We start from the raw sequence: 115,343 nt of genomic DNA, 5'->3' as shown, positions 1-115,343 counted from the left end.
CGGCCATGAGCCGCCGGCGCCGCCGGTGACCCGCAGGGTGGTGGTGTCGCTCGCCGGATAGGACGTCGTCTGGGTGACCGTGATGCCGCGCTGGGTCCAGTTCAGCACCGACGGCGCGAACAGGTTCACGGTCAGCGTGGTGCCGTTGTGGAAGTAGATCGAGTCCATCAGCTTGGTCTGCGTCTCCAGCCCCGTGCCCTGGCAGCAGGTGAAGGCGTTGTAGTCGTTGCTGTAGCTGCGCCGCCCGCCGGGCCTCAGCGGCGTGAAGTAGCAGACGTGACCGTGGGCGTCGGACGGGTTCTGCTGGCCGACCAACTGGTTCAGCAGTGCCTGCTCGTAGTAGTCGAACAGCGCGGCCCGGTCCGGGTACAGCAGGAACAGCTCCCGGGTGAGCTTGAGCATGTTGTAGGTGTTGCAGCTCTCGCAGGTGTCGTCGGTCAGGTACGCGGCGATGGCGTTGGGCGCCCGGAAGTGCTCCCCCTGGCTGTTGCCGCCGATCGCGTAGGTGTGGGCGGCGACGCACATGTTCCAGGCGTTCACCGCGATGTCGCGGTAGCGGGTGGTGCCCGTCGCCTTGTACTCGCGGGCGGCGCCGACCCACTTGGGGATCTGGGTGTTGGCGTGCAGACCGTTGAGCCGGTCCTGGCCGGCGGCCAGCGGGTCGAAGACGGCGGCGTGGTCGAACCGCTGCGCGACGGTCATCCACCGCGCGTCGCCGGTCTGCTGGTAGAAGTCCGCCAGCACGGCGTTCATGCCGCCGAACTCGATGGTCATCGTGGTCTGCATCTGGGCCTGGCTCAACCGGCCGGTGCGCCAGTCGACCCATCCGGCGAACCGCAGGAGCACGTCGCGCGCCTGCGTGTTGTCCGTGTACCGCCACACGTCGAGCAGCCCGGCCAGCGTCTTGTGGAGGCAGTAGTACGGCACCCCCTTGCGGACGCCGGTCTCCACGGTGTCGAGGTCGGACTCCGGGAAACCGGACAGGTATCCGGCGTTGAAACCGGCCGCGGCGTTGTTCGCCTGGCATTTGGCGAGCTCGGCCACCATGTAGGCGGCCTTGTCCCGGCAGACGGTGTCGCCGAGCACCGCGTACGCCTGGGCCCAGGCGCTGAGGAAGTGGCCCTGGCTGTGGCTGCGGAACTCCCACGTCGGCGACTCCCAGCCGCCGCACGCCGCCGCCCCCTGAGTGGACAGGCGGTGGTTGGAGCGGAAGTTGTACAGCAGCCGGTCCACGTCGACGAACCGCAGGTAGGACAGTGTGCGGTTCTGGTTGTCCAGCCAGCGACCGGTCGTCAGCCGCACCTGTCCGAGTTCGAACGGGTACGCCGACACACCGATGTCGGCTCGGGCCGGGGCGACCGCGGCCTCGGCCGCAGGGGCACCGGCGACCTGGCCCGCGGTGGAGGCGACGACGGCGACGCCGGCGGCCTGGAGCAGTTGACGGCGGCTGAGCGATGAGGGTGACACCTGGCCTCCTGGACATTGGCGAATCGATTGTTAGCGTTAACATTTGTTAGCGTTAACAATCGGTGATCTCAAGCACCGGGCCTGCGTCACGGTAGGCGGTCGAACGGGACCGGTCAATGCCCGCGCGGCGCCATGGCCCGAACGACGGCGTCGGCGCGGAAATTTTCACGGAAGGGGTCACGGCGGAGCGTGCCGATGGACACGGGCGACTTCGCCTGAGCACGGCGCCCCCTCTCGGTGAACCGATGTCGGTTCACCGAGAGGTCGTGTTTCGATCAGAAGTCGAGTTGGGCCTTCTCAGCGGCCCGGCCGGCGGGTTATCAAGAGCCGGAGAGCACACGCACACACCGTTCCCGCTCACGACCACCACCCCGATGTGATGAAGGACGACATGCGCCGGCTATGGGCAGTGATCGTACGAACGCTCTGCATCGCGGCCCTGGCCGCGACCGGGCTCACCACGGCGGCCACCGCGGCCACCGCGGCCGACCCCCCTCGCTGGGGATTCGCCGTCGTCAGGAGCGGCGCCGTCGTGGATTCCCTGCGCCAGGCGGGCTCATGGCCGGACGGGCTCAAGGTCGAGGCCGTCGCGGGCGGCCCCGGCCAGGTGCTCGTGAGGTTCCCGCAGATCGGCATGGCCACCGGAGGAGTCGCCCACGTCACGGCGATCTCCCAGTCCGCCGACTGGTGCCAGGTCCAGGACTGGTGGCAGTCGGGCGCCGACGAGGTCGTGGCGGTGCAGTGCCACCGGTTCGGTGTGGGCCCGATCGCCTCGTGGTTCTCCGTCACCTTCGGGTACAGCGCCCAGTACCTGCCCTCGCCCCAGGCGTTCGGGTACGTGCGCTGGAACGGCTCCGCCGTGGCCGCGCAGTTCAACTCCTCGGCGCCGGCCGCGGTGAACACCGTCGCGCCGTTGACGAACCCGGGACTGTGGCGGGTCACCCTGCCGGGGCTCGGCTCGGCGGGCCACGCCGGGAACATCCAGGTCACCGCGGTCGACCCGGCCGTACCGGCGCGCTGCAAGCTTGGGGGATGGACCGCGACGACGGCCGCGCAGAACATCATCGTGCGCTGCTACGACGCCACCGGCACGCCGCTGAACACCGGATGGAGCCTGACCTACCACCGCGAGCGGGCCATCACCTGGACACCCCAGCCGTACCGCTTCGCCTACACCTTCGACAACGCCCCCGACACCCCGGGCGTCTACCTGCCGACGCCGTACCCGGTCAGCCACAACTCGCAGTCCGGGGGCGTGCAGCTCAGCAGGTCCGCGGTCGCCAGGAAGCAGGTGATCTTCGGCGGCCTCAACGGATACCGGGACAACGTCCAGGTCACCGCGTTCGGCTACGGCCCGGAGTTCTGCAACCTGTTCGCCCCCTGGGAGTCGTACTCGACGTACGTGAGCATCCGGTACGTCACCTGCTACAACGGCGCCGTCCAGGTCGACCATCCGGCGATGATCACATACCTGGCCCGCTGACCGGCCCGCTCCGGATTCACCTGGACGGCCTGCTCACGCCAACGCACCAGGCCTCACATCGAGGGCTCCGCGCCCGGGGCCGGGGGTGTGGTCCTCGGCTCGCGGCGCAGCATGGCCCGCAGTCGCTTCTCGATCGGGTACTCGTACAGCCGGTACAGCCCCCATGACAGCAGCACGCTGACCACCAGGCCGGCCACCGCGTACGGCAGGTGCGCCCAGCTGGGCGGCGGGAAGTCGTAGAGCGACTGCCGGCCGAACGCGTGCTTGGCGATCGGGAAGAGCACCAGGAAGTGCACCAGGTAGAAGGCGTAGGACCACTGGCCGAGCGCCACCAGCGGGCGGGAGCCGAGCAGGCTGCGCCGACCGTCCAGGTCGTTGGTGGCCGCCGCCGCGATGAGCAGTGCGAACACCACGATGCTGCCCCGGTTGGCGGCCTCGGCCAGCGCGGTCGGCCACAGGCCCGAGACGGACCACGCCCACAGCAGCGCGAAGTAGCCGACCGTGATCGCGGTCGCCGCGCGCAGGCCGAGCGGGCTGCGCCAGCCGCGGTGTACGGCGGCGGCGATCACGATGCCCAGCACGAACTCGCTGACCCGGGCGATCGGCGAGTGGGTGGCGAAGTAGTACAGGTCGGAGGTGAACCAGTTCTCCGGGGTGATCTGCGGGTTGGCCAGCCAGAGCCAGACCCGGGTGCCGATGCTGATCGCGATGAGCACGGCGGCGATGACCACCATCTGGCGCAGCGTGCGCCGCACGATCGGGCGGACCACGAACGGGAAGACCGCGTAGAAGAAAGCCTCGCACGACAGCGACCAGGAGACGGTGTGCGGCACGGTGTCGCTCTGGAACGACGCCGGGATCCACGCCTGCACCAGGAGCAGCGTCGCGACCGTCCACCAGACCAGCGAGGTGCCGCCCTCGGTGGGCCAGAGCTGGCCGCCGACGAGCAGCGCGACCGCCGCGACGGTGGTGATGAGCAGCGACGGCCAGATCCTGGCGAAGCGGCGCCAGTAGAACCTCGGCGCGGTGTCATTGTCGAAGAACGTCCAGGTCAGAACATATCCGGACAGGACAAAGAAGAAGGTGACCCCGGCGGTGCCGAGGATGAACAGCTCGTTGAGGTAGGGCAGCGGCAACAGGATCGCGACGTGGCTGAAGAACACGCCGAACGCGGCGAACCACCGCAGCCCGGTCAGCGACTCCAGCCGCGTCCTCGGTCGTCCCTCACCGGTGGCCTGCGACGGCCTGGCGGATACCGAGGTCATGATGTCTCCTCTGCGGTGAGGCCGGCCTGCGCGCGGCGCTCGTCGATGAGTGCCGCCTGCTCGCGGACCGTCGCGTGGCGCAGCAGGTCGGGCAGTTCCACCTCGACGCCGAACGCCACCTCGTAGCGCAGGCTGAGGCGGGCCAGGGTGAGCGAGTGGCCGCCGAGGTCGAGGAAGCCGTCGGCGGCGCCGATCTCCCGCACGCCGAGCAGTTCGCGCCAGATGCCGGCGACCGCCTCCTCGGTGCCGCCCCTGATCGGCACCTGGCCGCTCTCGTCGCCCGGGGTCTCGGGGCTGGGCAACTCCCCGTGGGCGATGTCGCCCCGCGCGGTCCTGGGCAGCTCGTCGAGGACGACGACCGAGCCGGGCACCTGGTATTCGGGCAGGTGGGCGGTGACCTTCCGCGGATCGATCCCGTCGCCGGCCAGGTACGCGACGAGCCGGTCGTGGCGCACGTCCACGATCGCCTCGACCACGCCGGGGCGGCCGGCCAGGGAGCGGGCCACCTCGTCGGTGTCCACCCGGAACCCGCCGACGGTGAACATCCGGTCGAAGCGGCCGAGCAGTTCCAGCGAGCCGTCGGGCAGGATCCGGCCCCGGTCCCCGGTGGCGGCGGCGCCGACGTGGATCTCGCCGGGTACCCCGGTGGCGCCGGGGCCCCCGGCCCGGCCGGTGACCTCGATCGGGGTGCCGGCCAGCGGGACGCCGAGCGGGACGCCCCTGCGGGGTTCGGCGAGCGGGTCGATCCGGTGGGCCGCGGCCCAGCGCTCTCCGTACAGGGTCCAGGTGGGGACCTTCGCGGCCAGTTCCCGCGCGAGGGCGGCCGGGACGGTGGCCGCGTCGCAGAGCGCGGTGAGCGGGTGGTCCTCCGGCAGCGCGCCCTCGATCAGCAGCCGCCGCCACGCGGCCGATGGGGCGTGGACGACGGTGGCGTCGGCGACCAGGCCCCTCAGCTCCTCGGCGTCACCGACGGCCTCGGGGGGCGCGATCACCAGGTGCGCGCCGGACGAGAGGGCCAGCAGCATGGCGTCGGCGAGCGCGCCGGAGGCGGGCGGGGCGAAGGTGAGCACGGTGCCGGTGGCGTCCAGGCCGATCCGCGAGGCCAGGTCGGCGACCCGCGCCAGACCCGCTTCCGGCTGACCGCCTTCGGCCTTGAGCCGGGCGTACCACCACACGGCGAGCTCGGGGGTGTCGGCGGCCGGCGGTTCGGCCCCCTTGCGCACGGCGGGTGCCAGGGCCTCGGCGCGCGCGTCGAGCTGGGCGTAGGTCAGCGTGCCGTCGACGGAGGTGATGGCGGGCGAGTCCGGTGCGCGCCGCGCCCGCTCGGCCAGGACGGCGGCCGGTTCCTCGGCCCCGCCGGTCTCGGGCTGGGGCCGGGGCGGTCTCGGGGAGGCGGGCAGCGCCAGGTCGCCGACCTGGCGGTCGGGCCGGGCGCACGCCTCGGTGAGCAACAGCGTGAACTGCTCGGCGAGGACCTCGACGGTCGCGGGGTCGAACAGGTCGTCGTTGTAACCCCACAGGCCCGCCATGCCGTCGCCGTCGACGCTGAAGTCCACCATCAGGTCGAAGTGCGACACCTCGACGTCGGGCACGAACTCCGAGGCCCGCACGCCCGGCAGGTTCAGGAAGACGCCGTCGTTGTCGCGTACCCCGAGCCCCGCCTGGAACAGCGGCGTGTGGCTCCGCGGCCGCTGCGGGTGCAGCTCGCGGACCAGCTCCTCGAAGGGCATCTCCTCGTGGTCGTGGCCCTCGACGGAGGCGTGGCGCACCCGGCGCAGCAGCTCGCGGAAGGTGGGCTCGCCGCGCAGGTCGAGGCGGAGACAGATGATGTTGATGAAGCAGCCGACGAGCTCTTCGAGCTCGGGCCGGATGCGCCCGGCGGCGGGTACGGCGGTCACGATGTCGGCCTGGTCGGCGTAGCGCGACAGCAGCACGCCGTAGGCGGCCAGCAGGACGGTGAACGGGGTGGTGCCCTCCTCGCGCGCCATCGCGCGCACCGAGCCGACGACGTCCGCGGGTAGCCGGGAGCGGTGGAAGCGGCCGGCGCGGCTCCGGTGCGGCGGGCGGGGCCGGTCCGAGGGCAGGTCGAGCAGCCGGGGCACGCCCTCCAGGGCCCGCCGCCAGTAGTCGACCAGGCGCGAGCGCACCTCCTCGGTGCGCAGCCGCTCGCGCTGCCAGACCGAGAAGTCGGTGTACTGCAGCTCCAGTTCGGGCAGGGGGGCCGAGGAGGTGTAGAGGGCCTCGATCTCGCGCCCGACGATGCCGAAGGACGGGTCGTCGAAGACGATGTGGTGGAAGGTCAGCACGAGCACGTGGTCGTCGGGCCCCAGCCTGAGCAGCAGGGCCCGCCAGAGCGGCCCGTGCCGCAGGTCGAACGGTGCCAGGATGTCGTCGGCGGCCATCCGCGCCGCCTCGTCCTCGGGATCGGGCTCGCCGGCCAGGTCGACGGAGCGCAGCACCCCGGTGGGCGCGTCACCGACGCGCTGGACGGGCATGCCGTCGATCTCCTCGACGGTGGAGCGCAGGATCTCGTGCCGCCTGATCACCTCGCAGAGCGCCCGGTCGAGGGCTCCGGGGTCGAGGGGGCCGCGCAGTCGCAGGGTGGCGGGCACGTGGTAGAACCCGAATCCCGGATTGAACTTCTCGCCGAACCAGATGCGCTCCTGGGTGGAGGAGACCGGCACCCCCTCGTCGGGTATCGCGCGTCGCGGGATGCGATCTCGCTCGCGCCGCCGGCGGGCGATCAGGTCGTGCACATTGTCAGCGCCGTTGGAAATCGTCATTGGTTACCTCACGTCTGTGGGGTGCAGCGTGAATGCGGAATTTCGCGTCAGGATATGTCTTGATAAGTAAGCACATTCGCCCAGCATTGCGGAAAGGCGGCCAAACGGATATGGAGCTGAGAGGGGTGACGGCACTGGTGTCGGGGGCCGGTGGAGGGCTGGGCGCCGCCACCGCGCGCGAGCTCGCCGGGGCGGGCGCGCACGTGGTGGTGGCCGACACCGACACCCGTGCGGGGGCCGCGGTGGCGGGCGAGGTGGGCGGCACGTTCGTGGAGACCGACGTGACCCGCGCCGAGTCGGTCGAGCACGCCGTGGAGGTGGCCGCGGGACTCGGCGGGCCGCTGCGGGTGGCGGTGAGCTGCGCGGGTGTCGCGCCCGCCGCCCGCACGCTCGGCCTCGACGGCCGCCCGCACGACCTGGAGATCTTCGAGCGGGCGCTGGCGGTCAACCTGGTCGGCACCTTCAACGTGATGCGCCTGGCCGCCGCCGCGATGGCCGCGACGGAACCGCTGCGGGACGGCGAGCGGGGCGTGGTCGTCAACACCTCCTCCGCCGCCGCCGAGGACGGCCAGGCCGGTCAGGCCGCCTACGCCGCCTCCAAGGGCGCGGTCGCCGCGCTGACCCTGCCGGCCGCCCGCGACCTGGCCTCGGTCGGCGTGCGGGTCTGCGCGCTCTCCCCCGGCCTGTTCGACACCCCGCTGTTCGGGGCGATCCCGCCGGAGTTCCGGCGCCCGCTGGTACGGCAGATCGTCTTCCCGCCGCGGCTGGGAACGCCGGCGGAGTTCGCCCGCGCGGTCCGGGCGGTGTGCGAGCTGGGCTACCTCAACGCGGCGGTCGTCCGCCTGGACGGCGGCCTGCGCCTGCCGAAATCGTGACGTGTCCTGATCCGGCCCCGGCATTCGCGAAAGCGGCGAAATCCTGGACGCCAGGACGTCTCGCCGGCGGGATGCGGGGTAGCGTCACCGTACGTTTCCATGGTCACCGATCGAGGGAGATGGAGAAATGCTCACCCCGCCCGACGGAATGCCGAGAATCACCCCCGTCATCTTCTACGCCGACCTCGAAAAAGCCATCGAATGGCTTATCGAGGCGTTCGGATTCGAAAAGCGGAAGGTACTGAAGGACGACGACGGCTCCATCGTGCACGCCGAGCTGTCGTTCGGCGAGGGCGTCGTGCAGCTCGCCGGGACCGGTGACGGCCGCAGGCACGAGCCGCAGGGCCAGGGCGAGCTGCGCCAGAGCCTTTATGTGTTCGTCGATGACGTCGACGAGCACCACGAGCGCGCCAGGAAGGCCGGAGCGGTGATCCGCGACGAGCCGGACACCCGCTTCTACGGCGACCGCAACTACACCACCGAGGATCTGGAAGGCCACCACTGGGTCTTCGCCCGCCGGGTCGAGGAGATCCCGTACGACGAGATCGACACCCCGTGAGCGCCGTGGAACAGGTCAGGGAGCTGTACGAGCGGTACCCCTGCCCCTCCCTGACCGTCGGCGACGACCTGATCCTGGATCTGGCGCTCGGTATCGGCATGGTCGTCAGGGACAAGACCCTGGCGGGCAAACGGGTGCTGGACGCCGGGTGCGGCACCGGCCACCAGCTGCTCGGGCTCGCCTCGCAGTATCCGAAGGCGAGCTTCACCGGGATGGACCTTTCCCGGTCCTCGCTCGACGTGGCCGAGGAACTGCGCGAGCGTAACGGGCTGACCAACGTGGAGCTGGTGCGCGGCGCCATCGGCGGGGACGGGTTCGAGGGTCCCTACGACCTGATCGTGATGACCGGGGTGCTGCACTGCCTCGACGACCCCCGCGCGGGCCTGGCCTGGCTGGCCGAACGGCTCTCCCCCGGCGGCCTGATGTACCTGTGGCTCTTCCACAGCTTCGGCGAGCACCAGCGGCTGATCGACCGCGAGCTGGTACGGCTGCTCTCGGGCGGCGACACCGGCGAGGAGGGCCTGTCGGTGGTGCACCGGCTGGGCCTGGGCCGCTCGGCGGGCCGCTACGGCACGCACTCCTCGGCGACCGGCGACCCGCGCGACCAGGATGTGCTGGACGCCGACGCCTACCTGCACCCGGTGATGCGCACCCACCGCTTCGACGACGCGGCCCGCCTGTTCGAGGGCCTGGACGGGATCGGCTGGGTCGCGCTGAACGGCGTCAACTGGGACGGCGGCGGCAAGATCCTGGACCTGGGCCGCCGCCACCCCGCCTCCCCGGTCTTCCTGTCGGACGCCGACCTGTTCGACGACGAGGAACTGCTGGCCCGCTACGCCGGTCTGCCCGCCGCCGAACGGGCCGCGGTGATGGAGCTGCGCCTGGCCCCGACCGGCTTCACCATCGTGGCCGGCGCCCCGGGGGCCGAGGAGCTCTGCGAGTCCAGGATCGCGGGCAACGTCCTGCGCAGAAACCACTGAGACGAGTCGCACCTCCCCCGACCAGGCGGACATCACCCCCAGTCGGGTTGACTTCCGTCATTCCCTACCTAAATAATAGAAAAAGCCCACATCGCCCGATTCTCTCGGGCGATGTGGGCGGTTCACATGTCAGTTGCCCGAAGATCCCGCCACAAACGGCCCGTGTCCATGGAGTCGTTTCGCGCTGCCCGGAAACGGCCGTCTCCCGGCCGACGCAGCCGAGACCGACCCGCCGCGTTCCTTCTGCTCGTCCCGCCGACGTGGGCGACAGAGGAACATCACGCTCCGCTTTGGTCAGAAGAAACAGAGTCTCATGCGCAAAAAGAGGAATCCCAGCATCCGGCGAGCACTCGTGGCGTTCACCGCCGCGGTCGTCGCGGGAGGCCTTCTCACCGGATGCTCGTCGGACAAGGACGGCAGCGGCTCGCCGAAGGACGTCTCCCTCAAGGTCGGCATCGCGACCCAGTTCTTCCAGATCGCATGGGACGAAGGACAGAACCGGCCCGAGTACCGGGTCGACTTCAGCCGCTTCGACGGCGCGGGGCCGGTCTTCGAGGCGTTGGGCGCCAAGTCCATCGACTTCGGCTTCGGATCCGACCTCTCGATCGTGTCCTCGCAGGCGAACGGCGCCAAATTCAAGATCTTCGCGGTGGCGAAACCGAACCCCGACTGGCTCCGTCTCCTGGTTCCTCGGAACTCGGCCGTCCAGTCGCTGAGCGAGCTCAAGGGAAAGAGGATCGCCGTCGTCCGGGGGTCGGCCGCCCACAGGTTCGTCGTCGGCGAGATCGAGAACCTCGGACTGGGCACCGACGACTTCGAGCTGACGTTCCTGTCGACTCCCGACGCGCAGGCGGCGTTCCTCCGGGGCGATGTGGACGCGTGGGCGTCCTGGGAGCCGAACTCCGCACAGGTCGAGATCGGCAACGGAGCGCGCCTGATCCAGACGGCCACCGAGACGACGGCGGGCAACATCTACTTCGCCGCCAACCAGGGCTTCTTCGAGGGCGACCGGCACAGGACGGACGCGACCAAGGACTTCCTCAAGAAATTCATCGTCGGGCTCAACAAGCAGAAGGCCGACACCGGTAACTGGGCCAAGGTGCTGGCCGAGAAGATCGACCTTCCTCTCGACGTCGCCACCCAGTTCGCGAAGAACTACAGCTTCACCTTCATCCCCATCGACGACTCCGTGAAGAGCGACTACACCGAGACGGCGAAGGTGCTGCAGGAACAGGGAATCATCAAGAACGCACCGGACGTGGCCACCGCATTCGACGAGATCGCGAACGAGGCCGTCATCTCCGCCAACGGTGAACAGGCCGCCAAGTAGACCACGGGTCCCGGCTCGCAGCCCGTTCACCGGAAAACGAACGACTTGCCTTCGGCGCATCCGCCAGAGAGAAGTTCCAAAGAAGTGACCATCACGGCAAAGAAGCCGACCGTGCGTCATGAATCGATTCTCGGAATCGTCATTCCGTTATCGGCGCTGGTACTGTGGCAGCTGCTGGCCTCGCTCGGCCTCCTCGAGGATTTCCTGCCGGCCCCGGTCAGGGTCGGCCAGGCCCTCGTCGACCTCATCTCCGACGGCCGGCTCGCCGACGCCCTGCTGATATCGCTGCTCCGGGCCGTCACCGGCCTCGTTCTCGGGGTCGCGATCGGATCGGCCCTCGGCTGGTTCTGCGGGACCAGCCTGCTGGGCTCCGCGCTGTTGAACCCGACCCTGCAGGCGTTGCGCGCCCTGCCGGTCCTGGCCCTGGTCCCACTGTTCATCCTGTGGTTCGGTATCGGCGAACTCTCGAAGATCTTGATGATCGCCATCGCGACGATGTTCCCGATCTATGTCAACGTCATGTCGGCCGTTTCCAACATGGACAGGAAATACCTGGAACTGGCGTCGACGCTGAAGCTGTCCCGCTGGCAGGTGCTCAGGAGAATCCACCTGCCCGCGGCACTGCCCGCGTGGTTCGTCGGCTTTCGGTATTCGAGCGGCTTCGCGCTCGTGATTCTGGTGATCTCCGAACAGGTCAACGCCGATTCCGGGCTGGGTTACCTCATGACGGAGGCTCGAACCTACTACCGGCTCGACGTCATCATCGTCGGAATCCTGATCTACGGAATCCTGGGCGTGCTCGCCGACCGTGGTGTGGCGGCGTTGGAACGTCGGGCACTCCGCTGGAACGACGCTGTGGTGAAGGCGTGAGGAATGTCGACAGATAGCGTGACCGGCGCCTCCGCGCGGCCGGTCGTCAACGTCAAAGGCGTGTCAAAGGCGTTCGGCGACAACCAGATTCTCGACAACGTGGACATCGAGATACCGCCTGGCGAGTTCGTCTCGATTCTGGGCAGGAGCGGGACAGGGAAGAGCACCCTGTTGCGCATCATCGCCGGTCTGGACACCGAGATATCCGGAAATGTCACCTTACGAGCCGATGCCGGGGTGATGTTCCAGGACGCGCGGCTGCTTCCGTGGCTCTCCGTCGCCGACAACATCGTGCTGGGCTCCGGTGTCCGGCCGGACGACCCGACGGTGCGGGAACTGCTGACCAGGGTCGGGCTGGATTCCATCGACCCCGCCGCCTGGCCCAAGACCCTGTCCGGGGGGCAGTCGCAGCGCGTCGCGCTGGCCCGGGTGCTGATCCGGACACCGCGGCTGCTGCTGCTCGACGAGCCCTTCGGCGCCCTGGACGCGCTCACCCGCATCCGCATGCAGCGACTGCTGGGCGACGTACGGGAGAACTACCACCTCAGCGCGTTCCTGGTGACCCATGACGTGGAGGAGGCGCTGGTGCTCTCCGACAGGATCGTCATCCTGGACGGCGGAAAGCTGATCTTCGACGAGATCCTGCGCCTGCCCGCACCGCAAGAGAGAACATCGCCGGACTTCGCGGCGAAAAGAAACGAGCTGTTGAGACTCCTGGGTGTCGCGTAGTCCGCGAGATTCCCCAACATCACCATCGACAGGGAGACCCCGAAGTGGCGAGGAAACGCCTCATCTTCAACGCGTTCGTGTGCCCGTCGCCAGGGCATGTCAAGCCCGGCCTGTGGCCGCACGACCTGCCGGGCAACGAACTGGCCGACTTCGACCGGCTGGACACCTGGATCAGACTGGCGAAAAAGCTGGAGGAAGGCCGCTTCGACGGGCTGTTCATCGGCGACGTGCTCGGGCTCTACGCTCCGTACGGGGGCAACTGGGACGTGTTCGTGCGGGACGGCAACCGCTTCCCGATGCTGGACTCGCTCATCCTCGCCTCGACGTTGGTGCCCGAGACGCAGAACCTGGGACTGATCCTCACCGCCTCGGTCATCCAGGACCACCCCTACTCGCTGGCCCGGCGCATCGCGACGCTCGACCACTTCTCGGAGGGCCGGGTGGGCTGGAACATCGTCACCAGCTCGACCGAGAACGCCCACAGGAACTACGGCGCCGACACCATCGTCAACCACGATGAACGGTACGAATGGGCCGAAGAGCACGTCGACGCGGTGCTGAAGCTCCTGGAAGGCAGCTGGGAGGAGGGGGCCGTCGTCCGGGACTCGGCGCGGAGGATCTACGCCGACCCCGGCAAGGTGCACCGGATCAACCACGAGGGACGGCACTACAGGGTCGAGGGCCCGCTCATCGTGCACCCGTCACCTCAGCGCGTGCCGACCCTGTTCCAGGCGGGCTCCTCGCCCCGGGGGATCGACTTCGCCACGAGGTTCGCCGAGGGCGCCCTCCTGCTCAACAGCCTGGAGGGAGCCGGAAACGTCATCTCCGGCCTGCGACAGGGCGCCGCGAGGCACGGCCGGCGGCCCGAGGACATCAAGATCCTGGCGGCGCTCACCTTCGTCGTGGGAAGCACCGAGCGCGAGGCCAAGGAGAAGTGGGAGCAGTACGAGGACCTCATGAACCATGAGGCCCTGGCCGCCGAGGTCGGCGGAAACATCGGCATCGACCTCTCCAAGCTGGACATGGACGGTCCGATCGACTACTCGAACGCGCAGGGCGGCATCGGCAAGATCATCGCCGAGGCGAAGAAGTACCGGAACGGTGTCATCACCAAGCGCCAGTACCTACAAGGTGTCGCCCGGGAGACCACGATCGTCGGCACGCCCGAACAGGTGGCCGACCGGCTGGAGCAGTGGCAGGATGCCGGCATCGACGGCGTCAACGTCATGAACTACCTGATTCCCGGGACGTACCACGACTTCGTCGACCACGTCATTCCGGAACTGCGGTCGCGTGGCCTCGCGCAGACCGAGTACAGCCCCGGCACCCTCCGGGAGAAGCTGTTCGTCGAAGGCCCGCACCTGAACCGCAGGCACCCCGGGTACGCGTACCGCGGAGCCTTCACCGCGCCGTTGTGATCGGCGGGTGTGCTCGCCGCGGCGCATGGACAGTATCGAAGTAAGGGATCGCACCGTCATGACAACCGAACGGCACCCCCCGACCCCGAGCCGGTCGCCGCGCGGCGAGGTGTTCGTGTCGGCCGACGAGCTGGCGAGGCTGCTCACCGGCGACCGGCCGCCGATCGTCCTTGACATCCGGTTGGCGAACGACGGGCCGGACGGGCGGCCCGAGTACGCGGCGGGACACATTCCCGGCGCGGTCTTCGTCGACGTGGCGGCGGATCTGCAGAGCGAGCCGGGCGGCCTCGCCGGCAGACGCCCCCTGCCGGACATCGCACGGTTGCAGTCCCGGGCGCGGGAGTGGGGCGTCAACGACGGCGATGCCGTCGTGGTGTACGACAGCGCCTTCGGCACGAAGGCCGGCCGTGCGTGGTGGGTGCTGCGGTGGGCGGGGGTGGCCGACGTCCGCCTGCTCGACGGCGGTCTCAGCGCCTGGGCCGGGCGCGGACACGAGGTGAGCACGGTCGAGCCGGCGCCGCCCCCCGGGACCGTCACCCTCAGCGCCGGCCACCTGCCGGTACTCGACGCGGACGGAGCGGCCGAGTACGCGGCGGCGGGCAGACTGCTCGACGCGCGGGCCCCCGAGGTCTACCGGGGCGAGCCGGCCGAGCCGAGGCGGCCGCGCACCGGGCACATCCCCGGGGCGATCTCCGCGCCGACGCACGGCAACCTGACCGCCACGGGACTGCTCGCCGGCGAGGACACCCTGCGCCGGCGGTTCGCCGGCCTGGGCGCCGACGGGACCGCGCCGGTCGGGGTCTACTGCGGCGGCGGGGTCTGGGCCGCGCACGAGGTGGCGGTGCTGGCCGGCCTCGGCATCCCGGCCGGGTTGTTCGTGGGCTCCTTCTCGGCGTGGGAGGCCGACCCACGGCGCGAGGTGACGGTGGGGGACGATCCGGGCCGCTGACCTGATCGAACCGCCCCGGTGGAGACCTCCGGCACTGGCCGAACCGGAGCGGCACCGGCTCGAGATCTCCTCGGACGCGAAGAGCGGATCGGCCGGGCCGCGGGCGCGTTGACCGCGCACGGTGCCGGCGTGAGCGCCATGGTCGCGAGGAATGCCCCGGCCATGCCGCCGACCGTACGGACGCGGTGTCAGCCGGGTGCGCACGGCGTGCCGGGCGGCATTACCCGGCCATCGCGTATCCGGGCTCCGGACGCGGGATCTGTTATCGAGGCCCTGAGGTGCCGCCGGTAATGCCGCAGGTAACTGAGTCCGACGACGCTCCCCCTACCGCGTCGGGGAACCAACACCGTAACGAGCCAATGGGGCATTGCCATGACGAACAGAACATACCGTGCCGACCGGACCCGACGGCTCACCACCGTCGCCGCAGTGGCGTCGACACTGGCACTGACCGCAGCGTGCTCGGCCACCCCGGACGACGGGGCGCCCGCCGCCTCCGCCACCGCGTCGGAGGCGGCCTCGCTCAAGCTCGTCGGCATCCTGACGGTGTCCGCGCCGTCGGTCGGGTTCCCGGACCAGGCGGCGGCGATCGAGGCCGCCGTGTCGGCGGTGAACGACGCCGGCGGCATAGCCGGCCGCAAGGTCGAGTTGACGGTCTGCAACGACCAGGCAGACCCGAACGTGAGCGCGAAGTGCGCCCAGGACGCGGTCGGCCAGGGCGCGATCGCCGTGATCGGCGGCCTGTCGGTCGGTGGCAGCGGCATGGTCCCGGTGCTCGAACAGGCCGGCATCCCGCTGCTCAGCCACCCGATCAACCCGCTTGAGTTCGCCAGTGAGATCTCCTGGCCGATCCCCGGCGGCACACCGGTCTCGTTCAGCGGGGCCGCGATCGGGCTGGTCAAGACCTACGGCTGCAAGAAGGTCGACGCGATCACGCAGTCGCTGCCGTCCTCGATCGCCTCGGCCGACTTCGCCGACGCCGGGTTGAAGTCGCTGGGCATGAACCTGAACGCGAAGATCGCGGTGCCGACCACGAACGCCGACTACGGGCCCCCGGTCGCCCAGGTCGTGTCGAACGGCGCCGACTGCGTGGTGCTCGCGCTCCCGCCGGGCGAGGCCGGCAAGGCGATCGCCGCCCTGGGCTCCGGTGCGCCGGGCGTGAAGGTCGGGCTCGCCGCCGCCTCGCTCACTCAGGCGTTGATCGACCAGGTGGGCAAGGCCGCCGAGGACGTGCTGCTGTCCGACTCGTTCCTGCCTGTGAACAGCGACGAAGCCGGCATGGTCGCCTTCCGTGACGCGATGACGAAGTACAAACCGGACGCGAAGCCGACGTCGGCCGGTGTGGTCGTGTGGTCGGCGGTGGCGGCGGTGAAGGCGGCGGCCGAATCCGTCCAGGGAACGATCGACGCCGCGTCGGTGCAGGAGGCGCTGGGCAAGCTCGACTCCGTGGAGACGGGAGTCGGACCGGCCCTCAATCTCACCTCACCGCTGGGCATCAAGGACTTCGAGCGCATCCTCAACACCAACGTCGTCACGTACACGGTCAAGAACGGCACCTACAGCGCCGCGGCCGAGCCGTTCAGCGTGCTGGACGCCCTCAAGGAAAACGGGTGATCCAGGCCGAAGACCGGGTGACGTCCGACCCCCGGCCGAAAGCCGAGCCGATCCTCGAGGCGGTCCGCCTCGAGGTCGGCTACGGTCACCTCCCGGTGCTGCACGGTCTGTCGCTGGCGGTGCGTCCGGGCGAGATCGTCGCACTGCTGGGTGCGAACGGCGCAGGCAAGACCACGACCCTGATGGCCCTGGCCGGAGTCCTGCCCCCGATCTCCGGCTCGGTCCTGCTCGACGGCCGGCCCGCGCCGGAAGGGGCGCATCGCAGGTCCGACGCCGGCATGGCGTTGATCTGCGAGGACCGCTCGGTGTTCATGGGCCTCACCTGCCGCGAGAACCTCCGCCTCGGCAGAGGGAGCGTCGAGGAGAGCCTGGCGTTGATGCCCGAGCTGGAACCGCTGCTGGACCGCAAGGTCGGGCTGATGTCCGGTGGCGAGCAGCAGATGCTCACCCTGGCACGGGCGCTGGCCGGTTCACCGAAGGTGCTGCTCGCCGACGAGCTGACGCTCGGCCTCGCCCCGCTGATCGTGGCGCGGCTGCTCACCCGGCTGCGCGCCGCCGCCGACCGAGGCGTCGGCGTGCTCATCGTGGAGGAGCGGGTCAAGCGCGCCCTTCAGGTCGCCGACCGCGTCTGTGTACTGCGACGAGGAGAGATCGTGATCGAGGGTACGGCGGCCGAGATGGGCTCGCGGCTGGCCGAGATCGAGGCCAGCTACCTTTCCGCGGCGGCCGACGACCCGACAGCCGCGAGCGGAGGCCGCGACACATGAACGGCGCCATCCAGCTCGCGCTGGTCGGAATGACCTCGGGGTCGTTGCTGGCGCTGACCGCCCTCGGCATCGTGATCGCGTACCGCGGCTCCGGCATCATCAACTTCTCCCACGGCATCGTAGGGACCGTGGCGGCGTTCGCCTACTGGGAACTCAACGCGGGTCTGGGCCTCTCCCCCGTGCTGGCGGTGCCCGGCGCCCTGCTCGCCGCCGCGCTGTGCGGATACCTGACCTACCGGCTGGCGATCCAGCGCATGGCGCGCACGTCGGCGCTGAGCCGCACCATCGTCTCCCTGATCGTGCTCGTCGTCGTGCAGTCGGGGCTGACGTTGCGCTACGGCGCGGACGAGCGCATCGTCCAGTCGATGTTCCCCACCGATCCGGTGTCGTTGTTCGGGATCCACCTGGGCCAGAACCGGATCATCACCTTCCTCATCGCCACCGCGCTCGTCGTCCTGCTCACCGTCTGCTACGGCCGGACCCGGTTCGGGCTGGCCACTTCGGCGCAGGCGGAGAACCCGATCGCGTCGGCGGCCCTGGGCATCTCCCCGGTCAGGATCGCGACCACCAACTGGGTGATCGGCTCGGTGTTCGCCGGCATCGCCGGAGTCCTGCTCGCTCCGATCGTCGGCGTGCAGATCGTCACCCTGACCCACCTGATCGTGCCGGCACTCGCCGCCGCGTTGATCGGCGGCCTGCGCTCGTTCCCGCTGACGTATCTCGGCGCCCTGCTGATCGGGGTGACCCAGGCCGAGGTGACCCGGTACGTGGCCACGCCCGGCTGGGCGGACGCCGTGCCGTTCCTGCTGATCGTGCTGGTGATGGTGTGGCGCGGCGCGGGCGACCGGATCCGTTCGGCCATCGTCGAACGCCGGCCCAAGGTCGGCGCCGGACAGGTCCGTCCCCTCATCCTCCTCGCGCTCGTCGGCGGCGCGATCGTGCTGCTCACGACGGTGTTCGGGCTGCCGTACGTCACGGCCATGACGATCACCTGCACGTACGGGATCATCCTGCTGTCCAGCGTCGTCATCACCGGGTACACCGGGCAGCTCTCGCTCAGCCAGTTCAGTTTCGCCGGCATCGGCGCGGTGCTCACCGGCCTGCTGCTGACCGGCACCGGGATGCCGTTCCTCCTGGCGATCCCGCTGAGCCTGGTCGGGACGTTCGTCGTAGGCGCGGTGCTCGGTGTGCCGCTGCTGCGCACCCGCGGCGTGAACTTCGCGGTGGCCACGCTCGGTTGCGCCGTGGCGATCCAAGGGGTGCTGCTGCAGAACCCCGCGTACTCCGGCGCCTACACGCCCCTGCCGAACCCGCTGGAGCTGTTCGGCTGGCGCATCGACTCACTCGCCCACCCCGAGCGATGGGCGGTCGTGTGCCTGGTCGCATTCGTGCTCGCCGGCCTCGTGGTCGCGAACGTCCGGCGCGGCCGGGTCGGGCGCCGCATGATCGCGGTCCGCACCAACGAGCGGGCGGCCGAGTCCGTCGGGCTGAACCCGTGGCGGGTCCGGCTCTACGCGTTCGCCCTGTCCGCGGCGATCGCCGCGCTCGGCGGGATCCTGGTGGTGTTCCGGCAGCCGACCATGGTGTTCGAGCGGGGATTCCTGGCCTTCGACTCGATCCTGGGGCTGTCCTACGTCGTGCTGGGCGGTATCGGGTACATCGCCGGCCCGTTGCTCGGTGGGCTCGGGCACCCCGGCGGTTTCATCTCCACGCTGCTCGATTCGGACAGCGCGACGATGCCGCTGTGGATCGCCCTCGTCGGAGGCGTGCTGTCCATCTGGTATCTGCAGGTACGTCCGGACGGAGCCGCTGAGGGCCTCGGGCGGCACATCCACCTGCCGCGGCCTCGGCGCCGCCAGGCTCGGGCGGGCACCACCACGGGCACCTCCACGGGCACCTCCACGGGCACCGTCATAAGCACCGCCATGGGCACCGGCCCGGCCGGTCGCGTTCCCGAGCGGGTGCTTGAGGGCGAAGGACTGACGGTGGCCTTCGGCGGCGTGGTCGCGGTCGACGACGTCTCGCTGCGCGTCGGCCCCGGTGAGGTCGTCGGGCTCATCGGGCCGAACGGCGCGGGCAAGACGACGTTGATCGACGCGATCACCGGTGCGACCAACCCGAAGTCGGGCACGGTCACGCTCGACGGCAGGCCGATCGGGTCGATGCGCATGTACCGCCGGGTGCACGAGGGCATCGGGCGGTCGTTCCAGAGCCTTGAGCTGTTCGACGACATGACGGTGGCCGACAACCTCAAGGCGTCGGCCGACGCGCGGTCGAGCAGCGTGTACCTGACCGACCTGGTCTGGCCGCGCCCAACGGCCTTCACCGCCGGAGCACTCGCCGCCGTCGAGCTGTTCGAACTCGGCCCCGACCTCGACCGGCTGCCGACCGAGCTGCCGTACGGCCGGCGCCGGCTGGTCGGCATCGCCCGTGCGGTGGCCGCCGAACCGTCCGTCCTCTGTCTCGACGAGCCGGCGGCCGGGTTGAGCTCGACCGAGTCGGCCGAACTCGGCACCCTGCTCCGGCGGCTCGCCGACGAGCGCGGCATGGGTGTGCTGGTGGTCGAGCACGACATGGAGCTGGTGATGCGGGTGTGCGACCGGCTGATCGTGATGGAGCGCGGGCGGGTCATCGCCGACGGGACGCCTGCCGAGGTACGCCGTGACCCGCGGGTCATCGCGGCCTACCTCGGCGACGAGACCGAGTCGCAGGAGACCGAACCCACGCGCGAGAGAGAGGAAGTCGAGCAATGAGGTCCGACGATCGGATCGAGGCCGCGCTCGCCCGCGCCGTCGAGCTGGGCGAGGTCGGTGTGCAGGTCGCCGCCTACCTCGGTGACGAGCTCATCGTCGACGCGTGGACCGGCGTCGCCGACCCGCGGGACGGCCGGGCGGTCGACGGTGACACCTTGTTCCCCGTGTTCTCGGTGAGCAAGGCGCTCGTCGCCACGGCGATCCAGCTGCAGTGCGAACGAGGGCTCGTGGACATGGAGCAGCCGATCGCGACGTACTGGCCGGAGTACGGCAGGCGCGGCAAGCAGGGCATCACCGTCGGCCACGTGCTCACGCACTGCGCCGGCGTTCCGCACATGCCGCCCGGCCTGGACGCCGGCGGACTCGCAGACCATGACGCGATCACCACCTGGCTCGCGGACGTCGAACCGCTGCACCCGCCGGGTGAACGCTCCATGTACCACTCGATCAGCTTCGGGTACATCCTCGGTGAGGTCATCCGCCGCACCGACCCGAGCCACCGTCCCTACGACCGGTTCCTCCGCGAGGAGCTGTGCCTGCCGATCGGCGCCGACGATGTCTGGGACGTGCTCCCGGCGGAGCACGAGCACCGGGTCGCGCGGCTGACCTGGGGGCCCAACCCGCCGAAGCGCGCGCCGATGACCGGGGTGCCGCTGCTGTCGATGCCGCCGGAGATCCGCCCCGACGCCGACCGCTGGAACGATCCCCGGTTCCGGTCGTCGTCGATCCCGGCGGCCGGCGCGGTGATGTCGGCCCGCGCCGGCGCGCGGTTCTTCAGCATGCTGGCGAACCGCGGCGAGATCGCCGGTCGCCGGTACATCGCGGCCGACCGCCTGCTCGCCCTGACGTCGCCGCGGCCGAACGCCGACGAGTTCGACGAGGTCTACCAGGGAACCACCTGGATCGGCACCGGCGGCTACTGGCTGGGCGGGGAGTCTCCCCCGGCCGACCCGCTGCTCGGCCGTTCGACCCAGGTGCTCGCCCACGCCGGGGTGGGCGGATCGATGGGATGGGCCGACCTCGCGACCGGGCTGGCCGTCGTCATCACCCACAACCGGATGTTCCTCGGCGCCCCGCCGGGCGCCGAACCGTTCGTCCCGCTGGCCGACGCCGTGCGCGCGGTCGCGGGACTGGACTGAAGGAGTGACCACGATGGAGTACCGGCCGTTCGGGCGGACCGGCGTGCGGGTGAGCGCCCTGGGCCTGGGGTGCTGGATGTTCGGTGACCGGGCCGACGAGGCCGAGTCGGTCCGGATCATCGACAAGGCGCTCGACCTCGGCGTCAACTTCTTCGACACGGCGAACAACTACGGCGGGGCCCCCGGGCGCAGCGAGTCCGTCGTCGGGGCCGCCCTGGCGAAGCCGTCCAAGCGCGATCGAGTAGTGATCAACACCAAGGCGTACATGCCGGTCGACACCGAGGATCCCAACGGGCGGGGGGTGAGCCGCAGGCACCTGATCCGCCAGTGCGAGGCGAGCCTGCGGCGGCTGCGGACCGACCATGTCGACGTGTTCACCCTGCACCGGTTCGACCCCGACGTACCGGTCGACGAGCCGTTGCGCGCCCTGGACGACCTGGTGCGCGCGGGCAAGGTCCGCTACCTGGGGGTGAGCACCTCCGCCGCGTGGGAGGTCGTCGAGTCACTGTGGGTGGCCAAGGAGTTCGGCCTCAACCGGATCGTGGCCGAGACCCCGCCGTACAACATCCTCGACCGGCGGGTCGAGCGTGAGCTGCTCCCGATGGCCGCGACGTTCGGGCTCGCGGTGAACCCGTGGGCGCCGCTGGGCGGAGGGGTGCTCACCGGCCAGTACCGGCGCGGCGAGCCGCCGCCCGCGGGCAGCCGGTACGGCGCGGGCGGCGTGCTCGCCGGCTTCGCCGGTGACCGGTTCAGCGAGGCCGTGTTCGACGTGCTCGACGTGCTGCGGGCGATCGCGGCCCGTCATGACGTGACCATGGCCCAGCTGGCCTTCTCCTGGGTCTTACGGCGGCCCGGCGTGACGAGTGTGCTGTGCGGGCCGGAGCGGCTGGCCGACCTCGACTCGTGCGCGGAGTCCGTGGCGATCGATTGGACCGCCGAGGATCTGGACGCGATCGACGCGGTGGCCCCGCCGGGCGACAAGATCGCCGGCTGGTACGAACCGATCGGCGGCCCGCGGTTCCGGCCGCATTCGGGCAGGGTCTGACCGGTACCCGGTCATACCGACGCGAGCGGCCGGGATTCGCCCCGGCCGCTCGCGTCACCGCCGGTTCGTCACCTTCTGGAACTCACCCTGATCGCATCCGAGCCGCCGCCAAGGGCGAGAGAGTCCTCTCTCCTGCGATGGCGGCGGGGCGATCCTTCGGCCGGGAAACGCTGAACATGACGGGGGACGTGCTCGCGGTACGCCTCAGTATCCTCGACACCCTCCACGTACGAGGCGGACGCCGTCCTTACGGCCGCAGGAGGCCGGTAAGGTCTGGTTGCCGATCGTTCGGAGGTGGGAGCAGAGGTGTCGGCCATCCGGCTGCTGGTACTCGGGGCCATCCGTGAACGCGGCCGGGCGCACGGTTACCAGGTGCGCAGCGATCTGGAGAGCTGGGGAGCGCACGAGTGGTCCACGGCCAAACCCGGCTCGATCTACCACGCGCTCAGGCAGCTGGCCAAGCAGGGACTGCTGCGCGCCCACGAGGTCGCGCCGAGCACCGCGGGCGGACCGCCGCGAACGGAGTACGAACTCACCGGCGAAGGTGACGCGGAGTTCCTGAGCCTGCTGCGCACGGCCCTGGCCAGACATGACCAGAGAATCGATGAGCTGACGGCCGGGGTGGGTTTCCTCACCTGCCTGCCCCGCCAAGAGGTGATCGCGCTGCTGAAGGAGCGGATGGCGGCCCTTGAGGGCTGGCGGGCGGAGGTCGCTCGCCACTGGACACCCGACAGCGCCGGCTCCCAGGACGGGGAGCCGATCACCGAGATCATGCGACTCTGGACGCACTTCTCCGGTAGCGGCGCCGAGTGGACCCGCGACCTGATCGAACGCCTGGAAAAAGGCGCGCACGCCTCCTGAGCGGCCGTTTTCGGTGCCGTTAGGTCTCGCGCGGACCGGCCCGCCCCTGGCTCGGGTGAGCGACGCCTCCGGTCACGGACCCGCGTTCGCCGGAGGTGTCCCCGCGCGGGTACCCGGCAATTCGGAAAGCGTCGCCGTCCATTCGCCGGTACGCTCGGATCTTGCAGTAGTAAAATTTGACTACTGATCCCCCAGAGGAGCGACATGGCCAACGAGACGACCGTGCCCGCACTGCCCTGCCGATCGATCGACGAGATCGAAGAGTTCTACACCGCGTTGGGGTTCACCAGGACCTACCACCAGGTTCGCCCGAACCCGTACCTCGCCCTACGGCGGGAGGACATCCACCTGCACTTCTTCGCCATGCCGGGCTTCAACCCGGAGGACTCCTACGGCACCTGCATCATCACCGTCCCCGACACCGGAGTCCTCTTCCGCGCCTTCGCCGAGGGCATGCGATCCGCGTACGGCAAGCTCCTGATCTCCGGGATCCCCCGGATGACCAGGCCCAGGAAACGGAAGAACGCCGACAACCTCGCCGGGTTCACGATCGTCGATCCGGGAGGGAACTGGATCCGGATCTTCCCCTCGTCCAAGGACGCGATCCAGCAGGAACCCCCGACCGGCAGACTCGCCACGGCACTGCGGAACGCCGTCGTCATGGGCGACTCCCACGGCGATCACCGGCAGGCCGCCAAGATCCTCGACGGCGCCCTGGCCCGAGCGCAGGACCCGCCTAGCATGGACCTCGTCGAAGCACTCCTCTACCGTGCCGAGATAGCCGTGGCCCTCTCCGATCGGGAGCGAGCGGGCGAGCTGTTGGCGCGCGTCCGCGAGATGCCCCTGGACGCCTCGGCAAGGGAACGGCTGTCCGAGTCGCTGGCCGGCGCGGACGACCTCGAAGCGATCCTGGCGGCCGACCGAGCCGAGCCTCAGGCGGGATGCGGTTCAGAGCGGTAATCGAGGCGCCTCGGTCGTTCGACCGTGTCGTCATCGACCTGTCGGCGCCGAACGAAGAGGACTTCGCCGTCGACTGCCGCATGCTGGACGAAATCAACCCGAGCGACGCTCTTCCCGCTGTACCGAGGCAGCGGACCACAGGGTGGTTCCGGCGGAAACCGGACGTGAGCCAAAGGACACCGTCCGTCAATTCCGATATTCCGAAATTTCGAATTTATGGTTAACTTGAGGCATGCCATCCATCCTCAGCATGCTCCTGACCACAGTGCTGGCGGCCCCGATGACCGTCGCCGCCCCCGCCGACCTCAAGGACACCGAGGCCGTACTCGCCTACATCCAGGCCCACCCCGACGACGTCGCGCTGGTGACCCAGGGCATCAGCCACAACGCCGATCGCCTCGCCCCCGTGGCGTCGAGCATCAAGATCATCCATCTCGCCGCCTACGCCGACGCCGTCCGCGAGGGGAAGGTGAAGCCGGGCGAACACGTCCCCGTGGCCCTGTGGAACGCCTACCACCTGCCCGGCACCGATGGCGGCGCCCACGAAGCGGCGCTCGAACGACTCAGGCCCGGTGCGAGCGTCACACTCGACCAGCTCGTCTCCGCCATGATCGAGGAGAGCGACAACGCCGCCGCCGACCTGCTGCGCGACCGCCTCGGCCCCGGCGCGCTACGCAAGATCGCGAAAACTCGCGTCGGGACCGTCAACGGCGAGATACTGCGCGCCTTCGGCGGCTGCACGCTGCCCGCCGACGTCTGCCTGAAGAACTACGTCAAGGCCGGCAAGCAGGTTCGGCCCACGCTCCCCGGCTTCGCCCAGCAGGCCACCTGGGCCGAGACCGTGACCCGCGTCGAGCCTGGCGTGCTGCGCGGAGTGCTCGCCGGACTCAGGAAGGACAGGACGGCGAGCAAGCACCTGGAGTGGCCGATGCGCCAGCCCGACGCCGACCCCCGCACGCTCCTCATCGGCACCAAGGGCGGCGCGCTGCCCGGCGTGATCAGCGAGGCCATGTACACCGTCCGGCCAGGTGAGAAGCCGCGCGAGACCGTCTTCGCACTGCGGCGGCTGCCCGAGGCGACCTGGCTCTCCGGAATGCAGAGCTATGCTCACCAGCAGTTCATCGTGCGGATGGCGACCGATTCCGTCTTCTTCGCGAAAGTTCGCACAGCATTGAAGTGAGGAAGCCCTGACCAGCGACAACGACCGGATTCAGGATCTCGAGGCGCGGGTCGCCGCCCTTGAGGCCGCCCTCAACGCTGCTGAGCCACCGGCGGCCGACGACGACACCGGCCTGTTCACCTACGGCGGCCAGGCCAGGCTCGGCGGCTACCGGTGGCTATGGGAGATAGCCCGCAGCCCCGGCTGGTTGCTTCAGCAACCGACCGGGCCGCTGGCCGCCATACTGGCCGCCGCCGGACACCCGGCGCGCTTCGAGATCCTGCAGTCGCTGGTCGTCGGCCCCAAGCCGGTCGCCGACCTGCAGGCCGAACTGGCTCTCTCCTCCCCCGGCCAGCTGTACCACCACCTCAAGACGCTGACCTCGGCCGGACTGGTCGAACAGCCCGAGCGAGGGGTCTACCGGGTGCCGCCACACGCGATCTTCCCCGTGCTGGCCCTGGCAGCCGCCGCGATCGACGTGGCCGAGCGCCCCGGCGCCCCGGCGAAACCTCACGATCTTCCCGGCTGAGGTTCGGTGGGCACCCGAGACCTGCCACGCCGGCACCCCGCTCCCCTGGTCCTGCCGAATGCCGGAAGCCGAGTGCGGCGGGCGGTCGTCGACCGCCCGCCGTACTCGGTCAGATCAGAGCCGCTGCCACAGGGCGGGAACGTTCGGCGGTTCCCAGCCGGGCAGTGAGATGTGACCCTGCAGGCACCGGTAGCCGACGCCGTCGTAGGTCACGGTGTCCCCCACCGCGTACGAGGTCCAGGTCTGCCAGGTGCCGCCGCCCTGTCCACCGCCGACGGTGAGACTGAAGGTGGCCGAGCGGTCGGCGCTCGTGCCGTCGGCGTTGAGGTTGATCGTGTAGGTCCCCGCGGGGGTGCTCGCCGAGGTGGCGATCGTGACCGCGGAGGACTGGCCGGAGTTGATGTTCGCCGGGCTGAAGGACGCGGTCGCGCCGGAGGGCAGGCCGGAGGCGCTCAGCGCGACCGCCTGCGCGTTACCGGAGGTCACCTGGGTGCTGAGCGTCGCGCTTGCCGACTGGCCGGGCTGGACCGAGGCCGAGGACGGGCTCACCGAGACCGAGTAGTCGTTGGCCGGAGGAGGGGTGTCCCCCACGGCGAGCTTCCACAGGGCGTTGGCGGCGCCGTCCGCGTTGCGGTCCAGCGCGGTGGCGTTGATGTTGGAGGTGGTGTCGCAGGCGGAGTGGTAACAGCGGTCGAAGGCCTGGCCCGCGGTGCCGCCCCACTTGGCGGCCTGAGCCGAGCTCTTCACGCTGGAAGCGCCGGTGAAGACGCCGCCCACCCTGACGCCCGCGTTCTTGAACGGGGCGTGGTCGCTGCGGCCGTCACCCTCGGTCTCGATCTCGGTCGGGACGTTGAGCGTGGCGTAGTAGTCCTTGAAGATCTTCTCGATGGCCGGGTCGTCGTCGTAGACGAAGTAGCCCGGGTTCGGTGAGGCGGTCATGTCGAAGTTGAGGTAGGTGTCGACCCCGCTCGCGCCGCCGTTCTGGACGTAGTGGGTCGAGCCGCGCAGACCGAGCTCCTCGGCGCCCCACCAGGCGAAGCGGACGTGCTTGGTCAGCGTGGGGTTGCGGTCGGCCAGCGTCAGCGCGACCTCCAGCAGGGTCGCCGAGCCCGAACCGTTGTCGTTGATACCGGGACCGGCCGTGACGCTGTCCAGGTGGCTGCCCAGCATGACCGTCGGGCCGGTGGGACCGGCGGGCCAGTTGGCGATCAGGTTGGCATGGGTCTGGCCGTTGTAGGTGAAGTTCTGCACCGTCGTGCTGTAGCCGGCCGCGTCGAGTCTGCCCTTGATGTAGTTCAGCGAGGCGGTGTAGCCGGAGGTGGCCGAGGCCCGGTTGCCGCCGTTGCCGGAGGCGATGGACTGCAACTGGTTCAGGTGCGCCGTCACGTTGGCCACCGGGATGTCCGGGCCGGTCGGGTCGGGCGGGTTGCCGCCGGTGACGGTCAGGGAGTAACCCGCCGTCCGGTCCACGTCGGCGCCGTCGGCGGTGACCGTCACCGAGGAGGTGCCGCTGGGCGTGCTCCCCGAGGTGGCCAGCGTCAGCGTCGAGGTCTGGCCCGCCGTGATGGTGGCCGGGCTGAAGGACGCGGTCGCGCCGGAGGGCAGGCCGGAGGCCCGCAGCGTGATGGACTGGGCGCTGCCGCCGGTCACCGTGGTCCCCACGGTGGCGGTGGTGGACCGGCCGGCCTGCACACTGCCCGAGGTCGGGCTGAGGGAGACCGAGAAGTCGTTGCCGGGCGGGTTCACCGTGCAGGTCGCCTCGCCGCTCTGCGCCGGGACGTTGACGGCGGCCCACGCGGCCTTGGTCGCGTTGACCTCGACGCAGCTGTTCGGGAAGAGCTGCTTGGCCGCGGCCACGGTGGTCAGGCGCGCCTTGGCGTGCGTCCACGGAACGGTCTTGCTGTTCAGGCCGCCCATGAAGATCTGACCGGCCTTCTGGATGCCGATGCCGGTCAGGCCGGCCGGTCCGGAGCAGACGGTGCTGGCGGGCTTGCCGGGCGGGTTGGTGCCCTCGGCGAGCAGGTAGAACCAGTGGTTCTGCGGTCCGGCCGCCGCGTGCACCTCGGTGTTGGGGATCGAGGAGCTGTAGCAGTTGGGATCGCCGAGCGCACCGGGGTTGTACATGTTGCGAATCGGACCCTGGCCGACCAGGTTGACCTCCTCGCCGACCAGGTAGTCCGGCGGGTCGGCGGCGTTGGCGGCGAAGTGCTCGGTCAGCGCGCCGAAGATGTCGCCGGTCGACTCGTTCAGCCCGCCGGCCTCGTTGCCGCTGCCCGCCCCGCCGGAGCCGGAGAACTGGAAGATCGCGTGGCCGTACTCGTGACCGACCACGTCCATCGGGGTGGCCTGCTGGTTGTTGGCCTGGTTGTGGCCGAAGTTGGTGTAGGACCCGTTCCAGTAGGCGTTGACCTCGTTCAGGCCGACGCGGGCCGGGAACGCGCCGCCGGAGCCGGTGAACCCGTTGCGGCCCAGCCAGTCGCGCAGCATGTCCCATTCCTTCTGCGCCGCGTACATGGCGTCGACGCAGGCGGTCTCCAGGCTGGTGCCCTGGCCGTTGCCCCAGGCGTCGTCGGTCCCGGTGTAGGCCGACCCGTTCTGGCCGCCGCAGCGCAGGCCGGGACGGGTGGCGTCGGTCATCGAGTACGAGCTGGCGGAGCCCGAGGTCTGGATGGCCAGCGGGCTGCCGTTGTAGAAACCGTTTCCGGTGCCGGCGCGGACGTCGTCGTAGGAGTCCACGATCGACCCGTCGAGGGCGTCCACGAAGACGTGCAGGACGCTCGGGGCCTCCTTGGTGGCGCCGGTGACGACCACCTCCCACGCCAGCCTGGGCTGCCTGCCGGCCGCGTGCACGACCAGCCGGGGGGTGCTCACACTCTCCACGGTGGGCAGCTCGCCGCGGGCGGTGACGGCCGCGGTGGCGGCGTCGACCCTGCTCCTGACCTCCACCTTGATCTCGGCTCGCTGGCCCGAGGCCACGGACCCGACCTCCTGGCCCGTCCTGTCGGTGGTGACGATCACGTCACCGCCGTAGACGGGCAGCCCGCGGTGGGTACGGGAGTAGGTCAGGTACTGCAGGCCGCGGGTTCCCACGATGGTGTTCGTGAGCGTGAACTCGTCCTGCGCCGTCTTGAACAGGGCCTCGGACCTGGCGGCGAGGGCGCCGCCGGCGCTGGAGACCGCGCGCCTGCGGGATTCTGGATCCGGCGGCGCGAACGCCGGCGGATCTGCGGACATGGTGCGGGCGGCGATGCCCGCGGGGGCTGTGGCGGCGCCGGCGGCGCTCACCACCGAGGTCGTGGTCATGGCGACGGCGGCCAGTACGGCGACCGCGCCCAGTTTGACCTTGGGATTCACTCGGGGTGACTCCTCTCGGTGTCCCTTGGGGGGGTGGAGGGATGCAAGGAGCCCTGGCGTTTTGGGCTGGACCAAAGCTGACACCGTGAGTGCGGGACGAGTACCCTACGAAATTGCATAACTTCGCGATATAGACGGCTAAACAGGTGTAGAAAGCGGCACGTGGCGCCTCAGCCATGACGTGTAGACGGGGGCGCGCCGCACCTCGGCCCAGTAGGTTCTGGTGACGGCCTGGACCAGTTCGTGCCCGTACCGGGCGACCGGTCCTTGCTCGGTCCACCCGATCATGTGCCGGAAGCGCAGCGGGGTCCCGGCGAGTGGCCGGATGGCGATTCCCGGGTGGCCCTTGCTGGTCGCCTGGAACATGCCGACACACCGGGCCGAGGAAATGAGGTCGACGGCAAGGCTGAGGTCGGCGGAGTAGGCGACCTTCGGGGTGAAGCCCTGCCGGGCGCAGGCGGACCAGAAGTGTTCGCGGTGCCCGGCCTCGACCAGTGCGTGCATGACCCAGTCCTCACCGGCGAGATCACGCAGCTCGATCTCCTCCTGCCGGGCGAGCAGGTGGGAGGCGGCCACCCCGACGAAGATCGGCTCGACGGCCACGCCCGCGTAGACCACTCCCGGAGGCGGGAGGAGCTCGTGTCCCGGATAGTCGCCGAGGGTGGCGAGCTCCAGGCGCCCGGACTCCAGGAGTCCGGGCAGCAGGTCCATCGCCTCCTCGGTACGGACGATGATGTCGGCACCGTCCAGCAGTTCACCAAGGCACCCGATGACGTTTATCGCTAGATGGCTGGACATGCAGCCCAGGCGAATCCTGATCTTCTCCGGGGGCTGCTCGGCATAGCGCATGCCGTCCCGCCGTAACTCGTCGAACGCCGGCAGCAGCGACCGTGCCCTGATCAGCACCCATGCGCCGAGATCGGTGGGCCGCGCCCCCTCCCGGCCTCGCTCGAACAACGGCCCGCCGAACATCCGCTCGATGCGCCGCAACTGCGTGGCGAGCGCGGGCTGCGACATCTTGAGTGCGACGGCCGCCTTGGAAATGCTGCCCGAATCGGCGATCGCACAGATTGCTCGTAGGTGACGCACCTCTAGGTCCACGCCGGGAGCTTAATAGTAAAGAATCTTTCCGGTAAGACCCAAGTTTCAGATGCGGCACGCATGCGTTCCTGGCCGCCGAGATCGCCGGCCACGGCGCCGGTGAGCAGACCCTCGCGCAGCGGCCGCCTCTTTACCGCGCGAGCAGCGGGAGCGCCGGGAAGGTGTGGTCCTGCCACAGCAGCCGCGAGGTCTCTTCCGGGTAGGCGGTGACCATCGACGGCGTGTCGAAGAGCTGTGCGAGGCGGTGGCCGGCGTCGTACGCGGGCCAGCCCGGGTCGCCGTGAGCGGCGAACGCCGTCCACGCCCCGCGGATCTGCGCGGACAGCCCCTCCGCCACCGGGAAGGGCGGGTCACCGATCAACATGGCGGGCTGTCCGCTGCTCAGGTTGCCGAAGACGAGCGGTACGTCCAGGCCGTGGCAGGCGCCGAGGGCACCACCCAATCCCGGGGCGGACCAGGTCAGTTCGTAGAGGTGGGCCTGGCCGCCGCCGGCGATCTGCGCGTCGGCAAGGTGGAGACTCGGCATGCGGAACAACCAGTCCGCGTTGACCAGCTCGTACAGCTCCTCATCGGCCGCGGCCGGGAATGCCTCCCGGTACCGGCGTGCGCCGTCCGGGCCGGGGGCGAGCATGTGCAGAGCGGTCTCGGTCTGCTCGTGCGTGACCTGGCCGAGCACGCCGTCGATCAGGCTGAACAACCGGTGCTCGTCACGAGTGTGCCCGACGAGAAGTCCGACGTCCCGGGCGGCGCCGGCAGCCAGCGCCTGCCAAGGGGGCGCCGGCAGGACGTCACCGTCGACAACCGGTGCGAACGGGATCGGCCGGTGTGTGATCTGCCCCCAGCGCTCTCGCCACTGGACCATCTTGGCGAAGACCGCGTCGCCCGCGGCGGGCAGCCGGGCCGGGGCCACCGCCGACAGGCCGGACACCGTGGGCCGTACCCCCAACTCGGCGGCGCAGGCGGCGGCGATGTCGGCGGCCAGCTCGGGGGAGAAGAACGTCCCCGGCACGCTCTGCGCGACCGCCCGGCGAAAGAGCCCGGCGGCGCGCGGCATGGCCAGCAACGCGGCGACCGATCCGCTGCCCGCCGACTGGCCGAAGACCGTGACCCGGCCCGGGTCGCCGCCGAACATCCGGATGTTGTCCCGCACCCACTGCAAGGCCGCGACCTGGTCGAGCAGTCCCCGGTTGGCCGGGGCTCCACCGATCTGCGCGAAACCCTCAATACCGAGACGGTAGTTGAGGGTCACGACCACGGTTCCGCTCCCGGCCAGGTGCCCGGCGTCGTATTCCGGGAGGCTGGAGTCGCCCAAGGCGTAACCGCCGCCGGGGATCCACACCATCACCGGGAGCCCCGCCGCCGGATCCGGTTCCGGCGTCCAGACGTTGACCGTCAACCAGTCGTCGCCGGCGGTGTCCTGAGACACCCCGAGCACGCCGGACTGCGGGGGCGACGGGCCGTACGCGACCGCCGGGCGCACGCCGTCCCAGCTGCGCACCGGCTGAGGCGCGGCGAACCGGAGGGCGCCGACCGGCGGCTCGGCGAACGGGATGCCGCGGAAGACCGCCAGGCCCGCCTCCCGGCCGCCGCGGAGGACACCGGCCGCCGTACGGACTTCCGGCTCGGACTCGGAGGGCCTGCTGGATGCGGTGACGGCCATTCTGCGGTTTCCTCTCCGGTCTGGCTAGGCCGAGCATCCCAATGCGCGCCGTCCGCGGGCAAACCATTTAGGCCTCTTAGCGCTGGGCTTCTATGACCTCTCCGACCCCAGGACCTGGGTCTATCGGCCGGCGCTCCGGCTTCTGCGAACGTTGATGAGACTTCGAGGATTCTGAAGGTCTATCGTCCTGGTCGTTCGTCTTGCGAAGGTGAAGGCGAGTGGCCGCCCGGTCGAGATAGGAGATCGGGGTGAACGGCTCGAACGACAGGGCGTCGCAGGTCAGGCATGCGGCTTCCCTTCTCCGTGCTCGCGGCCGACGTCGGCCGTTTCCCGGCCGGTGGACAAGGGCCTTTCTCGCTTTCGGCCGTTCCTTTAGTCTTCCTTCTCGTGTTCCGACGATCATGGATGCTCTGGGCCGCAGCCATGCTGACCGCGCTCGCTCCCAGCCTTTACAACAGCAAGATGAGCGATCCGACTCGGCCCTCTCCGCTCCCGAACGTGACTCCAGCCGCCAGGTAGCCGATCCGTCGGCTTCAGCCTGGGTGCCCGAGGGGGTCGGGATTAGAAGATTTCCCGACATCCCCGCCAAGGGACCCCTCGGCGGCCTGGGAAACCTGACACCGGCCGACAAGCGACGCTCCGGACGGCTGATTTGGAGGCTGAATTGACGACCGTCTCCAACACGAACACGATCAAGCAGAAGCCCCGACCAACCAGCCCCATTCACCCACCCGTAACGATCACGAACCGTAATCGTGATCACTCACCCAGCTGCTTTGGGGCTGGGACAGCTTCGGGAGCGGAGGTCCTTGTCGAAGGCATCACGGTGGTGAAGATGTTCGGGCAGCAAGCGGCGGCTTCCTCCGCGACGGCCGGGTGTTGCTCTGGTGGTCGGCTGGTTCGGAGAGGTGGTGTCAGCGAGTGTCACACCCGCACGAGGGGTTAGCGCGAGCGCTAGCCGAGGCGGAGCAGCAGGTGCGCCTCTACCGGCGGCTCGTCGAGGCCGATCACGACCGCCACTCTCCCGGCCTGGCAAGCGCGTTGGACGCCCATGCCCTTCTCCTCGGCCTGTCGGCTCGTCGGGAGGACGCGGTGCCGGTCGCCCAGGAGGCCGTCGACCTCTACCGTGACCTGACCAGAAGGAAGCCCGGCGAATACGCCTCGGCCTTCGCCTCGTCGCTGATCAACCTCGGCAACCAGTTGGCCGAGCTCGGCCATCACCACCGCGCTCTCGTTCCCATGCGAGAAGCCGTCGAGTTGTGTCGCCATCTCACCTCGGCCGGCCCGGAACTGGTCTCGTCACTGGAATTCATCGGCATCAAGCTGGGCGAGATGGGTCGCCATGACGAGGCGCTCGACGCCCTCAACGAGGCAATGGACTTGCGTCGGCCGCTCATCGAAACGGGGAGGACGGAGCACGCCATCGACCACTGGACCGGGCTGGTCGCCCTCATCCACCAGTTGCACGAAATGGGCCGCGACGGCGAGGCGCAGCCGTACCAGCAGATGGCCGCCCGCTACCACCGCCGCATAGCGGCGACGCAGCCGGACTTCATCGCATTCCTCGACGAGCTGCTGAACGAGCACGGCTACTCCGTGACCGCGACCGGCTTCCGCCGCAACCCCGGTCACAGAGCGGCGAGCACGCCGAGCCGGGACTTGCTCGTCCGCCTGCACGAGCAGAACGAGGAGGGCATGCGGCTGATGAGGGCGGGACGCCTCGACGACGCCCTCGTTCTCTTCCAGCAAGCGATCGACGTCCTGAACGGAGAATCGGCCGCCGCCGCGACGGCATCTCCGCTGCACAACCTCGCTCTCGTGCTGACGAAGCTCGGCCGATACGGCGAAGCCCTCGGCCCTCTCGACCGTGCCGTGCACATCCACCGCGCCCTGGCGACATCCGATGCCAGGCGCCTGCCGCAGCTCGCCTCGTCCCTGAACAACCTCGGCTGGCTCCTCCTGGCGCTCAGCCGGTTCGAGGATGCCCTGGTCCCCCTGAACGAGGCCGTCGCTCTCTACCACCGGCACGTCGAATCGCCCGACGGACACGCACGCAGCCTCTACAACCTCGGCGTCGGGTTGGGGCACCTCCGGCGCCACCGCGAGGCCGTGACCGCGGCCGAGGAAGCCATCAACCTGCTGCGCCCGCTGGCCGCCTCCGACCCCGGCGCTCATCGCGCCGGCCTCGCGGACGCGCTGACCTGGCTCGGCAAGCAGCTCAGGCACCTCGGTCGCGACCGCGAGGCCCGCGCCGCAGAGCGTGAGGCCAGGCGCCTCTAGGGCCTGTACGGACTTCGGACCTTCAGGCGGATTCTTAGTTATGCCGCCGGCTCGACGACGAGTTCTGACCGAAGCCCAGCCAGACGCTCCTGGTCAGCGAAGCCTGCGTCCGCTGCCCGATGGTCAATCCCAAGCCGAGTTCGCCCGCGCCTTCTGCTGCCGATGCCTGAGAGCCGACGAATCGACCGGCCGAGTCGGCCAGTCGCCGCTGTCCGTTCTCGCCCCTGGCCCGCATGCGGTCGACCAGTTCCAGCGCCGCCCACAACGCGGTGCCCGACGAGGCGCCAACCGGCAGCCCGGTGACCTCGCGGACGTGCCGGGCCGCCGCCACACTGGCCGCGTCGGGCACGGGGACGACCAGGTCCACGAGGTCGGGCCGGAAGCCGGGCTCGACGCGTGGCCGTCCGATGCCCTCGATCCGCGACGGCATCCCGGTGCCGTAGTCGGGCAAGTCGAGGGTCCATCCCGGGAAATAGGCCGAATTCTCGGGATCCGCCACCGCGACCCGGCAGCTCTCACCGTGGGACTGGATCCACTGACCGAGGGTGGCCGAGGTCGCTCCGGTGCCCGCGCCCGTCACCACCCAGTTCCGCCCGGAGATAGAACTCGACGGCACCACGACCCGGGTAATGGTCGAACAGACCGTGGCGATCGACCCGATCCGCCTTGGAGACTTCGCCGGGCGCCTCTCTCGCTATGAGCTGGACAAGGTCAGCAAGGCTCTTCGCCTGGTCTTCGCTCTCTCCCCATAGCGGAGCGCAACACCGGGGCGGCTTGGCCCCTCGGTCAGCTCCTCCCGGACTCTCCTCGGCAGTCGCACTGGAACTACGCCGTGAGCAGTCGCGACCCGTCATGCCGCAGAGGCCCACGAGTCCTCGACAAAACCATCACAAGTGGGGCCAAGTGCGCCACAAGGGTGAACAATCACCATCGGTGACCAATCCGGCATTTCGGACATTTCTTATGAAGGAGCATGCTGCGAGGAGGGCACGAAATGGAGTCAACCCGGCAGGAGCGATCCCCGACGGCCACGTGAACCGCAGTGGCAGAAGGGCCGAGCGCGAACCGTCTTGACATTTTTTCACCCGCACAGGGGCCCGAAGCCCGGCGTGAACCCTACCGCACATCACCGAACCGCGCCGACTGTACGGCCTGGAATGAGGAATTTATTTTGAAGAGCCTTATCAGGCGCGCCTTCGCGCGATGGGTGGCGTTGTCGCTGGCCACTGCGATGGTCGGCGCTCTCGCCCCACCCGCGCACGCGATCGCCGTATCCCCGCCGGAACCGTCTCCGGGTAAGGAGGCGGCAGCCTCCGCCTCCAACAGCCCATTCATCGATCTCGGCAGCCTTAAAACGATCCAGGGCCTGGTCGGAGGCATCAACAACAAGGGGCAGGTCGCTTCGGCGATCAACCGCACGTCGAACCCGATAGAGGCGAAGCTCGGAGCCGTGCTGTTCTCCGGGGGCTCTTTCACTGACATTCACGCGAGCCTTGGCGACGTCGGCTACAGTCGCGCCCGGGACGTCAATGACGACGGCACCGTGGTCGGCACCTATGGCGCCCATTCGCAGTCCTTCGTCTTCAAAGACGGTGCGGTAACGCGCATAGACCCGCCGCTGGCGACGGCCATCAACAACAAGGGGCAAGTCGTGGGCCCGGGATGGATACGGGACGCCGACGGCTCCGTGCTGAGACTTCAATCCTGGAAAAATCAGCGCATCGAGGCCTCTTCGCTGAACAACTCCGGCTCCGTGGTCGGTGGCGCGGACATGAACCCCGATCCAAAAGTGGTGGACTACCGGGCCTTCCGCACCAGACCCGGCGAGCCGGTCAACCCCACACGAGACCGCCTGGAGTACATGGGAAGCACGATCGCGTTCGACATCAACGACAAAGGACAGGTCGCAGGCTACGGGACGGATATGGACGATGGCTACGTCCCGCTGATCTGGGATGCGAACGGCACGCCCGAGGTTCAACAGACAAGCTGGGGCGGCATGGTGGATGCGATCAACAACGCGGGCATCGGGGTCGGAAGGATGTACGAACAAAATCGCACATTGACGGCCGCAATATACACGGAGGGGCGCGGCATCGACCTGAACACTTTCGTGAGGGGAAATACCAGATTGACATTGACGGCGGCGACCGGGATCAATGACGCCAACCAGATCACCGGCATCGCGAAGGATTCCGACAACGTCGCCCATGCTTTCCTGCTCGATCTGGGAGCCCCCTTCCCTGAAGTCAAGTGGATAGATATCCAAAGCGCGAGATATCCAAATGAAAACGATTATTCGGAAGTCAATGGTGCAGTTGTCGACGGCAACGCGATGCGCATCGGCATCGCCCTCAAGAACGCAAGTCCACACCCCGTGACCGTGCAACTGCAGGCATATCATTCTCCTGATCCCGGGCATGACAACCTGGGAACGCCCATACTGGATGAACCACAGGAAGAATCCATCCCGCCGCTGGCCTCACGAGACACGTATTTGAAATGGTCACCGAAGAAGACCTCCGGAATCGCCTGGGAAAAGGGCGAGCCGGTCTCACGCCGCTACGTGAAAATACAGCTCCTCGTCGGCGGTGTCGAGAAAGCCTACGTCGAAAAGCATTTCGACGTCATACCGAAGCCGACGGTCCTGGTGCACGGCTGGAAGAGTGACGCCCAGGCCGCCTGGAACGACACCGGCGAGATCCTCAAAAAGATACATCCTCAAATGGGGGTGTTCGCGATCGGCGACGGCCAGTTCGACGAGCACGGCGGCACACTCGACACCGGCACAGATTCGGAGCCGTTCAAGCGTACCAAAATGCTCTGGGAGAACGTCGATGAGATGGCAAAGTACATCGAGAACGTGCGCAAGCGGACGGGCGCGTTCCAGGTCGATGTCATCGCTCATTCGATGGGCGGACTGATCGCCCGGCAGTACATCCAGACCAAGATGCCGCGCGTGGGAGGCACACCATCCTTCACAACCGGCCGGCCCGCGGTGAACCGGATGCTGCAGATGGGCACCCCCAACATGGGAAGTTGTCTCGCGGACATACTCGTGGAGGCGGCCAACCTGTGGGGCGCTCCCGTTCCGTACTTCCCGGCCACGTACGAGCTCACCACGGATTACATGGACGGTGTGTTCAATCGTGAGTATCTGGATCTCAAAGACGTGCGGCCCTCCAACCTGGTGGGCGTGGGCAGGGCGGTGCTCTGTGGCCTGACTCCCCCTGACGGTGACGGAATCGTTCCGGTATTCAGTTCACGGTTCATCTACCCGGACATCCCCAGGACCGACACGGCGCACACGTCGATGACCTCCTCAGAGCAGGACTTCCTGTCCTACATCAAGCCGCGGCTCGCCATGGCGCCGGGCACGACCGGCACCGCGGAGCCGACCGGCCCCGGACTGAGGAATGACGCCACCGTCGAGTCCGGCATGAAGTCGACCGCGAAGCCCGGCGCGGAAACCGCAGCCGAGGCCACCGGCGATGCGGACGTGATGTCGACGTTCGCCGCATCGTCGACCGCGGTGGAGCCGGGCCAGACGGTGAGCGTGCCGTTGAACGTTCCGCAGGGCACGGCGTTCGGTGTGACGGGGGTGTTGCCGTCGACGGTGGGGCTGGTGTTGCGTGATCCGTCCGGCAAGCCGGCCGCGCAGTACGCGGCGGGCAGCGAGCAGGCCAAGCAGCCGATTCAGGGGTTGAGCGTGGCCGATCCGCAGGCGGGCACGTGGAAGCTGGAGATCACGAATTCCGCGGCCGAGCCGGTCACGGCCACCCTGGGAGCCTGGATCACGGGTAACCCGGTGAAAGTGTCGGTGATGAAGGCCGAGCAGTCCTCTGACGAGGGCCGGGTGCGGGTGATCGCCGGTGTGACCGACGCCGGTGCGCCGGTTACCGGTGCGCCTGTGAAGGCCATCCTGCTCGGGATGGACGGCACACGCCATGAGGTGGCGTTGGAGGACGACGGGAACAACGACGACGGCGTGTACGGCGGTACATCCGAACCCCTGGCCGACGGCGTGTACGCCATCACCGTCAGGGCCGACACCGCGGCGGGGTTGCGGAGCGCGCGTGGTGTGGTCGAGGTGAAGAAGCCGGACCTGCGGGAGTTCGAGCTGACGCTGTCGGCGCAGCCGGGAGGTTCGGTGTCGGCGTCGCCGGCGCGGGATGTCCACCGGTCCGGAAGCGAGGTGACGATCAGCGCGACGGCGGATGCGGGGCGGATGCCGCTGGGGTGGACCGTTGATGGTGAAGAGCGCCCTGCCGGGACGTTGAAACTGGTGATGGACGGCCCGCATACGGTGGTGGCGCGGTTCGGGTCCTATACGGTGACCGAGCTGGGCGGTGCCGGGGGCGCGGGGGCGTGGGCCACACGCGCGGTGGCGTTGAACGATCGTGGTCAGGTCGCGGCCACGGTGATGTACGGGACGCACGCGCAAAAGAGCCGGGCGGTGCGTTGGCAGGGGGGTGAGTTCACCGAGCTGGGTGGCCTGCCCTGCACCGATGGTTCCCCTCCCCCTGAGCAGTGTCATGTGGAGGCCACGGGGATCAACGAGGCAGGGGATGTCTCGGGCTTCGCGGTCACCTCGGTGGGAGAGGACAAGGCGCAGCGCGCCGTGCTGTTCGGCAAGGATGGCGAGGTCACCGATCTGCAACGGTCCGGGTCCGGCGTGGCCGTGGACGTGAACGACAACGGTCAGGTGTTCGGCGCCAAGGACGGTGAGCTGGTGATGTGGGACAGGGGGAGCGCGGTTCAGCTGCCGGCCTCACCGCCGTTCTACGACAACGTTTACCGTAATACTCCGGGCTATCCCAGCCCGGCGTTGCCGCGGATCAACGCGCGTGGCGCCGTGGCCGGTGCGTATGTGTATGAGACGGGCGTCTTCGGGGATCCGGTCGGCTGGAGTCCGGCGGTCTACCAGGACGGGGTCACCACCGAACTGGCGCCGCAGACCTCGGATTGCCGGCACAACCACGGCGTCGCGTATGACATCAACAATGCCGGTGTCGCGGTGGGTGCGATGATGTGCGCTGTTCACACTCAGCAGCACGCCTATGTGTGGCGGGACGGCCGGGCGACCGATCTGGGCGCGGGGGATGCGAGCGCGGTCAGCGACAGTGGTCTGGTGGTCGGTCGTGCGATCGATCCGGACGCCTCCACTCCGGCCAGGACGGTCTATGAGCCGGTGGCGTGGTTGGAGGGCGCCAAGTTCCCGTTGGCGGATCTGTTGCCTCGGCCGTTGTGCCCGCAGGAGGAGGCCGACACGAAGGTGCCGTGTGTGGGCCTGTCGTGGTTGTACGACGTCAATTCCTCGGGGCAGATCGTGGCGCAGGGTTTCGTCCGTGACCGTTCGGCCTCGCAGGAGGGGTTTGTCCAGTCTCCGCGGTCGTTCCTGCTGACCCCAACGACGGCGCGGGCGAATCTGGAGGTGAGCGCGACGGTGTCGGCCGGTGAGCCGGGGCCGACCTCGACGGTGACCTGGACGGCCACGGTGACCAACAAGGGGAATGACAGCGCGACCGATGTCCGACTGGATGTGTTCGTTCCGCAAGGGGTCACCGGCGCGGCCTGTGAGACCTGGCGGGGCGTGTGCGCGCCGATCAAAGGCGGGTTCCGTAACGCGGTCAAGGTGCTGGAGCCGGGGTGGTCGGCCACCGTTGAGGTGAGTGCGATCGTCCCGGCCGGTGCCGCTGAGGGCACCGAGTTGAAGACAAAGGTGATGGCGGCCAGCCTGGCGGTGTCCGACCCCGAGATCGACGACAATGGGACGGAGGTCGTCTCGAAGGTTCGTCCGCTGTTGAACACCGTGGGGGTCAACTGGCCGGAGCCGGTGCAGGTGGGTCAGGTCAGCCATTCTTATGTGGTGAAGTTGACCAACCGGCTGAACGACCCGATTCCGTTGAAGGGGATCGCGGTCAGTGGGCCGTTCACCCAGACCAACGCCTGTCCGGTGGAGTTGGCGGTCGGTCAGGTGTGCGCGGTGGAGGTCGCGTTCGCTCCCACTGTGGAGGGGGCGGCCAGTGGGGCGCTGACGTTCACCACCGCTGATGATGCGCAGCCGGCGTTTACCGTGCCGTTGACCGGTCAGGGTGCCAAGGCGGGCAGCACGCCGGTGGTGCAGGTGCCGGCCGAACCGGTGCGGGGTCAGGTGGGCAAACCGTTCACTTTGGAGGTTTCCTTCACCGATTCCGATTCCGATGCCGATTCCGATTCCGATGCCGCGGAGACTCATAGCGCTGAGGTCGCTTGGGGTGATGGGCAGCCGGTGCCGGCGGAGGTGGTCCGGCGGCCCGGTGGGGGCATCGTCCGAGTTACCCGGACGTTCAACGATTCACGTACCGGTAACGCGTTGGTGATGGTCACCGATGGCAGTGGTAAGACCGGCACGGCCGGGGTGCCCTATGTGATCGAGGAAGCGGCCCCCAACCAGCCGCCGAGGGTGCTCGACGGAGAATCCGATGTTGAGCTCACGGTGGGCGAGACGCTGCGGCGCACCGTGACCTTCACCGACCCGGACTCCACCTCCTGGACGATCACGGTGGACTACGGCGACGGGTCCGGCCCGCGGCCGGTGACGCCCACCGCCGCCAAGCAGATCACGCTGGAGCACCAGTGGGCCACCCCCGGGACCTATCCGGTCACGGTGAAGATCACCGACGACGGCGGCCTGGAAACCGCGGCCGCCTTCCAGGCCACGGTCAAGGCGGTGGAGACCCCGAACCAGCCCCCTGCGGTGAGCTTGACCGGGCCGGACACCATCGCGGAGGGCTCGGCGTGGCGGGCGGAGGGATCGTTCGACGACGGCGACTCCACCTCCTGGACGGCGACGGTGGACTACGGCGACGGCACCGGGCCCAGAGAGCTGACGCTGGAGGGCAAGCGGCTGAAGCTGGAGCACACCGCGGCCGACGACGGTGAGCGCACCGTCACGGTGTCGGTGACCGACGACAAGGGCGCGACCGGCACCGCGACGCTGAAACTCCAGGTGACCAACGCCGCGCCGCAGGTGACCCTGAAGGAACCGGCGGTGGAGAAGGTCGTGCCGGCGGGCAAGGCGGTGCCGCTCAGCGCGTCGTTCACCGACCCCGGCGCCGCCGACACCCACACCGCCACCTGGACCGTCGGCGGGCGGCAGGTGACCGGTGCGGTGGCCGAACACGGCGGCACGGGCACCGTCAGCGGGTCACACGTGTTCACCAAGGCCGGGCGCTACCCGATCTCGGTGACCGTGGCCGACGACGACGGCGGTGCGGCCACCGCCGACTCCATCGGCGGAAAGGTAGTGTACGTGCTGGTCTACGGCCCGGCGGGGTCGCTGGTCGGGGCCGGTCAGACGGTCTCTCCCGCCGGGGCGTGCAAGCTCGGCGGCGAGTGCGCGAAGGAGGGCAAGGCGACCTTCACCGTCACTGCCTGCTACCGCCACAAGGACACCGTCCCCAGTGGTGTGCTGCACTACAAGGCCCCCGGGTTCGACCTGCGGGACACCGCCTACACCGTGCTCGTCGCCTCCGGCGGCACCGCGATCCTGCGCGGAGAGGGAAAGGTCAACAAGACCGTCGACGTCACCTACGAGATCACCGCGGTCGACTCCGGCAAACCGGCCGACCGCACCGACAAACTGCTGGTCAGAGTCTGGAAGAAGAACGGAGAGCTCATCTACGACAACAGCACCTCGCCCTCACCGGTGAGCGGCGTCATCCGCGTCAGCGGCTGAGACTGACACGTCCGTAGTCCTCGGCCCCCTCGGCTGGGGCCACGGGCATCCGGCCATCCTCGAATCCGCCGGACGACCACGGGCCGACCTGTCCGTGCCCTTCGGCAACGATCGCCGCGTTTCCCACCGGCCGACACGTTACGTGCGGCTTGGAATGTCTCGCTCCGTCTCGCCCTCGCGCCACGGCGTGGACCCGGACACCGCGAGACGGCTCACCCGGGGGCAGCTACGAGACCCAAAAAAGATTCGGACGGCGATGTCGAGAATTCGTGGCCGGTTCCGTCCCCGCAGTGAACGCGACCACAATGGGTCGCACCAGCACCGAGGAGAACCACGATGGCCAAATATCTACTGCTCAAGCACTACCGCGGCGCCCCGGCTTCGGTCAACGACGTGCGCATGGACCAGTGGACGCCAGAGGAGATCTCGGCCCACGTGCAGTACATGAACGACTTCGCGGCCCGGCTTGAGGAGACCGGCGAGTTCGTCGACGGTCAGGCGCTCGCCCCCGAGGGGGCGTGGGTCCGCTACGACGGCGAGGGGCGCCCGCCGGTCACCGACGGACCGTTCGCCGAGACCAAGGACCTCATCGCCGGCTGGATGGTGATCGACGTCGACAGCTACGAGCGCGCCGTCGAGCTGGCCGGGGAGCTGTCGGCCGCCCCTGGGGCGGGCGGGAAGCCGATCCACGAGTGGCTCGAGGTGCGCCCGTTCCTGACCGCGCCGCCCACCATCACGGAATGACCTCATCATGAACGAGGCCCTGCTGAGGAGCCTCACGCCGAGCGTGCTCGGAATCCTCGTCCGCCGCGGAGCAGACTTCGCGGCGGCCGAGGACGCCGTGCAGGACGCGCTGGTCGAGGCGGTCCGCGTCTGGCCGGCCGACCCACCGCGGGACCCGAAGGGCTGGCTGGTCACCGCGGCCTGGCGCAAGTTCCTCGACGCGACCCGGGCGGACGCCGCCCGCCGCCGGCGTGAGGACCTCGTCGACGAGGAGCCGGCGCCCGGGCCCGCGCCCGCGGTGGACGACACGCTCCAGCTCTACTTCCTGTGCGCCCACCCGTCGCTGACGCCGTCGTCCGCGGTCGCGCTCACGCTGCGCGCCGTCGGCGGGCTGACCACCCGCCAGATCGCCCAGGCCTACCTGGTGCCCGAGGCGACCATGGCGCAGCGCATCAGCCGGGCCAAGCGCACCGTCTCCGGCGTGCGGTTCGACCAGCCCGGCGACGTCGCCACCGTGCTGCGCGTCCTCTACCTGGTCTTCAACGAGGGCTACTCCGGCGACGTCGACCTCGCCGCCGAGGCCATCTGGCTCACCCGGCGGCTCGCGGCCGCGATCGACCACCCCGAGGTGGCGGGGCTGCTCGCCCTCATGTTGCTCCACCACGCCCGGCGTACCGCCCGGACCGCGTCCGACGGCAGCCTGGTGCCGCTCGCCGAACAGGACCGCGGCCGGTGGGACACCGCGTTGATCGCCGAGGGCGTCGGGATCCTGCAGGCGGCCCTCGCCCGTGACCGGCTGGGCGAGTTCCAGGCCCAGGCCGCCATCGCGGCACTCCACGCTGACGCGCCCACCGCCGAGGAGACCGACTGGGTGCAGATCGTCGAGTGGTACGACGAACTCGCGTGCCTGACCGACAGCCCGGTCGTCCGGCTCAACCGCGCGGTCGCCGTCGGGGAGGCCGACGGACCGCGCGCCGGCCTGGCGGCGCTCGCGGCGCTGGACGACTCACTGCCCCGCCACACCGCGGTGGCGGCGTACCTCCACGAGCGCGACGGCGACCTGGCGACGGCGGCACGGCTGTACGCCGAGGCGGCCCACAAGGCACCCAACCTCGCCGAGCGCGGCCACCTGACGCGCCAGGCCGCCCGGCTCAACGCCCGCCGGTGTCGCTGACGGGTCGCGCTCGGATTCTCCCGCAGCACTTGGAGCAGCCTCGCGGCCAGAGCGATCGTCTCGAAGTGGGTAGGCGGGTCGAGACCAGCCGCACGACGCGTTACTGGCGGGGCAGCTTCGCGACGACAGGCGCGCTGGAGACGTGCTGTCTCAAAGGTGACCTATCAGCTCAGCGAGGCGCTGGATAGCGGCGAGCCAGGTGACCCGGAACCCGCTTTCCTGGCTTCCTTCTCGTCATCCTGTCGAACGCCGGAAGGCACCCGTCAATTCTGGCCCGTAAGTGTCGATCTAACCAGCGAGGAGCTTACTGACCGCCTGGTGGGAGACTCCAAGTAGCAAGCCGATGTCCCGATGGGGAAGCCCCTGCTCGTGCAGACGGCGCGCGGCCTCGCGTGAACGACTGACCGCGTCATCACGCAATCGGTCCGCCTCCCGGCGAATCTCCCTGGTCCGCGCGACCTCCGCGGCGAGTTCCTCCCCCAGGACGGGAACCACCGTGATCCGCCAAGCGGCCACGGCCGGGTCGTCGATGTCGAAGCGAAGGGCCAGTAGATCGCGCACCGTCTCCTCGGCCTGATCGAGCCGCCGCACTTGAGTATGCGCCGGGCGCCGCAATCCCGGCCCTTCGATCTCCAGCGCCCACCAGCCACCGGACCGCTGGGCCGTGACCCGGAACTCATTCACTTGGCCTCCTCCTCCTCCTCGTCATCCTGGCTCATGTCCTGTTGAGCTTCGGCGAGTAGTGCGTCCCACTCCTTGAGAATGCCCTTGGCCGTCAACTCGTTGACTTCGGCATGACGCGGCACGATGACCGCGTCTCCTCGGACATACCACTTGTCATGGCTGCCACCATGCACATCGGGCGTCTTCGAGAACTCGAAGCCGTACCGCTTGGCCAGGCGAGCCATCCGACTAAGCAGCTCGTTCCGTTTCATTCAGCATAGTCAAGGTGGTTGCCAGCATCAAGACAACCAGCTTGCCTAAATATCCTGCTAGATCCCAAATACTACGGATCCGGCGTTCGGCGACTACGAGCGCCCGCGCCGGTTCGACCACGTGCGCAGAAAGCCGACCGCCGGCATCGTCAGGTGCGGGCACGCCCTTCGGCAGCTGAACACTCCTCCCCCAGCGCTGCTCGACGAGCACCGGATACAACACTCGGAGATGTTCCAAGAGCAGCGGAAACCTCAGGGCGGTGTGTGCTAGAAAAGGCGCGTCGGCCCAGCTCATGAGGGATTTCCCAGAGATCGGCAAGCCCGGGTGAGCAAGCGCGCCGGCACGACAGGCCATGCCACGGCACCCAGAGCCGGTCACCCGGAGAAAGAAAGACGGCCCCAAGCCGGTGCTACCAACACCGTCTCAGGGCCTTGATCCATTCACCCTGCTAGCACAGGAGAAAGATCCATGCTCGACTGTACCCGCGCGCCCGCGCCCGTATCAAACATCCTCTCCCGCCAGGCGACCGTCTCCTCGGTCTCGGAGGGCGGGCGATGAGCATCCGGCAGGCGAAGCCGCCCTCCGACCACTTCACCCGGATCTCCAACCTCTGGATCCGTGACCTGCGGCTGTCCTGGAAGGCGCGCGGCCTGCTGGCCTGGCTGACCTCACACGCGACCGGCTTCCGCGTCTCGGAGAAGACCATCGTCTGCGCCGCCCCGGACGGCCGGGACGCGGCCCGGACCGCCATCGCGGAACTGAAGACGTACGGCTACCTGGTACGCGAACGCGCACGGGGCCACGACGGCAGACTCGGCGGCGTCACCTACATCATCTGCGACCCCTGGTCACCACAACCCACCGCCGACGAGTCCGCGCCGGAAAACCCGCTGTTGGCCCCGACCAGCACGAACACCCTAAAACCCCAGGCCGCGACCTACGCCGGGAAAACCAACGCGGGGAAACCCGCCCGCATAAGAAGACCAGCAAAACAAGAAGACCAGACCCCCGAGAAGATCAGCGAAAACCCCTCTCTTCTCGCCGTAGGCGAGCCTGCGGACCGTAGAGGGCCGGGCACCGCACCGACGCCTGCGGCGAACCCGGAAGAACTGTCCCGAACGGCCGCCGAACTGCTCGGCAAGCTGCCCGACCACTACCGCCGCGCCCCGGCCTGGCTACGCTCCCGGCTGCTGAAAAGGATCTCCGAGGCTCTTCTACGGCACTCCCCGTCGGCCATCGCCGACTACTGCGCCAAGTTCGTCGATGATCCCGCCTTCGGCGACTACGAGCATCTGCGCCGCTTCGACGACGTGCTCAGAAAACTGGCCGCCGACATCGCCGACGGCACCGCCTGCCCCGGCTGCGGACACGACCCCCGCCATCCGTTCTGCGACACGGAGGTGGGAGATAAGGCCGCCCGGCCAGGCTCCGAGGTCCCCCGCATCCGTCCCGCGAGGCGAAATCGGCACCGGTCGCCGCTCACCGCGTAGACGACGGCCCCACTTCGTAGCCGTCAGAAAACGATCACACTAAGTTCGGATCTTCAGGTGGGTCGTAGTCTTCGGAGGCCGTTTTCAGATCGCGGCCAGGCCCGCAGTGATGTTCGCCGCCAGCGTGTTCCGTGCCCGGTTCCAGGAGGTCCCGGCCCACAGGTGCAGCGTCTCGGCGTCCCCGCGGACCGCCGCGGCGCGCCGCAGCGGTGCCGTCAGGTGGTGGACCTGCGGATAGGCCGCAGGTGCCCGGCTGGAGTACTCCGTCATGAATCGGTTGACCAGGCCGCGCGCCGGGCGTCCGGTGAAGGCTCTGGTAACGGCGGTGCGGGTGAAGCGGGGATCGGTCAGCGCCGCACGGTGGACCACGCCGGTGCCGCTCTCGGGACAGAGCAGGAAAGCAGTGCCCGCCACAGCCGCGACCGCTCCCGCGGACAGGACCCGGGAGACGTCGGCGGCCGAGGCGACACCGCCGGCCGCGATGAGGGGAAGCCGTGACACCTCCCGTACCTGGGACAGCAAGCGCTCCAAGCTCATGGCCTCGGCGTCCGCATTGGTGAACGAGCCGCGGTGGCCCCCCGCCTCCTCACCTTGGACACACAGCACATCGGCCGCCGAAGCCAGTCGTGCCTCGGCCGCCGACGTCACCGTGACCACCACGGTGGTCCCCCTACGGCGGAACGCCTGGATCAGCTCGTCCTCCGGGCAACCGAACGTGAACCCCACCAGCGCGGGCGGATCCGTCAACAGATCCGCGACCTTGGCAGTGAAATCGTCATCGCCTCCGCGCGGGACTCCCAAAGTGGTGCTCAGCCGCTGCGCCTCCCGCTCTATGACCCGCGCATAGCCGTCGATCTCAGCCTGATCGACTTCATCGGCCGTAGGCATGAACACATTCACCCCGAACGGACGGGACGTGAGCTCGCGCGCCCGCTTGATCTCCTGGCGCATCTGCGTGGCCGTCTTGTAGCCGGCCGCGAGAAACCCCAGAGCACCGGCTTCGGACACAGCGGCGGCCAGTTCGGGCGTGGACGCCCCGCCGGCCATGGGAGCCTGCACGACCGGCAGCCTGAACGGCCACGGCACCGGATCGGACATCGACACCTCCTCCCTCAGCGCCCTGTGGTCTCACCACAGGCGCCGCGACGGTGAACCGAGCACACCACGGGCGATCCGTCAGGCTCTGGAAGCCTATGCCACCTCACCTGCGAGTTCGAGGTAGCTCCAGGTCAGGCGCCTAATACGACGTTCCGCACCGGAAGTACAGATCCACTGTCAGGAAGGCGGGACCGGCAATCTCGGTTTCCCCGCAGCGCCTTCGCAACCTCCGCCGAGGAACGGAGCATCAACCGCGCCGATGACCCGCTATTGCCCGCCCGAACGCGCCGCAGCCGGAATCATCGGCCCGTAGCCGGTGCCGCGCCTACGGGTGTGGTGGACGCGGGGCGTCGGGCAGGTACGAACGACGACATCACCGGGCGCCTGACCGTGCGGACCCCAGGGAGACCGGTCGTCCTGGGGTGAAGGAAACGAGCAGGTGGTCGAGGCCGGCTTCGGAGAAGGCGGCGTGCACGTCCGTCCGGTCCTCGGTGAAGTGGGTCCAGCCCTCGACATGGAGCGGCACGACCTGCCGGGCTTTCAGCAGGCGTGCGGCGATCATCATCTCGGTGGCGTTCAGGGTGAGCCGCCCGTCGATCATGGGCGTGCGGACGGCGCCGCCGAACAGCAGCGCGATGTCGACGACCGGGAACCGCCCGGCGATGAGCTCCACGTACTCCAGCGAGGCGTTGTCCCCGCTGATGTAGACGGTGGGCAGCCCGTCGCCGGTGAGCACGAAGCCGGTGACCTGGCCGACGACGGGCTCGCATCCCGGCGGGCCGTGCAGGGCGGGAACGGCGGTGACGCGAACCCGGCCGACGTCGTGGTGCTGCCAGGGGTGCAGCGGGGTGACCCCGATGCGCGCGGCGGCCTCGGGCGTGCTCAGGGTCAGCGGCGCGGCGGACATCATCTGGCGCCCCAGGCCGTCCAGGTTGTCGGGGTGCTGGTCGTGGCTGAGCAGTACCAGGTCCACCGGGCCGACGTCGGCAGGGGAAAGGGCCGGGCCGGTGGTCTTGGTGAGCGTGAGCAGCCCGGCGGGGTGATCTCCCGGCGGATCGAAGGTCGGATCGGTGAGGATGCGCAGCCCGCCGAGTTCCAGCAGGGCCGTCGGGCCGCCGATCACGGTGATGGTGGTCGTCATGGACGGCTCCGTTCGCTGCGCGGTCGGGCATCGTCCGGATCATCTGGACCCGTCTTCCGCACGTGACCCGATCGACCCGGGATGATCACTCGCAGTAGTAGATCAGATACATCCGCCGACCCGCAACGACCTGGCACGCTCGGCGTGGGGCCGGTGGCCCCACGCCGAGCGTTGACCGGGGAGTCCCCTGGAGGGGAGAACCGTCAGACGGGCGTCACCCGCAGGGCGGGATAGTGGGCCGAGTTCAGGTACAGCTTGTCGGTGCCGTGTTCCTTCTCCAGCTCCAGGACGAACCGATAGCGGTAGAGCCCCGGCCGGGCCTCGCTTATCACCGCCCCGGCCCAGTAGTAGTAGACGGCGGTGTACTGGTCGCGCATCCGGTCGGGAGCGCCGTAGATCTTGAGCTCGGTCATGATCCGGCGTTCGGCGACGTCGTCCTCGTCACCCTTCTCGATGTCGAGGAAGACCAGGTTGTTGATCTTCGGCATCGGGGGCCAGGTGCCGTCCGTACGGCGGTGCATGTCGATCGGGCGGATGATCCAGTTGATCACCTGCCCCTGCTTGCAGATGGTCTCCAGATGGTCGGTGCCCTGCCCGACCCCGCCGACGCTGTTGTCCATCATGTAGAGGCAGCCGTCCAGGGACTTCGTCGCGGCGGCCTTCTCCATGTCGACGAGGGTCACCACGTTCAGCTGGACGGAGTTGAGCTGACCACGATCGGCGAAGTCCGCGGCCGCGTATTCCTGGGTCATCGGCCTCCCTTTCCCTCGTTGGCGGGACCGGCCAGGGCCGGCCGGGCGGTGGGGGTGAACGGCGTGCCGACGGTGCCCAGCAGGAACGAGAGCCGGTACGGGACCGGTTCGGTGAGGTCCTGCTTGACCTCGGCGGTCCAGAACACGATGTCGGTGCCGGGATACACCTTCCGCGTGGGCTCGGCGATCCGCGGGTCGATCTCGATGTCGGCGAGGGCCACGTAGGTCTCGCACTCCAGCGGGATCACGTTCCACAGCAGGGTGTCGCCCTTGCGGACCCGGCTGTGCAGCTCGGGGGTGCCGAAACCGGTGGATCCTGCGGCCTTGTTGGTGTCATAGAAGTAGAGGTTGTCGTCCAGGTTCTCCGACGCCAGCGCGGCCACGGGGTCGACCACCGCGGTGATCGTCACGGGCCGGACGGGCCGGGCGGGTCGGCGTTCGGACTGTCTGTTCCTCGGGGGCATACTGCTCCTCCAGTCGAGAATGCTCCGGCTCGGGCCGGGTCAGCCGGCGGCCGGGACGGACGGGAGAGGGAGCACGCCCAGTCCGGCGCCGGTGAACCCGTTGCGCTTCGGATCGTTGATGATCTTGAGACTGGACTGGCAGGTCAGGTCCACGGACTGCCAGACCAGCTCGTCGTCCTGCTCGACCAGCTCGTGCAGCTGGACGTGCATGGTGTACGGGTAGACCCCGGGCCGGCTCGTGTCCACGGTCGCGGCCCAGTACCAGCCGTCGTAGATCATGTCGGGCGACCCGTACTGGGCCGGGTACATGATCTTCTCGCTGACGGCCTGGCCGGTGATATCGGTGATCACCGGAGTCGGGTAGTTGTAAGCGCCGGGGCTGCTCGTGGTCCTGCCGGTGACGTCCAGCAGCTTGGCCTCGGTGAGGCCGCGCCCGCTGCCCGACTTGCGGGCGCGCTTGCCGACCCGCCGCTGCAGCCGCTTGAGATCGGCGTCGCTCACGCTGCCCTCGCTGCCGAGCGCGGCCAGTTCCTCCAGGGTGCGCCGGTCGTCGGCGCGTTCCTGCTCGGCCAGGTAGTTGCGTGGCACCGTCGGGGGGATCGACCCCAGCGCCGCGGGCAACCAGTTCAGCACCTGCTCGGTCGCCTGCGACCCGTCGAGGAAGTGGGTGCCGGGCACGATCGTCACCAGCTGCTCGGTGCCCACCCCGACCGAGCCGAGCAACTTCATGTTGTCGAACCAGTACGTGTTGCCGTCGAGCGACCGCGTCCGGAGCGCGTTCTCGACGTCGAAGAGCACGATGATCCCGTGTTGCTGGGCCATGAAACCGCCTTTCGCAGAACGTGGCTCACACGCGCAGCAGCGCGGGCGAGTCGATGTGCAGCACGCTGTTGGGTCCTTCGTGGAGCTGGAGGGAGATTCGGTACCGGTACGGGACACCGGGCGTCATGTCGTAGGGCACGACGCCCTCCCAGACCAGGAGGTCGTAGTTCTCGTGCCCGTTGGAATCGGTGGCGTCGGCCCCCGTCCCGGACACGGCGGCGGGTGCCGGAACGGTGGAGGGCTCCACCGGATGCGGCGGCACGGCCTGGTCGGCCGGGGGCGAGGCGGTCGCACCGGACAGGAACTCGATGGCCTTGATCTCGACCGGAGTCTGCACGTCCACATGGATGGGCGTCCATTGGACGACCTGTCCCGGGACCACCGCCGTGATGAGCTCCGGAGTCCCCTGGTGCCTGCTCCCCGCCGAGCTGTCGTCGACCAGCGAGAGGTTCCCGTTGTGCAGCGTCCGGTCGGACAACGCCCCGACGGCGTCGACCATCACGACGATGCTGATCCTGTCTTTCATGATCCTCCCTTGTCGGATGTCATTCGGGCGTACGGGCCATCAGGCGCTCAGCCCCGGTCCCTGACCAGCGGCGTCTTGCCGACGGTGGTCCGCTCGATCTGGGGTGAGGAGGGTGGCACGAACACCAGCCGGAACCCGTATCCGGTCTGCTCGATGGCCGCCGCGTTGGCCTCCCGGTCGTTGAAGAGCGACAGGGAGCTCGGCAGTGCCTGGGTGAACAGCTGCCGCGTCCCGCTCGGGCCGAGGGCGTGCTCGACGGCCGCGGCCGTGCCCTCGGCGTCGTCCACCGCCGCCAGCAGGGTGAGGGTCCGATCCTCACGGTGGTTGTGGAACTGGACCTCGTGCGCGACCAGGTCCAGGTCGACGCCGGCCGTCGAGCGCAGCCGCCCGCGCAGGGCCGCGTAGGCCAGCGTCGCCGAATACTGGCTGTCGTTGAGGTGCAGCACGTCGGCGGTGCGCCCGGCGAACTCGAATCGCTCGGTGCGCAGCCCGGGCCCGGTCAGGGCGGGGCGGCGGATCATCCGATCGCCGAGCTTGAGCCGGAGCAGCGGCGTCTCGTCGGCGTGCAGCCGGGTGACGACCAGCTCGCCCTCCTCGCCTTCGGCGACGGCGCGGCCGTGCTCGTCCACGATCTCCACCAGGTGCAGCCCCGGCACCGCGGAGAGCGCCGGCGAGGTGTGGTCGAGCTGGAGACCGACGCACTCGGCCTGGGTCGCGGCGAAGTAGCTGAGGATCGACACGTTGGGGAAGAAGGCCTGCAGCTCGTCGCGCTTGCGCTGCGGCAGGGAGCCGCTGCCGTACATGGCGACCCGGAAGCTCGCCCTGGCGTGCGAGGGCAGGCCCGCGCCCAGCTCGGGCAGGAGCGCGATGCCGGCGGTGATGCCCATCAGCGCCTTGTGGCCCGGGTAGGAGAACATGTGCTCCAGCACCGGCGCGCTCACCGGTCCCGCGCCGATGTAGTTGACCCCCGGGACGTGGGACAGGACTCCGCCGACCATGGTCCCGCTGCTCCACATCTGGTAGTCGGCCAGGGTGGTGAACAGCCAGCGCGGCGCGGGGCCGCGCAGGTAGCGGCCGAGCTGGTAGGCGCCCATGAACGCCCCGGAGATGCGGTAGGTGTCGCGCAGTTCCCGCAGGGAGTACACGATCTCCAGGGGCATGCCGTCACCGGTGCCGCCGCTGGCCACCACCTCGAACCCGCCGAACTCGAGCGGCACGACCATCCCGGCCCGCGCGCCCATGAACATGTCCCGCTGCACGGTCTTGTCCGAGAGCGGGATCCGCTCCCACTCGGACATGTCGGCGGGGGCGCCGCGGATCCCGAAGTAGTGCAGCCGCTCGCGCCACAGCGGGTTGAGCAGGGCGAGGCCGACGAGCTGCTGAAGCCGGCGGAACACCAGCGCGTTCTGCAGGTCGAGCGGGGACTCGCAGTACGGGACTCCGGTGAGCCGCCCGCACTCCTCCAGTTTCCCCGCGAACGACGGCAACCGGGTGACGTCGTCCACCGAGCGGGGCCGCAACTCCTCCTCGGGGATCAGCCGTGCCGCCAGCTCCGCCGAGGCGGCGATGTCCAAATCCGTCATGGTCATGAATGACTCCCGTTCCGCTGGTCGTGCCGGGCCGCGGCGCTCGCGCGCAGCACCCGTTGCCCGATGTCTCTGATCTCGGCGATGAGCATGGCCAGGTGGTCGGCGTCGATCAGGTGGTTCATCACCACCACGCGCAGCGCCGCCACCCCGTCGATGTCGACCTTGGAGATGAAGAAGCGCCCGCCGCCCCGGATCCGGTTGCGGATCTCCAGCTGCAGCCGGTGCACGGTCGCCGGTTCCAGGCCGTCCGGCCGGTACCGGAAGCACAGGATGTTGGACTCCGGCTCGTGCGCCACGGCGAAGTCCGACTCGGCGGCGAGCATCCGGTACGCCTGCAGGGTCACCGCGCACAACCGGTCGACCTTCTGTGCGAACAGCGCCGGGCCGTAGACCGACCAGACCGTCCAGAGCGGCATGATCATCGGGCGCTTCGTGCACTCGAGGTTCTTGTCCGCGCTGTCGTAGGCGCTGTAGACGTCCGGTTCCTCGTCGAAGACGTAGCTGGCGCGCTGCCGGAACGCACCGCGTGCCGCCGTGCCGTCGCGGTAGAAGAGCAGCGTGCACGGCGCCGGCATGAACAGCATCTTGTGGGCGTCCCAGGTCAGCGAGTCGGCCTGCTCGATGCCGCGCAGCCTGTCCCGGTGCCGGTCCGACAGCAGCAGGCTCGCCCCGTGCGCCCCGTCCACATGGAGCCAGAGCCCGTACCGGCGCGCCACGGCCGCGAGTTCCTCCAGCGGGTCGAAGGCGCCCATCGACGTGGTCCCGGCCGAGGCCACCAGGCAGAACGGTCGCAGGCCGCGCCGGTGCGCCTCGTCCAGTACCGGGCCGGCCAGATCTGGGCGGATCCGCCCGGCCCGGTCGACCGGGAGCCGGACGATCTGCCGTTCCCCGATGCCGAGCACCCCGGCCGCCCGGGTCACGCTGTAGTGGGCCTCCTCGCTGACCGCGATGGCCGGGGGATCCGGCATGCCGCCGGCTCCGCGCGTCCAGATCTGCGGGAAGGCGCGGTTGCGGGCGGCCAGCAGCGCGGTCAGGTTGGCCAGGGAGCCCCCCGAGGTCGTCACCATGGCGAACCGGTCGCGGTCCCAGCCGATGAAACGGTTGAGCTCCTCGGCCATGAGCCGCTCGGCGACGCTGGGGAGCTGCCCGGCCTCGTAGAAGGAGGAGGGCTGGTTGACCACCGAACCGACCAGGTCGATAAGGCTGGCCAGCGGCACCACGCCGGAGAACTGCCGCCCCATGTAGCCGGGTGAGTAGACCGGGATGCCGGTCCCCGTGTACAGGTCGACGATCTGGTTCACCCGGTCGGCGTCGAAGTCGGCGATGCGCTGCCGTTCCGGGGTCATCAGTTCCCGGGCGGCCTTCAGCAGCACCGCCGGATCGAGGAGGTCGAGCCCCCGGACCGACCGGTCGCCCAGATACGTCGTCAGGCGACCGACGATGTCCACGGCGCCGTGGTGGAAACGTTCGGGGTCGAAGGCCGCGGCGAGACCCGGCGTGGGCGACCGGGAGCCTTCGCCGGTCGTCGGCTCTGGAAGGGAACTCTGGACATCGGAAAGTGAACTCGTCATGGAGCAGACTCCAATGATCCGGCGTCGAGAACGCCCATGTGGTCGCGCCTGGGCGAGAATTCGAACATGGTGCGTTGAATTCCCAGGCGATCACATGAAGGTTCTCGCGAATAAACGCGTGATCTGCGGTGATGCGTCGAACGGGAAAGGGATCCTCGGCATGCGGGGGCACGGGGCGGCATACGTGCCGCTGCTGAGCCGTCCTGACGGATTGGAACGGTCCAACTTCAAGGGAGAATGTCGACCGACGATGGTGGGAGATGGCACGAGAGGGCCTCGTTGCCCCCTGTTCACGCCTTGTTCAAGCAGTTCGGATCAGTCCGGCGGTGATGTCGCCGACGATCAGGACCTGAAGGAGACCTAGCGTGGACGAATCGCGATTAATTCGACCTGAATTTCATCCGCCGTATACGTTGGCGCGCCTGTCATGTAAGTGAGCTAACCATTGATGCCAGGGGGGCGCAAGACCTCGAATGCAGGTGGAGTGACAGATTCCGGCCACAGTTACTTGCACACGGCGATTGAGATGGAGGATTTTCGGCGGTTCTCAACCGTTTTAGGGCTTATGAGTTTTTCTCGCAAATCTGGGGCGAACCCGGAATTCGAGACCGCCACCTCGACAGACGAGCCCATTAACATGACATTCTTATTACATATGTCTATATTCTCGAAAATGCATCAGAAGGCTTTACAAGGTGATATGTCGGTCTTTCCCGGCACGTCGGCACTAAAGGGCCATCCAATCGAGCCGCCGCGCGCCGGCAGCGGTGTGGCGCGGCGGCCATGGGCCGCCGCGCCACGGGTGCGGTGTCTCGGGGGTTCGGAGGTCAGTTCGCGCTGCAGGAGACCGTCGGCCAGGTCGAGTTGCCGTTGCGCTGAATCGTCACACCCCAGTTGTTGCCGTTGCCGTTGGGCCTGGCGGTCAGCACCTGGGCGCTGGGGTAGCTCGCGCTGATGTTCCAGGAGGCCATGATCTTCGCCGGGGACGGGACGTTCATCGTCACGGTCCAGTTGCTCGAACCGCTGACCGAGACGTTGAGGTTGTACCGGTCACTCCACTGCTGACCCGCGGACAGCGACGCGGTGCAGCCGCCACCGCCACCGCCGCCGCCACCGCCACCGGAGGAGGAGCCGTCCACCGTGATATTGGAGTTCCCGCTGCTCTGATATCCCTCTGTTGCGAGGATCATGTAGTCATGGCTGCCAAGACTCATGCCAGAACGGGCCCATGCGTCGAAGTGGTTGCCGCTGGTTATGGTTCCGCCCGTTTTCTTTGACTGCCGTACGCTCCAGTACTGATTGAAGGTTCTGATGCCTTCGATGGAGGGGGCGTTGGTTCGCGTCGTCTGGTAGATGTCGTACGTGCCGCCATCGCTGGTGACCGTGCCCTTGTAGGTCCCGGTGGGCCGGTAAGTGCCCCAGTTGTCGACGATGTAATACTCCACGAGTGGGTTTCTCGTCCACCCGTAGAGCGTCAGATACGCGTTGCCGGACGGGTTGAAGCTGCCCGAGTAGTTCACGGTCCTGCGGCCGCCTGTGCTCCAGCCCTTGCCGGCGACGAAATTCCCGGTGTTGCTCCATGAGGTGCTGTAATTGCCGCCGGACCCCAGTTCCATGGAGACCGTACCCTGGCTGTCGGTCCAGAACGAATAGAAGTAGCCGTTGTTGGTGCCGGTCTGATTGGTGGTGACGGCCGCGTGGGCGGTGCTGGGCGACATCGCCACGACCACGGCCAGCGCTGCGGCGCAGGCGCGGCCGATGAGCAGCCTGGTGTGGCCGCGTCCGCGGCTTCTCGGGCGGGCGGGGGCGTCGTTCATGCGCGTGCTTCCTCCTCGTGAGGATCGGCCGGGAGGCCGGGCGGCGTGATACGACCCGGCGGGGCTGTCGGCGGCCAGGGGGACGGCGACCACCGCGCGCCGGCGTCGTACGACGTGGGGGGTTGGCCGGTCGTCGTGCGGTCGGCGACCGGAGGAGCAGGTCGCGGCGGGTGACTCGAATCGACGGTGACTGAGGCCTAACGATGCTGAAAGTATCGCCGTGATGACGAAAGTGTCGGCCTGAGTCCGTGCGCTGTCAACAACTCCCGAGGGCCCATGAAGGCTTGATCTCGGCCAAGGACGTCTTGAGCAAACATTGTGCCTGCTCAGGTAGCCAATCCCGGTCGATCGAGTTCGAGATCGGTCGATGAAATTTTCGGAGGCTTTCCGAATAATTCGGCGTATCCGGGCGGCGGCAGGGAGGTCTGGACACGGCTCTCGCGCCGGCCCGGTCGGTCACGGCCTCGCGCGTCAGTTGCTTGTGGCCGACCGCGGCAGGCTCGCCCCACGCGGCATCGCGCCGGCCACGGCGAAAGCCCCGGTCCGCGGTCAACAGATCATCCGCGCGAGAGTCTGCTCACCGGCCGAGTTCCTGCTCAGTCGGGGAGGACCGAGAGGCCGGACCGGGCGACGATGGCCTGGAGCGCGGCGACATGGCCGGTGTAGGCCGCGCGTCCTTCGCGGGTGAGGCTGAACCACGTCCTGGGTCGCTTGCCGACGTACCCTTTGCGGATCCTCACATAGCCGGCCGCCTCCAGGGCGCTCGCGTGTTTGGACAACACCGAGTCACTGACGCCCAGGTTGTCGCGTACGAAGGCGAACTCGGCCTCCTCGGCGGCGGCCAGCAGGGAGACGATCTGCAGCCGGGTCGGCGCGTGGATCGCCGGGTCGAGTCGCGACGTCATCGCTTCGGCGTCTCCGCCCGCCGAGCGGTCCGCGCGGACATCCACTGGGCCAGGAGCGGCGCGGTGACCGCCACGATCACGATCATGGTCACGCCCATCACGGTGCGCGGATAGGCGACGCCGAGTTCCTTGAACCACAACGCCAGCACGGAGCCCGCGAGACCGGTGGTGACCAGCCAGACGGTGAAGCCGACCCATGCCCATGGATCCGTCATGGAGGAGTGCGGCCGCAGGTTCGCGTTCCTGACGTCGCTCACGAACTTGAGGACGGCGGCGACCAGGCCGGCCGACAGGGCCGCCACGGCGATCCAGAACCACCAGGCGGGTGCGATCTCGGTGACGAACTGCATCCCGGTGACGAAGATCCAGACCGCCACCGGGTACCAGGCGGGGAACATCGGCGGCGCGGCACGCAGGACCCTGTGCTGCGTCTCGTGGACCTGAGCCAGCGACCGCGCGGCTTCTTCCGGGGTGATGTCCATGGCTGCTCCCTCGCTCTTTCCTATCTGGAAAGTACTTTCTGGTTTCCATATCGTCAAGTACTTTCCAAGGCTGGTCAGAACGGCTCACCCCGCCAAGCAGCCGGTCTCATCGGCCGGGGAGATGCCGCAGGCGGGCTCACCCGCGCGGACATGTGATCGGCGAGGATCACCGCCTGGCAGCGAGAACGCGAAACCGGCCGGTCGCCCGGCACTTCCCGGTCCGCCCCGGGTCAACCCCCCGTGGCCGGCGATGCCGTGGCCAGCCAGGCGTCGACCTCGACCAGAAGCACCGCCTTGAGCTCCCGGGAGGCGAACGAGGCCTCGATCGAAGCGCGAGCCAACTCGGCCATGACGTCGTCGCCGTATCCGAGGACCTCGCGCAACCGCGCGTACTCGTCGGCCAGTGCCGTCTCGCCGTCGGTGTTGACCGTGACCGCCAGCCCGGCCGCGCGCAGCCTGGGCAGGGGGTGTTCGGCCAGCGAAGGAACGAGCCCGAGCAGGACGTTGGAGGTGGGGCAGACCTCCAGCGGAATTCCGCTCTCGCGCACCCGCGTCACCAGCGCGTCGTCGTCGAGCACCCGGATGCCGTGCCCGAGCCGCTCGGTGTGCCCGACGTCCAGTGCCTCGCGGATGCTGGCCGGGCCGGCCGCCTCCCCCGCGTGGTGCACCAGGTGCAGCCCGGCCTCCCTGGCCGCGTCGAGCACCTCGGCGAAAGGCGTCAGCGGATGGCTCTCGTCGCCCGCCAGCCCTATGCCGATCACCTCGTCGTAGCGGGCGGCCAGCTCGTACGTCCGCCACAACCGCTCCACCGAACGCCGTCTGGAGTGGTCGAGCAGCACCCGGCTCCGGATCCCGAACCTGGCGCGGCCTTCGGCCAGCCCGTCGAGCACCGCCTCCAGCGGCATCTCGGGCGCTCCGAGTCGCTCCCCGTGTGCGGCTGCGGTGAAGGTCACCTCGACGTAACGAGTGCCCTGAGCGGCCTCGTCCTCGCAGAACTCCACCGCGATCCGGCGGAAGTGCTCGGGTGTGCGCAGCGACTCGCGCACTTTGGCCCGCTGGTCGGCGAACGCGCGGAAGTTCGCGAACGGGCCCTCGGGCTCCGGCGGGCCACCCAGCTCCCGCACGGTTCCGGGACGTACGGTGCTCTCCAGGTGGACGTGCAGGTGGGCCTTGGGAAGCAGGCGGAGATCTCTCACGTCAGGGCATGCTAGTGCGACGTTCCGCAAAGCGGGTGGACAGGCTGTGGCGGTGCTGGGCCCGGGTCCTCAGCGAGCTGTTCGCCGAGAACCCGAATCCATGACCTCCCACTCGAAGAGCCGCTCAGTCGGTGCCGAACTCCATCGCGGCGCGGTCGAGCATCTCGTCGTCGCCGGAGACCTCGCCGCGTGAGGCGATGGCCTCGGCACCGCCCTGCGGCATCGCGCCGATCAGTCCGGTCGAGGCCGCCTGGGCGGCGCCCACGAGCGCGGGATGGGTGGTGCCGACCATGCCGAGACTGGCGTACTGCTCCAGCCTGGCGCGCGAGTCGGCGATGTCGAGGTTGCGCATGGTGAGCTGGCCGATCCGGTCCACCGGGCCGAACGCCGAGTCCTCGGTGCGCTCCATCGACAGCTTGTCCGGGTGGTAGCTGAAGGACGGGCCCGAGGTGTCCAGAATCGAGTAGTCCTCACCGCGCCGCAGCCGCAGCGTCACCTCACCGATGACCGCCGTGCCGACCCAGCGCTGCAGCGACTCTCGCAGCATCAGCGCCTGCGGGTCGAGCCAGCGGCCCTCGTACATCAACCGGCCGAGCCGCCGTCCCTCGGTGTGGTAGCTCGCCAGGGTGTCCTCGTTGTGAATGGCGTTGACCAGCCGTTCGTACGCCGCGTGCAGCAACGCCATCCCAGGCGCCTCGTAGATGCCCCGGCTCTTGGCCTCGATCACCCGGTTCTCGATCTGGTCCGACATGCCCATGCCGTGCCGCCCGCCGATCATGTTCGCCTCCATCACCAGGTCGACCGGGGTGGCGAACTCCTTGCCGTTGATCGTCACGGGGCGGCCCTGGTCGAAGCCGATGGTCACGTCCTCGGCGGCGATCTCGACCGCGGGATCCCAGAACCGCACGCCCATGATCGGGTCCACGGTCTCGATGCCGTTGTCAAGGTGTTCCAGGGTCTTGGCCTCGTGGGTGGCGCCCCAGATGTTGGCGTCGGTCGAGTAGGCCTTCTCGGTGCTGTCGCGGTAGGGCAGGTCGTGGGCGAGCAGCCACTCCGACATCTCCTTGCGGCCGCCGAGTTCGGAGACGAAGTCCGCGTCCAGCCAGGGCTTGTAGATGCGCAGGTGGGGGTTGGCGAGCAGGCCGTACCGGTAGAACCGCTCGATGTCGTTGCCCTTGAACGTCGAGCCGTCGCCCCAGATCTGCACGTCGTCCTCGATCATCGCCCGGACCAGCAGGGTCCCTGTGACGGCACGACCGAGCGGCGTGGTGTTGAAGTAGGCGCGCCCGCCCGAGCGGATGTGGAACGCACCGCAGGTGAGCGCGGCCAGGCCCTCCTCGACCAGCGCCGCACGGCAGTCGACCAGGCGTGCGATCTCGGCACCGTACGCCACCGCGCGGCCGGGCACCGAGGCGATGTCGGGCTCGTCGTACTGGCCGATGTCGGCGGTGTAGGTGCACGGAACGGCACCCTTGTCGCGCATCCACGCGACGGCGACCGAGGTGTCGAGGCCGCCGGAGAAGGCGATGCCGACGCGCTCGCCGGCGGGCAGGGAGGTGAGAACCTTGGACATAGAACAAGAGTATGCACTGCGCTGCATGGTCATGCAAACTCTCGACCTGCGGTTCGCGATCTCGCGCGGAGGCCGCGGCCATCCGCGCTGTTCACCGAACACCGCCCACCTGCGGGCATACGGACTCCCCGCCCGGCGCGAGCCGAGCAGGCGCCGGCCGGCGGGCGCCCGTCCGCCGGCTCGGAGGGTTCCGGGAGCGGCGAGGACCAGGCGCCTCAGAGCTTGCCGAGGCCCCGGGCGAGGATCGTCGCGGTGTCCGCGATCACCTTGTTGTCGGCGACGGCGTCCGCGGCCCTGCCGTTGGTGTAGATCGACATGATGACGGGCGCGGCCGACGTGCCGGGCCAGACGATCGCGACATCGTTCGCGCCCGCGTACTGCGAGGTCGTGCCGGTCTTGTCGCCGACCTTCCAGGTCTTGGGCAGGCCCGCGCGGATGCGGGCGTCGCCGGTCCGGTTCGCGATCAGCCAGTTGTTCAGCCGCGCCCGGTCCTTGGCGTCGAGGGCTGTCCCTGCCGTGACCGCGCGCAGGTCACGGCCCATGGCCGCGGGCGTCGTGGTGTCGCGCCTCTCCTTGGGGTTCCAGTCGTTGAGCTCGGTCTCCCACCGGTCCAGCCGGGAGATCGGGTCCTTCAGCGTCCGGAAGTAGCCGGTCAGGCCGGCCGGGCCGCCGAGTTGCCTGAGCAGCATGTTGCCCGCGGTGTTGTCACTCCGGGTGATGGCCGCCTCGCACAGCTGCGCGACGGTCATCCCGTCCTTGACGTGATCCTTGGTGACCGGGGAGTTGTCCTTCACTTCGGCGGCCGTCCAGCGCACGACCTTGTCCATCAGGCCGGGCTCTGAGGTGCGGGCCCTGTGCAGTACGGCCGCGGCGGCGATCGCCTTGAAGGTGGAGAGCATCGGGAAACTCTCGCCCGCGCGATAGGTGACCGTCTTACCGGTGGCGGTGTCGACGGCGTACGCGCCGATGCGGCCCTTGAAGGACGCCTCCAGCGTGCGCAGTTCCTTCCTGGCCCCGGCCTCGCCCGATACCGCCTGGGGCGCCGGTGGAGCGGCGGACGCGGTGGATGTGTGGCCTGCCGCGGCGATGCCCGTCAGCGGGACGAGCGTGAGTGATGCCAGTACCGAGAGTGCGGCGTGTCGCAGACGCATGGTGACGCCTTCCGGTCGTGGGTTGGATGCGCCAGGCAGTCTCACGCCACCGGCTGACGCGGTCAAAGACAAGAACAGTGTCCGCGCGGGCCGGAACCAAGCGAAGACCAGTCCCAGGAGGGAAAGCAGGAGCCGATGCCGTGGACGGGGGGAGTCGAGGTGGAGCATCTACTGGCGGCGCCGCGGCCGTTGCCGGCCGATCCGCAGTGGAGCGGGCGGCGGCCAGGTGACGGACTGTCCGGAGGCCGTAGAGCACCTCACTCATGACCGACTCCCCGGTGTGCGGCCCGCCCACGCCGCGCGAAGCAGGATCTCGACGGACTCCCGGGAAACGGGTGCGGGATTGGACGGCGGCACGACCTTCATGACCCGGGCCGCCGCGCCGGGGATGTCGAACTCCGCCATGCCGACGTCCTTCAACGCGCGCGGTGCGTCGACCTCGCCGCGGAGGCGCTCCAACGCGGTCACGGCCGCCTCGGCCGGATCGTCCTTCTGGCCGGGCCGGGCGCCGAACGCCCGCGCGATCCGGCGGGCGGCGTCCGGGACGGCGGGCGCGTTGTAGGCGAGCACGTGCGGCAGGACGATCGCATGGGTCTGCGCGTGCGGCAGGTCGTAGGCGCCGCCGAGCACATGGCAGATCTTGTGGTGCAGGCCCGAGCCCGCCGACGCGAAGGACACCGCGGACAGGTACGCGCCGTACAGGCACCGGTCACGTCCGTCGATGCCCTCCGGCTCGGCGACCACCTTCGGCAGCCCCGTGGTCAGGGCCCGGATGCCTTCGAGCGCGAGCGCCTGGTTGATCGGGTCCGTGCCCGGAGCCCACATCGAGTCCACGCAGTGGGCGAGCCCGTTGAAACCGGACGCGACCGAAAGCGCGACGGGCAGGGACAGGGTCAGCACCGAGTCGTAGATCACCGTGACAGGCAGGACCGCCGGATCCAGCCCCGTCGTCTTCTCCCGGTTCTCGGTCAGGCCCCACATCCTCGTGGCCTCCGACCCGGCGTACGTGGTCGGCACGGCCACGATGGGCAGGTGCGTGGTCATGGCGACGGCCTTCGCCAAGCCCGTCGTCGAACCGCCGCCGACCGACACGAGGAGGTCGGCCCCGGCCTCCGCGGCGGCCGACCTGGCCCGCTCGGCGACCTCGACCGGCACGTGCTGGACGACCTCGCGCCAGCGCAGCGAGACCGGCAGTCCGGCCGACACCTCGTCCGCGATCCGCGCCTCGCCGTCGCCCGCGATCAGCATCACCCGCGAGGCGCCGAGCCGCTCGACCTCCTCGGCCAGGTGCCGGCGCGCGCCGCCGGCGTCCAGAATGACGCGCTGGCCGAGCGTCTCGTGGGTGAACGCCAATTTGTGATCGGCCATCGGTCTGCCCCCTCGTATCGTCTCCGGCGGCGGAGCCGGGTTGGACGAGCTCGAAGAACCCCCACCGAGGGTTCTCGGGGAACGTACCGGAGAGCCCCCGGCGAGTAGGAGATCTTCTCGATCACCTGGGTGGGTGACGTCTCGTAGCCGCTCCGAGCCGGGAAGTCCTACCGGCCGAGGAGCCGTGCCGGGTGGCGCCGGACATGGCCCCGGCGCGTCACCCCCGCGCCCGGTTCCGGGCCGTGCCGCCGGTGTCGTGCGCCGGGAACATCGGCGGCAGCTGCCCGGGCGTGAGAGCGGTCGGCCCGAAGAGCCAGTCCACGTAGTCGTAGTCGTAGACGTCGCGGTCACGGAGCACCTCGTTGCGCCACCTCCGTTTCTCCCCGTCGTGGTGCCACAGGTTTCCCCAGGCCCGCGCCGTGGTCAGCACGCGACGGCAGTGCTCCGGGCGGACGGCGTTGTAGGCCGCCAGGGCGGCGTCCCAGTCGACGCCCGTCGGGGTCCCCGCGGCCGCGGAGCCCGTCACACCCTGCGCGCCCACGTGCTCGGCCAGCACCCACGCGTCCTCGATGGCCATCACCGCGCCCTGCGCGAGGTACTGCAGCGGCGGGTGGGCGGCGTCCCCGGAGAGGGCGATCCGGCCCCGCACCCAGTCCATGATCGGCTCGCGGTCGAACATCCGCCACCAGCGGTCGCGCCACATCAGCGGCAGACCGGCCCGCACCTGGGCGCAGGTGGCCTCGAAGGCTCCGTCCAGCTCGTCGGGCGTGCCCCAGTCCTCCTCCCCGGCCAGCGCCTTCGGCGACTCGAACACCGCGACCTGGTTGAACATCTCGCCGTGGCGCAGCGAGTACTGGACGAAATGGCACCTGGGGCCGACGTAGACGACCACGTCCTTGAGGTGCACATCGAGGTCGGCGACCCTGTCGATCGGCATGGCGCCCCGGTAGGCGACGTACGCGGAGCTGACCGGCCGGTCATCGCTCAGGATCCCGCGGGCCACGGAGTGGAGGCCGTCGGCGGCGAGCACGACCTCGCCGAACTCGCGCCCTCCCTCGTGAACGGCGACAGCGCCCCCCTCGGCCTGCTCGTACCCGGTCACCGCGACGTCGTTGACGAGATCCACCCCCGCCCGCCGGCAGGCGCGCAGCAGCGTGCCGTGCAGATCGCTGCGATGGATCACCATGTACGGAAAGCCGTAGCGCCGCTCCACGTCGTGCAGGTCGAGCCTGGTGATGACCTCGGCGTCGACGGCGTCCTTCATGACGATGCTCTCGGGGAGCACACCGAGCGACTTGATCTCGTCGAGCAGACCCCAGTGGCTCAGGATGCGGGTGCAGTTGGGCGCGATCTGCAGACCGGCGCCGACCTCGCCGAACCGGGAGGCCTGCTCCAGCACTCGCACCCGCAGGCCCTTCCGGGTGAGTGCGAGGGCGTTGGCCAGACCGCCGATGCCTCCGCCCACCACCACGACGTCGACATCGTCGCCGTCTTCAGCCATGTCTGTCGTTCCTTTCATCACGCCGCGCCTGCCTAGAGCCAGTGCGGAAGTTCGGGTGCCGGCCGGCCTTCCGCGCCGGTGACGCCGTCCGTCCGGCGGCCGGAGAGGTAGGCCGTGAGGCCGGCGAGGGTGCCGGTCACCGGAGCGGGGTCCCCGGTGCCGGAGACGGTCCATGTGCCGTTGTGGCCGGTGGCCGTGAGGGTGAGCGCGGGCCCGGCGCCGTTGCCGGACCGTTTGGCGGTGATGTCGTCGATCAGGGCGGCGAGGAAGTCGGCCGGGAGATCGTCGAAGCCCACCCCGGCGCCGAGGTCGACGGCGTGCACCATGACCTCGCGGGCGCGCATCCAGGGGATCTCCTCAGCGGGGACGTGGCGGCCCTGGGCGGTGCGGACCTGGCGGGCCCACTGCCGCTCGTCCAGCTCGGCGAGCCGTGCCTCCAGGGTCTCGGCGGCCCGCGCGGCCCAGGCGCGCAGCTCGGCCGCCGGCCGCGCGGCACCGGCCTCGATGTCGGCGTCGCGCCGCGCCGGCGAGGAGTACATCGGTGTCTCCTCGCCGGTGCGCGCCCAATGTGCCAGGTTGACCAGCGCGTCGGCGTTGGCGGCGACGTGGGCCAGCAGGTGCCTGCCGGTCCAGCCGTCGAGCGCCGTGGGCCGGGCCAGCCGGTCGTCCGGCAGCGTGATCAGGGCGTCGAAGAAGGTCCTGGTGCCCTGGGCCATCCAGCGCAGGGTGTCGGCGCGGCTCCTGTCGGCCGCCATCAGGCGACCGGCTCGGCGACGGCCTTGGCCTCGGACCGGCCCAGGCCGGTGATCTCGGTGGTCAGGACGCCGCCGTCGGCGAGGTACCGGGCGGGCTTGCGGGCGTGACCCACCCCGCCGGGGGTGCCGGAGGCGATGACGTCGCCCGGGCTGAGCGTGAGGATCGTGGAGATGTACCGCACCAGGGCGACCGGGTCGAACACGAGATCCGAGGTGTCGGCCCGCTGCACCACCTCACCGTCGACGGATCCGGTCAGGGTGAGCGAGGGCCGGGTGCCGCCGGGCAGCTCGTCCGGGGTGACCAGGTAGGGGCCGAACGGCGTGCTGCCCTCCCAGGTCTTGCCCTGCAGCCACATCGGGGAGCGGTACTGCCAGTCGCGCGCGGTGACGTCGTTGAGGACGGCGAACCCGGCGATGGCCTCGGCGGCGTCGGCCTCGGTGGCCCGCCGCACGGTCCTGCCGATGACGATCGCGAGCTCGGCCTCCCAGTCCACCTGCTCGGACTCCGGCGGGAGCTGGATCTCGTCATAGGCCCCGACGAGCGCCTCGGGGTACTTGGCGAACAACGTCGGGTACCGCGGCAGCTCCCGCCCCATTTCAAGGATGTGGTTGCGGTAGTTCAGGCCCACACAGATGATCTTGCCGGGGCGGGGGACGACCGGCGCGTAGCCGACGCCCGCCACCGCACCTCCCTGGGTCCGGGCCGCGTACTCGGCCCAGTCCGGCTGGGCCAGCAGCTCACCGACGTCGGCGAGACCGAGGTCGACCAGGGTCTCCCCCTCCACACGTACGGCCCGGGTGGCACCGTCGGCGGTGCGGATGGTGGCGAGCTTCATGCGTTTCGTCCTTCCACGTGGGCGCGGTCCAGGTGCAGCGCCTCGAAAATCGGTCCGTCACCGAATTTGAAGAGATCAAGGGCGGCCGAGTCGGAGTCGGACGCCGAGGCCTCCGACCTCGCCGAGAACGGCACCCAGGACGGGACGACGAACAGGTCACCGCGGGTGACCGACCAGGAGGCGTCGCCGACCGTGACCCGGCCACCACCGTCGAAGACCTGGTACACCGAGGAGCCGGCCTCCCGGCGGGGCGAGGTCTCGGCTCCGCTGCGGATCCGGTGCATCTCCGCCCGGATGGTCGGCAGCACATCGCCTCCGGTGGTGGGGTTGGTGTAACGCACCGCCGCGTGGCCGGGCTCGACCGTCCCGGCATGGCCCTCGGCCTCGAGATCGAGCTGGTCCGCCAGCGCGCGGTCGGTGTCGACCCACCGGTAGGCCAGCAACGGGGTGCTGGGCTGAGAGCCGGGGGCCGAGACCGGGCGCAGGCCGGGGTGCCCCCACAGCCGCTCCGAGCGGGAACGTTCGGGGGTGGTGCGTTCGGCCGCGCTGATCTCGTCACGGCCGAACTCGAAGAACTGCGACTCGGTGACGTACTGGAATGGAATGTCCAGGCCGTCGATCCAGGCCATGGGCCTGTCGGCCGCGTTGTGGTGGGCGTGCCAGTTCCAGCCCGCCTGGGGCAGGAGGTCCCCGCGGCGCATCGGCACCGGATCACGGCCGACCACGGTCCACACCCCCTCGCCCTCGACGACGAAGCGGAACGCGTGCTGGGTGTGCCGGTGCTCCGGGGCGTCCTCACCCGGCATCAGGTACTGGATCGCCGCCCACAGCGTCGGCGTCGCGAACGGCCGGCCGCCCAGCGCCGGGTTCGCCAGCGCGATCGCCCGCCGCTCCCCGCCCCGCCCGACCGGCACCAGATGCCCGGCCCGGTCCGCCAGGGCCAGCAGGCTCTCCCACCGCCACAGGTGCGGTGCCGCCTTGGATCGCGGGTGTAGCGGCATCAGGTCGCCGATCTCGGTCCACAGCGGGACCAGCAGCTCCTTCTCGAAGCCGCGGTACAACTCCTCCAACGCCACCGACGGCGTCGGCTGGTCCGGCGAGTCGACCACGGCGAGGCGAACCGGGGAGTTCGCGGTCTCGGTCATCTCTGGCTCCTTCGACGTGGCGTGACACAGCGGTGATCGCCGGCCTCGCCGTGTTGCCAGCTTGTATCCTGAGTGCCAGAGAAGAACAGGAGATTCTGCTATGAAGAATCCACCGAACTACTCCGTGCGAAGCGTCGACCACGCGCTCCAGCTCGCGGTCATGCTCCAGGTCGAGGGTCCATTCGGCGTGGGCGAGGCCGCCGAGCGTCTCGGGGTGGCGCCCTCCACCGCCCACCGGCTGCTGGCCATGCTCGTCTACCGGGACTTCGCGATCCGGCGCGAAGACCACCGGTACGCGGCCGGGCCCGTCCTCTCGCTGGGCGGGAGCTCCCAGTCCCGTACCGCACTGCTGCGCTCGGTCGCCATGCCGCACCTGGCCGGCCTGGTCGAGCGGATCCGGGAGAGCGCCAACCTGCAGATCCTGGCCGGTGACCACGTACGGTTCATCGGATCGGTGGAATGCACCCAGGCGCTGCGGGTCGGCAACCGCGAGGGCATGGTCTTCCCCGCGCATCTGGCCTCCGGTGGCAAGGTCATGCTCGCCGACCTGCCGCCCGAGCGGCTCGACGCACTGTACAGCGAGGCGAAATGGGCTGATCGCCTGGACCAGCGCCCCAACCTCGCGACACTCCGTCGCGAGCTGCGGACCGTCCGCGAGCGAGGTTTCGCCATCAACGCCGGCAGGACCGAAAGGGGCGTCACCGCCATCGGCCGGGCCGTGCGCGGCGAGGACGGCCGCGCTCAGGCAGCCGTCTCGGTGTCGATGCCCACCAGCCGCTTCTCCCGGGATCGCCTCTCGGACCTGGTCAGCGCCCTGGCCCTGACCACCCGTGACATCGAAGAGGAGATGCGAGGTACCGATCTCCCTCGCACCCGCTCGTGAGTTCCGCGCCGCGGGCCGCCGGTCAGCTGAGCAGTGCCGAGAGCTTCGTGTCCGGGGCCAGCACGACACGGGTGAGCAGCGCGGCCACCCGGGCCAGGCGGTCCTCGGCCTCCTCCCGGTCCCAGAGTTCGACGGCGTACTCCAGGTCGAGCACCACCCGCTCCCCCGCCATCCCGGCGTACATCTCCAGCTCGTAGCGGTTGGCCCTGGTGTGCACGTAGTCGAAGCCGACCTCGCATCCGGCCAGTTCCGGCACCGCGGGGCCGTCGCCCGCCCAGTCGGAGGTGACCTGGAAGAGCGGCATCCTGCGCGGGTCGGGGTGGATCCTCAGTGCCCGTACCACCTCGTTGAACGGGGTGCCCTGGTGCGCGTACGCCTCCAGGACGGTCCGGCGTACCCGCCCGGCCAGCTCGGTGAAGGTGGGGTCGCCGCCGCAGTCGAGGCGGAGCGCCACCATGTTGACGAAGCAGCCGACCACGCCCTCCAGGCCGGGCAGCGGGCGGTTGTCGGCGGTGGTGCCGATCACCACGTCGTCCTGACCGCTCCACTGGGCCAGCATCGCCGCGAAGGCGGCGGTCACCAGCATGTAGGGCGTGGTCCTGCTCCGCCTGGCCAGCGCGAGCAGCCGACGCGAGTCCGCGGGCGGCAGATGATGGGCGATCATCTCGGTGTCGCGACTCTCCCGCCGCCCGTCGCGCGTCCTGGGCAGGACCAGTTCGGGGGCCCCGCGCAGCCGTTCCCGCCAGAAACGCTCCGAGGCGGCGGCCTCGGGGCCGCCGAGCCAGGCCCGCTCCCAGGCCACGTAGTCGGAGAAGCGCAGGTGCGGTGCGGCGGGCGCGGTGTCGCGGTCGGAGTACAGGCGGCCGAGCTCGCCGATCAGCAGGCCCATCGAGACGCCGTCGGTGACCAGGTGGTGCTGGACCAGCGCGAGGACGTGGTCACCGTCGCCAAGGCGGTAGAGGCCGGCCCGCACCAGGGGGGCGACGGACAGGTCGAAGCCGCGCTCGGCGTCGCGGGCCGTACGGCGGGCCGCCTCCGCCGCCCGCCCCGCCTCGGGCAGGCCGGTGAGGTCCTCGACGGGCAGCTCGACGCGGGCGTCGGCGTCGAAACGCAGCACCGGCACGTCGCCCACCAGCGCCACCCGGGCGCGCAGGTTCTCGTGCCGGGCGACGAGCGCGTCGAACGCGCCGCGCAGGGCGTCCACGTCGAGCGGGCCGCGTATCCGGTAGGTGACGGCGGCGATGAAGTCCCGGGCGTCGCCGCCCGCGAGCTGCTCGTTGATCCAGATCTGCAGCTGCGCGGTGGACAGCGCGCAGCCGTCCGGCTCCGTGCCGTCCGGTACGGCCTGCCCGGCGGGCGCCCACTCCGGCTCGGGCTTCGGCTCGGGCCGCCCCGCGCGATCGGCGCGGCTCGCGCCGGCGAGCGTGTGCTCCAGCGCGGGGTGCCTGGCGGCCAGGTAGTCGGCCAGGTCGGCGGGGACGCAGTGCTCGAAGAGGGCCGTCAGCGGAACACGCACGGCGAGCACCGAGGCGATCTCGCGTACCAGCCGGGCCGCCAGCATCGAGTGGCCGCCCAGCGCGAAGAAGTCGTCATCGGGTTCCACCACGTCGAGGTTCATGACGCGCGCCCAGATGGCGCAGAGCGCGGCCTCCAGAGCGGGCAGCTCGCTCCGCTCGCCGAGTTCGGCCGCCTCGGGCAGCAGGGCGGTCCTGACCCGGCCCTCCTCGTCGCGCGGGATCTCCTCCACCGCCACGATGACGGCGGGCACCATGTAGTTCGGCAGCCGCTCGACGAGGGTGGCGCGCAACGCGTCGGGCGGTTGCCCGGCGACGGCGTAGCCGACCAGCTCGCGTCCCGCGCCGCCCTCGACCGCGATGACCGCGGCGTCGCGTACGGCGGGGTGGGCGCGCAGGACCTCCTCGACGTCCTCCAGCTGCACCTGGAAGGGACCGAAACCGACCAGCCGGTCCTCGCGCCCGCGCTCGACCACCCGCCCGTCGGGCCTGCGGACGGCCAGGCGGCCGGTGGGTCCGTGCCGGCCGGAGTGACGGACCAGCTGGCCGACGGCCCCGGCGGGCAGCACGTTGCCGTCCGGGTCGAGCACGGTCACGTCGCCCTGGGTGAGGGTGGCCCACTCCTGCGGGGAGATCATCGGGATCTCCGACAGGGGCTGGGCGGGGTCTGCTGCGACCGCCCGCAGCACCCGCTCGTGGTGACGCATCAGGCGGGCGATCGTGACCTCGTCGAAGAGGGCGTCGTCGTACTCGACGAAGAAGTCGACCCGCTCGCCCCGCCGTACCGCCTCGACCGCCACGTCGAAGCGGGACCTGCCGCGCGTCACCTCGACCTCTGCGGCGGGCACGCCGCCGATGGAGCGCTCGGCCGCGCCCGCGTCCCACATGGTGAAGACGACCTGCACCAGCGGGGTGTGCCCGGCGTCGCGCTCGGGCTGCAGGAACTCCACGAGCTTCTCGAACGGTACGTACTGGTGGTCGAAGGCGTCGAAGGCGGCCTCGCTGACCGCGTCGGCCAGCTCGGTGAAAGGGATCTCGCCCGCAGGGCGCAGCCGTACCGGCACGATGTTGGCGAAGAAACCGAGCGTGCCGTCGAACTCGCGCCCGGGGCGGCCGGGGGCGCCGGTGCCCAACACCATGTCGCCGCGTCCGGTGTAGCGGTAGAGGGTGGTGGCGAAGGCGGAGAGCAGCACGGTGAAGAGGGTGCCGCCGACCCGCTCGGCGACCTCGCCGAGCGGGCCGGTCAGGCCGGGGTCGAGCGGGAATCGCTCGCGCCTGCCGGTGCCGGCCCGCCGGCGCGGCCGGGGCCGGTCCGCGGGCAGCTCCAGCACGGTGGGCGCGCCGTCGAGCGTCCGCCGCCAGTGGTCGACGTCGGCGGCCAGGCGGCCGCCGGCGAACCGCTCGCGCTGCCAGCGGGCGAAGTCGCCGTACTGGGCGGGCGCACCGTTGGCCGGCTCGCCCCGGTAGGCCGCGTCCAGCTCGTCGAGCAGCAGGTTCATCGAGAATCCGTCGCTGATGATGTGGTGCACCCCGAGCACGAGCGCCTGCCGCTCCGGGCCGAGCGTGACGAGCGAGGCGCGCAGCAGCGGCCCGGCGGCCAGGTCGTAGGGGGCCTCGGCGACCTCCCGGGCGTACTCCATGAGCGCCTGTTCGCCGCCGGCGGACGCCTCGCGCAGTACGGGGCCCCGTGCCCAGATCGCCTGGACCGGTTCGGTTCCCTGGTAGACGAAGGTGGTGCGCAGCACGTCGTGCCGGGCCACCACCTCGTTTAGCGCCCGGCCCAGCCGGGCGGCGTCCAGCGTGCCGTCCAGGACGAGTACCTTCAGCTCGTTGTAGGAGCCGTTGCCGGGATCGTCCTGCTCGACGAACCAGAGCTGCTCCTGCAGGTAGGAGAGCGGGGCGGTGCGGTCGGGCAGGCCGGTCACGGCGCTGTCTCCGTCCTCCTGGCGATCACCCACAGGAAGCGCGACTCCCCGAGCGGTGTCCGCTGCGCCACGACCTCCTCGCGCTCGGGTACCAGGCCCGCCGCGCGCAGCAGCTGAAGGTTCTCCTCCGTGGGGAAGCCGGAGAAGAACATGGTCGAGCCGAACCACTCCTCGATCGCGCCGGGGATGTCCTCGGTCATCAGGGTGGCGAGCAGCAGACCGCCTGGCTTCAGCCAGCGGGCGATGCCGCCCAGCAGGCCGGGCAGTTCCTCGCGCGGCAGGTGGGTGAGGGTGTAGATGGACACGACGGCGTCGAAGGAGGCGTCGGGGAACCGCGCCTGGGCCATGTCGGCCTGCACGAGCGTGGCGCCGGGCAGTGTCCTCTCGGCGAGTTTGAGCTGTTCGGCGGAGATGTCGACGGCGGTGAGGGCGTGCGCCTCGGCCAGGCGGCGCGAGGACTCGTGGCCGCTGCCGACGCCCAGCTCCAGCACCGAACCGCCTTCGGGCAGCATCCCGAGCAGGTGGCCGGTCCACTCCGTGCGGGGGCCGTCGGAGAACTCGGCCTGGAAGGCGGCATAGCGGTCGGCGATGTCGTCCCAGCCCTCGCGGACGATGTCCTTGAGATCGGAGCGGACCTCGGAGTCGACCGCGTCGGCGACCCCGGCGATGGTCGGCCGGTCGAAGAAGTCGGCGACCGGCACCTCGATGCCGAAGATCGTGCGAACTCGGCCCAGGAGCTGGATGACCTGGATGCTGGTGCCGCCCAGCTCGAAGAAGTGGTCGTGCGGACCGAGCGAGTCCACGCCGAGCAGCGGTTTCACGATCTCCTCGGCCACCCTGCGCCTGGTCGGCGTCCAGTCGGCGCCGCCATCGGTGCCGCTGTCGCTGTCGGTGTCGCTGTCGGTATCGCTGTCGGTGCCGCCGCGCGAAGTCCTGGCGGCGGCCAGGGCCCCGCGGTCGACCTTGCCTGCCGGGGTGAGCGGGATCTCCGGGACGTGGACGAACTCGTTGGGGACCAGCGGGGCCGTCAGCCACCGGGCGGCGGTCTCCCGCAGCTCGGTCACGCCGGGCGGCTCCCCCGTCGTGCAGACGACGTAGGCGATCAGGCGGGCGTCGCCGTCGTCGAGGGCCTCCGCCTCGACCACGGCGTGCGCGACCGCCGGGTGCCTGCGGAGGGTCTGCTCGATCTCCTCCAGCTCCACCCGGACGCCGCGCACCTTGACCTGCCGGTCGGCCCGTCCGGCGAAGACCAGCTCGCCGTCGGCGGTCCAGCGCACCAGGTCGCCGGTGCGGTAGAGCCGCTCGCCCGGCGTGGTGGCGAACGGGTCGGGGACGAAGGAGAGCGCGCTCGCGCCGGGGCGGTCCAGGTAGCCGCGGCCGAGGCCGGGACCGCCGACGTACAGTTCGCCGACCGTGCCGATCGGGACCGGGCGCATCGACTCGTCCAGGGCGTAGGCCCGGTGGTTGGGCATGGCGCGCCCGATGGGCGGTGAGGTGTCCCAGCTTCCCCGGCACTCCTGGGTGATGACGCCGACCGTGGTCTCGGTGGGCCCGTAGCTGTTGACGAACCTGCGTCCGGCCGCCCAGCGGGTGGTGAAGTCACCCGAGTAGCTCTCGCCGCCGACCGCGAGCACCCGCAGGTCGGGGAAGTCGCCGGGCTCCAGCAGTCTCAGCATGCCGGGGGTGCCCATGTAGACGGAGATGCGCCGCTCGCGCAGCAGGTCGCGGAACCGCTCGGCGGAGGTACGGGTCTCGGCGGCGGCGACGTGCAGGACGGCCCCCGACAGCAGCGCCCCGAAGGCGTCGAAGGTGGAGACGTCGAAGGCGATCGAGGAGAACTGCACGAGGCGGTCCTGCGGCGAGAGCCCGTACAGGTGCTGGGCGCCCCGGACGAACGCGGTGACCGCGCGGTGCTCGATGAGGACGCCCTTGGGCGTCCCGGTGCTGCCTGAGGTGTACATGACGTAGGCGAGGTTGGCCGGGTGCAGCGGCACCCCCGGGTCGTCCTCGTCGCCCCCGGGGTGGTCGTCGACGTTCACCACGCACCACGGACCCGGCGGCACCTCGGCCTCGGTGGTGGAGTCGGCCAGCACCACGGCGGTTCCGGCGTCGCGCAGGATCGCCTCGACCCGCTCGGGCGGGTTGCCCTCGTCGATCGGAACGTAGGCGCCCCCGGCGGCCAGCGTGCCGAACATGGACACCACCATGCCGGCCGAACGGCGCTGGTAGATGGCGCAGCGGTCCTCGGGGCGCACACCGAGGCCGAGCAGGTGCCCGGCCAGGCGGTTGGCGGCGCGGCGCACCTCGTCGTAGCTGAGGGTCGTGCCCTCCTCGTCCGTCAGCGCCGTGGCGGCGGGCGACCTGGCGACCTGGGCGGCGAACCGTTCGATGACGGTCGCCGGCTCGTCGGCCAGCTCGGTGCGGTTCCACTCCTCGACGACCAGGCGCGCGTCGTGCTCCTGGATCGTGTCCATCGGCTCCTCCTTCGGGGACCGTTCCTTCCGGGACTGTTCGTCGGTGCGCCCGCGGGTCAGGACCGCTCGCCGTCCATCCACCGGCGCAGGCTCAGCGGGCGCATGTCCGTCCAGACCTCCTCGATGTGGGCCAGGCACTCCTCGCGGGTGCCGCTGTGGCCGACGCTCCGCCAGCCCTCGGGAATGTCACGGTCGGTCCACCAGATGGAGTACTGCTCCTCGTGATTGCGCACCACCGTGTACTCGGCGTTCTCCGCCATTCTGGTCTCCTTCGCTTCATTCATCATTCGATAGGGCCTGCCATCAGAACAATGCCATGGCCAGACAGAAGCGATTTAACACATTTTTCGGGAAATGTTAGGGTTTTGAAGGGGCGGCGTATGTGCGGAATAGTCGGCGTATCCGTTATCGAAGGAACGGCCGGGCAACCGGCCTTCGACGGGCTCGTCACCCTGCAGCACCGCGGCCAGGAGTCCTGGGGCATCGCGGTGGCCGGCCCCGGCGGCGTGCGGGTCCGGCGGGCGCTCGGTTTCGCCTCGCGCTCGGCCTGTGGTGACCCGCCCGACGATGACCCGGCCCGTGACGGCCTGTCCGCCTGGCGGGCCGGAAGGGTGGCGGTCGCCCACACCCGGTACTCCACCACCGGCGCCACGGTACCGGAGAACTCCCAGCCCTTCGTGCACGAGGCACGGCGCATCGCGGTGGCGCACAACGGGGACCTCACCAACGCCGCCGAGCTGCGCGCCCGGCTCGGCCGCGAAGGGTACGGGTTCCGCTCGACCAGCGACTCCGAGATCATCCTCGCCCTGCTCGCCGGCACGGGCGAGACACCCGGCACGCTCCTCGGCACCGCACCCGGCCCGAAGGACCGGCACCCCGCGGACACCGGCCCGATCGTGGCCGGGGTCGCGCGGGCCACGCGGGTGCTGCGGGGCGCGTACTCGGTGGTGTGCGCCGTCGGCGACCATCTCGTGGCCTTCCGGGATCCGCACGGCCTGCGTCCCCTGGTGGCGGGGTTCGCCGAGGGCAGGGCCGTCGTCGCCTCGGAGACCTGCACCCTTGACGCGCTCGGCTGCACCGAGCAGCGGGAGGTGGAACCGGGCGAGGTACTGGTGCTGCGCGACGGCCGCCCGGCCGGGACGCACCGCGTGGCGGAGCCCGCCCCGCGCAGCTTCTGCGTCTTCGAGCACCTCTACCTGACCAGGCAGGACTCCAGGATCGGCGGCACCAGAACCGGCGCGACGCGGGTGGCGTTCGGCGAGCGGCTGGCGCTGGAGTCCCCGGCGGACGCCGACCTGGTCGTGGCCGTCCCGGCCTCCGGCGTGCCGGCGGCCCGCGGGTACGCGCGGGCCGCCGGACTGCCGCTGGCCGGGGCGCTGGTCCGTGACGAGCAGGTGGGCAGGACGTTCATCGAACCCGACCTGCGACGACGTGAACGCAAGCTGCGGCGCAAGTTCTCCGTCGGCGCGCCGGTGGACGGGGCCAGGGTCGTGGTGGTCGACGACTCGATGGTGCGCGGGTCCACCATGCGGCGCATCGTCGCACTGCTGCGCGAGTCGGGGGCGAGCGAGGTGCACGTGCGGATCGCCGCGCCGCCGCTGATCGCGCCCTGCCACTACGGGGTGGACCTCGTCGACACCGGTGAGCTGGTGGCGACCGGGCGCGAGAGCGGGGAGGTGTGCCGGATCATCGGCGCGACGAGCCTGGCGTACCTGTCGGTGGCGGGCATGCGGCACACGCTGGGGAGCGCGGCGGGCGAGGGTCTCTGCGAGGGGTGCATCACCGGCGACTACCCCACCCGGGTGAGCCCGGCGCGCGACAAGTCGAGGCTCGTAACCGTGCCGGCCCCGCGGCGCACGGCGGCCGCCCGCCTCCGTTGACGGTGCTCAGGGCCGCGCCTAGCCTCCGCCAGATGAGCCAAGAACCAGAAACGAACGGCTACGACGACGGTGGTTGCGACGCCCGCTACACCCGGACCACCTGCCTGTGGGGGCGCAGGCCGGACGGGATCTCCGACACCCTGGCGGACGCGCTCTCGCTGCCCCCGGCACCCGAGGAGATCGCTCCGCCCTCCGCTCCACCTGGCGCGGGCGCGCCCACGGTGCTCGACGTGGGGTGTGGCGAGGGGCGCAACGCGGTGCGGCTCGCCCAGCGGGGCGCGCGGGTGCTGGCGATGGACATGTCGGCCGCCGCGTTGGAGAACGGCGCGCGGGCCTGGGGCGGTACCGGCGGTGGGGCCGGGGGGATCGAGTGGCGCCGGGGCGACGCGCGCACCACCCGGCTCGCGCCCGGCTCGTTCGACGGGGTGCTGGCGTGCAGCGTCCTGCACTGGCTGCGGGACGAGGGACAGGTGGCCGACGTCATCGCCAGGCTCCAGGCCGCGACCTCCCCGGGAGGGGTCAACGCCCTGCTGATGTTCAACGGCGGCCACGCCTATCGGCCTCCCGCCGGCGAGATGCGCCTGCCGGTCCTGCTGCCCCACGACTGGTACCTCGCCAGGTACGACGGATGGACCGTGCTGAGCGCCACCGACACCGACTCCACCCACACCCACACCGGCCATGAGGAGCCGCACACCCACGCGGTGACCAGGCTGGTGGCGCGCCGGGGGGTGGACGCGTGAGCTCGCCGGCAGGTGGACTCGCGGGCCCGCCGCACCCGCTCGAATGGCCGGTCTACGACGACGGCGTGGCGGCCAGGGTCGCCGAGCTGGTGACGCGGGGGCGCACGTTCGACTACGACTACGGGCCCGAACTGGCCGGGCTGGAGCGGTCGTTCGCCGAGCGGCACGGCCGTGCCCACGCTCTGGCGCTCACCTCGGGTACCGCGGGACTGCTGGCCGCCTACTTCGCGCTGGGCATCGGCCCCGGTGACGAGGTGATCGTCCCGAACCTCACGTTCTTCAGCACCGCCTCGCCGCTGTTCCTGCTGGGCGCGGTGCCGGTGCTCTGCGACGCGGGCGACGCCACCGGGAACGTGGCCCCCTCGGCCGTGGAGGCACTGGTCACGCCGCGTACCGTCGCGATCGTCGTCACCCACCTGTGGGGCCACAGCTGCGACATGGACGCCCTGCGGGCGGTGGCCTCCCGGCGCGGGCTCGCCCTGGTCGAGGACTGCTCGCACGCCCACGGCTCCACCTTCCGCTCCCGGCCGGTGGGCTCCCTGGGCGATGTCGCGATCTTCAGTGTGGGCGGCAGGAAGCTGGTCTCCGGGGGCATGGGCGGCATGCTGCTGACCGACTCCGAGGACGTCTTCGCCCGCGCCTGCCTGCTGACCAACTTCCGGCACCGCACCGACCTGACCATCGACGCCGTCCGCTACCGGCCGTTCCTGCTGACCGGTCTCGGCGGCAACTTCCGCATCTCCACGCCCGGCGCGGTGCTGGCCCAGAGCCACCTCGACCGGCTGGACGAGCTGGTGGAGCACCGGGTGGCCAACGTGTCGGCCCTGTCTTCGGGGCTCGGCGAGCTGCCGGGGGTGCGCCCCTCCCCCGTCGCCGAGGGCGTCACGATGGGCGCGTGGTACGACGGGGTCGTCGAGGTGACGCCGGAGTGCCCGTTCAGCAGGGACGGCCTGGTGGCGGCCGGCCAGGAGCGCGGTCTGAAGGTGCGCGCCCCGGCCACCCGGCCGCTGCACGTCTTCCCCCTCTTCCAGGGCACCGCGCCTGACTGGTCACCCCAGGTCGCCGCCGCGGTCCGGGCCGCGGCCACGGTGAACGACCGCCCGTTCCCGCGTTCCGCGGAATTGTTCGCCCGATGGATGAAACTGCCGGTGAATTTCCTCTGGGAACAGAATTCGCCGCTGGTCGACGCGTATCTGGAGGCTTACGGCGACGCATTCTCGATGGCCCGTACCGCGTAACGTCGCCCATGTTTCCAGCGTCGATTCCGGAGTAATCCAAATGAGCCGACAGACGTTTCCCGTCATTCATGCCGTCGCCCCCGCCAGCCTGGAGAGCTGGTTCGGCCATTTCGTCGACCTCGCCCCCGGGGACCGGACCGTCTTCACCGGGGAGGACGCCGGCGTGGACGTGGCCCCGCTGCTGGAGGCGATCGGCCGGGCCCCGCGGGCGACGGTGATCTTCCATTCCAGCCACGCGACGCTCGGCCGCGACCAGTTGCTCGCGTTCCGGCTCCGCGAGCTCGGCCACCGGGCCGAGTGCCAGTCGCGTCTCTGCGCCTCGCTGGGCAGCGACAAGATCCTGATGAAGGAGTTCTTCGACCGCTACCGCCTGGTCTCCCCACCGTGGGCGCGGGCCGGTGAGCCGCTGCCCGAGGCCGGCCCCGACACCCCCGTGGTGATCAAGGACCGGCACGGGACGCAGAGCGTCGGCACCCGGCTGGCCCGCGCGGACGAGTGCCGTCTGGCCCCCAACGAGCTGGGCGAGCTGTACGTCGACGGGGTCGAGTACTCGGTGCTGATCTACCGTGACGAGCACGGCACGGCGACCTTCCCGCCGGTGTGGAAGGGGCCGACCACCCAGGACCTGGTGCCGCCGTGGCAGCGGCTGCGGCTCTGTCCCGACCCGGCGCTCGGCGGCACCTGGGACCGCAAGCTGCGGGCGGTGGGCAAGCGGCTGGCCGACCTGGCCGAGGCGCACGGCTACCTGGAGGCGGAGTTCCTGCTGACCCCGGCCGGCGAGGTGCACCTGCTGGAGATCAACCCCCGGGTGTCGGGCACCATGCGGCTGGCCGCGATGGCCACCCGGCTGCCGATCTTCTCCCTGCACGCCAGGCCCGAGCTTCGCGACCACCTCTGCGCCGCCCGCTTCAGCGGCGAGGTCCCCTACAGCGGCGCCCCGATCACCGACGCCGACGGCGAGGTGTTCGCCACCTCCCGGCTCACCGTCGCCGGGGAGAGTCCCGGCGAGGTCCGCGCCAAGCTGCGCGAGCTGGGCGCGGAGCCCCGGGTGCTGCCCCGCGCCTCCTGAAGGCCGCTCAGGCGGACCGGCGGACCCTGGCTTCAGCCGTTTCCCCCGCCTTCCGATCGCGCCGTGCGTCCCGGCGGTCCAGCGACTCCAGCAGGGGCGCGGTCGCGGCGGTGGAGACCAGCGCGACGATCACCAGCATGGTGAAGAGCGCCTGGGTGATGATGCCGAGACCGAGGCCGATGCTCAGGATCACCAGCTCGGTCACGCCCCGGCAGTTCATCAGCACCCCGAGCCGCGCGGACTCCCGCCAGGGCACGCCCAGCGGCGTGGCGGCGGCCGCCACTCCGCCGATCTTGCCCGCCACCGCGACCGCGAGGATCAGCAGGCACCAGCCCCACCTCGTCGCCTCCTGGCCGAGCAGCCCGATCTGGGTGTTGAGCCCGACGAAGGCGAAGAAGGGCGGCAGCAGGAATGACGTGGTGAAGTCCTGCGTGCGCTCGCGGACCCGCCTCAGCCGCACGTCACCGTCGCGCGGGAACAGGACACCGAACAGGAACGCGCCGAAGATCAGATGGATGCCGATCAGCTCGGTCAGCAGCCCCGAGACGAGCAGACCCACGATGACGACGGGCAGCGTCGCCTCCTGGGAGAGCCCCCGGCGCAGCAGCCGGGCCAGCAGCGGCCGTACCACCCCGACCATGACGGCGGCGAAGGCCGCGGTGAGACCGAGCGTGCGCAGCGCCTCGGCGGGTGAGGAGCCTCTGGCCATGGTGATCGCCACGGCCAGCAGCAACCACGCGGTCACGTCGGCGATGGCGGCGCAGGTGATGGTCAGCGCCCCGGTCGGGGTGTGGAAGAGCCCGCGTTCCAGCAGGATCCGTGCCAGCACGGGGAAGGCGGTGACGCTCAGCGCGGCGCCGACGAACAACGCGAAGACCGGGAACCCGACGGGCGCGGCCGCCAGCGGCGCGTAGATCAGCAGGGCCAGCGCGACCCCGAGCGCGAACGGGATGGCCACGCTCGCCTGGCCGCAGAGCAGTGCGATCCGACCCCGTCCGCGCAACAGGTCACCGCGGAGCTCCAGCCCGACCAGGAACATGAAGAAGGCCAGTCCGAACTGGGCCAGCAGGTTCAGGTAGGGCATGACGGCGCCGGGGAACAGCACGCGGTACGCCTCGGGCCAGACGGCGCCGAGCAGGGAGGGGCCGAGCACGATGCCGGCGGCCATCTCCCCGATCACCCGGGGCTGGCCGAGCCGCCTCAGCACGGCCCCGCCGAGATGGGCCAGCGCGACGACCACGGTGATGGAGAACAGCAGCAGGGGCGTGGCCGGCACCTGCTGCTGCCGGCCCACCCCCACCGATGGCGTCGGGACGGGGCCGGTGGCCGTCCCCGCGTCGAACCCCAGCATCAGCAGCGCCAGCACGGCGGGCAGCACGACGGCGAGACCGTACGCGATCACGAAATGACGCACCGTGCGCTTATCAGTGGACCGAAACCCTGGATAAGTCATGAACCAATTCCGTTTCCGAGAGGTCGCGTTTTTCCTGGGCGCGCATATCACAGAACAAAAATAATCGCCAAGAACAATGAAGATTCCGCTGGTCATCGACCCGGCTCCAGCTTTCCGTCGCACCCCGGAAAGGACATCTGGAAATTACTCATGATCGAAAGTGCGCTACCGAAAACCGTGGGTAAGGTACCGACCTGACTCACTCCACATGCACAGAAATCCGGAGGAAAAGTCGCATGCAGGTGCTCTCCCCCAACCGAGAGGCGAACCGCCAGGCGCCGCCCCCACGTGATGACAGACCACCCGTCCCCAGCCCGCGCGCCACCCCCTCCCAGGGTTCCAAACTCGCCCTGGACGCGTCCGCCAAGCCGCGGCGGACCGGGCTCCAGCTCCCGGTGAGCCTCCCCTTCGACACCTGGCGCCGGATCGGCCACCAGATCTCCCTCATCGCCGACTCCTCCGCCTGGTGGCTCGGCGACTGGCTGGTCTACGGCGAGAACGAGTACACCGACCGCTACAAGAGGGCGGTCGAGGAGAGCTCCCTCGACATCCAGACCCTGCGCAACTACGCCTGGGTCGCCCGGCGTTTCCCGGTATCCCGCCGGCGAGACAGGCTCAGCCTCCAGCACCACGCGGAGGTGGCCGCGCTCCCCGAGCACGAGCAGACGCTCTGGTTGGACCGTGCGGAACGCTTCAACTGGTCCCGCAACCGTCTTCGCAGCCAGATCAAGGCGCACCGTGCCGCCGCACTCTCCGGCCGGACCGCGGAGACCGCCAGGCAGAAGGCCGTGATCCAGATAGACGTGCCCGCCGACCAGGAGCAGTCGTGGCGTGACGCGGCCCGCCGGATGAACCGCAGCGTGGAGGAGTGGGCCAGGCTCATCCTCAACCAGGTCGCCACCGGCGAGATCCCCGTCCGCGGCGTCCACGACGCCAAGGCCGGGTGAACGGAGGGACAGGTGGACGTCGTCCACACCCTGTTCGAGAGGCGGGCGCTCGAGGCGCCGGACAGCACGGCCCTGGTCTCCGGGGCCGTGCTGCTTACCTACCGGGAACTCGACGCCCGCGCCAACGGCCTGGCCCGGTCGCTCCTGCGCGGCGGCGTCGGCCCCGAGACGCCGGTCCCGCTACGGCTGGACCGCTCCCCCGAGCTGCTCGTCGCGCTGCTGGCCGTCTGCAAGGCGGGCGGCACGGCGGTGCTGCTCGACCCCGGCTGGCCCGAGGACCGCCTCGCCCCGGTGCTCGACGACTGTCCCGTGGTGATCGACGGCCCCCTGGGCGCCGCCCCCTCCAATGAAGGGCCAGGCATCCCCGCGCACCCCGACCAGCTCGCGTACGCGGTGCACACCTCCGGGTCGACCGGGCGGCCCAAGCTCGTCGGGGTGACCCACCGGGCGATCGCCCACCGGGTCGCCACCCACACCGAGGCCTACCGCATCACCCCCGCCGACCGCTCCAGCTGGCTGGCTCCCCCGGCCTCGTCGGTCTCGGTGGTGGAACTGTGGCCCTATCTCTGCTCGGGTGCGAGCGTGCACGTCGCCGACCCGGCGACCTCGGGCTCACCCTCCGAGCTGCGTGACTGGATGGTCGCCTCGGGAATCACCCGCGCGTACGTGAACATGCCGCTCGCCGAGCCGCTGTACGGCCTGCCGTGGCCGGCGGAGACGTCGCTGCGGCTCATGACGGTCGGCAGCGACGCGGTGCGCGTGTGGCCCGCCCCCGACCTGCCCTTCGAGGTCGCGGTGGAGTACGGCTCCGCCGAGGCCAACGGCGTGACCAGCTGCCTGGTACCGCTGGAGGACCGCTGCACCTCGGCCACCGCCGACGAGGCCGCCAGGCGGGCCCGTCCCCCCATCGGACGCGCCTGGCCCGAGGTCGGCGCAGGCGTGCTGACCTCGGACCTGCGGCCGGTCGCGGCGGGCGAGATCGGCGAGCTGTTCGTGTCGGGCCCAGAGCTGGCCCGCGGCTACCTGGGCGAGGCGGCCCACACCGCCGAGCGCTTCCTGCCCGACCCCGCCGGTGGGGGAGGCCGCGTCTACCGGACCGGTGACCTGGTCAGGGAACGGCCTGACGGGCGGCTGGAGCATCACGGCCGCGTCGACGCGCAGGTCAAGATCCGCGGCCACCGGGTGGAACCCGCGGAGGTGGAGGCCGTGCTGCTCCGGCACCCCGGAGTGCGCGAGTGCGTGGTCACGGGCGTGCCGGGCCCCGACGGCGACCTGCGGCTGTGCGCCTACGTCGTTCATCCCGTCACTCCGGAGGCCGGCGCTCCGAGCCGTACCGCGGACGGTGCCCGGTTCGAGATCGGGGAACTGCGCGCCTTCGCCTCGGCCCGGCTGCCCGAGCCGATGGTTCCGACCGCCTGGACGGCACTGGAGCGGCTGCCGCTGAACGCGGCCGGCAAGGTGGACCGCCGTGCCCTGCCCGCGCCCTCGTGGGGGGAGGCCACACGCGGACGTGAGAGGAGCGCGGACCCGGTGACGGCGGGAGTGCTGGAGCTGTGGGAGCGGGCGCTCGGCGCACGCGGCGCGCTGGGCGACCACTTCATCCGCTCCGGCGGCGACTCCCTGTCGGCCACCCGTCTCGTCGAGGCGGTCGGGAACCGCTACGGCGTGCGGATCCGGCTGCGCGAGTTCCTCAGGGCACCGACGCCCGAGACCCTCATCCAGACCATCAGGGCGGAAGGAAGCACACGATGACCGAGAGAAGGCGGAGAAGGAGCCGCCCCACGTGGCTGCTGCGCGCCCCCGACCCCGAGGCGAGGGCGCGGCTGTGGTGCCTGCCCTACCCGGGTGCCGGGGCGTCGATGTACCACGGGTGGCCGGCCGAGGTGGACGGGATCGAGCTGTGCCCGGTGCAGTTGCCCGGCAGGGAGAACCGGCTGCGCGAGCCGTCGTTCGAGAGCTACGCGGAGGTCGCCGCCGAGATGCTGAAGGGCCTGGAGCCCTACCTGGACCGGCCGTTCGGCTTCATCAGCCACTGCGGCACCGTCTTCATCGGCTACGAGGCGACACTGCTGCTCATGGAACGCGGCGGCCCGCTGCCCAGCCACCTGTTCGCCTCCTCGATGGTCCCTCCGCACCGGGCGTCGTGGCCGAGCATCCTGCGGCTCGACGAGGAGCAGGTGGGCGCGCTGGTGTCGGATCTCATGCGGGCCCGCGGCGCGGAGCCGCTGCCCGAACTGGTGGAGATGGCCGCGAGCGTCATGCGCGCCGACGTGGCCGCCTACGGCCGCTTCGAGCGGACCGACCCGGTGGAGCTGCCGTGCCCGATCACCGCGATCGGCTGGTCGGGGGACACGCAGATCCCCCCTGAGCAGATGGGCGGCTGGGAGTTCTACGGCCGGACCCGCCACACCGTGCTGGACGGCGGGCACTGGAGCTACCTCCAGGCGCCCGCCGCCCTGCTCGACGAGATCGCGCGGAGCATGTCCGCGCGCGTCCCGGGTTGACCTCAGGTGTCCTCGCGCCCGCCGGGCCTCCCGGCGGGCTCTCCCGCGGGCTCCGCTGCCGGCTCCTCGATGTCCTGCAGGATCTCGGCGTCCTCCAGCCTGCGCAGGTTCGGCACCGGCGACAGGAAGAGCAGGATGATCCAGGGCAGCAGGAACGCGGCACCGGCGTAGATGGCGGGCTTGACCCCGATCAGCTCGCCCAGCACCCCGGCCAGCATCGCGGCCAGCGGCAGGATGCCGAGGTAGACCGCGCGGCTCGCGCCGATGACCCGGCCGCGCAGGTGGTTGGGGATCACGTACTGGAAGAGCGTGAGCTGGCCGATGTTCCCGGCCACCACGCCGAACACCGTGACGAACCAGATCACCGAGAACAGGGTGATCTGCAGCCACTGCGGACCGGCCACGAACGGCGTGAAGCACAGCACCCGGAACGCGATCAGGGCGGTCATGATGCCGCGCCCGTAGCCGAGCTTCTCGAACAGCTTGCCCGCGAAGACGGCGCCGATGACGCCGCCGATGCTGCCCACCGCGTAGATGAAGCCGATCCAGGTGCCCGACAGCTGGAGCTCCCTGGCCGCGTAGAGGATGAACAGGGTCAGGATCATCATCGACCCGAAGTTCGCCCCGGCGGAGTTGAGGATCAGCGGGCGGGCGTAGGCGTTGCGGTAGGTGACCCTCAGGCCGTGCTTGATGTCGTGGAGCATCGCCGCGACGGCGCCGCGCCCGCCGCTGTCCTGGCGCTCGACGGGCGGCTCGACGTGACGGATGCGCGACAGGGCGAAGGCGGAGACCAGGAAGGAGATCGCGTCTCCCAGCATCACGTACGCCGGCCGGAACAGGTCGATGAGCACGCCTCCGGCGCTGGAGCCCGCGATGGCGCCCACCGACTCGGTCGCCGCCATCCGGCTGTTGCCGGCCACCAGCTGCTCCTCGCTCAGCAGCGTCGGCATGTAGGCGGCGTAGGCGATCTCGAAGACCACCGAGAGGCCACCGACCACCACGGCGACCACGTAGAGCACCCACATGTCCATGAACCCGGCGAAGGCCGTGATCGGGATCAGGGCCACGACCACGGCCCGCCCGATGTCGGCGCCGACCATGAGGGGTCTGCGCCGGTAGCGGTCGATGAGCACACCGGCGATCAGCGTCAGCAGCAGCGCGGCGATCGTGCGCATGGTGTTGAGCAGACCGACCTCGAGGGAGCTGGCCTGCAGCATGAGGATCGCGGTCAGCGGCAAAGCCAGGGTGGTCAGCTCGGAGCCGAGGACCGAGATCGACTGACCGGCCCAGAGCCGGTTGAAGTCGGGATTGCGCCAGAGCGAGGGCGGCTTTTCCGTCGGCGCCCTGACTTCCGTTCTCTGCGTGTCCATAAGATCATTCCGTCCCTGTCGGGTTTCACCTCTGGTTGACTGGAATAAGCTTTTTGTTAAGGGTGATGATATGCGAAATCAGCGGAGAGGCATCCTGGAAAACAATCAGCGGGTACGCCAGATGACACTGCCGGACGGACATGTGGTATTCCAGCTCAATCCCGCCGAGACCAGCCTGCAGTATCGCAGCATCGTGGGCGACAGAAGTTACTTCAGACACGACGTGCGCCTTGAGCCGGGAATGACGGTGTTCGACGTGGGCGCTAACATAGGAATCGCAGCGCTGGCGTTTCACTGGGAATGTCCGGGCACTCGAATTCTTGCCTTCGAGCCTGCCCGGCCGCTTTACGACGCGCTGTGCGCGAATCTGGCCGCCCACGGCCTGAACGCCAAGGCGTTCGACTGCGCGCTCTCCCATACCCCGGGAACGGCGACTCTCACCGTCTATCCGGAGACCACCGCGATGTCCGGGATGTACACGGACGTCGGCCACGATGCGGAGGTGACCAGGACTTTCCTGGCCAACAGCGGGTTCGCTCCCGAGGACGTGACGGACATGGCCGAGGGCAGGCACGTCACCGAGGAGCAGGAGTGCCGGGTGCGGACGATCTCAGAGGTGATGGCCGCCGAGGGCGTGCACCGTATCGGCCTGCTGAAAATCAACGTCGAGAAAGCCGAGTGCGATGTGCTGGCTGGAATCGCCCCCGATGACTGGGACGCGGTCGACCAAATCGTCATGCAGGTCCATGACATCGACGGCAGGCTGGCATCCGTACGCGACGATCTCACCGGCCGTGGATTCCAGGTCGACATCGGCCAGGATCCCCTGCTGAGGAACACGGACATCTTTGATGTGTACGCACGGAGGAATTCCACATGACAGTGGACACGACGGTTGACCTGAACGAGCTGGATCTCGCCGACCCGGACATCTACACGGCACCCGACTCCGGCCTCGGTGTCCTGCATTACCTGCAGGAGCATCGGCCGATTTTCTGGAACTCCAGGCCGGCGGGGCCGAGTTTCTGGGCGTTCACCAAATACGCCGACGGCGTGGCCGTCTATCTCGACAAGACGAATTTCACCTCCGAGCGGGGAATGCAGGTCGGGCAGACCGAGGCCGCCGCCCGCGCCGCCGCGGGCAAGATGCTCATCGTCACCGACGGCCGCCACAGCCAGTTGCGCGACGTGATGAACCCCGCGCTCACTCCCCGGGTGGTGCGCCGCCTCGAAGGCGCGATGCGCGAGACGGTGGGCGGGATGCTGGAGGAGAACGCGCCCAGGGACTCCTTCGACTTCGTCGACACGGTGGCGGGCAGGCTACCGCTCTCGGTCATCTGCGAACTGCTGGGCGTGCCCCGTGCCGACTGGGACCTGATGATCCAGTGGACGCGCACCGCGTTCGGCTCCGCCACCTCCGACGACGTCATCTCCGACGCGGAGAAGGCCGAGGCGAACGCCAACATCTTCGCGTACTACGCCGACCTGCTGGCCGAACGGCGCGGCGACCTCGGCGACGACGTGATCAGCGTGCTGATCCGCGGCCGGATCGACGGAACGCCCCTCACCGACGAGGAGATCCTGCTCAACATCAACGGCCTCATCACCGGAGGCAACGAGACGACCAGGCACGCCTCGGCGGGAGCCGTCATCGCCCTGGTGGAGAACCCCGGCGAGTGGCGGCGACTGCGCGAGGACCCCTCGCTCATCCCGACCGCCGTGGAGGAGGTGCTGCGCTGGACCGCCCCCAGCCTCAACGTGATGCGCACCGCGCTGCGCGACACGAGGATCGGAGAACAGATCATCCGGGCCGGTGAGCGGGTCAGCGTGTGGCACCCGGCCGTCAACCGCGACGAGGACGCCTTCCCCGACGCGCGCCGCTTCGACGTCGGCCGCACCCCCAACCGGCATCTCACGTTCGGCCTCGGCAGGCACCTGTGCATCGGCGCGGCGCTGGCCAGGTTCGAACTGCGCGTGCTGCTGGAGGAGCTGACCCGCCGGGTGGCCCATATGGAACTCACCGGGCCGGTCAAGCGGCTGCGCTCGAACCTCATGTGGGGCGTCGACCGCGTCCCCGTCCATCTCGAACTCGACCACGCAGGGCACTGATTGGAGCACCCCATGCCGGACATGTCGCCGATCCAGCGGAGCGAGTGGAGGTCCTACCGGGCGAAATCCGCCGGTGACCACACCGACCAGGTCACCCTCGCCGCACGGCTACGCGGGCCGCTGGACGAGAAGGCCCTGACCGCCGCGCTGGAGGACGTGCTGGAGGCGCGCGAGGACCTACGGCCGGCACCGCCGGGTGGCCCCGTGCCCGCAACCGAGCCCGCGACCGTGCCCGTCGCCGTTCCCCGGCCGGTGGAACTGGGCAGGCACGAACCGGGCCGCCGCGAGGAGTCGCTGGCGCGCCTGGTCTCCGAGCAGGCCAACCGCGGTCTCGACCTCGAAGCGGGGCCGCCGCTCCGGATCGCCCTGGCCCGGCTGGCCGACGACGACCACGCGCTCGTCCTGACGGCGCACCGGCTGGTGGCCGACGAGCGCGTCCTGACCGGTCTCGCCGGGGAGATCTCCCGGGCCTACCAGAGCGCGATCGGCTCCCCCGCCGCCCGCGACGGCCTCTCCCCCGACGGGCACACGTCCGGCGGCGTCTCCGCAGGCGACCACGGCTCCCCCGGCGCGTCCTCCGGCGGACGCGCCGCCGGCGACGCCTCCCCCGCGGCCGGTTCGAACGGTCGCGCCGCGCCCTCCACGGAGGCCGGCGACGCCGCCGATCTCGCCTACTGGCGTGACCGGCTCGACGGTACGCCCCCCGCCCTCGACCTGCCCGCCGACCGCGGCCGGCCCGCCGTGCCGGGCCTCACGGGCGCCCGGGTGACCTTCGGCGTCCCGCCGGAGACAGTCGCGCGGGCCGAGGCCCTCGCACGCGAGGCCGGCCTCGGTGACAGAGCCGTCACCGGGGCCGTCACCGGGGCCGTCAATGGGGCCGTCACCCAGGCCGCGCGGGCGATGGCGCTGTCGCGCTGGTCGGGGCAGGCCGAGGCGGCCACCCCCCGCACCGACACCGACACCCGGGCCGTCACCCTGGCCGCCTGGGCCGTCGCGCTGTGCCGCTGGTCGGGACAGGACGAGGTGGTGGTCGGCGTACCCGTGCCCGGCGACGGCCGCGCCCCGGTGTTCCCGATCCGGATCGGCTGCGCGGGCGACCCGTCGTTCGCCACCGTCGTCGCCCGGGTGCGTGACGCGCTCGACGGGGCGGCCGCGCACGGCTCCTACCCGGCGCACCGGCTCGCCGAGGAACTGCGGCTGGACACCTCCAGCGGCGTGCGGCCGCTCTACCAGGCGGAGTTCGACCAGGCCGCCCCGGCCTGGAGCGCGCTGCGACTGCCCGGCGTGCGAACCTCGGAGCTGGTGGCGGACCGCTTCCCGCTGGCCTCGGATCTGGCGCTGGTCCTGGTACCCGGCTCGCTGGAGGGCGAGCTGCGCTACGCGCTCGACCTGTTCGACGCGCCCGGCGCCAGGACCAGGGCCGAGCAGTACGTCACGCTCCTGACCGACGCCGTGAGCGACCCCGCCCGGCCCATCTCGCGCCTGTCCCTGCTGGACGCCGAGCAACTGCGGCTGGTGGTCGCCGAATGGAACCGTACCGAGACCCCCTTCGACGAGGGGGCGAGCATCGGTGCGCTGTTCGAGGCGCGCGCCGCCGCCGCCCCCGACGCGCTCGCGGTGCTCTGCGGCGAGCGGCGGCTGACCTACCGTGAGCTGGACGAGCGCGCCAACCGGGTGGCCCACCGGCTGATCCGCGACGGGATACGGCCGGGCCAGGTCGTCGGCTCGATGACCGGCCGCTCGGCCGAGGCGCTCGTCGCCTTCCTCGGCACCGTCAAGTCCGGCGGCGTCTACCTGCCGCTGGACCCGGCGCTGCCGCCCGACCGGCTCGGCCACATCCTGGACGACAGCGGAACCGGGCTGGTCCTGACCGTGGCCGAGCACGCCGGCCGGGTGCGCGGCGGCCGGGTGCGCACGGTCGAGCTGGACACCGGGTGGAGCGCGATCGAGGCGGAGGAGCCGGCCACCGGCCCCGGCGTGACGCCCGCGCCCGACGCCATCGCCTACCTCATCTACACCTCGGGATCGACCGGCCACCCCAAGGGGGTGGAGGTGCCGCACCGCGGCGTGAGCAACCTCGCCTCGGCCCTGTCACGGGAGTTCTCCCTGACGCCCGACGACCGGGTGGCGCTCTTCGCCTCGCTCAGCTTCGACGCCTCGATCTGGGAGATCACGATGGCGCTGCTGAACGGGTCGGCGCTGTGCGTGCTGGACCCCTCGGGCATGACCCCGCAGGAGACGGCGAAGGTCATCAGCGACCAGGGCGTGACCGCGGCCACCTTCCCGCCGACGTTCCTCAGCACGCTCAGGGGCGACGAGCTGGGCACGGTCAGGTTGATGGTGGTCGCGGGCGAGCAGTGCCCGACCGGGCTGGTGCGGACCTGGGGGCCGGGTCGCAGGTTCGTCAACGCCTACGGGCCGACGGAGACGACCGTGTGCGCCACGATGGGCGCGTGCGACCCCGCCGCGGCGTACACCCCGCCGATCGGCCGGCCACTGGCCAACTTCAGGACCTACGTGATGGACCGCTGGCTCAACCCGCTCCCGGCCGGTGTGCCCGGGGAGCTGTACGTCGGCGGCGCCGGTCTGGCCCACGGCTACCGGGGCAGGCCCGGCATGACCGCGCGGTCGTTCATGCCCGATCCGTACGGCCCTCCGGGGGCACGGCTCTACCGCACCGGTGACCTGGCCCGCTACCTGCCCGACGGCCGGCTGCAGTACGTGGGCCGGGTCGACGCGCAGGTGAAGATCCGCGGTTTCCGGGTGGAACCGGCCGAGATCGAGGCGGCGATCACCCGTTACCCGGGCGTCCGCGAGGCGGCGGTCGTCGTGCGTGACGACCGGCTGGTCGCCTACGTCGTGCTCGACGACGCCTCCAGGATCATCGCCGACCGCAGCGGCCTGACCGGCGAGCTGCACCGGTTCCTGCAGGGCTCGCTGCCCGCGTACATGCTGCCCGCCTCCTACCTGACGCTGGACGCGATGCCGCTGACCTCCTCGGGCAAGGTGGACCGCCAGGCACTGCCGGAACCCGGCCAGGGCGGCATGGACGGCGACGGGGGCGGCGAGGACGACTTCGACGCGCCGCGGACACCGACGGAGCAGACGATCGCCGGGATCTGGGCCGAGGTGCTGAAGCTCAGGCGAGTCGCCCGGGAGGACGACTTCCTGGAGATCGGCGGTCACTCCCTGGTGGCCGCGCAGGTGATCACCCGGGTACGGGAGACGTTCACCGTGAACGTGCCGATCAGGGTGCTGTTCGAGAACCCCGTGCTCGCCGACTTCGCCGAGGCGGTGGACGGTGCGTCGGCCAAGGCCGAGGCGAAGGCCGGGGTCTGAGCCCGCGGGCATCCCGCCGGGCGGGATGCCCGCGCACGACGAGGGCCGGGTGGTTGTTTCTCACGGCCCGCGGCGGGGGCGGACCCTACGCGGCCCCGCCGAGGCGGCTCAGCGGCGGCCCGGCAGCGCGGCGACCTCGGACTCCGGCCGCCAGGTGGGCAGGTACTCCCGCAGCCGCAGCACCATGCCCTGGCAGTAGGAGGCGTTGTGCTCCAGGCTGCGCTCGGGCATGAAGGGCAGCTTCCGCCCGCGCGGGTGATCGAGCACCAGCCGGGTGAGAGGCTCCCGGCCGACCTCCAGGCCGGTCACGTCGAGGTCGATGAGGAGGGCGGCCAGGTCGGCGGGCATGTCGACGACCGAGGCCGTCTTCCCGTGCGGCTCGACGCGCAGCTCGGTGAAGTCGTAGCCCGGCGGCCTGGGCCTGGCCAGGTAGATGTAGGGCCTGGCCAGCAGGTCGAGTTCGAACGCGGCCCGCGCACCGGCGTCCCGCCACCAGGACTGACCGCGGGCGAAGTCGACGAGCAGTCCGTCGAACTCCTCGCGGTGCGAGTGCAGGACGAGGTGCGCGACCATCCCGAAATTATGGAAGTCATAGTTCCAGAGTTTCTGCACGGAATCGCGGAAGAAACCGGCGACCTCGGTGTCGGTGCGGCTCTCGAAATACGTCGCGGCATCGGTGAAGAAATCCTCCAGCCGCCTTGTTCCGGACCTCTCCAGATAATTGGCGAGGTAATACAGGCCGCGTAGGTTGTAGAGCGAGTGGACGGCGTAGTAGAACCATGTGCCACGCTCGCACTCCGCGCGGCTGACCCAGTTGGTGCCGACTACCACGTCGGCCTCCGTGACGTCACTGGGAACGCGTTCCACCTGCACTCCGAGAAGCTCCCGTTTGGCATATATCGAGGTGTTGTGCAGCAGGAGTTGCGGATAGACGATGAGCGTGTCGGCACGGAGCCGGCACAGTTCTGCGATTCCCTCCTTGTATGACTCCAGGGTCTCTCCGGGAAGCGGCCAGATCAGCTCGATGTAGGAGCTGATGCGCTTCTCCCTGAGCGTTCTCTGCAGCTCGGTGTAGGTCGCGGGCTTGATGTTCGAGCGGTCGACCAGCTCCAGGGTCCTGGAGCTCATCGACTGCAGGGAGATGGGCTGGCTGGTCAGCAGTCCTCCCCGCACGAGGATCTCGGTGATCTCGGCCATCCGGTCGGGTTTGTTCTTGGCCGCGGCCATCGAGACCATCACCGGGTAGCCGTTCTCCTCGCTGCACTCCACCAGGTGGCGGGTCAGTTCCACGTCGCGCGGGGCCATGCCCCAGTTGGCGTCCGCGATGAAGATCGACACGAAGTCGTGCTTGCTGATCCAGGTGATGTCGTCGCGGACCCGCTGGTCCTCGAACTTGTGGACCTTGTCGTTGGTCGCCGCGCCCCAGAAACAGAAACCGCAGCTGAACGGGCATCCTCGATTGGTCTCCAGGATGGCGGTGGTGTACTTGCCCTCCTCGAAGACGCCGGAGGTGAAGGGCGAGGGCACCTCCATCAGGTCGCGTACCCGCTCGGCGGCCTCGGTGGTGACGAGTTCCCCCGACCGCCAGAAGCTGATCCCGTCGACGGCCGAGAAGTCGGGGTCGTCGCCGATCACCTGGCGCAGGTACTGCAGCATCGTCTTCTCGCCCTCGCCGTTGCAGACGACGACGTTCTCCTGCTCGGGGGCGACGTACTCCTCGGCGTGCAGCATGACCTGGGGGCCGCCGAGGATGAACTGGGCCGCCGGGAGACGCTCGTGCAGCGCGGCCAGCACCGCGCGCGCGAATCCGATGTTCCAGATGTAGCAACTGATGGCGTAGACGTCGCTGCGCTTTTCCAGGAGTTCTGCGATCACCTCCTTTCTGTCCGCGGACACCGGGGCGGAGAAGATCTCGAAATCACATCGCGGCCCCACCTCCGGATCATGCTGCGCGTAAGCCTGCATGTAACCGGAGGCAAGGGGCAGGATGGCCTCGAATGCAGACAGCTCGACGAATGTGACTTTGGTGTTCATGACGCTCGTCCCTGCGTAGTCCGAGTAATTTCTGAAGCCGATCGGATGGAATCCGCTCATGCTTTCACAGGGGGACCGGACGGACAACGCACACTAATTGCGGACACCACTCGCGTGTTACGGTTCTGGAAACCTCGATAACCACGGAGGAGAAACCGTATGCCGACTCACGACTACGAGACCGGCCTCGGGACGCTCTCACTCGACGACCGGATCGCGGAGCATCTCGAAAAGACCTTTCAGGACCCCTGGGAAATCCGCAAATTCTCCCATGATTTCCGCAGGAACGGCTACGTCAAGTTGCGGAACGTGGTCTCCGAGGAGGTCAAGGATCTCGTCTCGGACGAGGTGGAGCGCCTGCTCGACCTGCACGCGCGCCGGATCGACATCAACCTCAAGGAGACCAGCAACTCCCCGCGCAAGATGAGCACGGTCAGCCAGCAGTCCATCGCCCAGGACAGCTCCCTGATCCCGGAGCTCTACGACTCCCCCGCCCTCAAGGACTTCCTGGGCCGGCTGGCCAACGAGCCCGTCGTCAACTGCCCCTGGGACGAGGAGAAGTACGTCATCATCCGCCAGGAGAAGCAGGGCGACACCCACGGCTGGCACTGGGGCGACTTCAGCTTCACCCTCATCTGGATCCTGGAGGCGCCGAGCAGCGAGTACGGCGGCATGCTCCAGTGCGTTCCGCACACCAACTGGGTGAAGGAGGACCCCCGGGTCCACGACCACCTCATCCGCTACCCGATCAGCACCTACGCCCACCAGAGCGGCGACATCTACTTCCTGCGCTCCGACACGACGCTGCACCGCACGGTGCCGCTGTCGGAGGACCGCACCCGGATCATCCTCAACACCTGCTGGGGCAGCGAGTCCGACGCGAAGAAGGAGCAGTCACACGAGACCATGGAGGCGATGTTCAACTGAGCTTCGGGACGGGCGGGACGGCCCGGTCGACGACCGGGCCGTCCCGCCTGTTTTCGGGACACCGACCGGACGGCCGCACATGGCCGCGCGGCGAACCCTGTCGTACGGCGGACGCGGTGAGTCATCAGCGCCTGCGACCGGAACGGACCGGAACCGCGCGCCCGCGCGAATCATCTCGTCGCACCCCGTCCGGCTCCTCCCCCCGTCTCAGCGCGCGCTGCCTGCGCCGCCGTCCCATGAACCAGCCCGCCGCCAGGATCGCCAGACCGATCGGGGTACGGACCAGCCGGCGTGCCACCACGGCCTTGAGAAAATTTTTCATAGGACTGTCCCTGCCCCGAGACGGCCTGATTAGGCGACCTCGGCTTCCCCTACGCGGCTGGAACCGGAGGGTTCCCGGCCGCACGGAGACCGTGACCGGCGTGGAGCGCGCAGGTGGTCAGAGACCGGCTCTGCCCATCGCCGCCTCGATGCCGTCCAGCAGGACGGCGAGACCGGCCGCGAAGGTCTCCTTGGCCTCCTGTTCCAGGTAGGGCACGCTCTCGTCCTCGGACTGGTAGGCGCCCTCGCCGTCCAGCCAGGTCAGCGTCGGGAACCGCTCGGCGAAGTCCGGCGCGACCTCCTCCAGCACGGCCGAGCGGGCGTACCACCACTCCTCGTCGGACATCCCGGTCGCCGCCGGGGCCTGGCGCGACTCCGCGACCGTCTGCGCCGCCGCGCGCACGAAGTGGAACAGCACCCCGACGAGACGCCGCAGCGCCCCGGCCGTAAGACCCGTCTCACGGAGGATCCGCAGCACCGTCTCCAGCATGACGTACTCGTTGGGACCCAGCACCGGGCGCGCCTGCGAGACCTGCAGCACCCACGGGTGGCGCAGGTAGAACGCCCACATCTGCCCCGCCCAGGAGGTCACGGCCGCCCGCCAGCCCGCCCCGAGCTCGTAGGAGACGGGCAGCTCGGCGAGGACCCGGTCGTACATCAGGTCGACCAGCTCGCTCTTGCTGGGCACGTAGGTGTAGAGGGCCATCGCGGTGCGGCCGAGCCGTTCGCCCACCGCGCGCATGGACAGCGCCGCCATCCCCTGCCCGTCGGCGATGGCGACGGCCGCGTCCAGGATCTCGTCCACGCTCAGAGCGGGCTTCGGTCCAGGCCGTCCCTGCGCCGGGCTGTCGGCACGCCACAGCAGGGCCATCGAACGGCGCGCGTCGCCCTGGCCGGCGAAGACCACCAATTTGCCACTCCTTACGGCATAAACTAACTTTGCCGGGCTATCTCTTTACGCCCTAAGGATATCAAGGAGAAGGTCTGTGTCCCCCTTCACCCCCACCGACGACCACGGCGCCGCCGCGGACAGCCACGACGTGATCGAGGTCCGCGGGGCCAGGGAGAACAACCTGGCCGACATCTCGCTGGACATTCCCAAGCGCCGGCTCACCGTCTTCACCGGGGTGTCCGGCTCCGGAAAGTCCTCCCTCGTCTTCGGCACCATCGCCGCGGAGTCGCAGCGGCTGATCAACGAGACCTACACGGCCTTCGTCCAGTCGTTCATGCCCAGCCTCGGCCGGCCCGACGTCGACGCGCTGCGCAACCTGAGCGCGGCGATCGTCGTCGACCAGGAGCGGATGGGCGCCAACTCCCGCTCCACGGTCGGCACGGCGACCGACGCGCAGACGATGCTGCGGATCGTCTTCAGCCGGATCGGCACCCCGCACGTCGGCACCTCGACCGCGTTCAGCTTCAACAGCGCCGAGGGCATGTGCCCGGGGTGCGAGGGGCTAGGCCGGGTGTCGGACGTCGACGTCTCCCAGCTGGTCGACACCGACCTCTCGCTCAACGAGGGGGCGATCACCGTCCCGAACTTCAATGTGGACTCGTGGTACTGGCAGAACATCGCCCACTCCGGGTACTTCGACCGCGACGTCAAGCTCAAGGACTACACCCCGGCCCAGTGGGAGGACTTCCTGCACAGACCCGCCACCAAGATCAAGATCGGCACCATGAACACCACCTACGAGGGGCTGCTGGTCAAGGTGCGGCGGCTCTACCTCGCCAAGGACCGCGAGTCGATGCAACCGCACATCCGGGCGTTCGTGGACCGGGCCGTGACGTTCACCGACTGCCCGGCGTGCGGCGGCACCAGGCTCAACCCCGCCGCGCTCGGCTCGAAGATCAACGGACGCAACATCGCCGACTGCGCCGCCATGCAGATCAGCGACCTGGCCGACTTCGTCCGGGACATCGAGGACGAGTCGGTACGGCCGCTGGTCGCCACCCTGCGCGACACCCTGGACTCGCTCGTCGAGATCGGCCTGGGCTACCTGAGCCTGGACCGCGAATCGGCCACCCTGTCCGGAGGCGAGGCCCAGCGGGTGAAGATGGTCCGGCATCTGGGCTCCAGCCTGACCGACGTCACCTACGTCTTCGACGAGCCCACGGTGGGCCTGCACCCGCACGACATCGAGCGGATGAACGGCCTGTTGCTCCGGCTGCGCGACAAGGGCAACACGGTCCTGGTGGTCGAGCACAAGCCGGAGACGATCGAGATCGCCGACCACGTGGTCGACCTCGGCCCCGGAGCCGGTTCGTCCGGCGGGCGGATCTGCTTCACCGGCGACGTGGCCGGGCTGCGCGCGTCGGACTCCCTGACCGGCCGCCACCTGGACCACCGGGCCCGCCTGCGTGAGAAGGTACGGCAGCCCAGCGGGCGGCTGTCCATCACCGGCGCCCGCCTGCACAACCTGAAAGACGTGAGCGTCGACATTCCGCTGGGCGTGCTGACCGTGGTCACCGGCGTGGCCGGCTCGGGCAAGAGCTCGCTGATCCACGGCTCGCTCCACCGCCTGGACGACGTCGCGGTGGTCGACCAGGCCCCGATCCGGGGGTCGCGCCGTAGCAACCCGGCCACCTACAGCGGGCTGCTCGATGCGATCCGCACCGCCTTCGCCAAGGCCAACGGGGTCAAGGCCGCCCTGTTCAGCGCGAACTCCGAGGGGGCCTGCCCGAACTGCAAGGGCATCGGCCTGGTCTACACCGACCTGGCGATGATGGCCGGGGTGGCGTCGGTGTGCGAGCAGTGCGAGGGGAGACGGTTCACCCCCGAGGTGCTCACCCACAAGCTGCGCGGCAAGGACATCAGCGAGGTGCTGGCCATGTCGGTGGCCGAGGCCCGCGACTTCTTCGCCTCCGGCCCGGCCCGCGCCGTCCTGGACCGGCTCGCCGACGTGGGCCTGGGCTACCTCGGCCTGGGCCAGCCGCTCACCACCCTGTCCGGCGGCGAACGGCAGCGGCTCAAGCTGGCCATCCGGATGGCGGAGAAGGCCACCACGTACGTGCTGGACGAGCCGACCACCGGCCTGCACCTGGCGGACGTGGACCAGCTCCTGGCCCTGCTGGACCGGCTGGTCGACGACGGCAACACGGTCATCGTCATCGAGCACCACCAGGCGGTGATGGCCCACGCCGACTGGATCATCGACCTCGGCCCGGGTGCCGGCCACGACGGCGGCCGGGTGGTCTTCACCGGCACTCCCGCGGACCTGGTCTCGGAAGGGGACTCGCTCACCGCCCGGCACCTGCGTACCTACCTGGGGAGGAACCAGACGTCGACCGGGAAGCGGTGACATCGCTGACCGCGCTCAGCGGCCCGGAGCGCCTCCCCCGCCGGGTTGTCAGAGCGGAGACAATCCCGCCGGGTGAATTGCTGACACGCTCACAAGCGCCCGCCCGCGGGCGCCTGTAGCGTTCTCCCCTGAACGGATCCCGGCCGTCGGGGCGGGTGCGCCCTCCCGCCATCGGCCACGGCGACCGGTCCCGCGGCGCGAGCTCACGGAAGTGCCCATCGACCGAGAGGACGGCGACACCGTGCGCGCACCTTCCCTGAAATCCGTCATGCCGCTCTCCGCGGCCGCCGTACTGCTGGCGGCCCTCATCGGCCCCGCCACCGCGGCCCGGTCGGCGTCCCTGCGAGAGGTGCTCCTGGTGGGAAACGCTCAGGGCGGAACGGTCAGCTTCGTCGACGGCCGCACCTACCGCAACCTGGGCTCGTTCGACGCGGTCCCGGATCTCGACGAGCGCCTGAGGGCGATGAACCCGGTCGAGCGCGCGGGATACGAGGCGGTCAACCGGATCCAGGGATACCGCAAGCTCGTCGACGACATGGCGGTCTCCCCTGACGGGCGCACACTGTACGTCTCCCGCGGCAACCTGTCGGACGCGGTCGCCTTCGACATCGCCGGCCGGAGGATGCTGTGGCGCTACAAGATCAAGGGCTTCAAGGCCGACCACGCGGCGCTCTCCGCCGACGGCAGGCACTTCGTCGTGTCGGCGACGACGGCCTCCGTGGCGCAGGTGATCGACACCGCCACCGGCAGGCTCGTAACCGACATCCCGACCGGCACCTACCCACACGCCAACGACTACTCCCCCGACGGCAGCCTCCTCTACAACTCCAGCATCGGCATCACCTCCCTGCCTCGGTCGCTGAACGCGCTCAAAGGCGCTCGGCAGCTCACCGTCGTGGACAGCGCCACGCTGAAGGTGATCAGGAAACACACCTTCGAGTACGGCATCCGCCCCGCGGTGTTCACTCCCGACAACCGGACGATGTACGCCCAGTTCTCCTACTTCAACGGCTTCGCCGAGGTCGATCTGACCACCGGGAAGATCACCCGGCAGGTGGAGATGCCCTTCAGCGAGGCGGGCGGCAGGCTCGCCGCCGACGACTACCCGCAGAACTCCGCGCACCACGGCATGGCGATGTCGGCGGACGGCGACGAGCTCTGCGTGGCCGGCACGATCGACGACTACGTGGCGATCGTCGACCGCCCCGGGCTGACCACACGGGGTTACGTGCACTACGACACCGGGAGCCTGCCGTACTGGACGACCACGGCCGCCGGCGGCCGGCACTGTTCGGTGTCGCTCAGCGAGAAGAACGCGATCTCGGTCGTGGACTACGAGACCGCGCGCGAGGTGGCCCGCGTGCCGGTGGGCGACTTTCCTCAGCGCGAGCGGCTGGGACAGGTCGCCGAGGACGTGATCGGCTCCCTGGACGCCGCCGTGGGATAACGGGCGGTGCTCACAGGACGTCCTCGCGCAGCCGCGGGAACACCTTGGAGACCTTGCCAAGAAGGTATTCGCCGTAGGTGCCGGTGAAGGCGCGCAGGTCCTGGCCGTCCCAGCGGGCCCGGCCGGCCGAACGCCCCGCCGGAGCTTTCCACCCCGTCATGAGCGGCGCTCAGCGGACCGCCAGACGGTCCGCCTCGTCCTTCGAGATGTCATAGGACGCCCCGCAGAAAGTGCACTGCACTCCGTACTTCGTCCGCACCGGGAACAGCGGGACGAAGAACAGGCTGAACTTGGTGACCTTCCTGGACAGCACCTGCGCCGCCGTGTTGCCGCAGTTGCGGCAGAGAAGCGTCAGCACACCGAGCCGGTGGGTCACGGTGCGGAGTCCGAAGATGAGCATCCCCCAGTCATACCCGACGGAGCCTGCCGGTGGCCCGCCCCGCCTCCATGAGCGCGGCCCCGAGCAGGTTACGCCGCGCCGGTCTGCGCGCGGACCATCCGGGCATACAGCCCGTGCCGGTCGCCGAGCAGGTCGAGGCGCGGGCCGTACTCCACCACCCGCCCCTCCTCCAGCGCCACGACGGTGTCGAAGGAGTCGAGTACGCCGAACCTGTGAGTGATCATCACGGTCGTCCGCCCGGCCCGTTCCGCCAGGATCGCCTCGACGACCTCCAGCTCGGTCAGCGGGTCGAGCGCGGAGGTCGCCTCGTCGAGTACGAGCACGGACGCGTCGGCCAGGAGCGCGCGGGCCAGGGCGATGCGCTGCCGTTCGCCGCCGGAGAACAGTGCCCCCCGCTCGCCCGCCGGCGAGTCGTAGCCGTCCGGGAGCGCCGCGATCCGCTCGTGGATCCGGGTGATCCGGCAGGACCGCACGAGATCGTCCATCGTGGCGCCGGGCGCGGCGTATCTGAGGTTGTCGGCGACCGATCCCTGGAAGAGGAAGGGCTCCTGCGTGGCGATGCAGATCCGTCCGGGCAACGGCGCCCCGAACTCCGTCCCGTCGATCACGACCGTCCCCTCGGTGGGCGGGTGCAGCCCGGCGAGCAGGTGGCCGAGCGTCGTCTTGCCCGAGCCGCTCGGGCCCACCACCAGCGTGGTGGAGGCGGCCGGGATCTCGAGGCTCACGCCGTACAGCGCCGGACGGTCCTCCTCACCCGTCCCCGGGTAGCGGAAGCCGGCCTCGCGGACGGCGAGCGCGCCGGGGCCCGGGGCGGGGCTCTGTCTCGTCTCCGGCTCCGGCTGGAGGTCGAGGTAGCCGAAGACCCTCTCGAACGCCCCTTGGGCGGCGCGGAACTCGGTGGAGATGTGCAGGATCTGCCACAGGGGCTGGTGGAGCCTCGCCTGCAGCACGGTGAAGGCGACCAGGGTGCCCGGAGTGATCCCGCCGGTCAGCCCCGCCGCCACGAACACCAGGTAGGGGGTCAGCACGAAGAAGACGTGGCCCACGCTCAGCACCAGCTGGGCCACCAGGCCGGAACGGATCCCCAGCCGTGCCAGCCGTTCGCTCTCCGCGGCGAACCCGGCGGCCTCCTGCTGACGCCTGCCGTGCACCCTGGCCATGGTGACGCCCCCCGGCGACAGGCGTTCGGCGATGATGGAGGAGAGCTCCGCCCGGGTGCGCTGGCCGTCGGCCGACAGGGTCGAGAGCGCCCGCCCCGACCGGGAGGCCACCAGCAGGACGAGCGGCGCGAGGATCAGGGCGACGCCCGCGAGCACCGGTGACAGGGTCACCATCGCGCCGGCCGCGACCACGAATCCGATGAGGCCGGAGAGCGCGCCGGGCAGGGTGTCCTTGACCGCGTACTCGATCTGCGTGGTGTCGCCGGCCAGCCGCGACTGGATCTCGCCGCCCCGCTCCGCGGCGAAGAAGGCGAGCGGCATGCGCTGCAGGCGGCCGAACATCTCGGTGCGTAGCCCGTGCACCACCCGCTGCGCGACGCGGGCCGACAGCCACGTCTGCCCCAGGTCCACGGCGCCCACCGCGCAGGCGATCGCCGCGGCCAGCCCGGCGATCAGGGCGAGCAGCCGCAGGTCGGGGCCGCCAGGCCCGAAGAGCGCCCGGTCGAAGACCACCCGCGTCAGCAGCGGGACGGCGGCGTTCATGGCTGAGTAGGCGGCGATGAGCACGACGAGGACGCAGACGGCGGCCCGGTACGGCATGAACAGCCGCACGACCCTGCGCCAGGTCCCTGGGGCGGGAGGGGGCTCCGGGGCGGAGGGGGGACGATCGCGCACGGCCGTACCAGTCCTTGTCTGATGATCGAACGTCAGGTGATCGGGCAGAGCCCCGCCCTCCCGGGAGCGGGAGGGCGGGGCCTTCACATCAGTCGCCTGTCACGTCAGCCGTCGGTGCAGCCGGCGTGCTTGAAGCAGTGGGTCAGCCGGAGCGCCTCGTTGGTGCCCGGCTCCAGCTCCTGGAGAGCCTGCAGGTCCTCAACGTCGAAGGACATGGTCTTTACCTCCTGTGGTCGGCGGGGCCGCCTCTGATACGGCCCGCTCTTCTTTCATCGCCGTCCCGTCGCGAACGGCGAGTCTGGGGGCGTCGTCGGGCATCCACAGTCGGGGATGCCCGTGACGCAGCCGGAGGAGGAAGGCGACGACGCCCGCCGTACCTCCGAGGAAGGTGGGTGAGAAGCCCGCCTGGGCGTCGGGCACGAGCAGCCGGCCGGAACGGCCGACCGCCCTGCTCGCCAGGCAGGCGGCCAGGTCCCGGGCCCACCGGTGGTAGCGGTCGTCACCGGTGAGATCGGCCATGTCGAGCAGGAACTCGCCGTCGCCGGGGAGCCCGTGGCACGGCACCGGCCCCGACTGCCACCGGGTGCGGTGCACGGCCGCCGCCGCCCCGCGCGCGAGGTCCAGTGCCTTCGGGTCGCCGGTGGCGCGCCAGTACCTCACCAGGAAGGAGCCGATTCCGGAGGATCCGCTGCACCAGTACGGCCTGCGGGGACGCACCGTTCCCAGGTCACCGCGGAGGGTCGGCCACCAGGCGGTGTCGCCGTCGACGTCCGCGTGCGCGTATAGGGCGCGGGCGACCTCGTGCACGGTCTCCGTCCAGTCCGGCCGGTCGAGGACCCGGCCCGCGTGGAGCAGTGCGGTCCCGATCCCGGCGAGGCCGTGCGCGAAACCGAAGTGGTTGGCTCCGGCGAGGCCGGAGTCGAAGGTCCGCGGTGTCGGCCACTGCGGGTGGCCGTCCAGGTACGACCGCGCGTCGTGCAGATTCTGGAAGATCGTGGCCGCGCGTTCCATCAGCGCCGGATCGCCTGACCCCAGCGCGACGCGCAGGACCGTCATGCCGCATCCGGCCAGCCCGTGCGTCACGTCCGGGCCGGGGTGATCCGTCGGCAGCAGGCTCGCCGCCCGCACCGCGTACCGGGCCAGCCCGGCGTCGTCCAGGGCCGCCGCCGCGTCGTGCAGCGCCCACACCGCTCCGGAGCGGCCGAAGTGGAGGCCGGGCCGCCAGACGTCCTCCTCCGCCAGCCGCAGCCGCAGCCTGCGGGAGAGCGCGGCGACCGCGGCGGACGCCTCCGGTGCGGGCATGGCCAGCGTCAGGACCCCGAGGACGCCCGCCGCGCCGGCGTGCACCGAGCACGGATCCGCCTCGGGCCCGCCGGAGGCGTCGGACCACGCCGCCAGGCTGCCGCCGTCCGGATCCGCCGCCTCCACCAGGTGCGCGATCCCGTCGTCGATCAGCCGATCGATCCGGTGGGGCGGCCGGGCGGGTTCCGCGGCGCCTGGCCCGGCGCCTGGCCCGGCGGTGGGCCCGGCGGTGGGCCCGACGGCGCTCGGCCGGCGGGTGAGTCGTCCGGCGAGGAAGCGTTCGCATCGCTCCAGGGGCCAGCGGCGTTCCGGCTCCGCCGCCAGCAGGCCCTCTACCAGTGGCCGCAGCAGGGCCAGCGTGGGGTTGTCGGTGGCCACCGCCGCGACCCGGCCGGGGCCCGGCGGGTCCAGGTGGGCGCCCGGCGGGTCCAGGTGGGCGCCGACCGCGAGGAAGTACGCCATCGCGCCGAGGCTGTAGAGGTCGGCGCCGCCGTCCGATGCGGGCCGGGGTTCCCCGACATGCTCCACCAGCTCCGGCGCCAGGTAGCCCGGGGTCCCGCCCACCATGACGGTGGCACCCGGCACGGCCGCGTGCTCCAGGTCGATGAGCCGGAGCCCGCCGCCGGGGAGCAGCATCACGTTGTTCGGCGAGAGGTCGCCGAACACGTGCCCCCGGCCGTGCACCGCCTTCAGCAGCTCGACCAGCCGGCCGAGGAGGGGCAGGACCTCCGCCGCCCCGTTGCCGAAGCCGTTCTCGCCCAGCGGGCCGGCGTTCCCGTCCGACCAGCGTTGCAGCGTGATCCCCGGCACACGCTCCTCGACGAGGAAGGCGTGCCCGCCCTGCTCGAAGAAGTCCACCACGGCCGGCACCACCCCGGTCACCGCGAGATCCTCAAGGCGGGAGCGCTCCGTCGCCACCCGGTCCCGCGCGTCCCTGCCGCTCAGATCGGCGCACGCGTGCGGGCGGCCCTCCTTGACGACCACCTCGCGCCCTGTCCTGGTGTCCTCGGCGAGATAAACCCCGCCCCGGTTGGCGTGCCTTACGGCTTCGCGGACGATGAAGCGGCCGTTCAGCATGATCGCGGCCGCTCCGGGCCGCCGGCCCGCCGCCGGAGCCTCGAACGGGCAGACCGCGAACGGCGGCGGGGAGAAGCGCGGCTCCCGCGCGTCGAGGACGAGGCGGCCCTCCGGTGAGCGCAGCCGGATCTCGTAGAACCCGTCGTTGCCGAGTGTCCTGTGCCCGCGGAAGGCGCCGTAGCGGTAGTGCACGATCCCGCCCGCCCGGTAGGGGCGGTCGGAGAGGATCACGGGTCCGGGAAGGCCCCGGGTGACCTCGTCCAGCAGGGCGGCCAGGCGGACCGACTCCGCGTCGTCGCGCGGGTAGACGGTGACGAACTTCCCGGCCTGCGCGCGGCTGCAGTGCGGTTCGAGGAATTTCCAGTAGTCGTCCAGCCGGGCGGGGAACTTGAAGGCGCACCTGGCTCCGGCCAGCACCCGCGAGACGCGGGAGAGCACCACGGGGGCGGAGAGCATCGTCGCGGAGACGTGCAGCTTCCACCCCTGGTCGGGGATCGCGTAGGTGTCCGGCGTGACCTTGCACCAGAGCCCGTCATCAGTGATCGACCACTCCCGGGCGCCCGCGCGCCCGAGCTCGGCGGTCACGATGTCGCAGAGGATGGCGGGGTCTCCCGGACGCGTCCTCACGTGGACCCACTCTCTGTCGTCGGGGCTCTTTCTCGCAGAACCCGAGATTGACAGAGAGCTGTTGCCAGCGAATGGAATTTCAATTGCTTACGAGGTGAGCGGGCGTTTATCCGGTGCGAAAAAATCTTCACCGAATCGGTCACACCATTATTCGCATTTATTGACGCACTCGCCCTGGCCGCCCCTACAGGGGTTCGTCCCGCCGAAACCTCGTGGAAACAGCTATACGCGGCACACTCCACCGAGGAAGAGATTGTCATTCATACGTAAAGCAATGTCGGTGATTTACACTCGTCATGACTTCACCTTACTGCGTGGCCGTAATAGCCGCGGTCCTGGGCGGTCGTCGCCCGGCGCGGTAGCGGCCGTGGAAGTAGGTGACTCCATGAGTGCGCCGGTAGGTGGCCGGCAGCCGGTCCGGTCGCCTTTGGCGGGCCCGGCCCGCCCCTGTGGTGGGGATGAACGATGTCGAGTCGGGAGGTGCCGCGCCCCGGTGGCGCGGCCGGGTGCTCCGCACCGTGTCAACCCGCATTCGAGGCCGTTTGATTCATCTCGGAGCCTGTGGCGGATGGCATGCTGGCAGGGTGAGCGAATCTGATGTCCACCTGCATGTCGCCCCCGAGCTGCTGCTGTTCCTGCCCGCGCGCCGGCGAAGCGAGTGGCAGCGGGTGGCGCCCGATGGGACATCGACGCTGGGACATGTCGTGGAGTCGCTCGGTGTTCCGTTGCCGGAGGTGGGGCCCTTGGTCGTCGAAGGCGTGGAGGTCGGCCCGTCCTACCAGCCCGCCGCCGGTGATGTGATCCACGTTCACGCCGTACCCCGCCCCCAGCGAGTGCCGCTCGAACCGGGACAGCACGCGCCCAGGTTCCTGCTCGACGTCCATCTGGGCACCCTCGCGCGAAGGCTCCGGCTGCTGGGCGTGGACGCGACCTACTACAACGACATGGACGATCCCGCACTGGTCGTCGAGGCGAACAGGGAACGCCGCGTGCTGCTGACCCAGGACCACGGTCTGCTGTGCCGCCGGGCGCTCTGGCTCGGCGCCTACGTGCGAGGCAACAAGGCGCATGACCAACTTCACGACCTGCTGGAGCGGTTCGCACCGCCGCTACGGCCGTGGACCCGCTGCACGGCCTGCAACGGAGAGTTGATACCCGTCGAAAAGCACGAGATCGACCGCCTGCTGGAGGCCGGGACCAGGCGTTCCTACGACGTCTACGGCCGATGCTCGAAATGCGGCCAGATCTACTGGCGCGGCGCGCACAGCGAACACCTGGAGGAGATCGTACGATCGGCCGTGCACCTGGCCGGCCTCGGTCAGGGAAGCGGCTGAGCACGGCGCGAACGTACTGACCGGGACGTCAATCCTCGATCTGGATGGCCAGCGCCGGGCAGACCGTCGCGGCGTGCCGAACGTCGGCGGCCTGTTCCGCCGGCGGGTCGGGGTCGAGCAGCACGACGACACCGTCCTCGTCGCGCTGGTCGAACACCTCCGCGGCGGCGACCACGCACTGCCCGGAAGCGACACACCTGTCCTGGTCGACGGTCACCTTCATGAGAACCTCCTGATTGCCGTACCGGGGAGAGTCACCAGGTCACGGGGAGTTCGTAGACTCCGTAGACGGACCCGTCGTGCTTGAACGGGATCTGTTCCAGATCCGCGGCCGGCCGCAGGGTGGGGATGCGCCGGTAGAGGGTGCTGTAGACGATCTGCAGTTCCAGCCGGGCCAGCGACTGGCCCAGGCACTGGTGCACCCCGAAGCCGAAGGCCACGTGGCGGCGGGCGTCACGCCGGAGGTCCAGCCGGTCGGGGTCGGGGAACACCTCGGGGTCGCGGTTGCCGATGTCGTTGGCCATGATCAGCCCGTCGCCGGCGCGGATGAGCTGCCCGGCGATCTCGATGTCCTCCAGTACCGCCCGGCGCCGCCCGTTGTGCGTGATGTGCAGGTAGCGCAGCAGTTCCTCCACCGCCGAGGCGACCAGCCTCTCACCGTCGGTGTCATCGTCGATGTCGCGGAGGAGGGCCAACTGGTCGGGGTGTTCCAGCAGGGCGAGCGTACCGAGCGCGATCATGTTCGCGGTGGTCTCGTGCCCGGCGATCAGCAGCAGCACCCCCATCCGGGCCGCGTCCTGCCGGGACAGCTCCCCGCTCTTGATCCGCTCGGTCAGCTGGGACAGCATGTCGTCGCCGGGGTCGGCGAGCTTCTCTCCCAGCAGGTCGTCCAGGTAGCCGGCCAGCCGGCCGAGGGCGGCCGACCGCTGCTCGGGTGTCGCGTCCCGCTTGATGACGGTCTTGCTGTTGTCCTGGAAGAAGTCATGGTCGGCGTACGGCACACCGAGCAGCTCGCAGATCACCAGCGAGGGCACCGGCAGGGCGAACGCCTCGACCAGGTCGACCGGCTTCGGGCCGGCGAGCATGTCGTCGATCAGCTCGTCGACGATCTTCTGGATGGCCGGCCGCATCGCCGCCACCCGCCTGACGGCGAACGGCGCCGTCACCATCCGCCGCAGCCGGGCGTGCTCGGGATCGTCCATCAGGATGAAGCTGACCTTCGACGAGCCGGTGACGGGGGCCGGGCTCGGGTAGCCGGGCCGGGTGACGTCGGAACTGACCCTCGGGTCGGCCAGCAGCGCCCGTTGCTCGGCGTAACGGGTGACCAGCCACGGGGTGCTGCCGTCCCACAGGCGAACCTTGGTGAGCGGCCCCTCCTGCTGCTTGGCCCGCAGGGTCGGGGGCGGATCGAACGGGCAGCCCGCCGCCCTGGCCATCGGGTACTCCGGAATCTCCGCGGGGTGCCCACTCGCCGGATTCAACGTACTGGTCATCGATTCCTCCAATGGGGCCTGTACCGCGACGTGTTCGCGGCAGGCATCGATCCTCGTGAAGGGGCGGTGGTCGTCGCCGAGAGCGGTGCCGGACCGGCTTCTCCCGGCTGTCGTCGCAGGGCTGATGCGAGACCGGAAAGTGCGTCGGCGACCTCCGATACGAATCGTTGCCTCCTCCTCTGCCTGCGATCCGCCGAGGCGCGACGGCTCCCGTCATGGGCAGGGCGTGACCGGTGCCAGCCACAGCCCGACGAGCGCGTCGATCAATCCGGTCGCGGCGTCGTGCCAGTTGGATCGGGGTGTGGGGGTGCCCTCGGCGAGAGCGCGCTCACGCTCGGCGTACATGTGCACCATCAGCTGGCGGGCCATGTCACCGCGCTCGGCACGCACCTCGGCGGGCAGGTCCGGAAGGCATCGGTTCAGCCCGTCGAGGACCCGGTGCAGCGCCGGCGAGGTGAGGGACTCCTCGACCATGATCTCGCGAAGCACAGGGTCGGTCATCACCTGGGCACCGAACCGGCCGTACCAGGTGAGGTCGCCCAGGGCGGCCAGGTGCTCGGCACTCGGGCGCACCAGGCAGGCCAGCCAGTCCCGCACGTCCGAGCTGTCGCCGATCTCGGCCAGCATCCGCAGGCGCAGCCGCTCGGTCCGCTCGGTGTGTCTGCGCACGATGGCGCGCACCAGATCGGCCTTGGTGCCGAAGTGATAGCCGACCGCGGCGTTGTTCCCCTGCCCCGCGGCCTCGCTGACCTGGCGGTTGGACACGGCGAACACCCCGTGCTCGGCGAACAGCCGCTCCGCCGCCGCCAGGATCGACTCCCGCGTGGTACCGGCCCGCTCGGCCCTGGCGATCCTGCCTGCCATGGTCACCATCGCACCGGAACCTCGCGCAACCCGCCGACCACGAGCCCCTCGACCTTGCGCAGGTCCTCCACCGGGACGGCGAGTTCCAGGGAGGGAAGGCGGCGCAGCAGCACCTCGAGCACGACCTGCAGCTCGGTGCGGGCCAGCGCCTGTCCCAGGCAGGAGTGCACCCCGGCGCCGAAGGCCAGATGGGGGTTCGGGGTGCGGCCGAGGTCCATCTCGTCGGCACCGTCGAAGGCGCTCTCGTCGCGGTTGGCGGCGGCCATGTTGCACACCACGGTCGTCCCGCGCGGCAGCAGGGTCCCGGCTACCTCGATCTCCTCGCCGAGGTAGCGCGGCATGCCGAATCCCGGGTTGGCGTCGAACCGCAGCGCCTCCTCCACCGCGGAGCGCACCAGCGAGCGATCCGCCAGGAGCCGGTCCCAGCGCCGCCGGTCGGCCAGCAGCATCGCCACCATCTTGCCGATCATGTTCGCGGTGGTCTCGTGCCCGGCGACCAGCAGACCCTGGCCGGTGGCCACCAGTGTCGCCTCGGACAGCCGCCCGCCGTCTGCGTCGGTGCCGGTGATGAGCTCACTGAGCAGGTCCTCGCCCGGCTCAGCGCGCTTGGCGATGACATGGGCGGTCATGTACTTGAGGAAGTCGGCCTGTGCCTCGTCGATCTCCTCCTGCGTGTACCTGGTCAGGTTGAGCAACGTGTCGGACCAGTACGCGAACCTGTCCCGGTCCGAATCCGGGACTCCGAGCAGGTCGCAGATCACCCAGACCGGCAACGGGAAGCCCAGGCCCGCCTTGAGGTCCGCCGGATGTCCCCGCTCCAGCATGTCGTCGATGAGCCGCTCGGCCATCGCCTCCATCCCCGGCCGCAGCGCGGCCATGCGCTTGGCGGTGAACCATTTGCCGAGCATCCGCCGCCATCGCCGGTGCTCCCCGCCGGTCTGCGGTATCGACATCGACATCTCGTTGTCGAACAGCCCGCCCGACTCGGTGGCCGAGATCCGGGCCGCGCCGTCCGCGTGCGTCGGCCGGGTGAACCGCGGGTCGGACAACACCAGTTTGACGTCCTCATAGCGCGTGACCAGCGATGCCTCGTCCCCGCTGGGCAGCGTCACCCGCGCGACCGGGCATCGCTCCCGCAGCCGCCCCCATTCGGCCGGCGGCTCCAATGCCGCCTCGCTGGGAATCGGATAACTCAGCATCGGCCCACCGTCATCCTGACCCACCATGCCTCCTCCGAACCGGCCTTCGAGTCACGATCAGTCAACTTGGGCTGTTAACTTAAGTCAAGCAATTGACTTAAAGCCTTTCTAAAATTCCGTCAGGTCGCCCTTACTCGCTCCATGCACCCGGCGCTCACGGAAACCGCCTTTCGCGTTACCGAAAAGAATCTTTACTTAGATCGTGACGCATGTGATGATCACTTCGTTTTGCCACATATGTTCGAAAGGCTGGAGTGAACACATCACGAACGGCGTCCGGCTTATCCACCCGGACGCGCCGTCGCGCTGCCCTGCTCGCGGCTCTGACGTTGCCGATCTCGCTGATGAGCGTGCCCGCGATCGCCCAAGGGCCCACGCCACCCCCCACCACTCCCACTCCCACTCCCACTCCCACTCCCACGACGTCGCCGCCCACCGCCCCCGCCGCACCCACCGGCAAAGCGCTGGCGCAGGCCAAGAAGGACAACCGGCGCGTCGAGATCGAGTCGATGCGCTCGGAACGCGCCACCTTCTACGCCAACCCGGACGGCAAGACGGTCCGGATGGAAATGCATACCCAGCCGATCCGCGTCAAGAACGCCGACGGTAAGGGCTTCACCCCGATCGACACCACCCTCGTCGAGGTGGACGGCGCCATCAAGCCCAAGGCCGCCCCCGGCGACCTGGTCCTGTCCGCCGGCCGGGACAAGACCCTGCTCAAGAGCCGGGCGGCCGACGCCACCGCGAAGATCACCATGCCGTCGGCGCTGCCCGAACCCCGGCTGAAGGGCAACACCGCCACCTACCCCGGCGCCTACGGCAAGGGCCGCGACCTGGTGGTGACCGCGAACGCGACCGGATTCCGGCAGCAGATCACCATCGCCGAACGGCCCACCGGCCCGGTCTCCTTCCGGGTGCCGGTGGACCTGCCCGAGGGACTGTCGTTCAAGAAAAACGCCGGCCGGCCCATCATCGCCGGCAAGGACGGCAAAACGCTCACCGAGGTACGCCCCACTCTGCTGCAGGACGCCACGGCCGCCGACTCCAGTACTCCGATCGAGGCGGGCAAGGCCGGCAAAGCCTCCGTCACGCTCGCCGACGACGGCCAGACCCTGGTGTTCACGCCGGACACCGCGTTCCTGGCCGACCCGGCGACGACGTACCCGGTGACGATGACCGCCGTCGCGGACGACTGGTGGGAAGGCTATGCCGGCAACTGGGACAACGGCGGCATGGACACCTGGATCAACGACGTCGACTACCAGGAAAGCTGGGACACCTTCGCCCAGGACCAGATCGTGGTCGGCAAGTCCTACGCCAGCAACATCGCCAAGCGCTGGCGCGGCTATCTCCAGTTCCCGAACATCCCCGCCGAGTTCGCGGGCAGCACGGTGCAGAACGCCGACATGCACCTGTGGAACTACCAGTCCAACGAGTGCGGCATCTCGGTCGGCTCCGGCATCACGGCCCGGCGGATCACCTCGTTCTGGGATGACCTGGAGCTGACCTGGAACACCCAGCCGACGGTCTCCAACACGGGCGCGGACACCGAATTCGGCGCCTACAGCGAAGACTGCACCGGCTCCATGAGCTACGCCTGGGACCTGACCCACACGCTCAACGGGATCGTCCAGGAGTGGGTCGACGGCGCCACCAACTACGGCATCCAGCTCACCGCAGGCAACGAATCCGAGTTGCGTAACTGGCGGCGCTACCGCTCCGAGGACGCCGGCGGCTGCAGGACCACGCCGCTGGAGGAGTGCAAGGGGCAACTCCACCCGCCCATCCTCACCGTGGACTTCGAACTTCCGGTCCCGCTGCATGAGGAATCGATGGTCATCGCCAGCCCTGCCTCCCTTGCAACGCATCCCGAGTACGAGGAAGCGCTCGAGCTATCGACGTACACACCTGAGAGTGTGCAAGAACTCACGTCGATGGGGCTCAGCCCGGACATTGCCGCCAATGCCGAAGGTCAGCGTGACGGACAACCATATTTCGTTGGCACTGACATGCTCGACGGCGGAGAGCCCCTCCCTGACGGGAACGACACAAGCCCAGAAGAAGATAGCGTTGCCCCACGAATCGTGGATCACGAGCCTGCGGATAGTGCGACAGAGGTACCTCGCGACGCAACGATACGTGCCACGTTCTCCGAACCAGTCGGCGAAGCCGTATTCGTCGTTCAATCGTCCCAGGGCGACGCGGTCACGGGCTCACTCGTATATGACGACACGGAGAAGCTTCTCACGTTCACCCCTGGGCAGTCGCTGAGCCCAGGCACGTCGTACACCGTAGCCGTGTCGGAAGCCATCGACGGTTGGGAGAACGCGATGGATCCCTATTCTTGGTCGTTCCGCACCGTCGAAGAGGCCGCAGGACATTGGACGTTCGATGAAGGCACCGGGCAGACCGCCATCGATTCCTCGGGCAACGACCATGACGCCTCGTTGAACGACACGGCCAAATGGGTGGCAGGCCGAAACGGAAATGCTGTCTCCAATGCGTCCCCGCAGGCGCGCTTGACGGCATCGCGGCAGGCGGCAAACGTAGGCAAGCCGGTCGAGGTCGCCGCCGAGACGACGGTGACCCGCATCACCTATGCCCAGCCGGACGGGAAGACGTTCCAGACCGAGGTCACGGCCGGTCCGGTGCGGACCCGGCAGGGCGGCGGCTGGGCGCCGATCGACACCACCCTGGCCGAGCAGAACGGCAAGCTGCGGCCCAAGGCCCTTGCCGAGGGCGCGTTGGTGGAGCTGTCGGCCGGTGGCACGGACCCGTTCGTGAGATGTCCGCCGATGGCAAGTCGTACGCGCTGACCTGGCCGGCCACGCTCCCGAAGCCGACGCTCAAGGGCAACGTGGCCACCTACACCGACGCGGCCGGCAAGGGCGCCGACCTGGTGGTCACCGTACTGCCGACCGGGTTCCGGCACGACGTGGTACTGCGCGAGCGGCCCGCCAAACCCCTGGAGTTGCGCATCGGGGTGGACACCGGCGGCCTGACGTTGTCGAAGGGCAAGGGCGGACGCTTGCTGCTCACCGACACCAGCACTGGCAAGGACAAGGACAAGGGTAGGAAGCTGGTGGCGTCGGCGCCGCAGCCGGTGATGTGGGACGCCTCCGCTGGAGCTCGCCTGGCCAAAGGCCGCCTGCCCCAGGCCCGGCACGCGAAGATCGCTACCAACGTGGTGACCACGGGCGGCCGCACCGAGCTGGTGCTCAAGCCCGACCACACGTTCCTGTCTGCCCCGGCCACCGTGTATCCGGTGCGGGTGGATCCGACCACCACGCTGCCGTTCAACCACGACGTGGAGGTCTCGACCCTCAACGACGCCGACTTTCCGGCCGACCCGACCGCTGCGTTCATGATGGCCGGCACTCGGGATGGCCAGAAGTTCCGGGTGCACCTGCGCTTCGACACCGCCGCCCTGACCGGCGCCACGGTGAGCGACGCCAAGCTGTCGCTGAACAACATCGACGCGCCCAGCTGCGGCGCCGCGGTCGGCGCGGGCATCCAGGTGCGCCGCCTGACCGGCGCCTGGGATGAGAACAACCTGTACTGGGCCAACCTGCCGACCTCCACCACCGAGGACGCCCAGATCAACAGGGCGGCGATCAACGAGAGCTGTGCCACCTGGCCCGGCTCTATGGACTGGAACGTCACCGGCATCGCCCAGGACTGGGCCACCGGCGCGGCCAACCACGGCCTGGTGCTGCAGTCGCCGACCGAGACCAACGTCAACAACTACCGGGCGTTCACCTCCTCCGAGGACACCGACTTCAACAACCCGCCGAAGCTGACCGTTACTACCACCGGCCCGGCCTCGGCCCCGGCCGTCAGCAACCTGACCATCACCCCGGCCCAGGCCACGGGCGGGGTCACCACGGTCACCTCGCTCACCCCGCAACTGGCCGCGACCGTCTCCGACACCATCGGCGGCCCCCTGACCGGCGAGTTCGAGATCGAGCACGACCCGGCCGCCACGGGGCAGGGCACCGGCCAGATCTGGACCGGATCCTCGGCCCCGGTCGCCTCCGGCAACCAGGCCACAGCGGCTGTCCCGGCCGGGAAGCTGACCGATGGGTGGAAGGTGCGCTGGCGCGCCCGCGCCGCCAACACCATCGCCGCCACCGTCTCGGCGTGGTCGGCCTGGCAGACGGCGACCGTGGACGTACCCAACCCAGCGGTCGGCGCCTTCCAGGTCACCCCCTCACAGCAGGTGAACGGCGTCACCGTCACCACCAGCCTGACCCCGACCCTGCACACCACGGTCACCGACCCGGCCGCCCAGCCGCTGCGCGCCGAGGTCGAACTCGAACACGACCCCACCGCAACCGGGCAGGGCGCCGGACAGATCTGGACCGGCAGTCTCGACAACGTCGTCTCCGGCACCCAGGTCGGCCTCACCGTTCCCGTAGCCAAGCTGACCGACGGGTGGAAGGTGCGCTGGCGCGCCCGCGCCATCAACACCGCCACCACGATCGGTTCACCGTGGTCGGCATGGCAGGCCCTGAGCGTGGACCTGCCGGACCCGGTCTCCGAACCCGCTGTGGGCGCGATGCAGGTCACCCCGTCCCAGCAGGTGGACGGCACCACCGTCACCCCCACCCTCACTCCCACGTTGCTGGCCCAGGTGAGCGACCCGGCTGGCGGCGCGCTGCGGGCCGAGGCCGAGATCGAACACGACCCAGCCGCGACCGGGCAGGGCAACGGCCAGATCTGGACCGGCAGCGCCGACAACGTCGCCTCCGGCACCCAGGCGGGCATCACCGTCCCGGCGGGCACCCTGTCCGACGGGTGGAAGGTGCGCTGGCGCCTGCGCGCCATCACCGAGCAGGTCGCCTCGGCCTGGTCGGACTGGCGGCAGGTCACCGTCGACGTCACCCAGCCCGGAGAGGAGCCCCTGGCCCAGACCGCCGGACCGGTGATCCGCACCGACCAGAGCTTCACCACCGCCGCCTGGCTGCGCTGGAGCGACAAGGACGGCGACTACACCGTCCTCGAGCAGAAGGGCACCCACCAGGCGCCCTTCCGACTCGGCAACACCCCTGATCGTGGCCTGGTATTCACCTTCACCAGCGCCGACGCCGCCGGCGCGACGGTCGAGGGCGTGCTGTCCGACGTCGAACCACCGGCCGACGAGTGGTTTCACCTGGCCGGCGTGTACGACGCCATGGCCAAGACCGCCTCGCTGTACCTCAACGGCACCCAAATCGGAACTTCGCAGCTCACCTCCGCGAGCTGGAACGCTGACACGCCTATGAGGCTCGGCTCGAACCTGATCGGAACCATCGACGACGCCGAGGTATTTCAGCGAGCCTTGAGCATCACCGATGTCGCCGCCCTTCACACCGAGTCCGTCGGGGTCACGCTCCGACGAGCCGCGACGGCGGCGAAGAACTCCGGCTCGGCCAAGGCAATAGCGACCCAGGCGGCGTTCGTCAACCAATTCAACTACGAGCACATCAACGAGCAGCAGTGCAAGGACTCAGACGTCAACGCCGATAAATACAAGCAGGCCCGGATTCAGGAGAAACCCTACGTCTCCTGCTGGTCCGCTTATCTCAACTTCGTGAACTACAGAGAGGATAAAGATACCCGCAGAATGAAAAAGGCCTCACTGGGAAGCGTGATCTTCAAAGCACTGCTCAAATATTTCACGAACCTCGATGACGATGACGTATTCCGTTTGCGGGCTACGTGGGTCATGCACAGCTACCTCGGAGACACTACCGGGGAGAATATCATCGGCCCGGCCGGTGACCTGAGGGCTCAGGACATCAAGCTCTTCATGCGCATCGAAGAGATAGAGCTCTTGGACAGGCCAGGTGTGATCAAGCTGAAATCAGATCAGTTGCGAGGTCTGAACTTGGGCTTGGCCGCAGCAGCCACCGCAAAAAGGGATGGCGCGGACTGCAGGGTCCGGAGCGGGAGTGGTCAAACCAGAGACATCGCCGGCTGGCGCTCCAAGCCGGATCTGCAAATGATCATACGAGCGAGCTCCGCCACTCCCAAAGATACGTGGGGCTGCACAATCATGCCTTACCTGACCGTTGCCGACGAGGACGGTAGTGGTCGAGCGGTCCGCGTTCCCCTATGGAGCCAGAGAGTCAAAGACACAAACGGTCAGGATCGTTATGTGCTACGGCAGGGCGACGTGCTGGAGACGGGTTCCCAGGTAGACGCGCCCCGCTTCAAGTGCGACACGATAAGCTTGGGCTTCTCGAATTTCAAGCGAGTCGGAGGCTGCGTCAACGGCCGGGCCAGCCGGGTCTTCAGGATGTCCGAGAGCCAGGACGACGAATTCCTTCCCGTCATCGAACACATCAAGAGCGCGCTGAACAAAGCGACGAACTCAACGACGGCCCCACCGCTGAGAGATGGGCACGATTGGTCCTGGGAGAACCGCGAGCATCCACCTACTCGGCGTCCGGTGGGCACCAGGAAGGCCAAAGATATCCCCGGCAACTGGGACGATCCAACAAGCCCAGCATTGACCAAGCTGTCACAGGGTGTTTCAGATACCTACAACCGGGATTACTGGTCCAACATCAAGATGTATATGGATCTCGAAACCGGCGAGCCGAAGACCTGGAACCAATCGCGAGGGACAAATTGGTGCAAATACTACTTCCCCGACGACTATCCGAAGCCGCCGGCCGAAAATCTGCCGCCCTTCACCCGCGATGTACAGTGCGACGAGTATCCTTTCGCTTCAACCAAGGAAGGCGCCCGCAACGCTAAGGGGCATTTCTCTCTGAGGGCAGTCGCCACGGTACCCAACAGGCTCCACGGCGATGCCGTACGAAATTTCTACGCGGATTATCGCGTTGGACCCGATAATCGCTTCTGGGTGCAAGTGGTTCCCTAGATAAGTAGCTGCTGCACGCAACCAGGAGGGCCTGCCACCGCAGGCCCTCCCATGATGTCTTGCAGGAGTCACTTCTTTGCGGTTCAAGCTTCCACGCTTGCCCGAACAGACTCCGTGGTCGCACCCGTCGATGCGGCTACACTCTCTGCCATGAGCGGACATAAGCCTCCTGTCGCCCACACCGAAGTATTGGCAGTGGA

The 115,343-nt window shown here is 69.7% G+C and carries 86 protein-coding genes and 2 pseudogenes (2 of these 88 cut by a window edge); 42 read left to right on the top strand and 46 right to left on the bottom strand.

Annotated features, from left to right (window positions below; genetic code table 11):
- Window positions 1-1,467, bottom strand: the 5' portion of a protein-coding gene (locus tag AB0K21_RS25005; RefSeq protein ID WP_364153599.1) for a beta-L-arabinofuranosidase domain-containing protein. The gene continues 1,239 nt to the left of window position 1, outside the view; only the first 1,467 of its 2,706 coding nucleotides appear in the window; it begins with the start codon at window positions 1,465-1,467; its stop codon lies off the left edge, out of view.
- A gap of 409 nt (window positions 1,468-1,876) precedes the next feature.
- Between AB0K21_RS25005 and AB0K21_RS25000 the strand changes: the two genes are divergently transcribed.
- Complete coding sequence (locus tag AB0K21_RS25000; protein ID WP_364153596.1) at window positions 1,877-2,950, top strand: hypothetical protein; 1,074 nt, start codon at window positions 1,877-1,879, stop codon at window positions 2,948-2,950.
- Window positions 2,951-3,003: 53 nt separating this feature from the next.
- Here AB0K21_RS25000 and AB0K21_RS24995 read toward each other — a convergent pair whose 3' ends face one another.
- Together AB0K21_RS24995 and AB0K21_RS24990 are read right to left on the bottom strand one after the other, a co-directional pair.
- Window positions 3,004-4,215 carry an acyltransferase gene (locus AB0K21_RS24995; RefSeq protein ID WP_364153593.1) on the bottom strand — a complete coding sequence of 404 codons (1,212 nt, stop codon included), beginning with the start codon at window positions 4,213-4,215 and terminating at the stop codon, window positions 3,004-3,006.
- Window positions 4,212-6,998, bottom strand: a complete 2,787-nt coding sequence (locus AB0K21_RS24990; RefSeq protein ID WP_364153590.1) for a condensation domain-containing protein — start codon at window positions 6,996-6,998, stop codon at window positions 4,212-4,214. Before AB0K21_RS24990 ends, AB0K21_RS24995 begins: the two co-directional genes overlap by 4 nt.
- A gap of 110 nt (window positions 6,999-7,108) precedes the next feature.
- On the opposite strand from AB0K21_RS24990, the gene AB0K21_RS24985 reads away from it, so the two are divergent.
- The 17 genes from AB0K21_RS24985 (at window position 7,109) to AB0K21_RS24905 (ending at window position 25,535) form a co-directional block, all read left to right on the top strand.
- Entirely contained in the window at window positions 7,109-7,873 is a 765-nt protein-coding gene (locus AB0K21_RS24985) for an SDR family NAD(P)-dependent oxidoreductase (protein ID WP_364153587.1), read from the top strand.
- A 127-nt stretch (window positions 7,874-8,000) separates the two neighbouring features.
- A complete protein-coding gene (locus AB0K21_RS24980) occupies window positions 8,001-8,432 on the top strand; it encodes a VOC family protein (RefSeq protein WP_343969207.1) in 432 nt (143 codons plus the stop codon).
- On the top strand, window positions 8,429-9,412 hold the full coding sequence (locus tag AB0K21_RS24975; protein ID WP_364153583.1) for a class I SAM-dependent methyltransferase: 984 nt from the start codon (window positions 8,429-8,431) through the stop codon (window positions 9,410-9,412). Before AB0K21_RS24980 ends, AB0K21_RS24975 begins: the two co-directional genes overlap by 4 nt.
- Before the next feature lie 313 nt (window positions 9,413-9,725).
- Window positions 9,726-10,742, top strand: a complete 1,017-nt coding sequence (locus AB0K21_RS24970; protein ID WP_343969213.1) for a PhnD/SsuA/transferrin family substrate-binding protein — start codon at window positions 9,726-9,728, stop codon at window positions 10,740-10,742.
- Window positions 10,743-10,787: 45 nt separating this feature from the next.
- The gene (locus AB0K21_RS24965; protein WP_343969216.1) at window positions 10,788-11,612 is read left to right on the top strand and encodes an ABC transporter permease; all 825 of its coding nucleotides are present in this window, start codon (window positions 10,788-10,790) and stop codon (window positions 11,610-11,612) included.
- A gap of 3 nt (window positions 11,613-11,615) precedes the next feature.
- Entirely contained in the window at window positions 11,616-12,341 is a 726-nt protein-coding gene (locus AB0K21_RS24960; RefSeq protein ID WP_364153578.1) for an ABC transporter ATP-binding protein, read from the top strand.
- Between the two features lie 44 nt (window positions 12,342-12,385).
- Complete coding sequence (locus AB0K21_RS24955; RefSeq protein ID WP_364153575.1) at window positions 12,386-13,759, top strand: NtaA/DmoA family FMN-dependent monooxygenase; 1,374 nt, start codon at window positions 12,386-12,388, stop codon at window positions 13,757-13,759.
- 58 nt (window positions 13,760-13,817) lie between these two features.
- Window positions 13,818-14,708, top strand: a complete 891-nt coding sequence (locus AB0K21_RS24950; RefSeq protein ID WP_364153572.1) for a sulfurtransferase — start codon at window positions 13,818-13,820, stop codon at window positions 14,706-14,708.
- Window positions 14,709-15,080: 372 nt separating this feature from the next.
- Window positions 15,081-16,322, top strand: coding sequence for an ABC transporter substrate-binding protein (locus AB0K21_RS24945; RefSeq protein WP_343965926.1), 1,242 nt, complete (start codon window positions 15,081-15,083; stop codon window positions 16,320-16,322).
- A complete protein-coding gene (locus tag AB0K21_RS24940) occupies window positions 16,319-17,089 on the top strand; it encodes an ATP-binding cassette domain-containing protein (RefSeq protein WP_343965928.1) in 771 nt (256 codons plus the stop codon). Before AB0K21_RS24945 ends, AB0K21_RS24940 begins: the two co-directional genes overlap by 4 nt.
- Window positions 17,086-19,842, top strand: a complete 2,757-nt coding sequence (locus tag AB0K21_RS24935) for an ATP-binding cassette domain-containing protein (RefSeq protein ID WP_343965930.1) — start codon at window positions 17,086-17,088, stop codon at window positions 19,840-19,842. Before AB0K21_RS24940 ends, AB0K21_RS24935 begins: the two co-directional genes overlap by 4 nt.
- On the top strand, window positions 19,839-20,981 hold the full coding sequence (locus AB0K21_RS24930; protein ID WP_364153566.1) for a serine hydrolase domain-containing protein: 1,143 nt from the start codon (window positions 19,839-19,841) through the stop codon (window positions 20,979-20,981). Before AB0K21_RS24935 ends, AB0K21_RS24930 begins: the two co-directional genes overlap by 4 nt.
- A gap of 13 nt (window positions 20,982-20,994) precedes the next feature.
- Complete coding sequence (locus AB0K21_RS24925) at window positions 20,995-22,026, top strand: aldo/keto reductase (protein ID WP_364153673.1); 1,032 nt, start codon at window positions 20,995-20,997, stop codon at window positions 22,024-22,026.
- Between the two features lie 306 nt (window positions 22,027-22,332).
- Window positions 22,333-22,887 carry a PadR family transcriptional regulator gene (locus tag AB0K21_RS24920; protein WP_364153670.1) on the top strand — a complete coding sequence of 185 codons (555 nt, stop codon included), beginning with the start codon at window positions 22,333-22,335 and terminating at the stop codon, window positions 22,885-22,887.
- Between the two features lie 204 nt (window positions 22,888-23,091).
- Window positions 23,092-23,847 (top strand): VOC family protein, encoded by a 756-nt coding sequence (locus AB0K21_RS24915; RefSeq protein WP_343965938.1) that lies wholly within the window; start codon window positions 23,092-23,094, stop codon window positions 23,845-23,847.
- A 232-nt stretch (window positions 23,848-24,079) separates the two neighbouring features.
- Entirely contained in the window at window positions 24,080-25,027 is a 948-nt protein-coding gene (locus tag AB0K21_RS24910) for a serine hydrolase (protein ID WP_364153562.1), read from the top strand.
- 187 nt (window positions 25,028-25,214) lie between these two features.
- Window positions 25,215-25,535 (top strand): helix-turn-helix domain-containing protein, encoded by a 321-nt coding sequence (locus tag AB0K21_RS24905; protein ID WP_343965942.1) that lies wholly within the window; start codon window positions 25,215-25,217, stop codon window positions 25,533-25,535.
- A 114-nt stretch (window positions 25,536-25,649) separates the two neighbouring features.
- On the opposite strand, the gene AB0K21_RS24900 is transcribed toward AB0K21_RS24905, so the two are convergent.
- From AB0K21_RS24900 to AB0K21_RS24890, 3 genes are all read right to left on the bottom strand, one after another.
- Window positions 25,650-28,889 carry a M28 family peptidase gene (locus tag AB0K21_RS24900; protein WP_364153559.1) on the bottom strand — a complete coding sequence of 1,080 codons (3,240 nt, stop codon included), beginning with the start codon at window positions 28,887-28,889 and terminating at the stop codon, window positions 25,650-25,652.
- 138 nt (window positions 28,890-29,027) lie between these two features.
- On the bottom strand, window positions 29,028-29,990 hold the full coding sequence (locus AB0K21_RS24895) for a LysR family transcriptional regulator (RefSeq protein WP_343965947.1): 963 nt from the start codon (window positions 29,988-29,990) through the stop codon (window positions 29,028-29,030).
- Between the two features lie 130 nt (window positions 29,991-30,120).
- A complete protein-coding gene (locus AB0K21_RS24890) occupies window positions 30,121-31,650 on the bottom strand; it encodes a carboxylesterase family protein (protein WP_364153554.1) in 1,530 nt (509 codons plus the stop codon).
- Between the two features lie 975 nt (window positions 31,651-32,625).
- On the opposite strand from AB0K21_RS24890, the gene AB0K21_RS24885 reads away from it, so the two are divergent.
- On the top strand, window positions 32,626-33,930 hold the full coding sequence (locus AB0K21_RS24885) for a tetratricopeptide repeat protein (RefSeq protein ID WP_364153551.1): 1,305 nt from the start codon (window positions 32,626-32,628) through the stop codon (window positions 33,928-33,930).
- 244 nt (window positions 33,931-34,174) lie between these two features.
- Here AB0K21_RS24885 and AB0K21_RS24880 read toward each other — a convergent pair.
- Window positions 34,175-34,516: pseudogene (locus tag AB0K21_RS24880) on the bottom strand (pyridoxal-phosphate dependent enzyme); the annotation flags it as partial.
- Between the two features lie 43 nt (window positions 34,517-34,559).
- Between AB0K21_RS24880 and AB0K21_RS24875 the strand changes: the two are divergent.
- From AB0K21_RS24875 to AB0K21_RS24860, 4 genes are all read left to right on the top strand, one after another.
- Window positions 34,560-34,682, top strand: a complete 123-nt coding sequence (locus AB0K21_RS24875; RefSeq protein ID WP_343965953.1) for a hypothetical protein — start codon at window positions 34,560-34,562, stop codon at window positions 34,680-34,682.
- Window positions 34,683-35,101: 419 nt separating this feature from the next.
- Window positions 35,102-41,650: a PKD domain-containing protein gene (locus AB0K21_RS24870; protein WP_364153542.1), complete on the top strand. Its 6,549-nt coding sequence runs from the start codon at window positions 35,102-35,104 to the stop codon at window positions 41,648-41,650.
- A gap of 336 nt (window positions 41,651-41,986) precedes the next feature.
- A complete protein-coding gene (locus tag AB0K21_RS24865; RefSeq protein WP_343965957.1) occupies window positions 41,987-42,394 on the top strand; it encodes a YciI family protein in 408 nt (135 codons plus the stop codon).
- 7 nt (window positions 42,395-42,401) lie between these two features.
- Window positions 42,402-43,547: a DUF6596 domain-containing protein gene (locus AB0K21_RS24860; RefSeq protein ID WP_364153539.1), complete on the top strand. Its 1,146-nt coding sequence runs from the start codon at window positions 42,402-42,404 to the stop codon at window positions 43,545-43,547.
- 288 nt (window positions 43,548-43,835) lie between these two features.
- Here the strand turns inward: AB0K21_RS24860 and AB0K21_RS24855 are convergent, their stop codons facing one another.
- Genes AB0K21_RS24855 through AB0K21_RS24845 form a run of 3 tightly spaced genes read right to left on the bottom strand, consistent with a single transcriptional unit; the run spans window position 43,836 to window position 44,777 of the window.
- Window positions 43,836-44,231: a hypothetical protein gene (locus tag AB0K21_RS24855; protein WP_343965962.1), complete on the bottom strand. Its 396-nt coding sequence runs from the start codon at window positions 44,229-44,231 to the stop codon at window positions 43,836-43,838.
- Window positions 44,228-44,455, bottom strand: a complete 228-nt coding sequence (locus AB0K21_RS24850; RefSeq protein WP_364153536.1) for a hypothetical protein — start codon at window positions 44,453-44,455, stop codon at window positions 44,228-44,230. The genes AB0K21_RS24855 and AB0K21_RS24850 overlap by 4 nt, the downstream gene beginning before the upstream one ends.
- Window positions 44,456-44,459: 4 nt before the next feature.
- Window positions 44,460-44,777, bottom strand: a complete 318-nt coding sequence (locus tag AB0K21_RS24845) for a hypothetical protein (RefSeq protein ID WP_343965967.1) — start codon at window positions 44,775-44,777, stop codon at window positions 44,460-44,462.
- Between the two features lie 260 nt (window positions 44,778-45,037).
- On the opposite strand from AB0K21_RS24845, the gene AB0K21_RS24840 reads away from it, so the two are divergent.
- Window positions 45,038-45,973 carry a hypothetical protein gene (locus AB0K21_RS24840; protein WP_364153532.1) on the top strand — a complete coding sequence of 312 codons (936 nt, stop codon included), beginning with the start codon at window positions 45,038-45,040 and terminating at the stop codon, window positions 45,971-45,973.
- Between the two features lie 84 nt (window positions 45,974-46,057).
- On the opposite strand, the gene AB0K21_RS24835 is transcribed toward AB0K21_RS24840, so the two are convergent.
- The 19 genes from AB0K21_RS24835 to AB0K21_RS24745 form a co-directional block, all read right to left on the bottom strand.
- A complete protein-coding gene (locus AB0K21_RS24835; protein WP_364153529.1) occupies window positions 46,058-47,071 on the bottom strand; it encodes a nitronate monooxygenase in 1,014 nt (337 codons plus the stop codon).
- Window positions 47,072-47,444: 373 nt separating this feature from the next.
- Entirely contained in the window at window positions 47,445-48,212 is a 768-nt protein-coding gene (locus AB0K21_RS24830) for an MBL fold metallo-hydrolase (RefSeq protein ID WP_364153526.1), read from the bottom strand.
- A gap of 203 nt (window positions 48,213-48,415) precedes the next feature.
- Complete coding sequence (locus tag AB0K21_RS24825; protein WP_364153523.1) at window positions 48,416-48,964, bottom strand: hypothetical protein; 549 nt, start codon at window positions 48,962-48,964, stop codon at window positions 48,416-48,418.
- Entirely contained in the window at window positions 48,961-49,374 is a 414-nt protein-coding gene (locus AB0K21_RS24820) for a hypothetical protein (protein ID WP_343965977.1), read from the bottom strand. Before AB0K21_RS24820 ends, AB0K21_RS24825 begins: the two co-directional genes overlap by 4 nt.
- A 93-nt stretch (window positions 49,375-49,467) precedes the next feature.
- Entirely contained in the window at window positions 49,468-50,250 is a 783-nt protein-coding gene (locus tag AB0K21_RS24815; RefSeq protein ID WP_364153520.1) for a hypothetical protein, read from the bottom strand.
- Between the two features lie 25 nt (window positions 50,251-50,275).
- Window positions 50,276-50,776 carry a hypothetical protein gene (locus tag AB0K21_RS24810; RefSeq protein ID WP_343965981.1) on the bottom strand — a complete coding sequence of 167 codons (501 nt, stop codon included), beginning with the start codon at window positions 50,774-50,776 and terminating at the stop codon, window positions 50,276-50,278.
- A gap of 47 nt (window positions 50,777-50,823) precedes the next feature.
- A complete protein-coding gene (locus tag AB0K21_RS24805; RefSeq protein WP_343965983.1) occupies window positions 50,824-52,365 on the bottom strand; it encodes a hypothetical protein in 1,542 nt (513 codons plus the stop codon).
- A complete protein-coding gene (locus AB0K21_RS24800) occupies window positions 52,362-53,936 on the bottom strand; it encodes a pyridoxal-dependent decarboxylase (protein WP_364153515.1) in 1,575 nt (524 codons plus the stop codon). Before AB0K21_RS24800 ends, AB0K21_RS24805 begins: the two co-directional genes overlap by 4 nt.
- Before the next feature lie 827 nt (window positions 53,937-54,763).
- Window positions 54,764-55,753, bottom strand: a complete 990-nt coding sequence (locus tag AB0K21_RS24795) for a glycoside hydrolase family 11 protein (protein WP_364153512.1) — start codon at window positions 55,751-55,753, stop codon at window positions 54,764-54,766.
- 596 nt (window positions 55,754-56,349) lie between these two features.
- On the bottom strand, window positions 56,350-56,658 hold the full coding sequence (locus AB0K21_RS24790) for a transcriptional regulator (RefSeq protein WP_343965989.1): 309 nt from the start codon (window positions 56,656-56,658) through the stop codon (window positions 56,350-56,352).
- Entirely contained in the window at window positions 56,655-57,140 is a 486-nt protein-coding gene (locus AB0K21_RS24785) for a hypothetical protein (protein ID WP_364153509.1), read from the bottom strand. Before AB0K21_RS24785 ends, AB0K21_RS24790 begins: the two co-directional genes overlap by 4 nt.
- 230 nt (window positions 57,141-57,370) lie before the next feature.
- Window positions 57,371-58,336, bottom strand: a complete 966-nt coding sequence (add, locus tag AB0K21_RS24780; protein ID WP_364153506.1) for an adenosine deaminase — start codon at window positions 58,334-58,336, stop codon at window positions 57,371-57,373.
- Between the two features lie 124 nt (window positions 58,337-58,460).
- Entirely contained in the window at window positions 58,461-59,909 is a 1,449-nt protein-coding gene (gene argG, locus AB0K21_RS24775; protein ID WP_343965996.1) for an argininosuccinate synthase, read from the bottom strand.
- Between the two features lie 215 nt (window positions 59,910-60,124).
- Window positions 60,125-61,060, bottom strand: coding sequence for a class A beta-lactamase (gene bla, locus AB0K21_RS24770; RefSeq protein WP_343965999.1), 936 nt, complete (start codon window positions 61,058-61,060; stop codon window positions 60,125-60,127).
- 261 nt (window positions 61,061-61,321) lie between these two features.
- Window positions 61,322-62,428, bottom strand: coding sequence for a maleylacetate reductase (locus AB0K21_RS24765; RefSeq protein ID WP_343966002.1), 1,107 nt, complete (start codon window positions 62,426-62,428; stop codon window positions 61,322-61,324).
- A 217-nt stretch (window positions 62,429-62,645) separates the two neighbouring features.
- The gene (locus AB0K21_RS24760) at window positions 62,646-63,929 is read right to left on the bottom strand and encodes an FAD-dependent monooxygenase (protein WP_343966004.1); all 1,284 of its coding nucleotides are present in this window, start codon (window positions 63,927-63,929) and stop codon (window positions 62,646-62,648) included.
- 32 nt (window positions 63,930-63,961) lie between these two features.
- A complete protein-coding gene (locus tag AB0K21_RS24755; RefSeq protein WP_364153500.1) occupies window positions 63,962-64,684 on the bottom strand; it encodes a maleylpyruvate isomerase family mycothiol-dependent enzyme in 723 nt (240 codons plus the stop codon).
- The gene (locus AB0K21_RS24750) at window positions 64,684-65,520 is read right to left on the bottom strand and encodes a fumarylacetoacetate hydrolase family protein (RefSeq protein WP_364153497.1); all 837 of its coding nucleotides are present in this window, start codon (window positions 65,518-65,520) and stop codon (window positions 64,684-64,686) included. Before AB0K21_RS24750 ends, AB0K21_RS24755 begins: the two co-directional genes overlap by 1 nt.
- The gene (locus tag AB0K21_RS24745; RefSeq protein WP_343966012.1) at window positions 65,517-66,665 is read right to left on the bottom strand and encodes a cupin domain-containing protein; all 1,149 of its coding nucleotides are present in this window, start codon (window positions 66,663-66,665) and stop codon (window positions 65,517-65,519) included. The genes AB0K21_RS24750 and AB0K21_RS24745 overlap by 4 nt, the downstream gene beginning before the upstream one ends.
- A 100-nt stretch (window positions 66,666-66,765) precedes the next feature.
- Between AB0K21_RS24745 and AB0K21_RS24740 the strand changes: the two genes are divergently transcribed.
- Complete coding sequence (locus AB0K21_RS24740) at window positions 66,766-67,548, top strand: IclR family transcriptional regulator (RefSeq protein WP_343966014.1); 783 nt, start codon at window positions 66,766-66,768, stop codon at window positions 67,546-67,548.
- A gap of 22 nt (window positions 67,549-67,570) precedes the next feature.
- Here the strand turns inward: AB0K21_RS24740 and AB0K21_RS24735 are convergent, their stop codons facing one another.
- The 3 genes from AB0K21_RS24735 to AB0K21_RS24725 are packed head-to-tail and all read right to left on the bottom strand — an operon-like array spanning window position 67,571 to window position 73,721.
- Window positions 67,571-71,020 carry a condensation domain-containing protein gene (locus AB0K21_RS24735; protein WP_364153492.1) on the bottom strand — a complete coding sequence of 1,150 codons (3,450 nt, stop codon included), beginning with the start codon at window positions 71,018-71,020 and terminating at the stop codon, window positions 67,571-67,573.
- Window positions 70,984-73,461 (bottom strand): amino acid adenylation domain-containing protein, encoded by a 2,478-nt coding sequence (locus AB0K21_RS24730; RefSeq protein ID WP_343962663.1) that lies wholly within the window; start codon window positions 73,459-73,461, stop codon window positions 70,984-70,986. The genes AB0K21_RS24735 and AB0K21_RS24730 overlap by 37 nt, the downstream gene beginning before the upstream one ends.
- A gap of 56 nt (window positions 73,462-73,517) precedes the next feature.
- A complete protein-coding gene (locus AB0K21_RS24725) occupies window positions 73,518-73,721 on the bottom strand; it encodes an MbtH family NRPS accessory protein (protein ID WP_030915629.1) in 204 nt (67 codons plus the stop codon).
- A 120-nt stretch (window positions 73,722-73,841) separates the two neighbouring features.
- On the opposite strand from AB0K21_RS24725, the gene purF reads away from it, so the two are divergent.
- The 4 genes from purF to AB0K21_RS24705 are packed head-to-tail and all read left to right on the top strand — an operon-like array spanning window position 73,842 to window position 78,391.
- On the top strand, window positions 73,842-75,341 hold the full coding sequence (gene purF, locus AB0K21_RS24720) for an amidophosphoribosyltransferase (RefSeq protein ID WP_364153487.1): 1,500 nt from the start codon (window positions 73,842-73,844) through the stop codon (window positions 75,339-75,341).
- 32 nt (window positions 75,342-75,373) lie between these two features.
- The gene (locus AB0K21_RS24715; protein WP_343962656.1) at window positions 75,374-76,084 is read left to right on the top strand and encodes a class I SAM-dependent methyltransferase; all 711 of its coding nucleotides are present in this window, start codon (window positions 75,374-75,376) and stop codon (window positions 76,082-76,084) included.
- Window positions 76,081-77,322, top strand: a complete 1,242-nt coding sequence (locus tag AB0K21_RS24710) for a DegT/DnrJ/EryC1/StrS family aminotransferase (protein ID WP_343962654.1) — start codon at window positions 76,081-76,083, stop codon at window positions 77,320-77,322. Before AB0K21_RS24715 ends, AB0K21_RS24710 begins: the two co-directional genes overlap by 4 nt.
- A 40-nt stretch (window positions 77,323-77,362) precedes the next feature.
- Entirely contained in the window at window positions 77,363-78,391 is a 1,029-nt protein-coding gene (locus AB0K21_RS24705; RefSeq protein WP_343962652.1) for a hypothetical protein, read from the top strand.
- 7 nt (window positions 78,392-78,398) lie between these two features.
- Here the strand turns inward: AB0K21_RS24705 and AB0K21_RS24700 are convergent, their stop codons facing one another.
- Entirely contained in the window at window positions 78,399-79,805 is a 1,407-nt protein-coding gene (locus tag AB0K21_RS24700; protein WP_343962650.1) for a cation:proton antiporter, read from the bottom strand.
- Window positions 79,806-80,080: 275 nt separating this feature from the next.
- Here AB0K21_RS24700 and AB0K21_RS24695 point away from each other — a divergent pair, with 275 nt between their 5' ends.
- The 3 genes from AB0K21_RS24695 to AB0K21_RS24685 are packed head-to-tail and all read left to right on the top strand — an operon-like array spanning window position 80,081 to window position 83,295.
- Entirely contained in the window at window positions 80,081-80,791 is a 711-nt protein-coding gene (locus tag AB0K21_RS24695; RefSeq protein ID WP_343962648.1) for an LmbU family transcriptional regulator, read from the top strand.
- Window positions 80,792-80,803: 12 nt separating this feature from the next.
- Window positions 80,804-82,543 carry a non-ribosomal peptide synthetase gene (locus AB0K21_RS24690; RefSeq protein WP_364153480.1) on the top strand — a complete coding sequence of 580 codons (1,740 nt, stop codon included), beginning with the start codon at window positions 80,804-80,806 and terminating at the stop codon, window positions 82,541-82,543.
- On the top strand, window positions 82,540-83,295 hold the full coding sequence (locus AB0K21_RS24685) for a thioesterase domain-containing protein (protein ID WP_343962644.1): 756 nt from the start codon (window positions 82,540-82,542) through the stop codon (window positions 83,293-83,295). The genes AB0K21_RS24690 and AB0K21_RS24685 overlap by 4 nt, the downstream gene beginning before the upstream one ends.
- Window positions 83,296-83,297: 2 nt before the next feature.
- Here the strand turns inward: AB0K21_RS24685 and AB0K21_RS24680 are convergent, their stop codons facing one another.
- Window positions 83,298-84,665 carry an MFS transporter gene (locus tag AB0K21_RS24680; RefSeq protein WP_343962642.1) on the bottom strand — a complete coding sequence of 456 codons (1,368 nt, stop codon included), beginning with the start codon at window positions 84,663-84,665 and terminating at the stop codon, window positions 83,298-83,300.
- 70 nt (window positions 84,666-84,735) lie between these two features.
- On the opposite strand from AB0K21_RS24680, the gene AB0K21_RS24675 reads away from it, so the two are divergent.
- The 3 genes from AB0K21_RS24675 to AB0K21_RS24665 are packed head-to-tail and all read left to right on the top strand — an operon-like array spanning window position 84,736 to window position 90,113.
- Window positions 84,736-85,545, top strand: coding sequence for an FkbM family methyltransferase (locus AB0K21_RS24675; RefSeq protein ID WP_343962640.1), 810 nt, complete (start codon window positions 84,736-84,738; stop codon window positions 85,543-85,545).
- Entirely contained in the window at window positions 85,542-86,774 is a 1,233-nt protein-coding gene (locus tag AB0K21_RS24670; RefSeq protein WP_343962638.1) for a cytochrome P450, read from the top strand. The genes AB0K21_RS24675 and AB0K21_RS24670 overlap by 4 nt, the downstream gene beginning before the upstream one ends.
- Window positions 86,775-86,786: 12 nt before the next feature.
- Complete coding sequence (locus tag AB0K21_RS24665; protein ID WP_364153474.1) at window positions 86,787-90,113, top strand: amino acid adenylation domain-containing protein; 3,327 nt, start codon at window positions 86,787-86,789, stop codon at window positions 90,111-90,113.
- 108 nt (window positions 90,114-90,221) lie between these two features.
- On the opposite strand, the gene AB0K21_RS24660 is transcribed toward AB0K21_RS24665, so the two are convergent.
- Window positions 90,222-92,147, bottom strand: a complete 1,926-nt coding sequence (locus tag AB0K21_RS24660) for a cobalamin-dependent protein (protein ID WP_364153471.1) — start codon at window positions 92,145-92,147, stop codon at window positions 90,222-90,224.
- A 159-nt stretch (window positions 92,148-92,306) separates the two neighbouring features.
- On the opposite strand from AB0K21_RS24660, the gene AB0K21_RS24655 reads away from it, so the two are divergent.
- Complete coding sequence (locus AB0K21_RS24655; protein WP_343982235.1) at window positions 92,307-93,074, top strand: hypothetical protein; 768 nt, start codon at window positions 92,307-92,309, stop codon at window positions 93,072-93,074.
- A gap of 124 nt (window positions 93,075-93,198) precedes the next feature.
- Here AB0K21_RS24655 and AB0K21_RS24650 read toward each other — a convergent pair whose 3' ends face one another.
- Complete coding sequence (locus AB0K21_RS24650; protein ID WP_343982231.1) at window positions 93,199-93,396, bottom strand: DUF6203 family protein; 198 nt, start codon at window positions 93,394-93,396, stop codon at window positions 93,199-93,201.
- A 117-nt stretch (window positions 93,397-93,513) separates the two neighbouring features.
- Window positions 93,514-94,305, bottom strand: a complete 792-nt coding sequence (locus AB0K21_RS24645) for a TetR/AcrR family transcriptional regulator (protein ID WP_343982228.1) — start codon at window positions 94,303-94,305, stop codon at window positions 93,514-93,516.
- Between the two features lie 76 nt (window positions 94,306-94,381).
- On the opposite strand from AB0K21_RS24645, the gene AB0K21_RS24640 reads away from it, so the two are divergent.
- Together AB0K21_RS24640 and AB0K21_RS24635 are read left to right on the top strand one after the other, a co-directional pair.
- The gene (locus AB0K21_RS24640) at window positions 94,382-96,694 is read left to right on the top strand and encodes an excinuclease ABC subunit UvrA (protein ID WP_343982225.1); all 2,313 of its coding nucleotides are present in this window, start codon (window positions 94,382-94,384) and stop codon (window positions 96,692-96,694) included.
- A 211-nt stretch (window positions 96,695-96,905) separates the two neighbouring features.
- Entirely contained in the window at window positions 96,906-98,141 is a 1,236-nt protein-coding gene (locus AB0K21_RS24635; RefSeq protein ID WP_364153465.1) for a YncE family protein, read from the top strand.
- A 10-nt stretch (window positions 98,142-98,151) separates the two neighbouring features.
- Here the strand turns inward: AB0K21_RS24635 and AB0K21_RS24630 are convergent, their stop codons facing one another.
- The 5 genes and pseudogenes from AB0K21_RS24630 to AB0K21_RS24610 form a co-directional block, all read right to left on the bottom strand.
- Window positions 98,152-98,301: a hypothetical protein gene (locus AB0K21_RS24630; RefSeq protein ID WP_343982218.1), complete on the bottom strand. Its 150-nt coding sequence runs from the start codon at window positions 98,299-98,301 to the stop codon at window positions 98,152-98,154.
- Between the two features lie 9 nt (window positions 98,302-98,310).
- Entirely contained in the window at window positions 98,311-98,541 is a 231-nt protein-coding gene (locus AB0K21_RS24625) for a zinc ribbon domain-containing protein (RefSeq protein ID WP_030915582.1), read from the bottom strand.
- Between the two features lie 68 nt (window positions 98,542-98,609).
- The gene (locus AB0K21_RS24620) at window positions 98,610-100,376 is read right to left on the bottom strand and encodes an ABC transporter ATP-binding protein (RefSeq protein WP_364153461.1); all 1,767 of its coding nucleotides are present in this window, start codon (window positions 100,374-100,376) and stop codon (window positions 98,610-98,612) included.
- Window positions 100,377-100,574: 198 nt separating this feature from the next.
- The gene (gene lanL / locus AB0K21_RS24615; protein WP_364153458.1) at window positions 100,575-103,382 is read right to left on the bottom strand and encodes a class IV lanthionine synthetase LanL; all 2,808 of its coding nucleotides are present in this window, start codon (window positions 103,380-103,382) and stop codon (window positions 100,575-100,577) included.
- A gap of 358 nt (window positions 103,383-103,740) precedes the next feature.
- Window positions 103,741-103,839 (bottom strand): annotated as a pseudogene (locus AB0K21_RS24610) (IS630 family transposase); the annotation flags it as partial.
- A 127-nt stretch (window positions 103,840-103,966) separates the two neighbouring features.
- Between AB0K21_RS24610 and AB0K21_RS24605 the strand changes: the two are divergent.
- Window positions 103,967-104,716, top strand: a complete 750-nt coding sequence (locus tag AB0K21_RS24605; protein WP_343978879.1) for a Mut7-C RNAse domain-containing protein — start codon at window positions 103,967-103,969, stop codon at window positions 104,714-104,716.
- A 28-nt stretch (window positions 104,717-104,744) separates the two neighbouring features.
- On the opposite strand, the gene AB0K21_RS24600 is transcribed toward AB0K21_RS24605, so the two are convergent.
- From AB0K21_RS24600 to AB0K21_RS24585, 4 genes are all read right to left on the bottom strand, one after another.
- Window positions 104,745-104,939 (bottom strand): ferredoxin, encoded by a 195-nt coding sequence (locus AB0K21_RS24600; RefSeq protein WP_343978882.1) that lies wholly within the window; start codon window positions 104,937-104,939, stop codon window positions 104,745-104,747.
- A 31-nt stretch (window positions 104,940-104,970) separates the two neighbouring features.
- Entirely contained in the window at window positions 104,971-106,209 is a 1,239-nt protein-coding gene (locus AB0K21_RS24595) for a cytochrome P450 (RefSeq protein WP_343978885.1), read from the bottom strand.
- A 213-nt stretch (window positions 106,210-106,422) separates the two neighbouring features.
- A complete protein-coding gene (locus tag AB0K21_RS24590) occupies window positions 106,423-107,082 on the bottom strand; it encodes a TetR family transcriptional regulator (protein ID WP_343978888.1) in 660 nt (219 codons plus the stop codon).
- Window positions 107,076-108,272: a cytochrome P450 gene (locus tag AB0K21_RS24585; protein ID WP_364153452.1), complete on the bottom strand. Its 1,197-nt coding sequence runs from the start codon at window positions 108,270-108,272 to the stop codon at window positions 107,076-107,078. Before AB0K21_RS24585 ends, AB0K21_RS24590 begins: the two co-directional genes overlap by 7 nt.
- Before the next feature lie 329 nt (window positions 108,273-108,601).
- Between AB0K21_RS24585 and AB0K21_RS24580 the strand changes: the two genes are divergently transcribed.
- From AB0K21_RS24580 to AB0K21_RS24570, 3 genes are all read left to right on the top strand, one after another.
- Complete coding sequence (locus AB0K21_RS24580) at window positions 108,602-111,088, top strand: Ig-like domain-containing protein (RefSeq protein WP_364153449.1); 2,487 nt, start codon at window positions 108,602-108,604, stop codon at window positions 111,086-111,088.
- Window positions 111,058-115,143 (top strand): DNRLRE domain-containing protein, encoded by a 4,086-nt coding sequence (locus AB0K21_RS24575; protein ID WP_364153446.1) that lies wholly within the window; start codon window positions 111,058-111,060, stop codon window positions 115,141-115,143. Before AB0K21_RS24580 ends, AB0K21_RS24575 begins: the two co-directional genes overlap by 31 nt.
- Before the next feature lie 150 nt (window positions 115,144-115,293).
- On the top strand, window positions 115,294-115,343 hold the 5' portion of the coding sequence (locus tag AB0K21_RS24570) for a hypothetical protein (RefSeq protein ID WP_364153443.1). Its footprint extends 517 nt past the window's final position; 50 of the gene's 567 nt are visible here — the first part of the coding sequence; it begins with the start codon at window positions 115,294-115,296; its stop codon lies beyond the right edge, outside the window.

Origin of the sequence: Streptosporangium sp. NPDC049248, assembly GCF_040678965.1 — a bacterium.
Lineage (GTDB): Bacteria > Actinomycetota > Actinomycetes > Streptosporangiales > Streptosporangiaceae > Streptosporangium > Streptosporangium fukuiense.
Note: the sequence above shows the minus strand (reverse complement) of the source record. Positions and strands in the feature narration are given on the sequence as shown.

Excerpts from the sequence above, each read along its gene's own strand:
- AB0K21_RS24995 (WP_364153593.1), bottom strand. The coding sequence starts at position 4,215 with ATGACCTCGGTATCCGCCAGGCCGTCGCAGGCCACCGGTGAGGGACGA.
- AB0K21_RS24990 (WP_364153590.1), bottom strand. The coding sequence starts at position 6,998 with ATGACGATTTCCAACGGCGCTGACAATGTGCACGACCTGATCGCCCGC.
- AB0K21_RS24985 (WP_364153587.1), top strand. The coding sequence starts at position 7,109 with ATGGAGCTGAGAGGGGTGACGGCACTGGTGTCGGGGGCCGGTGGAGGG.
- AB0K21_RS24980 (WP_343969207.1), top strand. The coding sequence starts at position 8,001 with ATGCTCACCCCGCCCGACGGAATGCCGAGAATCACCCCCGTCATCTTC.
- AB0K21_RS24970 (WP_343969213.1), top strand. The coding sequence starts at position 9,726 with ATGCGCAAAAAGAGGAATCCCAGCATCCGGCGAGCACTCGTGGCGTTC.
- AB0K21_RS24960 (WP_364153578.1), top strand. The coding sequence starts at position 11,616 with ATGTCGACAGATAGCGTGACCGGCGCCTCCGCGCGGCCGGTCGTCAAC.
- AB0K21_RS24950 (WP_364153572.1), top strand. The coding sequence starts at position 13,818 with ATGACAACCGAACGGCACCCCCCGACCCCGAGCCGGTCGCCGCGCGGC.
- AB0K21_RS24945 (WP_343965926.1), top strand. The coding sequence starts at position 15,081 with ATGACGAACAGAACATACCGTGCCGACCGGACCCGACGGCTCACCACC.
- AB0K21_RS24935 (WP_343965930.1), top strand. The coding sequence starts at position 17,086 with ATGAACGGCGCCATCCAGCTCGCGCTGGTCGGAATGACCTCGGGGTCG.
- AB0K21_RS24930 (WP_364153566.1), top strand. The coding sequence starts at position 19,839 with ATGAGGTCCGACGATCGGATCGAGGCCGCGCTCGCCCGCGCCGTCGAG.
- AB0K21_RS24925 (WP_364153673.1), top strand. The coding sequence starts at position 20,995 with ATGGAGTACCGGCCGTTCGGGCGGACCGGCGTGCGGGTGAGCGCCCTG.
- AB0K21_RS24915 (WP_343965938.1), top strand. The coding sequence starts at position 23,092 with ATGGCCAACGAGACGACCGTGCCCGCACTGCCCTGCCGATCGATCGAC.
- AB0K21_RS24910 (WP_364153562.1), top strand. The coding sequence starts at position 24,080 with ATGCCATCCATCCTCAGCATGCTCCTGACCACAGTGCTGGCGGCCCCG.
- AB0K21_RS24890 (WP_364153554.1), bottom strand. The coding sequence starts at position 31,650 with ATGGCCGTCACCGCATCCAGCAGGCCCTCCGAGTCCGAGCCGGAAGTC.
- AB0K21_RS24875 (WP_343965953.1), top strand. The coding sequence starts at position 34,560 with ATGGTCGAACAGACCGTGGCGATCGACCCGATCCGCCTTGGAGACTTC.
- AB0K21_RS24865 (WP_343965957.1), top strand. The coding sequence starts at position 41,987 with ATGGCCAAATATCTACTGCTCAAGCACTACCGCGGCGCCCCGGCTTCG.
- AB0K21_RS24860 (WP_364153539.1), top strand. The coding sequence starts at position 42,402 with ATGAACGAGGCCCTGCTGAGGAGCCTCACGCCGAGCGTGCTCGGAATC.
- AB0K21_RS24850 (WP_364153536.1), bottom strand. The coding sequence starts at position 44,455 with ATGGCTCGCCTGGCCAAGCGGTACGGCTTCGAGTTCTCGAAGACGCCC.
- AB0K21_RS24845 (WP_343965967.1), bottom strand. The coding sequence starts at position 44,777 with ATGAGCTGGGCCGACGCGCCTTTTCTAGCACACACCGCCCTGAGGTTT.
- AB0K21_RS24840 (WP_364153532.1), top strand. The coding sequence starts at position 45,038 with ATGAGCATCCGGCAGGCGAAGCCGCCCTCCGACCACTTCACCCGGATC.
- AB0K21_RS24835 (WP_364153529.1), bottom strand. The coding sequence starts at position 47,071 with ATGTCCGATCCGGTGCCGTGGCCGTTCAGGCTGCCGGTCGTGCAGGCT.
- AB0K21_RS24830 (WP_364153526.1), bottom strand. The coding sequence starts at position 48,212 with ATGACGACCACCATCACCGTGATCGGCGGCCCGACGGCCCTGCTGGAA.
- AB0K21_RS24825 (WP_364153523.1), bottom strand. The coding sequence starts at position 48,964 with ATGACCCAGGAATACGCGGCCGCGGACTTCGCCGATCGTGGTCAGCTC.
- AB0K21_RS24815 (WP_364153520.1), bottom strand. The coding sequence starts at position 50,250 with ATGGCCCAGCAACACGGGATCATCGTGCTCTTCGACGTCGAGAACGCG.
- AB0K21_RS24810 (WP_343965981.1), bottom strand. The coding sequence starts at position 50,776 with ATGAAAGACAGGATCAGCATCGTCGTGATGGTCGACGCCGTCGGGGCG.
- AB0K21_RS24805 (WP_343965983.1), bottom strand. The coding sequence starts at position 52,365 with ATGACCATGACGGATTTGGACATCGCCGCCTCGGCGGAGCTGGCGGCA.
- AB0K21_RS24800 (WP_364153515.1), bottom strand. The coding sequence starts at position 53,936 with ATGACGAGTTCACTTTCCGATGTCCAGAGTTCCCTTCCAGAGCCGACG.
- AB0K21_RS24795 (WP_364153512.1), bottom strand. The coding sequence starts at position 55,753 with ATGAACGACGCCCCCGCCCGCCCGAGAAGCCGCGGACGCGGCCACACC.
- AB0K21_RS24790 (WP_343965989.1), bottom strand. The coding sequence starts at position 56,658 with ATGACGTCGCGACTCGACCCGGCGATCCACGCGCCGACCCGGCTGCAG.
- AB0K21_RS24785 (WP_364153509.1), bottom strand. The coding sequence starts at position 57,140 with ATGGACATCACCCCGGAAGAAGCCGCGCGGTCGCTGGCTCAGGTCCAC.
- argG (WP_343965996.1), bottom strand. The coding sequence starts at position 59,909 with ATGTCCAAGGTTCTCACCTCCCTGCCCGCCGGCGAGCGCGTCGGCATC.
- bla (WP_343965999.1), bottom strand. The coding sequence starts at position 61,060 with ATGCGTCTGCGACACGCCGCACTCTCGGTACTGGCATCACTCACGCTC.
- AB0K21_RS24765 (WP_343966002.1), bottom strand. The coding sequence starts at position 62,428 with ATGGCCGATCACAAATTGGCGTTCACCCACGAGACGCTCGGCCAGCGC.
- AB0K21_RS24760 (WP_343966004.1), bottom strand. The coding sequence starts at position 63,929 with ATGGCTGAAGACGGCGACGATGTCGACGTCGTGGTGGTGGGCGGAGGC.
- AB0K21_RS24755 (WP_364153500.1), bottom strand. The coding sequence starts at position 64,684 with ATGGCGGCCGACAGGAGCCGCGCCGACACCCTGCGCTGGATGGCCCAG.
- AB0K21_RS24750 (WP_364153497.1), bottom strand. The coding sequence starts at position 65,520 with ATGAAGCTCGCCACCATCCGCACCGCCGACGGTGCCACCCGGGCCGTA.
- AB0K21_RS24745 (WP_343966012.1), bottom strand. The coding sequence starts at position 66,665 with ATGACCGAGACCGCGAACTCCCCGGTTCGCCTCGCCGTGGTCGACTCG.
- AB0K21_RS24740 (WP_343966014.1), top strand. The coding sequence starts at position 66,766 with ATGAAGAATCCACCGAACTACTCCGTGCGAAGCGTCGACCACGCGCTC.
- AB0K21_RS24730 (WP_343962663.1), bottom strand. The coding sequence starts at position 73,461 with ATGGACACGATCCAGGAGCACGACGCGCGCCTGGTCGTCGAGGAGTGG.
- AB0K21_RS24725 (WP_030915629.1), bottom strand. The coding sequence starts at position 73,721 with ATGGCGGAGAACGCCGAGTACACGGTGGTGCGCAATCACGAGGAGCAG.
- purF (WP_364153487.1), top strand. The coding sequence starts at position 73,842 with ATGTGCGGAATAGTCGGCGTATCCGTTATCGAAGGAACGGCCGGGCAA.
- AB0K21_RS24715 (WP_343962656.1), top strand. The coding sequence starts at position 75,374 with ATGAGCCAAGAACCAGAAACGAACGGCTACGACGACGGTGGTTGCGAC.
- AB0K21_RS24705 (WP_343962652.1), top strand. The coding sequence starts at position 77,363 with ATGAGCCGACAGACGTTTCCCGTCATTCATGCCGTCGCCCCCGCCAGC.
- AB0K21_RS24695 (WP_343962648.1), top strand. The coding sequence starts at position 80,081 with ATGCAGGTGCTCTCCCCCAACCGAGAGGCGAACCGCCAGGCGCCGCCC.
- AB0K21_RS24685 (WP_343962644.1), top strand. The coding sequence starts at position 82,540 with ATGACCGAGAGAAGGCGGAGAAGGAGCCGCCCCACGTGGCTGCTGCGC.
- AB0K21_RS24680 (WP_343962642.1), bottom strand. The coding sequence starts at position 84,665 with ATGGACACGCAGAGAACGGAAGTCAGGGCGCCGACGGAAAAGCCGCCC.
- AB0K21_RS24675 (WP_343962640.1), top strand. The coding sequence starts at position 84,736 with ATGCGAAATCAGCGGAGAGGCATCCTGGAAAACAATCAGCGGGTACGC.
- AB0K21_RS24670 (WP_343962638.1), top strand. The coding sequence starts at position 85,542 with ATGACAGTGGACACGACGGTTGACCTGAACGAGCTGGATCTCGCCGAC.
- AB0K21_RS24665 (WP_364153474.1), top strand. The coding sequence starts at position 86,787 with ATGCCGGACATGTCGCCGATCCAGCGGAGCGAGTGGAGGTCCTACCGG.
- AB0K21_RS24660 (WP_364153471.1), bottom strand. The coding sequence starts at position 92,147 with ATGAACACCAAAGTCACATTCGTCGAGCTGTCTGCATTCGAGGCCATC.
- AB0K21_RS24655 (WP_343982235.1), top strand. The coding sequence starts at position 92,307 with ATGCCGACTCACGACTACGAGACCGGCCTCGGGACGCTCTCACTCGAC.
- AB0K21_RS24650 (WP_343982231.1), bottom strand. The coding sequence starts at position 93,396 with ATGAAAAATTTTCTCAAGGCCGTGGTGGCACGCCGGCTGGTCCGTACC.
- AB0K21_RS24630 (WP_343982218.1), bottom strand. The coding sequence starts at position 98,301 with ATGACGGGGTGGAAAGCTCCGGCGGGGCGTTCGGCCGGCCGGGCCCGC.
- AB0K21_RS24625 (WP_030915582.1), bottom strand. The coding sequence starts at position 98,541 with ATGCTCATCTTCGGACTCCGCACCGTGACCCACCGGCTCGGTGTGCTG.
- AB0K21_RS24600 (WP_343978882.1), bottom strand. The coding sequence starts at position 104,939 with ATGAAGGTGACCGTCGACCAGGACAGGTGTGTCGCTTCCGGGCAGTGC.
- AB0K21_RS24595 (WP_343978885.1), bottom strand. The coding sequence starts at position 106,209 with ATGACCAGTACGTTGAATCCGGCGAGTGGGCACCCCGCGGAGATTCCG.
- AB0K21_RS24590 (WP_343978888.1), bottom strand. The coding sequence starts at position 107,082 with ATGGTGACCATGGCAGGCAGGATCGCCAGGGCCGAGCGGGCCGGTACC.
- AB0K21_RS24585 (WP_364153452.1), bottom strand. The coding sequence starts at position 108,272 with ATGCTGAGTTATCCGATTCCCAGCGAGGCGGCATTGGAGCCGCCGGCC.
- AB0K21_RS24575 (WP_364153446.1), top strand. The coding sequence starts at position 111,058 with ATGTCCGCCGATGGCAAGTCGTACGCGCTGACCTGGCCGGCCACGCTC.